This window comes from Ruegeria sp. YKSD163, from assembly GCF_059612905.1.
On sequence record NZ_JBXWRM010000007.1, the window covers coordinates 1 to 112274 of the forward strand.

The following is a 112274-nucleotide window of genomic DNA, read 5'->3' on the forward strand; positions in this document are numbered from 1 at the left end:
TCCGACCCGTCCGCAGCACCTCAGCGCCGCCGGTGAAGGGGGTTCTAGGCCCAACCAAAAAGAGTCGCAAGCACAAAAATACAAAAATCACAAAAAATCTCAACACAAGGGGAAATGCCAATATATTCAAAATCTTAATATAGCCGAGCTTGCAAGATGAAGCCAAACCCGCCCCTGCCCCCCGGTCGAACGACCGTCAAACAACCGCTATCAGCACTGGGAGCGGGGCATTCGTGCCGGAACCGATACCCAGGCTTCGGTCATCCCCAGAACCGCGACCAGGTTCTGGGTTTCAATGCGCGATTCTGCGGCGTGTCAACGGCAGGCGCGCCGCCAGCAGGACAAGGACCAAACCCAGATAGATCAGCGGTTCGATCTGGAACCCCTTGGTCAGCATCAGGAAATGTATAGCTCCGAGCAGGACCGCCGGATAAACCAGCCGGTGCAGTCGGCGCCATCCCCGTCCGAAACGGCGCACCGACCAATTGTTCGAGGTCAGCGCCAGAGGTAACAACAGTGCAAAACCCGCCATGCCAATGGTGACGAAGGGACGTTTGACGATATCGGCCCAGATCTGGGCCGGAATCTGGACGTCGAGCACCAACCAGACCAGCAGGTGGCAACTGACATAGTAGAATGACAGTACCCCTATGGCGCGGCGGAACCTCATCAGGTTCAGGCCGACTATCCGCCGCAACGGCGTTACGGCCAACCCCAGGATCAGCGCCTGTAACGCCAGCTCTCCAAGCCGGTGCTCGATGACCTTCGCGGGATCGACGCCCAGCTGCCCCGTCGCGCCCAACCAGAGCCACACGGGCGCCGGCAACACCCCGATCAGATAGACCAGCCAGATCGGAATCCGGCGCAGCGACGCGTTCACCCGCTCCATGGGTCAGAAGTATTTCGCAAGATCCATGCCTTGGTAAAGGCCCGAGACCTCTTTTTCATAGCCGTTGAACATCAGCGTCGGCTGGCGTTTGGCGAACAGACCGCCCCCGATGCGCCGCTCGCTGGCCTGGCTCCAGCGCGGGTGATTCACCTCGGGGTTCACATTGCTATAGAAACCGTATTCGTTCGGGATCGCCATGTTCCAGCTTGTCGGAGGCTCCTTGTCCGTTAGGGTGATCCGCACGATCGACTTGATTGACTTGAAGCCGTATTTCCATGGCACCACCAGCCGAAGCGGTGCGCCGTTCTGATTGGGCAGCGGTTTGCCATAAAGACCGGTGGCCATCAGTGTCAGCGGGTGCATCGCTTCGTCCAGTCGCAACCCCTCGCGATAGGGCCATTCCAGTACCGGATAGCGGGTGCCGGGCATTTCCTCGGGCCGGTAGAGCGTTTCGAAGGCAACATATTTCGCGCGCTCCTGAACGCCTGCCATGGCCAGCAGATCGGACAGTTCGAACCCGTTCCAGGGGATCACCATCGACCAGGCTTCGACACAACGGAACCGATAGATCCGCTCTTCGATTGTCATCTCGGACAGAATGTCCTGAAAATCATAGTCGCCGGGCCGGTCGACCATCCCATCGATCTTGACCGACCACGGCTCGGTCTTGAGCAGATGGGCATAGGCGACCGGATCATCCTTGCCGGTGCCGAATTCGTAGAAGTTGTTATAGCTGGTAATCTCTTCCCAGGTGTTGGGCTCTAGTGTCTCGGCAAGCGCCCTGCCAGCAAACGCCACCAGCCCCGCGCCACCCATGCCTGCCATCAGCTGCCTGCGATTCATCCAAGCCCCGCGCGGGGTCACGTCAGCGGGGGTCAAGTCGTTACTCCAGCGATGGGCCATCGGGATCTCCGTCTTTGCCATTTCCCAGAAATGTATCCCGTCGCAGCGCACCGTCCAACGCAACTCGCATCACAGCTGCGTTGCCGGGTTGAAACAATCGTCTCTGTCAGACCACGCCCAGACGCCGCAAGCCGTCTTCGAACTGCCGGTTGCCTCGAGCGCGTTCCAGCCCCTCGGCATCGGATTTGACCGAAGGATAAAGGTCGTCCATCTGAACCGAAGTGCCGTCGTCGCAGACAATCCGCACATGACGCCGCCGCATCAGTCGCGGCTCGGGGACACCAACCGAATGCGCGATGGTCTCCACCTCCTTGATGACAGAACGCGCATAGGCGGCAACGCGCTTTTCCTTTTCATGCACCACCAACCCCTTTTGCAGCGAGGGGATGTGGGTGGTGATGCCGGTGGGACAGGTGTTCTTGTTGCATTTCAGCGCCTGGATGCAGCCCAGCGAGAACATGAAGCCGCGCGCAGAGGTGATGAAATCGGCACCCAGGCAGATTGCCCAAGCCACATCGCCGGGCGCCACCAGCTTGCCACTCGCCACGATCCGGATCCGGTCGTGCAGCCCGGACAGATCGCGCAGATCGACCATCCGGATCAGCGCCTCGCGCAGCGGCAGGCCGACGAGATCAATGAGAGGCATCGGCGCGGCCCCGGTGCCGCCCTCGCCGCCATCGACGGTGATGAAATCGGGCGCGCTGTCGGTGCCGCGATCGCGGATCTTGCGAAAGAAATCGAACCACGGGTCGGCCGAGCCCATGCAGGTCTTGATTCCGACCGGCTTGCCGGTGACGTCGCGCACATGGGCGATGAGATCCAGCAGCCCGTCGAAATCGTCGACCTCGCGGTGACGGTTGGGCGAGATCGCGTCCATCCCCATCGGTACACCGCGGATCTGCGAGATTTCGGCGTCGATCTTGGCCGCGGGCAGGATGCCCCCCTTGCCCGGCTTGGCGCCTTGGCTCAGCTTGATCTCGAACATCTTAACCTGTGGATGCGCCGCCACCTCGCGCAGCTTGTCGTCGCTCAGGTTACCCTCGGCATCGCGCACCCCGAACTTTGCGGTGCCGATCTGGAAAACGATGTCGGCGCCCCCCTCCAGATGATAGGGCGACAGTCCGCCTTCGCCCGTGTTCATCCAGACGCCCGCCGCCTTGGCCCCCTTGGACAGCGCCAGAACCGCCGGTTTCGAAATCGCGCCATAAGACATGCCCGAAATGTTGAAGATCGACGGCGCCGAATAGGGTTGGCGACAGGTCGGGCCGATCACCAGCGGCTCGGTGGCGCCGAACTGGTTGTCCAGCGGCGGAAACGGCGCATTCATGAAAATCGGCGTGCCGGGAATGTTCAGGTTGCGGGTCGACCCAAAGGCTACCGTGTTCCCCTTATTCTCGCTGGCATTATAGACCCAGTTGCGCTGTGCCCGGTTGAACGGCATCTCCTCGCGGTCCATGGCAAAGAAATACTGCCGAAAGAACTCTCCCAACTCGGTAAAGATATTCCGGAACCGCCCGATGACAGGATAGTTCCGCCGGATCGCATCGCCGGTCTGAAACCGGTCGACAAAGAACAGGACAACAGCCGTCAGCATCATCAGGCCGATGACGCTGACAAAGACAAAGGCCATCACCTCGATTGCGTTATAGGCGAAACCCATGCGAAAACTCCTATATCTTGATGTGACGCAAAGCCGCGGAACTCTTTCCGATTTAGATTGGAGACGAACCGTTCACGGTGCAACCCACACGGACACAATGGGAGAGAGCAATGAAACAGATGTTACTGGGCGCGGTGATCGCGCTGACCGCAGGGGCGGCATCCGCACAGGATGCGGTGACCTATACCACCACCGACAATTTCGAGGACGTTACCTTTGGCTTGGAAAGCGCGATTGTCGGGCGCGGACTGGTGATCGACAGCGTCAGCCATGTGGGTGACATGCTGGAACGCACCCGCGCCGATGTCGGCTCGGACGTGGTTCTGTTCGACGATGCCAAGGTGTTCTCGTTCTGCTCGGCCGCGCTGTCGCGCAAGGTGATGGAGGCCGATCCGATGAACATCGTGTTCTGCCCCTATGGCATCTTCGTCGCCAAGCAGCCAGGCTCGGACGAGGTCACCATCGGATTCCGACAGTTCCCAGAGGGACCGATGCAGGAGGTTCAGACCCTTCTGGACGAGATCGCGCGCGAGGCGATCGGAGAGTAGACCTCTGCCGGGTTCACCGTCGCCCTCTAAAACAAGCGACCGTTTTTGACACCGACATCAAGCAGGAGCACACCCTAAGGTTGCGCCTCGGCGTATGCCATGTAGTCTCTTTGAGATTTTTGAATCTGCGTGTACTTTGGCAGGCATGAGTGGCGATCCACAAACTCGAATGGCATTCTTGCGAGAGTATCTTGCTGGAGTGCAATCTATGGACCCGGAGCGTGCAATGCGCGCGGCCGCCCCAGGTTACCTCTGGTACGACGGAATGGCTGCCGAACCCATCACGAAGGAAGAGTTTTCTGTCTACCTTCTGGGCTGGGAAGACAGAATGAAGGCGATTGGCGGCACGGGTCGCTATGAGGTTTCTGACGAGTTGTCGGCAGACAAAGACGGGCATATTCTTCGCTGGGCCTGGTGGCGGTTCGTCGGCACAGATGTCGCGGGGTCTGCCTTGCTCAAAGTTGGCAACGAGGGCGTCATCTACGAGAAGATTGCATATTTCAAGCCGACGTAGGCAACGATCCCATGCTTGTTCTGCGCTGCCGACCTTTGCTGGTCAGCTCTCTTGCCTCACTAGCTCGGGGCCTTGCTCGCGTCTCAATTGAGCAGGCATTTGCGGTCACAAACGACGGTTTCTGATCCAGTCCGGGCGTTCGTCCGTATTCTTGTCATCAGACAGGAGTTCGCCATGACCAAACGCCCGGCCTGTATTGTTGCAACGCTCCTCGCCACTGTGACCGGAGCGGCTGCGGTGGCAGGAAACGAATCCCGTTCGGTCGCCTATCCGCTGCCCGACGGCTTGATCGAGATCGTCGCCGATTTCTCGGAGAATTCGATTTATTGGTGCGGGGCCGGGGATCATGCGCTGAACCAGATGAGAAAGCCCGGCAATCAACGGCTCTATGTCTGGAAAGGCCCGTCTCCAAGCACCGCCCAACCCGGCGCGCAGGCCGTCACATTCGGCTTCACCCCGCCGCCACAGGGCGCCGCCCCCTCCCTGACCAATGACGTCGGAATCATCGGCAACACATTGTCCGTCAGTCAGGCCAAGAAAACCTGCGACGAACGCACCTCCAGCGGCTGAGCCTCAGGACAGGTTGCGCCTTGACGGGTCGACCAGCGCGCCCTCGCGACCGATTGCGGTCACCATATAGACGATGTATCCCGAGATGATCGCCGCAAGGAAACACCAGATCGAGGTAAAGGCATAGGCAGCGAAGACAAAGCCCACCACGACCGATGCCAGGATCAGCCCCCCAAAGATGCGTATTTGAGGATGGGATGAGCCCACCAGCGGCAGGCAGATGACCACCGCATAGACCAGCCGCGCCACGATCTTGGCAGTCTCGCCCGGAAACATGCTCGGGTTCTCGTACTGGATCGAGTGCTTCACGAGATAGATTTCGAGCGTTTCAGGCCGGACCAGCACCGGCAGGAAAAGCGTCGCGCCCAGACTGAAGCCAAAGGCGGCCAGTCCCCAAAAGATCCCCCTCCGAAAAGAGGAAGGCTCGACCAAGGCCGAGGACAGCGGCACCCAGAATGGCCAGAACCAGTAGGCAAAAAACAGAAAAACCAACGCTGCGGCACCCGGTGCGACCGGGCCAGGGCCATCGAGTGTCAGCCAAAGCAGACCTTCGGACAATTGCTGCACGCCGAAGAACAAGGGAAAGACCGCGAAACCCAGAAACCGCGGCCCGAGATCCGCTGACTTGCGAATCGCGACCGCGCCACCCGCGATCAGGGCGGCACCGGCGACAAAACTGGCTGTAGCCGAGAAGCACATGGGTGACCTCCTTGACGTTGGGTCCGCGCTTGTGATGCAAGCTTAGGAAAGAACCGCGCGCCGGGCAAATGAGGGTTGTCTCAAACAGGAAAAGGCCCGCCATTTCTGGCGGGCCTCTGGTTCAGTTCGCGCGGCGGCTCAATGTACGACAGCATCATCCGGGCGGGGCCGGTTCGAACTGACCACGCGGTCGCCGATGATCAGCCCTTCCTCGCCAGCAGTGATGGGGATGGTCTCGCCATCCTTGACCTCACCGGCCAGCAGCTTTTCGGCCAGCGGGTTCTGCAGGTCGCGCTGGATCACCCGTTTCAGCGGGCGGGCGCCGTAAACCGGGTCATACCCCGCATCGGCCAGCCACTTGCGCGCCGCGTCGTCCAACTCCAGCACGATCTTGCGCTGCGCAAGGCGCCTGGCCAGGCGACCCATCTGGATCGAAACGATCCCGTCCATGTCGGCGCGCTTGAGCCGGTCAAAGATGATCGTTTCGTCCAGCCGGTTCAGGAACTCGGGCCGGAAATGCGCCCGCACCGCATCCATCACGTCACGCCGTGCCTGCGCGCTGTCGGCGCCTTCGGGCAGCTGGCTGAGTGCCTGGCTCCCGAGGTTCGAGGTCAACACGATCAGCGTCTGCTTGAAGTCGACGGTGCGACCCTGACCATCGGTCAGCACACCATCATCCAGTACCTGCAAGAGCACGTTGAACACATCCGGGTGTGCCTTTTCGACCTCGTCAAACAAGACCACCTGATAGGGCCGGCGGCGGACCGCCTCGGTCAGCACCCCGCCCTCGTCATAGCCGACATAGCCCGGAGGCGCGCCGATCAGACGGGCGACCGAGTGTTTCTCCATGAACTCGGACATGTCGATGCGCACCATCGCATTGTCGTCGTCAAACAGATACTCGGCCACAGCCTTGGTCAGCTCGGTCTTGCCCACACCGGTGGGCCCGAGGAACAGGAACGAGCCCAGCGGGCGGTTCTCGTCGTTCAATCCCGCACGCGCCCGGCGCACGGCATTGGCCACCGCCTTGACCGCGGTATCCTGGCCGATGACACGCCGATGCAGCTCGTCTTCCATCCGCAGCAGCTTCTCGCGTTCGCCTTCGAGCATCTTCGAGGTCGGAATGCCGGTCCAGCGTTCGACCACCGCCGCGATCTGTTCGGGGCGCACGGTTTCCTCGGCCATCAGGTCCGATCCTTCGCGGTTCTCGGACTCGGCCAGCTGCTTCTCCAGAGCTGGAATGATGCCATAGCTAAGCTCACCGGCACGGGCCAGGTTTCCTTCGCGCTTGGCGATCTCCAGTTCGGCACGGGCACGGTCGAGCTGTTCCTTGACGGATTGCGCCGCGTTCATCTTGTCCCGAGATGCCTGCCACTGCGCTGTCATCTCGGCGGATTTCTCCTGCAAATCGGCAAGGTCCTTTTGCAACGTCGCAAGCCGATCCTGCGAGGCGTCGTCCTTCTCTTTCTTCAGCGCCTCTTCCTCGATCTGCAATTGCAGGATCTGACGGTCGAGCTGGTCCAGCGCCTCGGGCTTGCTGTCGACCTCCATCCGCAGGCGGCTGGCTGCCTCGTCCATCAGGTCGATCGCCTTGTCGGGCAGGAACCGGTCGGTGATGTAGCGATGGCTGAGCGTCGCCGCCGAGACCAGCGCCGAGTCCGAGATACTCACACCGTGGTGCAGCTCGTATTTCTCCTTGATGCCGCGCAGGATGCTGATCGTGTCCTCGACGGTCGGTTCTTCGACCATCACCGGCTGGAACCGGCGGGCCAGAGCCGCGTCCTTTTCCACATATTTACGGTATTCATCCAGCGTGGTGGCGCCGATGCAGTGCAATTCGCCGCGCGCCAGCGCCGGTTTGATCAGGTTGGCCGCATCCATGGCACCATCGGATTTACCGGCGCCGACCAGCGTGTGCATCTCGTCGATGAACAGGATGATTTCACCCGCGGCCTCGGTGACCTCGGTCAGAACCGCCTTCAGCCGTTCCTCGAACTCGCCACGGTATTTCGCGCCTGCGATCAGCGCGCCCATGTCGAGCGCCAAGAGCTTCTTGTCGCGCAGCGATTCCGGCACATCGCCGTTGATGATACGCAGCGCCAGGCCCTCGGCGATGGCGGTCTTGCCAACGCCCGGCTCGCCGATCAGGACGGGATTATTCTTGGTCCGGCGGCTGAGCACCTGCATCGAGCGGCGGATTTCCTCGTCGCGCCCGATGATCGGGTCGATCTTGCCCTCGGCTGCGGCCTCGGTCAGGTCGCGCGCATATTTCTTGAGCGCGTCATAGCCCTCTTCGGCGCTGGCCGTGTCGGCAGTACGCCCCTTACGGATATCGTTGATCGCCTCGTTAAGCTTCTGCGCGGTCACTTCGCCGGCATCCAACGCCTCCTTGGCCTTGGATTTGACCATGCAAAGCGCCATCAGCACCCGCTCAACCGGCACAAAACTGTCGCCCGCCTTCTTGGCGATCTTCTCGGCCTCGTCCAGCACCTTGGCGGTCTGGCCGTCCAGATAAACCTGGGCCGCATCGCCGCTGACCTTGGGGATCTTGGACAGCGCCACATCCAGCGCCTCGACCACGCGGGACGGCGTACCACCGGCGCGTTTGATCAGGTTGCTCGCCAGCCCCTGATCGTCATCCATCAATGCCTTGAGAAGGTGTTCGGGCGCCAAACGCTGGTGCCCTTCGCGCAGGGCAATCGTCTGCGCCGCCTGCACGAATCCACGTGCCCGCTCGGTGAACTTCGACAAGTCCATCTTTCTCTCCTTTTTCAAGCGCCCAATGGTGTCTGCGCCCGCTAGGCGGCGCGCATCGGTTTGGGCCTCGCATTCAATCTGGGGAATGCCACGACATCTTCAAGGGGGTCGCAAAGGGTTTACCGAAATTGATCCAATTGGCCACAATTTCCCCTGTTTCCGCCCTGATTTGGTAATATTTCTGAGGTCTCCTGACAGGGAGCTACGGAGGCCCCAATGCAGATTACCAATGTCGAAATCTCTCAGTATCGTGTTTGCCCCGACACTGCGCGCCATTCGGCCAGCGTCTGCATGACGCTCGCGGATCGGGTCGTGACCTTGTTCTGCTCGCTTGAGTTGCCCGAGGGGATAAGCCCTCTTGCCCGCGCGCAGGCCTTTGTCGGTGATGCGATGCGCCAACTGCGCCGGATGCCCGAGTTCCGGTCGGGCAAGCAGCAGCTGCACCTGCAGGACCACGCCCTGCCCGCGGTGGCCTGAGCCGCCAGGCATCGGCACAATCAGGGTTACGCGGCACGCCTATGCGGGCCTCGCCTCTGCGGGCAGGCGCGGGCACCTCACCCCGCTTGCCTCGACGGGATCGTCCCATTATGAACGGGCAACCCGAGCCGGAGGACCCCCACATGACAGACAAGATGCTTGCCGACGATCGCCTGATCGTCGCCCTTGACGTGCCCAACGCCGTGGCTGGATTGGCCCTGGCCGAGCGGTTGGGCGACGCCGTTTCCTTCTACAAGATCGGGCTGGGGATGCTCACCGGCGGCGGTTTGGCACTCGCCAACGAGCTGAAGCAGGAACAAGGCAAGCGCATCTTTCTGGATATGAAACTGTTCGATATCGGCAACACGGTCGAGGCGGCGGTGCGGGGACTCGCACAGTTCGACCTGGATTTCCTGACCGTGCATGGCGACCCGCATGTGGTGCGCGCCGCCAAGGAAGGCGCCGCGGGAAAGGATCTCAAGATCCTGGCGGTTACGGTGCTCACTTCCTTGAACCGCGACGATCTGGATGCGGCGCTGATCAAACCCGGCGATGTACAGGATCTGGTTCTGGAACGGGCCTCCCGCGCTTTCGAGGCCGGGGCCGACGGCGTCATCGCCAGCCCGCACGAGGCCACCGCGCTGCGCGCGTTGCCCGAGGCCACGGGCCGGCTGATCGTCACGCCAGGCGTCCGTCCGACCGGGGCCGCACTGGGCGATCAGAAACGCGTGGCGACCCCCGCCGACGCGCTTGCTCAGGGGGCCGATCATATCGTCGTCGGGCGCCCTGTGGTGCAAGCGGCGGACCCGCGTGCAAGCGCTCTGTCCATTCTCGACAGCATAAAAAATTTGTCACACGCATGATCGTTGCGGCAATGATGTTGACCTAAGGTCAGCCACACCCTTCGTAACGACCTGAAAACAGGCGCGTTATGCCCGAAACGCGCCATTTTGCCGCTGTGCCGGAAAAAACACATCGAAAAGGCGAGTTTCCGGGGTCTGGATATCCAGCCTACCCCCGAGGGTTTTTTTGAGCGATTCTAAATCTGAGACACTCCCCAACGAACCATCTCTTCCTGAGGTTCGTTACCTCCCCCCGCCATTGGCGCGGGGGGTCTTTCTTCTTAGGTCGACTCATTCCCCCGGCTTTGTAAGGACGCATCGAGGCCAAAGCGTCGACAACTCGAACTGTCGAGATAATGCGCGATCCGCTCGGCAAAATGCGGAATCGCTCGGGGATGCCCGATATAGTCGGCCGGAGCCATCAATCGCCACCCCTGCCCCTCGTCGCCAAATTGAATCCTGTCTACATACCCCTCAGCCAGATGGGCTGTGAAAAACCACATACGGCCTGTCGGGCGCAAATAGCTTACACCCCAACCAACCCGTTCGACCGGCACAACAAGCCCAACCTCTTCGCGGGTTTCACGCAAGGCACAGTCGAGCGGAGATTCCTCTCCTTCACGTCCTCCTCCTGGCAGGTCCCAATGGTCGGGAAAGGGGATGTCGGGGCGGTCGTCGCGACGGATCACCAAAAGCTGTGGTCCCAGAAACAGGGCCAGTTTTGCGCCGGCAAACCGTGTCGTTGCATCTGTCACCTTTTCACTCCGCGTCGAGTCGGGCTAAATACGATCAGCCACGTGCCTGACTTGCAACCGGATACACCCGATGAACACCGCATCCGGTCTTTGCCGCGATTGCCTGACCCGCACCGGAACGGCTCGGCGCTGCCCGGCCTGTAGAAGCCCGCGCGTGCTGCGCCATCCGGAACTGGACAGCCTGACCATCGCCCATATGGATTGCGACGCCTTCTATGCCAGCGTCGAGAAACGGGACAATCCGGATCTGGCCGACAAGCCGGTGATCATCGGGGGCGGAAAGCGCGGCGTGGTTTCGACCGCCTGCTACGTCGCCCGCATTCGCGGTGTCCGCTCGGCGATGCCCATGTTTCAGGCGCTTAAGCTGTGCCCAGACGCCGTGGTGATCAAACCGCGCATGTCGGTCTATGCCGAGGTCTCGAAACAGATCCGCGCCCTGATGGACGAGCTGACACCGGTGGTCGAACCGCTCTCATTGGACGAGGCCTTCATGGATCTGACCGGCACCCAGCGTCTGCATGGGCATCCTCCGGCGGTGATGCTGGCGCAGCTCGTCAAGCGGATGAAGGATGAGTTGGGCGTGACCGGCTCGATTGGACTGAGCCATAACAAGTTTCTGGCCAAGGTGGCCTCGGATCTTGAAAAGCCGAGGGGATTCTCGGTGATCGGACGTGCCGAGACGGCGGATTTCCTGCGTGACAAGCCGGTGCGCCTGATATGGGGGATCGGCCCGGCGGCGCAGGAGCAGCTGGAACGTGCCGGGATCCGCACCTTCACCGACCTGCTTCGATGGGAGCAGGAAGCGCTGATCGCCCGCTTCGGCTCCATGGGACAGCGGTTGTGGCATCTGGCACGCGGCGAGGATCGCCGTCGTGTGTCTGCACATGACCCGATCAAGTCGATCAGCAACGAGACCACGTTTTTCGAGGACACCGCCGATCTGGACGTGCTGGACGGCCATATCTGGCGGATGGCCGAGAAGGTAGCCGACCGGGCCAAGGCCCGCGGGCTGGCCGGCCGCGTGGTGACATTGAAGCTGAAGCGTGCCAATCATCGGATCCTGTCAAGGCAGCACTCGCTGCGCGACCCGACCCAGATAGCCGACCGGATCTATCGCACCGCACGCGCGCTGTTCGACCAGTTGGGCGATCAAGGCCCTTACCGGCTCCTTGGCTGCGGGTTGTCGCACCTGTGCCCCGAAGCCGAGGCGGATGTCTCGGGCGACCTGCTCGACCCGCAGGCGGCACAGCGCGCCCGCGCCGAACGCGCGACCGACGCCATTCGCAAACGCTTTGGCTCGGATGCGATCATCAAAGGGCGCGGGATGCGCTGAGCGTGCCCTATCCCGGCACCCGCCCCCAACAGAAACATCAGAGCGAGAGAGATGATTACATCCGATTTCTGCCGAGTCATGGCCAGCTACAAAAGCTGGCAGAATCGGTCACTGATCATTGCCGCCAACGATCTGTCGCATGCCGCGCGCTGGTTGGATTGGGGCGCATTTTTCGGGTCGATCGCCGCAACGTTCAATCACCTTTATTGGGCGGACGCACTGATCCTTGCCCGCCTCAATGGCACCGAACGCCCACAAGACAGGATTCGGCATTCACTGACCGATCCCTCTGACCGGTCTGACTACAAAGCACGGCGCAAGGCGCGCGACCGAAGATCGAGATTTGGGCCGAAACGCTGACCGATGCCGATCTTACCGGCACCGTCGCCTGGTATCAGGCGGATGGAACAACCCGCATCGTTATGTCCAAACCCCTCTGCGCCGCGCAGCTGTTCAATCACCAGACCCATCATCGCGGGCAGGTCCATGCCATGTTGACAGCAGCCGAGGCCACACCTGAAGCGACGGATCTGACTGCGCTGGTCCAGACCTGTCGCTACTCCGCCGCCAGCGGCAGGCGCTGTTGCCCGATAGACGCGATCTCGGACACCACTTTACGCATCAGAGCCCGCATCGCATCGAAGTTCGCATTGGGGCGAATTGTTGCTTCGTGCATGTAGAGCCCGCGGTCGATCTCGATCTGGATCGCATGCTGGCGGCGCGACGGGCGGCCATAGGCCTGGGTCACATAGGCACCCGCAAATGGCGTATTGCGCACCACATGCAGCCCGGCCCTGGCAAAGGCGGCCTCGACCCTCTCCACGATCTCTGGCGCGGCGGAGGCTCCGAACCGGTCGCCCAGAACCACATCAGGCCTACGCGCGGCGGCACGCGCGCTGCTTTCCACCGCCTCGCGCGGCATCGAGTGGCAATCGATCAGAATCGCCTGACCGAAAGCGGCATACGCCTCGTTCAAGAGATGCTGAAGCCGCGTGTGGTAGGGATGCCAGACCGCGTCCAGGCGATGGTCCGCCTCGGCCCGGCTGAGCTTGCCCCGATAGATGGCCCGCCCACCCGCCACCACGCGGGGAATCACCCCCAGCCCCGAGGCGACGCGCGGATTGTGCCCGACCTTGCGCACCCCTTCGATCAGGGCCGGGTCCAGCTCGTCCGCACTGCGGTTGAGGTCGAGATAGGCGCGCGGCGCCGCGGCACACAGAAGCGGCGCACCGAAACCCGGGGCGCAATCGAACAACAGATCGACAAAGGCATCCTCGGAGGATCGAATCGCATGGTCATCCAGAACCGTCTGCGCCAGAAATCGCGCATCGTAGTGCGCACCGCTATGAGGCGAGGCAAAAACCACGCTTGATGTACGTGCGGCAGGCAGGGTCAGATGATAAGCGGTATTGGTCATGCGGCCTCCGGGATCAACAAAATCATAGACCGGAAAATAGTTCGATCAAAAGCCCTTGATCCCCCCGCCGACTCCTTTTATAGACCCCGCTTACCGGCGCGGGCTACCGCGCCCCATTACGTTCTGGGGCAGGCGCGCGACGGCAATCATGGGCGGTTAGCTCAGTGGTAGAGCACTACGTTGACATCGTAGGGGTCACAAGTTCGAACCTTGTACCGCCCACCATGATTTCATGCCTCTGTTCGCACAGGGGACCCGCGTAACCCAGGCGCTGGCCCGCGCCGCAGGAATTGGAGACGACCATGAAGGTCAGGAACTCGCTCCGCTCGCTCAAGTCCCGCCACCGGGACTGCCGCGTCGTGCGTCGCAAAGGCCGCGTCTATGTGATCAACAAGACGCAGCGCAAGTTCAAAGCCCGCCAGGGCTGAACTGTCGCAAGACATTCGAGCTTCAATCAAAACCGCGCCTTTGGGCGCGGTTTTGTTGTTCCGGAGTGGCGTTTTCTCGGTTCCCGCAACGGCCCTGGGCGCGTTAGGCTTCTCTTACGCAGGGAGAGGCCGCCATGTCCGACAAGCCCAACATCATTCTCATTCTCGCCGACGACCTGGGGTTTGCCGATCTGGGTTGTACCGGGTCCGAGATCCGCACGCCCAATATCGACGGGCTGGCGCGCGGCGGGGCGCTGCTGACGGCGATGTACAATTGCGCACGCTGCTGCCCGACGCGGGCCTCGCTGTTGACCGGGCTTTACCCGCATAATGCCGGGATCGGCCATATGGGGGCCGATCTTGGCACACCCGCTTATCGCGGCTTCCTGCGCAACGACTGCGCCACCATTGCCGAGCATCTGCGGGCGGCGGGCTACCGCACCTGCATGTCGGGCAAGTGGCATGTGGGCGGGGATTTCATGGCGCGCGAGGTAGACAGCTGGCGGGTGGGTGACATTGACCACCCCACCCCGCGCCAGCGCGGGTTCGACCGGTTCTATGGCATCGTCGACGGTGTCACGCATTTCTTCTCGCCGCATTACATGCTGGAGGACGATACCCGCGTCGAAACCTTTCCGGACGACTTCTATTTCACCGATGCGATCACCGACAAGGCCATCGGCATGGTCGAGGAGGCGGTGGAGATGGAGCAGCCCTTCTTCCTCTACCTCGCCCATACCGCGCCGCATTGGCCCCTGCATGCGCATCCCGAGGATATCGCGCGCTATGACGGGGTCTATGGGCGCGGCTGGGACGCGCTGCGCGGCAGCCGCCACGAGACGATGAACGCGATGGACCTGTTTCAGACCAACTGGCAGATCAGCCCCCGTGATGCGGATGTCTGCCCCTGGGAGGTCGCGCCGCACAAGGATTGGGAGGCGCGCAAGATGGCCACCTATGCCGCCATGGTGGACCGGATGGACCAGTCCATCGGCACGCTGCTGGCGGCGCTGAAGCGGCTGGGACAGTTCGAAAATACGCTGATCCTGTTTCTCAGCGACAACGGCGGCTGCGCCGAGTTCATGGCCGAGGACGGCTGGGCCAAGTTCTTTCCCGATACCACCCATGACGGGCGGCATATCGAGATGGGCAACCGGCCCGAGATCATGCCCGGCAGCGCGCTGACCTATCAGAGCTATGACAAGCCCTGGGCCAATGTGTCGAACGCGCCCTTCCGCAAGTTCAAGCATTACGTGCACGAGGGCGGCATCTCGACCCCGCTGATCGCCCATTGGCCCGGCAGGATCGCGACACCTGTGCCGCTGCACGCCGCCTGTCATGTGGTTGATATCCTGCCGACGATCCTGGAGGTCGCGGGCGCGCAGCCTATTGCGGAGCTGGGCGGGCATGTAATGCAGCCCCTGCAAGGCGAGAGCCTGCTGGGCCTGCTGCGCGGCAAGGACTGGGAACGCGAACAACCGATCTTTTTCGAGCACGAGGGCAACAGTGCCATCCGTCTGGGCCAGTTCAAGCTGGTGCGGCTGCACGGGCAGGACTGGGAGCTGTACGATATGGAAGCGGACCGGACCGAGCTGCACGACCTGATCCGGGGCGAGCCCGGCCGGGCAAAGGCGCTGGTGGCCCAGTATCAGGACTGGGCCGACAAGACCGGCGTGCTGGACTGGGCCATCGCCCTGCCTCGGCTGCTGGTGGCCTGGCAGATGGACAATGCCGAAGGGTGACTGCGACGGAATTACCCGACTGAAATAATCAGTTTTACTTGCACCTGATCCGAAATCGGGTAATTGACTATTTCAGTCAGATTAACTGAATCGCGAGAGACCCCCATGCTCAAGACCACCACCGCCATCGCGCTTGCCTTGATCGCCACCTCGGCCGTTGCCGAGGGCGAACTGAACCTCTATTCGTCGCGCCACTATGACACCGACGAGCGGCTCTACTCCGATTTCGAAGACGCCACCGGAATCCGCATCAACCGGATCGAGGGCAAGGCGGACGAGCTGATCGCCCGCATGCAGGCGGAGGGCGCCAATTCGCCCGCCGATATTCTGCTGACCGTCGACACCTCACGTCTCGCCCGCGCCAAGGAGGCCGGTCTGCTGCAAGCCATCGACAGCGCGGTGCTCGAAGACCGCATTCCCGCAAACCTGCAGGACAACGACAACCAGTGGTTCGGTTTCTCGCAGCGCGCGCGGCTCTATTTTTACGACAAGGCCAGCGTGAGCACCCCGCCCGCCACCTATCTCGATCTGGCCGATCCCGCATACAAGGGGCAGGTCTGCATCCGCTCTTCCACCAACACCTATAACCAGACCCTACTGGCCTCGATCATCACCCATCACGGCGAAGATGTCGCGCGCGACTGGGCCGAGGGTGTGGTCGCCAACATGGCGCGCGAACCGCAGGGCGGCGATACCGACCAGCTGCGTGGCATTGTATCGGGCGAATGCGGGATCGCGGTGTCCAACTCCTATTACTTCGCCCGCGCCCTGCGCAGCGACGTCAAGGGGCTGAGCGCCGAGATCGACAAGATCGGCATCGCCTTCCCTTCGCAGGACGCCGAAGGCGCGCATATGAACCTGTCCGGCGGCGGCGTGGCCGCCCACGCACCCAACCGCGACAACGCGGTCAAGTTCCTGGAATATCTGGCCAGCGATCAGGCACAGGTCTATTTCTCGAACGGCAACGATGAATACCCCGCCGTCGCCGGAGTGGATCTGGCCGAGAACGTGGCCGCGCTGGGAGAGTTCAAGGCCGACGCGGTGAACCTGTCCGAGGTGGCCGCCAACATTCCGATGGCGCAGAAGATCTTCAACGAGGTTGGCTGGAAGTAAGCCAGCACACCCATAAGACAAAGGCGCGGGGCCCTCGCCCGCGCCTTTTTTCATGTCTGTGGGTCAGTACCGCTTACTTGCCCCGCCCGACCTGACGGCAGATCAGGATCACCGGCAACAACCCCATCGCCAGGATCACCAGCGACGGCACCGCCGCCCCCTCCAGCCGTTCGTCGCTGGCCAGGCGATAGGCCTGCACCGCCAGCGTGTCAAAATTGAAGGGGCGCATGATAAGCGTCGCGGGCAGCTCCTTCATCACATCGACAAAGACGATCAGCAGCGCCGTCAGCAAAGAGGGCGTCAGTATCGGCAGATGTATGCGCCTGAGCGTGCCCAGCGGCCCCTGCCCCAGAGACCGCGCGGCGGCATCCATATTCGCATGCACCATGCTCTGCCCGCCCTCATAGGCGCCAAGCGCCGCTGCCAGAAAGCGCACCATATAGGCCGCGATCAAGAGCCAGATAGAGCCGGTGATCAACAACCCCGTGGACAGGCCGAACTGGGCTCGCATCCATGCATCCAGCGCGTTGTCAAAGGCGGCAAAAGGCACGATCAGCCCGACCGCGATCACCCCGCCCGGCACCGCATATCCCAACCGCGCCAAATAGGCGGCACCGTCCGAGCGCCGACCCGGCCTGAGTCGCTGGAAGAAGCCGACGCAGATCGCTGCTGTCACCGTCACCACAGCCGCCGTACCCGCCAACGTCAGTGAGTTGCGAATAAACCCGACATAGCGACGCGACAGCAGGTTCTGCTCCGATTCCAGCCCCATTTGCACCAGGATCACCACCGGCAGGAGAAAGCCCAGAACCACCGGCACCGCGCATAGGCTAAAGGCGGCAAATGCGCGCCACCCCGTCAGGTCGCCCGCCGGCAGCGCCGCATGCCGGCGCCCGGACTGGTAGTAGCGCGCCTTGCCGCGCTGGGTACGCTCGGTCACAGCCAGCAGCAGTGCAAAGCCCAGCAGACACAGCGCCAGCTGCGCCGCCGCCGCCCGGTCAGCCATCGAGAACCAGCTTGTATAGATGCCAGTGGCAAAGGTCTGCACACCAAAATAGGCCACCGTGCCGAAATCGGCGATGGTCTCCATCACTGCCAGCAGAACCCCGCCCGCGATCGCGGGCCGCGCCATCGGCAGCGACACCCGCCAGAAGGCCGCCCATGGCCCGGTCCCCAGCGCCCGCGCCGCCAGAAAGGCACTTGCGCTTTGTTGCAGGAAGGCCGCCCGCGCCAGCAGGTAGACATAAGGGTAAAGCACCAGGATCAGCATCACCGCCGCGCCTTCGGTCGAACGGATCTCGGGGAACCAGTAGTCGCGCGGCCCCCAGCCCGTCACCTGACGCAGGGTCGTCTGCACCACGCCCGGATGATCCAGCACGAAGGTATACGCATAGGCCAGCACATAGGCGGGAAAGGCCAGCGGCAGCACCAGCGCGATTTCCAGCAAACGGACGCCGGGAAAGCGAGTCATCGTCACCAGCCAGGCCGCGCCGACCCCCACGGCAAAGGTCCCGGCGGCCACCAGAGCGACCAGCAGCAAGGTTGTCGCCGCATAACCCGGCAACACGGTCTCGAGCAGATGGCTCAGCGTTTCGGTGCCGCCGGTCAACGCCGCCAGCGCCACCGCCACCATGGGCAACAGGCAAGCCGTGGCAATGGCATAGGCCAGTCCGCCCAGCAGGCGGGTGCCCGAAGACAGACGGCGGCGGGAGCCATGGGCGGCATATCGGGTTTCGGCCATCGCGGGTCCTGGCGGGTATTGCGGTTCTACCGCTCCTTAATCGACCAGTTTAGTCGGAAATACCAGTGCCAGACGGGATATTCCCTGTCCCCACACTCCTGCAAACAGGGTGCGAAACGACGCGGCCCCGCGCGGATCGCTCAGCGCGGGGCCAATGGTCTCTGTCAGGCGGCATCAGTCGTAGCGGCGCTGATCCTCGATCACCAGACCGTCCTTGGGCAGGCTGCCCGGAGCCACGACCTCGATCGCACCCTTGAGCTTGAGCACTTCGGCGACCGAGCGGGCATAGGCCGCATCATCGCCCCCGCTGCTTTCGATCTGCACCGTCATCGCATCCATCTCGCCCACGCGGGTGGCGATCACCCGCGCCTTGACGATCTCGGCGTGTTTGTCGACCAGGGCCGCCACCTGTTCAGGACGCACGAACATGCCCTTGATCTTGGTAGTCTGGTCGGCACGTCCCATCCAGCCCTTGATCCGCATATTGGTGCGGCCGCAGGGCGAATGACCCGGCAGGACGGCGGACATGTCACCGGTGGCAAAGCGGATGAGCGGGTAATCGGGGTTGAGGGAGGTCACCACCACCTCGCCCACCTCGCCCGGCGCCACCGGCGTGCCAGTGCCAGGGGTGACGATTTCGACGATCACATGCTCGTCGACGATCATCCCCTCCATCGCCGCGCTTTCATAGGCGATATTACCCAGGTCGGCGGTGGCATAACATTGCAGGCACGAGATGCCACGATCAGCATATTCCTTGCGCAGCGAAGGGAACAGCGCCCCGCCCCCTACTGCCGCCCTGGTAAAGCTGAGCGTAACACCCATCTCCTCGGCCTTGTCGAGAATGACCTTGAGGTAATCGGGCGTACCGGCATAGGCTGTGCAGCCGATATCGCGCGCGGCGGTCACCTGCAATTCGGTCTGGCCTGTACCGGCGGGAAGCACGGCCGCACCGACCGCCCGAGCGCCGTTTTCAAAGATCATGCCAGCGGGTGTCAGGTGATAGCCAAAGCAGTTCTGCACGATATCGCCCTGCCCGATACCGGCGGCATGCAGGAAACGCCCCATGCGCCACCAGTCGTGATCGGTGCCGCCCGGCTCGTAAATCGGGCCGGGAGACTGGAACACATGGGCAAATCCGTGCGCCGGCTTGACGGTGAAACCGCCAAATGGGGGGTGCTCGCTCTGCGCCCGGCTCAACTCCGACTTGCGCAGCACCGGCAACGCCGCCAGAGCCTGCAAATCCGTGATCGCGGCCGGGTCGACATCGGCCAGCAGCTGCGCAAATCCATGAGCGGATTTGGCGCGTGCGATCTGCTCGGGCAGGTCGCGCGCCAGATCAGCGGTGCGTTGGTCGTCCGAGCGTGTTTCAAGCGTGTCAAAATGGGTCATGGCATGATCCTTCATCAGCTCAGCCACCGCTTGCGACGACGGTACGAGCGCACGTCGCGGAAGCTCTTGCGGCCCTCATCGGACATGCCGAGATAGAATTCCTTGACGTCCGGATTCTCGCGCAGATCCTTGGCAGGGCCATCCATCACCACACGGCCCGATTCCAGGATATAGCCGTAATGGGCATAGCGCAGCGCCACGTTGGTGTTCTGTTCGGCCAACAGGAAAGACACGCCTTCCTTTTCGTTCAGGTCGCGCACGATCTCGAAGATCTCCTCGACCAGCTGCGGCGCCAGACCCATCGAGGGTTCGTCCAGCAGAATGGTCTCGGGCCGCGACATCAGCGCCCGCCCCATCGCCACCATCTGCTGCTCACCGCCCGAGGTATAGCCTGCCTGACTGCGGCGGCGCTCCTTGAGGCGGGGGAAATAGTTGTAGACCAGTTCGAGATCACGCTGAATGTTGGCGCCGCCATCCTTGCGGGTATAGGCGCCGGTCAGCAGGTTTTCCTCGACGGTCAGGTGTTCGAAACAATGACGGCCTTCCATCACCTGGATCACGCCCTTGGTCACCAGGGCGGCCGGGTCCTGTTCGTGAATGGTCTCGCCGCGGTACTTGATCGACCCTTTGGTCACCTCACCGCGTTCGGAATGCAGCAGGTTCGACACTGCCTTGAGCGTTGTCGTCTTGCCGGCGCCGTTACCACCCAGCAGCGCGGTTATCCCGCCCTTGGGCACGGTGAGGCTGACACCCTTGAGCACGAGGATCACGTGATTGTAGATCACCTCGATATTGTTGACCTCCAGCAGGGTTTCCACCTGCGTATCCGTGGTTGTTGCCGCATCCAGCATCCGCGCTTGTCCTCATTGGCCCCAGTTCGCCGGGGATGATCGGGGTGGGACGGCGGCTGACCGCCGTCCCGGGTTCGATGCGAGCCCGATTGTCGGGCCCGGTCACGCGCTTAGTTGCAGCGCGGCGAGATGTTGTTCTCGCTGGCGTAGGCGCTCGAGTCTTCCTCGATCAGTGCGCCGATGACGTCACCGTCGGTCGGTTTGAAGTCCGAGATCAGCGACCAGGTCTTGGAGGCCGCATCCCACTGGGTCACACCCACCAGGGCGTCGCCGCCGTGGTTGCTGCACGACACCGAGAAGGCAGGACCAAAGTTCGGCAGGCCCAGTTCGGCCATCTTCGCTTCGGTCATTTCCAGTGCTTCCATACCGTCGCGCATATCGGCGGCGGTGATATCGGCCTTGCCCGAAATCTCTTGTGCCTTCTTGGCAGCTTCAGCAGCCAACATGGCGGCATAGAGACCGCGGTTGTAGAGAACGGTACCAACCTGGTCACCGGCACCGGCGGCCTTGCCCGCGTCGATGACGTGCGTCTTCAGGTCGTCGAACAGCGGAAAGTCGGTTCCGACGTTGTGGAAGGTCAGCGCCTTGTAGCCGTTTGCCGCATCACCTGCGGGCAGCACGTCGTTCTCGGAGCCCGACCACCAGATGCCGATGAAGTTCTCCATCGGGAAGCGGATGTTGGCAGCTTCCTGCACCGCGACCTGGTTCATCACGCCCCAGCCCCACATCAGCACAAAGTCAGGCTTGTCGCGACGGATTTGCAGCCACTGCGATTTCTGCTCCTGACCCGGATGGTCGACCGGCAGGGTGCTCAGCTCGAAACCGTGCTTCTTGCTCAGCTCTTCCAGGGTGCGGATCGGTTCCTTGCCATAGGCAGAGTTGTGATAGACCAGGGCGATCTTCTTGCCCTTGATGTCGCCACCGTTGCTCTCCAGCAGATAGTTCACCGCACCCGAGGCACCATCCCAGTAGTTGGCGGGATAGTTGAAGACATGGCTGAACACGTTGCCGTTCTTGGCCGAGGTACGGCCATAACCCATCGAGTGGATCGCGATGCCGTCAGCGGTGGCTTTGGGGATCAGCTGATAGGTAATGCCGGTCGACAGCGGCTGATACACCAGGGCGCCCTGGCCCTTGGTGGATTCATAGCATTCGACACCCTTTTCGGTATTATAGCCGGTTTCGCATTCCAGCACGTTGGCCTTGACGCCGCCGATGCCGCCATCACGCTCGTTGAGCAGGGTGAAATAGTCGGCATAGCCGTCGGCAAACGGGATACCGCCCGCGGCATAGGGGCCAGTGCGATAGCTGAGCGACGGGAAAGTCAGGTCAGCCAGAGCCGGACCTGCGGCCATCAAGGCGCCCAGCGCCACGGTTGCCAGTTTCATTTTCATCGGGTTTTTCCTCCCTTGGTTTTGACCGATGGTGGTGTACGGGGCGATCCTACCGCCCCGTATCGGGATGCGCCTGCCCGCCTCAGTGCGGGAAGGGCCAGAGCCGCAGTTTCTCCTTGGCGACGCGCCACAGCTGCGCGAGGCCATGCGGCTCCATGATCAGGAATGCGACGATCAGCGCGCCGACGATCACCAGCTGAAGATGCGCCACGATATCGGTGGGCCAGCCCAGCATGTCTGCGCCGACAACCTTCAGGACCACCGGCAGCAGCACCAGAAAGGCCGCACCCGCGAATGAGCCGAAGATAGAACCAAGGCCGCCGATGATCACCATGAACAGTACCAGGAACGACTTCTGGATGCCAAAGGCCTCGCCTACCTCGACCGCGCCCAAGTAGAGCGCAAAGAAAAGCGCGCCCGAGATGCCGATGAAGAAGGAACTGACGGCAAAGGCGGTCATCTTGGCCTTGAGCGGGTTCACCCCGATGATCTCGGCAGCGATATCCATGTCGCGGATCGCCATCCAGGTCCGGCCCATGGTGCCACGGGTCAGGTTGCGGGCGATCAGGGCGCAGGCGGTCAGGAAGACCAGGCAGAACAGGTAGGTGGCCCAAGCCGGCGCATTGGGGCCGGTGATGATGATGCCGAACGTATCCCGCTCGGGCGCGTTAATCTGACCCGAGGCCGAGTAGTTGTAGAACCACGGCACGCGGTTGAACAGCCAGACCAGAAAGAACTGCGCCGCCAGCGTGGCCACCGCCAGATAGAACCCCTTGATCCGCAGACTGGGCAGGCCGAACAGCACCCCTACCGCCGCGGTGATGCCGCCGGCCAGGATCACATGAACGAACATGCTTACCTCGGGAAAGGCGGTCATCAGCTTGTAGCAGGCATAGGCGCCCACGGCCATGAACCCGCCGGTCCCCAGGCTGACCTGGCCGCAATAGCCCACCAGGATATTCAACCCGATTGCGGCGATCGCATAGATCAGAAAGGGAATCAGCAGCGCGTTTGCCCAGTAGTCGTTGATCACGAACGGGATGATCCCGAAGGCGATCGCCAGCACGACATAATACCGATAGCGGTCGAACTTGATCGGAAAGGTCTGGCTGTCGGCCTGGTAGGAGGTTTTGAAATCTCCGGCTTCACGGTAGAACATCGCTTACATGCCCCCTTCGGACTGCGCGCGGTTGCGGGCCGCGGCATCGAGTTGATTTGTCTTTTTTGCATAACCGCTCGCTTCGGCGGCCCGGACCAGCCGCAGATACGCGACGATCCCCATGATGAACCCGGCAAAGGCCAGGAGGCTGGCGATGATCAGCTGGCGATCGCTCAGGTCCTGCGCGGTCAGGGCGATATAGCCAAAGGCCCAGAAGCCCGACCAGGCGACGACATTTACGATGGCGATCAGCTTGTTCATCTTTCCTCCCCTTTGCGAAGGTTCCGGGCGGGCGGGTCTCGTTGCGCGGTACGCGCAACGGGGTCGCCCACCGGAAGCCTCAGACCCTTTCGATGATCTTCTCTCCGAACAGGCCCTGCGGCCGGAACACGAGGAAGATCAGCGCCAGAACATAGGCGAACCAGTTCTCGGTGGCGCCGCCCACCAGCGGGCCGATCGCGAACTCGAACAGTTTTTCACCCACACCGATGATCAGCCCGCCGACGATGGCGCCGGGGATCGAGGTGAAGCCGCCCAGCATCAGCACCGGCAGCGCCTTGAGCGCAATGAGCGACAGCGAGAACTGCACGCCCGACTTGGTGCCCCACATGATGCCCGCGACCAGCGCCACGAAGCCGGCAACCGACCAGACCAGAACCCAGATGAAGTTCAGCGAGATGCCGACGCTCAGCGCCGCCTGGTGGTCGTCGGCCACCGCGCGCATTGCCCGACCCTGCTTGGTATACTGGCTGAAGGCCACCAGCGCCGCCACCAGAAGCGCCGCGATAACGGTCGCCACGATATCCAGATTGTCGATGAAGAAGCCGTAGCCGAAGATGCCATAGGTGGTGTCATCGATCCACACGTTCAGGCCCTGCGGCAGACCCACATCCAGCGTCTTGATCTCCGAGCCCCACATCAGGTCGGCTACGCCTTCGAGGAAATAGGCAAGCCCGATGGTGGCCATGAACAGGATGATCGGCTCTTGCCCGACCAGGTGGCGCATCACGAACTGCTGCACCGCCCAGGCCAGCAGGACCATCACGCCCATCGTCAGGATGATCGCCAGGAAGCCGGGCACGTTCCAACCGAAATGGGTGATATGCCCGCCAAAGATGGCGTTGATCAGATGCGAGAATGGCACCTGTCCGTTCATGATGCCCACCAAGGTCATGGCCGCGAACAGCGCCATCACGCCCTGAGCATAATTGAAGATGCCCGAGGCCTTGTAGATCAGAACGAAACCCAGCGCGACCAGCGCATAGAGCACGCCCGCCATCAGGCCGTTCAGAATCACCTCGATCGCGAAAATCAGTTGGTCAGACATGTCCCGTGCCCCCGGTTTCCATCGTGTCGTTCAAGCGAAGATCAGTCATGGGCCACCCCCAGATAGGCGTCGATGACCTCCTGGTTGTTGCGCACCTCTTCAGGCGTGCCGTCACCGATCTTCTTGCCGTAATCCATCACCACCACCCGGTCGCTCAGGTCCATGACCACGCCCATGTCGTGTTCGATCAGGGCGATGGTGGTGCCGAACTCGTCATTCACGTCGAGGATGAAGCGGCTCATATCCTCTTTCTCTTCGACGTTCATGCCGGCCATCGGCTCGTCCAGCAGCAGCAGCTTCGGCTCGGCCGCCAGCGCGCGGGCCAATTCGACCCGCTTTTTCAGACCATAGGGCAGGCGCGAGACCGGGGTCTTGCGGATATGCTGGATTTCGAGGAAGTCGATGATTTTTTCCACCGCCTCGCGGTTCTGGGTTTCCTCGCGCTCGGCCTTGCCGCGCCAGAGCGCCTGGCTCAGCAGACCCGCTTTCATATAGTTCAGCCGCCCGGTCATGACGTTATCCAGAACGCTCATGCCCTCGAAGAGCGCAATGTTCTGAAAGGTGCGCGCGATGCCCTGGCGGGCGACCTCATAGGGGCGCATCGCCGGACGGCGCGATCCGTGAAACCAGACCTCGCCCTCCTGCGGCACATAAAAGCCCGAGATCACGTTCAGCATCGAGGACTTTCCGGCGCCGTTCGGGCCGATGATCGCGCGGATCTCGCCCTCGCGAATGTCGAAGCTGATATCCTTGATGGCCACCACACCGCCGAACCGCAGGGTGATGTTCTTCATCTCCATCACCACGCCGCCAATCTTGCGGCCGTCCGCGGTGGTGTATCCTTCGGATGCGTCAAGCATCGGTGTCTCCCTTGTCTTTCAGCAGTGCCCCGGCTGACGGGACGGTGGGCGGGGCGATGCGCCCAAAGGGCGCGAGCGACGTCCCGCCGGACCTCATTCCGCCGCCACCTGCTGCGGGGCGGTCGGCATGACCTTGGCGTCGCAGATCGTCAGCGTCGCCTTGATCGCGCCCTTGCGCCCGTCCTCATAGGTCACCTCGGTCACGGTCGAGACCTTTTCGGACCCGTCATAGAGCGCCGCGATGATATCGGCGAACTTCTCCTCGACGATACGGCGGCGCACCTTGCGGGTGCGGGTCATCTCGCCGTCATCGGCATCCAGTTCCTTGTGCAGCACGACAAAGCGATGCACCTGGCAACCCGACAGCATCGGGTCCTCGGCCACCGAAGCGTTCACCGTCTCCACATGCGAGCGGATTGTTTCCAGCACCTTGGGATGACCCGCCAGTTCTTGATAGCTGGCATAGGCGATGTTGTTGCGTTCGGCCCAGTTACCCACCGCCGTCAGGTCGATGTTGATGAAGGCGACGCAGCGGTCCTTGCCATTGCCGAACAGCACAGCCTCCAGAATGTCGGGATAGAACTTCAGTTTGTTCTCGACATATTTGGGGGCGAACATGCTGCCATCGGCCATCTTGCCCACGTCCTTGGCGCGATCGATGATGCGCAGGTGGCCCGAGCCTTCCTCGAAGAACCCGGCATCTCCGGTGGCGACCCAGCCCTCGGCATCCTTGGTCGAGGCCGTGCTTTCGGGGTTCTTGTAATACTCCACAAAAGTGCCCGGCGAGCGATAGAAGATCTCGCCATTCTCGGCGATCTTGATCTCCACATCGGGGGCCGGAACGCCAACGGTGTCGGCGCGCACCTGGCCATCGGGCTGCACGGTTATGAACACGGTGGCCTCGGTCTGGCCGTAGAGCTGTTTCAGGTTGATGCCCAGCGAGCGGTAGAAATCGAAGATCTCGGGGCCGATCGCCTCACCCGCAGTGTATCCCACACGTACTTTGCCCAGGCCCAGCGTATCCTTGAGCGGACCGTAAACCAGCGCATTGCCGATCGCGTATTTCAGACGGTCACCGGCGCTGACCGGTTCACCATCCAGGATCTTGCCGCCCACCTTCTTGGCATGCGCCATGTAGCGGTGGAACATGTTCCGCTTGAGCGGGCTTGCATCCTCCATCCGGATCATCACGTTGGTCAACTGTGTCTCGAACACGCGCGGCGGGGCAAAGAAATAGGTCGGCCCGATCTCGCGCAGGTCGGTCATCATCGTATCCGCGCTTTCGGGGCAGTTCACGCAGAAGCCGCACCAATAGGCCTGGCCGATCGAAAAGATGAAATCGCCCACCCAGGCCATCGGCAGATAGGAGAGGATGTTCTCGTCCTTGGTCAGATTGTCGAACTTGGCCGAGTTCTTGGCGCTTTCGATCACGTTGCGGTTCGACAGCACCACGCCCTTGGGCTTGCCCGTCGTGCCCGAGGTATAGAGCATCACGCAGGTATCGTCATAGGTGATCTCGGCAATCCGCCGGTCAAGCTCGGCATCGAACCGGTAGTGCCCGGCACGCCCCTCGGCCATCAGGTCTTCGAGCGCGTTCATCTGGCTGTGGTCGTATTTCCGCATGCCGCGCTTGTCGGTGTAAAGGATGTGCTGGACCTGGTGCACGGTCTCCTGGATTTCGATGACCTTGTCGACCTGCTCCTGATCGCCACAGACAACGAACTTGGCGCCGCAATGCTCCATCACATAGGCCATCTCTTCGGCCACCGCGTCCTGATAGAGCGGCACCGGCACGGCGCCCACCATCTGGGCGGCCACCATCGACCAGTAATGCGCGGGACGGTTGCGACCAATCACGGCGACATGATCGCCCTTTGCCACACCCAGCTCCAGAAATCCCAGCGCCAGTGCGCGGATCTCAGCGGCGGTTTCGGCCCAGGTCCAGCACTGCCAGATGCCGAATTCCTTTTCCCGATAGGCGGGCCGGTCCCCGTATTGGGTTGCGTTGCGGTTAAGCAGCGCCGGAAGGGACTGAAGCCCCTCTGCGCCAGACTGCGTCTGAGCCAATCTCTTTCTCCCTCCCGTTGCCGGCCCGCTCCTTCGGGCCGGACATCATCGCCTGCGGATACCGACCAGACGATTCTGCCCCATCAGGGACAGGCGTATTGATCGGGGCCAATATTTTCGTGATGTTTTCGCAATTCTTACGAATTGTAACAGGTCTCTCCCTGCGTCATTTCACCCGACCCCGCGCAGGCACGAAACCCTCACCCCTCTTGCGCCGGAACGTCAGGCTGGCGTTTTGCCGCTGCCACGAGACGGACAAGAACCTTTTCCCCCTGTCACGCCGGTGCTAGCCATGGCGCCAAGGGGGATATCAGCCATGGACAGGAACGATCAGTGGATCAAGGCCATGACCAGTGCCGGTCTGAACCTGATCGCTCAGGGCCTGTCGATCTATGACAACAACCTGCGCCTCGCCGTCAGCAATCGGCGCTTTCAGGAAATGTTTCACCTGCCCGACCGGCTGATCCGACCCGGCGCCAGGTTCGACGACACCATCCGCTATATCGCCGAGCGGGGCGATTACGGTCCGGTCGACGATATCGATGCACTGGTCCGCAGCCGGGTCGAACAGGCGCTGGCCTTTGTCCCGCACTATTTTGAACGGGTCCGTGCGAATGGTCAGGTCATCTCGATCGAGGGGGCACCGCTGCCGCAGGGGGGATGGGTCACCGTCTATACCGACATCACCCGTACCAAGCGGATCGAGGAATTGCTGCGCGCCCGCTCCGAGGAACTCTCGGGCCAGCTGCTGGCCCATGCCGAGGAGCTGGGCGCCACCAACCGCAAGCTGGCCGCGACCATCAGCGCGCTGGAAGAGGCGCAGCGCCAGCTGACCGAGATCGAGGCGCGCACCCGCCTGACCACCGAGATGATGCCGGCCCATATCGCCCATGTGGATCGCGATGGCCATTATACCTATTCGAACCGACGGTTGAGCGCGGTGATGCCGGGGCGTCCCTCGGACATTCTGGGCCTGCATATCTCCGACGCTCTGGGTCCGGATGCCTTTGCCAAGATCGACCCGCACCTACAGGCGGCATATGCCGGTGAAAGCCCGGTCTTCGAGTTCAACGAAGCCCATGATTCCCGCCGTATCCGAGTTGCCTTTACCCCCGACGGGGCGGGCGGCGTCTATATCCTGTCGATGGATGTGACCTCGGAAACCCAGGCGCGCGTCGCCCTGCAACAGTCACGCCGGCGCGCGATGGCGGCGCAGATGACCAGCGGGCTGGCGCATGATTTCTCGAACCTTCTGACCATCATTCTTGGCATGATGTCGAAGATGGAAAAGATGGACCTGCCCGAAGAGGCGGTCGAACTGGTCTCGGCCACACAGGCCACCGCCCAGCGAGGTGGACGCCTGCTGAACCGGATCGCCGACATGACCGGCAACCGCACCCTGCGCCCGCGCGCCACCGACATGCACGGGCTGCTTGAGGATCTCAAGCTGCTGGCCACCCCCAGCCTGCCGCGCGGCATCGGGTTGAGCGTGCTGGACCACACGCCCGACGAGGCGCTGATGCTCGATGCCGGCATGTTGCAGGATGCGCTGCTGAACCTTGTGCTTAACGCGCGCGATGCCTGTGGTGCCAATGGCCAGATCACCATCAGCGCCCATGCCATTTCGCGCATCTGGATCGAGATCGCGGTGACCGATACCGGGCCGGGCTTCTCGAAAGAGGCGCTGGAAAAAGCCCTGAACCCGTTCTTTACCACCAAGGGCAGCGAGGGGTCGGGTCTGGGCCTGCCCATGGTCTATGACATGGTCAAGCTGGCGGGAGGCGACATGCGCATCGCCAACACCCCTACCGGCGCCGCCATAACCCTGCGCCTGCCCTATCGTGCGGCACCACAGGTACAGGGCGGTCTGGCGCTGCTGGTCGAGGATAACGAAGACCTGCGCGCCACCTTTCGCGACATGCTGGTCGAACTGGGGTACTCGGTGATCGAGGCCACCTCGGCCGACGAGGCCAGTGCGCTGGCCGCCGATATTGAGGATATCGCGCTGGTGCTGTCGGACATCAAGCTGGAAGGGGACGCAACCGGCATCGACCTGCTGAAACGATTGCCCAAATCGCTGCCCTGTATCCTGATGACCTCGCTGCCGCTGTCCGATCCGCTGCACCGCGAGGCATTGACGCGCGGCCCGGTGCTGCGCAAGCCCTTTACCCGCGCGCAACTGGCCGCGCTGCTGCGACCCGAGGAGGGATCATGACCGCCCCGCTCGTCACCATTCTGGACGATGAACCCGAGATCCGCCTGATCCTGACCGAGGCGCTGGCCGAGGCCGGGTTCCGCACCCAGAGCTTTTCGCGCGCCCGCGAGTTCGAGGCCTCGCTGAAGCGCGTGACGCCGGATGTCTGCCTGGTGGACCTGTCGCTGCCCGATACCGACGGGCTGGCCCTGGTGCACCGGCTGGCGCTGGAACAGGGGGCGGCGGTGATCATCATCTCGGGCCGGGCACAGGTGCAGGACCGGGTTACCGGGCTGGAGTTGGGCGCCGACGACTATATCACCAAACCCTTTGACCCCGCCGAGGTGGTGGCCCGTATCCGCGCCCGCCTGCGCGACGGCCAACGCGGGCCGGTTTCGGGGGGTGGTGACACCGCCGAGTTCAACGGCTGGACCGCACATTTCGACCGCTACGCGCTGGAAGACGACACCGGCGCTGAAACTCCCTTTTCCCATGCCGAAGGCGAGGTTCTGAGGCTGTTCCTGGAAAGCCCAAAGCGTCTGATCAGCCGGGCCCAGATGCAAGAGGCATTGGGCGGTGGTGCCGGCGACAGCTTTGACCGGGCCATGGATGTACGCATCTCGCGCCTGCGTACAAAGCTGCGCGAAGACCCCAAGAACCCGCGCCTGATCAAGACGATCTATGGGGCAGGTTACATTTTTCTGGGCGATGTCAGCTGGCGCTAGGCTAGAGGCCCCGGATCACAGAGTTGACCTATACGGCCCGCCAGCGATAGACTCCTTAACGGATGCGCGGACTCATAGAGCGGCGGCAGCATTGACCGTCGTAGACTTGGCGCAACGGGGGGCTGATATGCATTCCTATCTCGAAATCCGCAAGCGCATGCTGTTCAAGGCAGTACGCCGCTATACCCTTGCCGACATGGCCTGGCGGCAGAGCCTGGAACAGGCCGCGACCCTGGTGCCAGGCGCCATGGGGCGGAGCCATTTGATGATCGGAAATCCGGGCTCTCGCGTGCGGCGTCTTTTTGACGAACGGGACCGGGCGATACAGCGCCTGGCAGCGGCGCAGGCCAAGCTGCACGAGGCACGCGCCCGTATCGGCGGTCAGCAAGCCGAAGCGCATATCCTGTTGATCGCCCGCCACTGAAGTCGCCGCGCGGCTCCGGAGCGGCGACATCATCGGGTGCTGCCCCTGTCAGGCCACGAAAATAGGCCTTTTCGCCTTGAACCAGGGTACCAATAGCTCGCGAAAGGCCCGTGGTTTGGCCGCCCGCCAGACGTCGCGATGCGCCACCACCCAGATATCGGCGTAGGGCTGCGGCGGCAGCAGCGGCACCTGCACCAATCCCGGCGTGGCCCGGCCCAGAAACATCGGCATCCGCACCGCGCCCAGCCCCGCCTGCGCGGCGCCAACCATGGCCGCCATATCGTCGAAAACCAGACGCAGCCGGGTGTTCGGAAAGTGCTCCAGCACCACCTGCGGCACGCGCGGATTCTGCTCGTAGGCGATCCAGTCCACCATCGTTGCCGGATCCGCGGCCAGCCGTTCGGCAAGCTCTGGCGCAGCGAAACTTGCCGCGTGCTGTGAACAGAGCCTGAGACCGGTCAGCGTATCGCCCGGACTGCGGCTGATACGGATGGCCAGATCGGCCTCGCGCCGGGTCAGGTCAAGCAGGTCGTTGGTGGCCCTGAGCCGGATCTGGACCTGCGGATGCGTTTTGGCGAAGCGCGCCATGACCGGTGCGACATGCGGCCCGACCAGAAGTTGCGGCGCGGTGATCACCAATTCTCCGCTCAGGCTCTGGTCGCGGCCTTGCAGGCGGCGCAGAAGATCGTCCTGACGCGCCTCCATACCGGCGGCGTGTTCAGCGACCAGCCGACCGGCATCGGTGGCGCGGTACCCGTCGGCCAAACGCTCGAACAAGACCTCGCCCAGCGCCGCCTCGGCCCGCAGAATCCGCCGCGACACGGTGGTATAGTTGAGGTCGAGTTCCGCCGCCGCGGCAGCAAGTGTGCCACCGCGCACCACAGCCAGTACCGTTTTCAGATCGTCCCAGTCGATTTGCATGACGTGCATTTATGCATGTTACCGATGCATTACCACGCGTTTTTGCCACGCATCCGCGTGATTACGCTCTTTCCATCGCAACCGAGAAGGAGACCCAGATGATATACGCTGTTTTCAAGGCCACCATAACCAACCCCGACGCCCTGGCCACTTATCGCGCGCAGGCCGGTGCCGCCCTGGCCCGTCATGGTGGCAAGGTTGAGACCGCAACACCCGCCGCAACTGCGCTGGACGGAGCGCCCGACATCCCCGACGTAGTCGCACTTCTCAGCTTCCCGGACGCCGCAGCCGCGCGCGCCTGGATCGACGACCCGGACTTGGCCGAGCTGCACGGCCTGCGCCGCAGCGCAGGCCACAGCGAAATCCTGCTCTTGGGTTAGGGCCGCGCGTTCAGCTGACGGATCGCCGAGGCCAGCCGCTCTGCCACCTTGCGGCTGGTCTTGCGCGACGGGTGGATCAGGTCGGGTGCGAAATAGGTCAACCCGCCCGGCGGCACGATATCCTGCATCGAAATGTAGAACACGCCCTCGTCGGTTTCGGCAAAACGGGCGATCCGCGCTTCCAGCTCGTCACCGTCGTTCTTGCAATGTTCAATCGGGGTCAGCAGATTGGGGCTGCGCAGATAGCCCGGATAGATCACCCGCGCCCCTTCGGCCCTTATGTGACGGATCAGGTCGGGGATCTGGCCGCTCTCGCCATCTTCCGAGATCAGCCGGTTCATCACCGTGCCGCACCGGCCACATCCGCAGCCGAACAACAGATCGTTGCCGCCGCCATTGACCACCACCCAGTCCCAGTTTCCAGGCTCGTATTGATAGGGCACGTTCAGCCCGCGCCCCTCGTCGCCCTCGTCACGGGTGAGCATCCAGGCACCGCTGAAGGACCGGTCCACTACCGGCTGCCCCAGTTCTTTTGCCATCACATCCGGGATCGAGCTGCCCAATGCCGAGTTCCACGACAACAGCGAATCGCCGATCGCCAGGATGCGCGCATCCTGATTGCGGCTCACCGAGTCCTGGCAGGCCGCCAGAACCCCGGCAAAAGTGACAAGGAACAAAAGCGTGCGTAACATCCCGTCTCAACCCTCAGAACAATTCGAGTCAAATTTTCCCTCCGTAAAGTGACGGAAGAACCGGGCAGAAACATGGCACGAGGTGGATTTTCTGATGTGTTAACCCAGCGCGCGCACCGCGTGGTCCAGAACCCGCAATCCGGCAACCAGGTCCCGCTCGTCGGTATCTTCGGCAAAGTCATGGCTGATCCCGCCAATAGACGGCACGAACAGCATCGCCACCGGCATCAGGCGCGACACGTTGGTGGCATCGTGCAGCGCGCCAGAGGGCATGCGCCGCCAACGGCCAGGTGCCACCGCGTCGGCACCCTGTTCCAGCGCGGCCCGCAAGGCCGGATCCATCGCCACCGGCTCCAGCCCCAGCAGCGGACCAAAGCTCAGCGCCATGCCACGCGCCTCCGCCACCTCCTGCGCCGTGGCGCGAATGATCTCCTCCATCCTCGCCAGCCGGTCCGTGTCGCCATCGCGCCACTGCATCGAAAACCGCGCCCGCCCCGGCACGATGGACGAGGCATTGGGATGCAGGCTGACATGACCGATGGTCCAGACAGTGCGCGGGGTGACTACGTTGCGGAACCGATCATTTAGGCGAGCATTGAACTCACCCAGCGCCTGGAACGCATCGCGGCGCAGATGCATCGGCGTGGTTCCAGCATGGTTCTGCTGGCCCTCGAATGTCATCTTCATATCACGGATACCGACGATGTCGCAGACAACCCCGATCTGTTCCCCTTCGGTATCCAGGGTCGGCCCCTGTTCGATATGCAGCTCGACAAAACCCGTAAACCGCGCCGGGTCGACAAAATCACCCACCAGATCCGCCATTGCCGCCCGCGCGTTGGCAAAAGACTCGCCTGCGTGATCGCTCAGCCCATCCGCCTCGGCCAGAGGCAGATGCCCCGACCAGATGGCCGAGCCGGTGGTGACCCCGAATCGCCCTTCCTCGTCCTGGAAACTGACCACGGAAACCGGGCGGTCGCTGCTGCGCGCGATCTCCAGCGCCGCGATCACCCCCAGCGCACCGTCCAGCCAGCCGCCCTCGGGCTGGCTGTCGGAGTGTGACCCCATCAGCAGCGACGGCCCCGCTGCCAGGCCAAAGAGATTGCCGACCGGGTCAAAGCGCACCTGCAACCCCGCCTCTTCCATCCGGCCCGCCAGCCAGCGGCGCGCCTTGATATCCGCCTCGGAATAGGCCGGCCGCACCACGCCCTTGCCCACGCCCGCCGCGCCAAAACTGCGCAGCGTGTGCAAATCCTCCAGAAACCGCTCCGCGTTCACCGTCATCGCATATCCTCCCGCCCCTTCATTTCGCTGAAAATACTCCCGCCGGAGGCATCCGCAACCAGCCACACGCGCCGACGCCCGGTAAATTCGCGCAGTCGGCACCAAACCCCTCTGGCCCCCGGCCCGATCCTTGCCTAAGAGTCTGCCCGAAGTGGAGGATGACATGTCTCACATCACCCTGATCCGTCACGGCCAGGCCAATACCCATGCCCGTGACGAGGCGAGCTATGATCGGTTGAGCGATCTGGGCCACCAGCAGGCACGCTGGCTGGGCTCGCATCTGGCCGACACCCGCGCCCATCATCCGCGCGTCTATTGCGGCACCCTGACCCGCCACCTGGAAACCGCAGCCAGCATGGGGCTCGCCGATGTGGTACAGGACCCGCGCCTGAACGAGATTGAGTATTTCACCCTCGCCGAGCTGTTTGAGGCGCAGCACGGGGTCGTCGTTCCCGAAGACCGCGAGGGGTTTGTCGAGCATCTGCCGATGACCTTCACCGCCTGGGCCGAGGGACGCATCCAGGACGCGCCCGAAAGCTTCGAACAGTTCGAAACCCGCGTTCAGACCGCGCTGGCCGAAATCGCCCAAGGGTCGGGCCCGGCCATCGTGGTCACCTCGGGCGGGCTGATCTCCATGGTGATGCGTCAGGCGATGGGACTGGACATACCGGCGATGGCGCGGGTGGCCCTTGCCATCATGAACACGTCGATGCATCGTCTCTACCCGATCGGCACGCATCTCAGCCCGGTGCTGTTCAATGCCGTCCCGCATCTGGAGGCCCCAGAGCGGCAGTTTGCCCAGACACATCTCTAGGGGGATCCGATGCAGCTTTATTGTGCGCCCGGCACCATTTCCGTGGCCGTCGCCATCGCGCTTCACGAGGCGGGGATCGAGCATGAGAAGGTACGGCTCGACTTTCGCGCAGCCGAACAGACCAAACCCGCCTACCACCAGATCAACCCCAAGGGCCGGGTGCCGGCGCTGGCTGTGCCGGGCGGCATCCTGACCGAGACCGGGGCGCTGCTAGAATTCATCGCCGACAGCGCGCCCGACAAGGGGCTGGTCCCCGCCGATCCGCTGCTGCGTGCCCGCATGCGCGAGGTGATGTATTACCTTGCCTCCACCATGCATGTGAACCACGCCCACAAGATGCGCGGTGCCCGCTGGGCCGATCAGGAGAGCAGTTGGGCCGACATGCGCGCCAAGGTGCCCCAGACGATGACCGCCTCGGCCGCCTATGTCGAGGCGAACGGCCTGCGCGGCCCCTTCGTGCTGGGCGAGGCGCTCAGCATCGCTGATTGTTATCTCTACGTGGTAACCAGCTGGCTCGAGGGCGACGGTGTCGATCTGGAGCCGTTCCCGAAAATCCGCGCCTTCCGCGCCGCGATGGAGGCGCGCGCCTCGGTCCAGGCCGTCAAGGCCGCCGGTCTGCTTTGAACAAAGGACAAGACATGACGCATCTCTGGGTCCGGGCCGAACAGCGCCCCAACGAGGAACGGGTCGGCCTGACCCCCGAAGGCGCCGCCACCCTGATCGCCGCCGGTATCCGGGTCACGGTCGAGGAAAGCTCGGTTCGCGCCATTGGTCTGAATGGGTACCACGAGGCTGGATGTGAGATCGCGCTCGAGAACAGCTGGCCGGAGGCCCCGCGCGACGCCATCATCTTTGGGCTCAAGGAGTTGCCCGAGGACGGCACGCCCCTGCCGCACCGCCACATCATGTTCGGCCATGCCTTCAAGGGGCAGCATTCGGGCCGCCGGTTGCTTGAGCGGTTCAAGGCCGGGGGTGGCACGCTATACGATCTGGAATACCTGGTGGACGAGACGGGTCGCCGGGTAGCGGCATTTGGCTATTGGGCCGGCTATGCGGGCGCGGCGGTCACGCTCAAGGCCTGGGCCGCGCAGCAGCAAGACGGCATTTGCGGCCCTGTCGGCGTCTATCCCAGCAAGGATGCGCTGAACGCGGCGCTCGCCGCTGAACTCGACGCCACCGGCGCGCCGCACCCCCGTGCCATCGTGATCGGCGCGCTTGGCCGGGTCGGCGCGGGTGCGGCCGATCTCTGCACCGCGATGGGGGTCGATGTCACCAAATGGGACATGGCCGAAACCGCCAGCGGAGGACCGTTCCCCGAGATTCTCGCCCATGACATATTCCTCAACTGCATCTTCGCCCGCCCCGGCACGCCGGTCTTTGTGCCGCGCTCGGCGCTGAGCGCACCCCGCGCCCTGACCGCCATCGGCGACGTGGCCTGCGACCCCGATAGCGACTACAACCCGGTCCCGGTCTATGATCGCGCCACCAGCTGGGACGCTCCGGTGCTGCGGGTAGCAGACAACCCAGTGCTTGACGTGATGGCGATCGACAACCTGCCCTCGATGCTGCCGGTCGAAAGCAGCGAGGACTATGCCGAGCAACTCCTGCCCTCGCTGCTGACGCTGACTGACCTGGAAACAGGGGTCTGGGGACGGGCACGGGCCACCTTCCTTGACCATCTGGAGGGATGATGGAAATCTATCTCGGATTTCTGGCCGGTACGTTGGGCACCATCTGCTGGATCCCGCAGGCCTGGAAAGCCTGGTCCAGCCGCAACACCGCCGGTCTGTCGCTGCCTTCGAACCTGCTGTTTCTGATGACAGTGTCGCTTTGGTTGCTCTATGGGCTGATGGTCGGTGACTTGCCGTTGATCGTCGCCAATGCCTGCGCCGCGGTGATCGTTCTGTCGATCATCACCGCCAAGTTGAAATTCGGATAAGGGAGAAACCCTCATGACCATCCATTGGTGTGGCACCGGCCTGTCGGCCATTCCCGGCCTGCGCCGCCTGATCGAGGCGGGCCATCCCGTCACCGTCTGGAATCGAACAGTCGAAAAGGCCCGAGCCGAGCTGGGCGACCTGACCAACGACATTCGCGCCTTTGACATCGACGCGCTTGGCGCGGTGCTGGCAAAGGGCGACGTGGTGGTCTCGATGCTACCGGGCGACTGGCACGTGCCACTGGCCGAACTTGCGATCACCAAGGGTGCGCATTTCGTTTCGTCCTCCTACATCTCGCCCGAGATGCGCGCGCTGGACGACCGCGCCCGCGCCGCCGGTGTGAGCCTGGTGAACGAGATCGGCCTTGATCCCGGCATCGACCACCTGATGGCGCATGAGCTGGTGGCCGATTACCGCGCCTCTGACGCGTTCGACGCCCAGAATCATCTGAGCTTCATCTCCTATTGTGGCGGTATCCCGAAACATCCCAACCCCTTCCGCTATAAGTTCAGCTGGTCACCGCTAGGCGTGTTGAAGGCTCTGCGCTCGCCCTCGCGCTCTATCCGCGACTATGCCCCGCTGGATGTGGCGCGGCCTTGGGATGCGATCAGTAGCTATACCGCGCCACTGCCCACGCCTGAAAGCTTCGAGGTCTATCCCAACCGCGACTCGCTGCCCTTCATGGGCCAGTACCACTTCGAGGAGCATTGGCCGGTCAAGGAATTCGTGCGCGGCACCCTGCGGCTGAATGGTTGGGCCGACGCCTGGGGCGATGTGTTCCGTGAAATCGAGACGCTGAAAGGCCCCGAGGGCGACGCTCGACTCAAGGAGATGTCCGACCAGTTCTGGACCGAGAACGCCTATGACGAAGGCGAACCCGACCGGGTCGTTCTCTGCGTCGGCCTGAAGGCAGAGAAGGACGGGCGCGAAGTCTGGCACAAATCCTATGTGATGGATGCCTGGGGCGACGCGCGCGGCACTGCCATGGCGCGGCTGGTCTCGATCCCGGTCTCGCTTGCGGTCGAGGCGGTTCTAAACCGCGAGATCACGGCAGGCGTTCATGCTGCCTCAAGCGACCCGAAGCTGACCCAACGCTGGATGGGAGAAGTAGGCAAGCTGGCGCAGCACCTGCAAATCGTCGATCACACCGCCTGAGCGGGGCGCTGCGTCCTCCCCTTCATTTCGCGCAAAAATACTCCGGGGGAGCCTACAAAATTCGACGAATTTTGTAGGCTGGGGGCAGAGCCCCCGCCCCCTCAGCCAACTCTTACATCAGATCGTTTTCCACATCCTCTGCCGAGATGCCCAGTGCATCCAGCCCGTTTTCCAGATGATCCGACAGATGCGGCGAACCCAGCAGATAGTCGGCGCAGGGGGTGGTTGCCTCGGCCTTGGCGGTCTCGATCGCCTCCCCCAGTTCCTCGGCCTCGAAACTGCCGCGTCCGATCCACATGATCGCGACCAACTCTGCTTGTTCGTCCTCGCTCATCCGGTCGATAAAGGCGCGCAGCTCTCCCTCAGCCCGGCTCAGCTCTCGCGCCATCATCGCCACCTGCGCCACCTTGCGTGCGGAAATCTCCAACATTCTGCCAACTCCTGTTCGCGTGTCCTGTTTCCATCAAACAGGCAACGGCCATCGCGTCTTTGATCTTACGCAAACTTGGCCGCACGCCAGAGGGCGCGAGAGAATTGTAATAGGCGCCCGATTTCCGGCGACCCCGACGCAGCTCTTGCGTTAGGTTCGGAACATGACCGATCTGCTGCTGCCCGACGACGACACACTGTATAGCGCACTCATGGCGCGCGATCCCGCCTGGGACGGTCGCGCCTATGTGGGCGTCACCTCGACCGGTATCTTCTGCCGGCTGACCTGCCCGGCGCGCAAACCAAAGCGTGAGAATTGTCGCTTCCTGCCCACGGTGGCGGCCTGTCTCGCCGCCGGATACCGCCCTTGCCTGCGATGCCGGCCGCTGCGGCCCGAGGGTGCGGGCGACCCTTTGGTAGCCCGCCTGCTCACCGCGCTCGAGACCGACCCGGCGCGACGCTGGACCGAGGGGGATCTGACCGAGATGGGCCTCGACCCCTCGACCGTGCGGCGCAGTTTCAAGCGGCAGTTCGGCCAGACTTTCCTCGATATGGCGCGGCAAGCACGCTTGCAGGCGGGGTTGACCACGCTGGCGCAGGGTGGTCGCGTGATCGATGCACAGCTTGAGGCCGGATACGACTCGCCCGCCGCTTTTCGCGCGGCGTTTGCACGGCATCTTGGCCTGCCACCGGGCAGCTTTCGCGCCAATGCAATGCTCCAGGCCGACTGGTTCGACACCCCCCTGGGCCCGATGATCGCGGTCAGCGACCGCACCCACCTGCATCTGCTGGAATTCGCCGATCGCAAGGCCCTGCCAACCGAGCTGAAGCGCCTGCACGCCAGTTGCAAGGGCGATCTGGGCTTTGGTCGATTGCCACCCATCGACCTGGCCCAGGCACAACTGACCGAGTTCCTGGCAGGGCAACGCTCCCGGTTCACCCTTGACCTGGCCTTGCACGGCACACTCTTTACCCGCCGGGTCTGGCAGGCTTTGCAGTCGCTGCCCGCCGGCAGCACGATCTCCTATTCCGATCTGGCCCGCCGATTGGGCCGACCCGAGGCGGTCCGGGCAGTCGCGCGCGCCAACGGCGCCAATCAGATCGCGATCGTGATCCCCTGTCACCGCGTTCTGGGCGCAGACGGGGCGCTCACCGGATATGGTGGCGGCCTATGGCGCAAACAGCGCCTGATCGAACTTGAACGGACCTATGCCCAGACCGAAAGGACATGCGCATGAACCAGATCGCCCTTGCCCAATCCTTTGCCGCGATGCACCGGCCCGGGCAACCGCTGATCCTCTACAACGCCTGGGATGCAGGCAGCGCGCAGGCGATCGCCAAGGCGGGCGCACGTGCGATCGCCACCGGTAGCTGGTCGCTGGCAGCCGCGCAGGGTTATGCCGACGGGCAGCAAATGCCGCTGGAATTCGCGCTGCAAATCCTGTCCCGCATTGCAAGTCGGGTCGAGTTGCCGGTGAGCTTCGATTTCGAGGCAGGTTTTGCCAACCGCCACGGCGACCTCGCCACCAATACGGAACGCGTTATCGCCACCGGCGCGATCGGAGTGAATTTCGAGGATCGCATCATCGGGGATCGGGGTTTGCTACCCGTATCCGAGCAGGCCGCACGCCTGACCGCACTGCGTCGCGCGGCAGAGGCGACGGGTGTTCCGCTGTTCATCAATGCCCGCTCGGACGTGTTCTTTCAGGGCAACGCACCCGAGGATCATCCCGATCTGATGGATGAGGCGCTGACTCGTGCCCGCGCCTATGCCGAGGCCGGCGCGAACGGGCTGTTCCTGCCCGGGCTGGGCACTCCGGACCTGATCGGAGAAATCTGTGCCGCAGTCTCGCTGCCGGTGAACATCATGCAAACCGGCAAGACCCCCGACTACGCGCAACTGGCAGCACTGGGTGTCGCTCGAATTAGCCACGGTCCTGCCCCATGGGTCATGACGATGGCCGAACTGACCCGCGCGGCGGAGGTCGCCCTTCGGTTCTGATATCGCTGCCTGCACCCTAAGGGGGATCAGCCCGGCACCGGCGCCGTTGTAGGGACCTCGCGTGGATAGTGATGCATGTTCAGAAAGGCCGCGCCCGCAGGTCCGGCCCGATAACCATGCGGCAGGTCGGCGGCAAAGCGCAGCCCCTGCCCCGCCGCCAGCGGCACCCAGTCGCCCTCGCGCAGAACCTCAAGCGCGCCCTGCAATACGAACACCTCTTCGGTGACACCGGCGGCATGAGCGGCGCTTTGGTGGCATTGATCGGGCCTCAGGGCGACGTGAAAGGTCTCGGCCCCCAACAGCGGGTCAAAGGGAAACACGATCTTGACCTCGATACTGCCGGGAAAGGTCACGGTGCGGAACAGCCGAGCATCATGCGGATCGCGCAGCGCGGCAGGGCCGAGCAGCGCGCTCAGCGGCATCTGGAAGCCTTTGGCGATCTTCCACAGCGTGGCGATGGTGGGGCTTGATTCGCCACGCTCGATCTGGCCCAGCATCGCCTTGCTGACTCCGGTCAGCTCGGCCACCTTGGCCAGGCTCAGGCCCGCCGCCGCCCGCACCTCGCGCAGTTTCAGGGTTGTTTCGTCCGGCTGCATGCCTCGTGCCCCGCAAATACTCTTGTGCGTTATAACGCCCATGCTGTAGCGTACGCTATAACGTCCGCCCCGGTCAGACAAGGGTCAGGCAGGGGCGGGCAAGGCAAAATCAACCGGCGCGACCCAAGCGCGCCGACCCAGATCAACCGCCCGCTGCGGGCAAAAGGGAAACAGCAAGATGCCAATGTACCGATCCAGAACCTCGACCCATGGACGCAACATGGCTGGCGCGCGCGGGCTCTGGCGCGCGACCGGCATGACCGACAGCGATTTCGGCAAGCCGATCATCGCCATCGTCAATTCCTTCACCCAGTTCGTGCCGGGGCACGTGCACCTGAAGGACCTGGGCCAGATGGTCGCCCGCGAGGTCGAGGCCGCCGGCGGCGTCGCCAAGGAATTCAACACCATCGCGGTGGATGATGGCATCGCCATGGGCCATGACGGCATGCTTTATTCGCTGCCCTCGCGCGAGGTGATCGCCGACAGTGTCGAATACATGGTCAACGCCCATTGCGCGGACGCGATGGTCTGTATCTCGAATTGCGACAAGATCACGCCGGGCATGCTGATGGCGGCGATGCGGCTCAACATTCCCTGCATCTTTGTCTCGGGCGGACCGATGGAGGCGGGCAAGATCGACATCGCCGATCTGGAAATGACCAAGATCGACCTGGTCGACGCCATGGTCGCCGCCGCCAATGACAAGTTCACCGACGAACAGGTGCAGCATATCGAGGAAAACGCCTGCCCCACCTGCGGATCCTGTTCGGGCATGTTCACCGCCAACTCGATGAACTGCCTGGCCGAGGCGCTGGGGCTGGCGCTGCCGGGCAATGGCTCAACGCTCGCCACCCATTCGGACCGCAAGGCGCTGTTCCTCGAGGCAGGTCGTCGCATCGTGGAGATCACCAAACGTCATTACGAGGGCGAGGAGAAGGGCTTGCTGCCGCGCGAAATCGCGACGTTCGAGGCGTTTGAAAACGCGATGAGCCTGGATATCGCAATGGGCGGCTCGACCAATACCGTGCTGCACCTGCTCGCCATCGCCCATGAGGGCGAGGTGGATTTCACCATGTCCGACATGGACCGCCTCAGCCGCAAGGTGCCCTGCCTGTGCAAGGTCGCGCCCAATACCGCAAACGTCCATATGGAGGATGTGCACCGCGCGGGCGGCATCTTTTCGATCCTGGGAGAGCTGAGCCGCGCCGGGCTGCTGCATGACGATTGCGGCACGGTGCATTCGGCCTCGATGGGCGAGGCGATTGCGAAATGGGATATCAAGGTCGCCAACAACCCCGAGGCCGAGAGCTTGTTCAAGGCCGCGCCCGGCGGCGTACGCACCACCCAGGCCTTTAGCCAGTCGAACCGTTACAAGGAGCTGGATACCGATCGCGAAGGCGGCGTGATCCGCTCGAAGGAGCACGCCTTCAGCCAGGATGGCGGGCTTGCGGTCCTGTTCGGCAATATCGCCGAGGATGGCTGTATCGTGAAAACCGCCGGCGTGGACGCCTCGATCCTGCAATTCACCGGCACCGCCCATGTCTGCGAGAGCCAGGACGACGCGGTCAACAACATCCTGACCGGCAAGGTCAAGGAAGGCGACGTTGTGGTGATCCGCTATGAGGGGCCGCGCGGCGGGCCGGGCATGCAGGAGATGCTTTACCCGACCTCCTATCTGAAGTCGAAAGGGCTCGGCAAAGCGTGCGCGCTGCTGACCGACGGACGCTTCTCGGGCGGCACCTCGGGGCTGTCCATCGGTCACGTCTCGCCAGAGGCGGCCGAGGGCGGCACCATCGGTCTGGTCGAGGACGGCGACCGGATCGAGATCGACATTCCCAACCGCCGCATTCATCTGGCAGTGTCCGACGAGGTGCTGGCCGCGCGCCGCACCGCGCAAGAGGCCAAGGGGTGGCACCCGGCCAAACCGCGCAAGCGCAAGGTGTCGACCGCGCTCAAGGCCTATGCCAAGCTGACCACCAGCGCCGCCAAGGGCGCGGTGCGTCAAGTCTGACCTCTCTCAAGGGGCGGCTCGGTCCGCCCTGGCGGGCGTCCTCGCCTGCAATCTGGCGATGCGGGCGCCGCGCCATTGGCGCGGCGCCCGGCCCAACGGGAGGAGGTATTTCGCCAGATATATCGACGACGGGCGGAAGGGGCCCGTTTTCAGCTTTCGTCCTCAGCCCTGTCCGCCGAGATCCCCAAGGCCTCTGCACCCTGCCGCAAGGCGCCTGCGATCAGGTCGGTGCCCGCCATTTCCTCGCCACCACCCAGTTGCAACAGCGCAATATCCCGGCTTGCCTGCGCCGCCACCAGGGGACGCAGCACCGTTTCATGCCCGGCCTCGCCCTGCCGGCGCACATAGACCTCGGGCAGGATCGCCACTCCCGCGCCCGACGCCGCCATCAGCCGGATTCCATCCAGACTGGTGCCCTCGTATTCCTCGGACACCACGCCGCCGCATTCCGAGGCCAGCGCATAGACGATGCGCGACAGGCGGTGACCCCGATCAAGCGTCAGGAACATCCGCCCGCGCAGATCACCCGCGCGCACAGGGCCCGAGCCTTGCGCCAGCGCATCATCGCGCGCCACCGCGATCCAGAGCCGCTCGGAAAACAGCCGTGTCTGCACCGTGCCGGGATGATCCTCGGGCGTCGAGATGATCAGATCGAACCGCCCCGCCTTCAGCCCCTGTTCCAGCCACTGCGTGCTTTCCTCGCGCACCAGGATCCGCAGTTCAGGGTGGTTGCGATGCAGGGCGCTGACCACGCCGGGTAACAGATAAGGGCCGATCGACGGCAGCACGCCCAGACGCAACCGCCCTCCAAAGGGAACCCCACCCGACGCAGCGGCGCGCAGGTCCTCCATCTCGCGCAGGATACGTCGGGCGCGGCGGATCAGCTCGGCCCCCTGCGCCGTCGCAACCACGCCTGTACGGCTGCGATGGAACAGCCGCAGGCCAAGCTCGGCCTCGACCTCGGCGATCTGAGCCGAAAGGCTCGGCTGGCTGACGTTGAGCGCCGAGGCGGCAAGGCCGAACCGGCCAAGCCGGTCAACGGCGACGATGTATTCGAGCTGACGCAGAGAGGGGCGCATGACAGATAGCCTGAAACTATGAATATCACTGGCATCATGTATTAGCCTTATCCGTGAAGGCAAGCGATGAGACGCGAACGCACGAAACCAAGGACCTCTCATGCCCCTCATCCTCGACAGCCTGACCGTCAATCTGATGACCCCCACCATCCTGTTTTTCGCCCTTGGCCTGATCGCCGCCTTCGCCCGAAGCGACCTGTCGATCCCCGAAGGCGCGGCCAAGCTGATGTCGATCTATCTGCTGATGGCCATCGGCTTCAAAGGCGGCGCCAGCCTGGCGGAGCATGGCATTCACGCCGACCTCTTCGCGGCCATCGGTGCCGGTGTCGCATTGTCCTTTGCGCTGCCCTTTGCCGCCTATCTGCTGTTGCGGGCGATGACCCGGCTCGACCCGATGAACGCCGCCGCCGTGGCGGGGCATTACGGGTCGATCTCGATCGTCACCTTTGTCACCGCCACCAGCCTGCTGGAGCTGGGCGGCTACAGCTACGAGGGCTACATGATCGCGGTGGCCGCCGCGATGGAGGTGCCCGCGATCCTGTCGGCGCTGTGGCTGGCGCATCGGGGCGGCGCCCGGACCGAAGGCACCGATCACCTGTGGCGCGACCTGCTGGCCAATGGCTCGATCGTGCTTCTGCTAGGCGCATTTGTCATCGGCGCGACCACCGGCGGCGACGGGATGGATACCATCGCCCCCTTCATCGTCACCCCGTTCACCGGTGTGCTGTGCCTTTTCCTGCTGGATATGGGCCTGTCCGCCGGGCGCAGCCTGCTGCGCAACCGGGCGCTGCTGACGCCCGGCCTGTTTGCCTTCGGTCTGCTGATGCCGGTCCTGTCCAGCCTGCTGGCGCTTGGTCTGGGTCAGCTGATCCCGCTGTCGCCGGGCGGCCTGTTCCTGCTGATGGTGCTGGCGGCCTCGGCCTCGTATATCGCGGTGCCTGCCGCGATGCGGATCGCTCTGCCCCGCGCCGAAAGCGGTGTCTATCTGACCCTGTCTCTGGGGGTGACCTTTCCCTTCAACGTCACGCTGGGCCTGCCGCTTTATTTGTGGCTGGCCGGCGTCAACTGACCCATATCGGGCGCTGCTGTTCCGACTTTGGCTGAACAGCAGCGCCCGCCCCGTCAAAGCGGTCGCGACCCGCTCGCTGTTCGCACTGACTATCTCGCAGGCCGCATCGTCGAGGCCATTGTCACAGGACAGCAGACCGCGAACGCAATAGATCGCGCGCCAGCAACCTGCACCGCGGATAGAACCCTGCGGAACTGGGCGGGGTCGTGGTCGACGCCCTATTCGCCCAGCTTGGCGTGCACCTCGTCCAGGTCGATCTCGTCGATTGGCATCTTGTTGGCCGGGTTCTCGAAATCGTATTTGAACAGGTCGAAATCACGCTTGTAGATTTCGTAGACCAGGTGTTTCGACAGATCGTCGAAGTAATCCTCGACCGGATGAAGCCGTTTTGGTCCGTGCCCCTCGCTCTCGTTGAAGCGGGGGATCTTGTCGAGCCTGACCTTGTGCGGCGTCTCGATATTGTCGAGCACCTCCTGCATGCCGTCATTGAACGCCTCGGTCCAGAAGATCTTGTCGTAGCGACCGCCATTGCAGATGAAGGTCGAGATATGGCCCGACATGGCTGACCAGTGAATGTCCGGGTCCATCGGCCGCCGCCAGCGGATGGTGTCGCGCGCGAACAGCAGGAACCGGCGGAAACTGGCGATCTGGTCAAACTCCTGTTTGCCGTCTTCGCCACCGACCTCGACACCGTACTTATAGACCAGCATCGGCACCAGATTGCCGCGATAGCGCTTGCCGTTGCGCTGGATGCCGCAGATCTTGTCGAAGAACGAACTGAGGATACGGGTATAGGGATTGCGCACGCAGGTGAACGAATAGGACCTGTGCGCCTTTACATTACGGGTGATCGGCCCCTGGCTGGCCTCGAGCGCCCACTTGTGCAACCCGGCCTGCGCATCGTGGATGTCGCCATCGAAGAACGCGCCATGATCCGAGTAGTACATGATCTGTCCGATGGTCGAGCAGGCGCATTTCGGCACCACCCGATAGACCACGCTTTCACTTTCCGTCATCCAAGTGCCGGGAAAACCCATCTGCCTTGCCTCCTTTGCCTGTTCCGCCATAGTCTGGCTTCAGGCGTCTTTGCGCACCAAAAAAACAAATAAACTCTGTTTATTCAATCGGCCTTCACCTTTATCAGGGTAGACAAAGAGCAGAAACAGGGACCGATCGTTTCCGATATGGCAAAAATCGCCTATATTCTCCTGTGCCACAAGGATCCGGATGCGATCATCATGCAGGCAGAGCGGCTGACCGCCGCAGGCGACTACATGTCGATCCATTTCGACGCCAGCGCGCGCAAGGCAGACTATGCCCGTATCCGTAGCGCGCTGTCCGACAACCCGAACGTCACCTTTGCCCGGCGCCGCATCAAATGCGGCTGGGGGGAATGGTCGCTGGTGCAGGCCACGCTCAACGCCATCGAGGCCGCTGTCGAGGAGTTTCCCCGAGCCACCCATTTCTACATGCTGTCGGGCGACTGCATGGCGATCAAGACCGCCGAATACGCCCACAGCTTTCTGGACGCTGAGGACAAGGACTATATCGAAAGTTTCGATTATTTCGAAAGCGACTGGATCAAGACCGGCTGGAAGGAAGAGCGACTGATCTATCGCCACTGGTTCAACGAGCGCACCCAGAAACGCTTGTTCTACACCATGTTTGAGGCACAGAAACGGTTCGGACTGACGCGCAAAATTCCAGGCGACATCCAAGTGATGATCGGCAGTCAATGGTGGTGCCTGCGCCGCCGGACGATCGAATGGATCCTCGAGTTCACCCGCAAGCGCCGCGACGTGATGCGATTTTTTGCCACCACTTGGATCCCGGACGAGACCTTTTTCCAGACTCTGGTCCGGCACCTGATCCCCGAACACGAGATCGACCCGCGCACGCTGACCTTTCTGATGTTCTCGGATTACGGCATGCCGGTCAGTTTCTACAACGACCATTACGACCTGCTGCTTAGCCAGGATTTTCTGTTCGCCCGCAAGATCAGCCCCGAGGCGAAGGAGCTGAAGGCGCGTTTGGGCCGGCTCTATGCCGCGCATGGGGTGCAGTTCCAGATCTCGAACGAGGGGCGCAACCTCTACAAGTTCCTGACCGGACGCGGCCGGATCGGGCGCCGCTTCGCCATGCGGTTCTGGGAGACCGAAAGCACGCTGGGGCGCGAACGCGAACTGATGATCGTGGTGTGCAAGAAATGGCACGTGGCCAAGCGGTTGCTGGAACAGATCCGGCAAGTTACCAACGTGCCCACCATCGAATACCTGTTCAACGAGGAAAGCACACCGCTACCTGACCTGGGCGGCATTCAGGCAACTCTGGAGAAACGGACCCGGCACCGCCGCGCCCTGATGCGAATGCTGTTCGAGTATTTCGAGACCGATCGACTGGTGATCTGCCTAGATCCCTCAAACCTCGATCTTATGCACGATTTCTTTTCCGACCGCTCGGTGACCCGGATGCTCGAAGTCGAATGCCAGTTCACCGACGACTACCTGATCGGCCATTCCTATCGGGTGGGGCTCGCCGGCGAGCGCACGCCCAAGGCGACGCTTGAACGATTGCTGCCCACCATTCGCAACGAAATGACCTATGAGGCGGACCGCATCCGCGATGCCGGCTTTGCCCGATATGGCCGGGTTCACCAGACCTCTACCCCGGAAGAGAACGCCGACAAGGTGGCCGAGTTCCTGTCGATCCCCTGGGATCAGGCGTTGCGGATCACCCAGACCGACCATCTTTTTGCCGATTGAACCATCTCAGCGGATGCCATTCGCAACCTGAAGCTCGCGAACATAGCTGATGATCATTGCAACATCGGCCCGGCTAAGGCCCTGAACCGGGGGCATATCCCCAAACCGCCAGTGATGCGCGCGCACACCTTGAGAAACCGCACGCTGAAACGCCTCATCTCCATGATGCGACGGCTCGTAGATCTTGTGCACCAAGGGCGGTGCGACCCCATCCTGCCCCTCTGCGTTGGGACCGTGGCAGACAAGACATTTTGCCTCGTACACCCGGGCACCGATCCGCGCATTCTCTGACAGGCTCTGCGGCAAGGCCACAGACACCAAGGCCACCCCTGTATTCGAGGCGACCGGTTCGACCGCCTTTGATCGCGGATACAAGACATATGCCGCCACGGCGACGGCCACGGCCAGAATGATGATGACAGCGCGATTCACTTCATGCTCCCCAGGATGCGTGACCCGCTTCGGAAGGTTCCAGCCAGTGAAAGGTCAAGCGTGAAGTTCTATTTCGATTTCCAGCTGTCCAGCCAGCGCCGGAACCGCCCCCGACGCTCTTCGATCGCCTCGCCGGCAGCATAGAGGCTGTCTTCGACATCCTCTATCACCGGATCGATGCGCCGCTGCCGGAACCGGCGCCAGCGAACCCAGATCGCCCAGACCAGCGCCGCCAGCAGGATCAGGATGATGATGTTCAGCCAGGGGATCAGGCGGACATCCGGCCCCGCGACCGGCTTGATTGCGACCGCGTTGGGAAAGATCGACAGGAATTCATTTCGCCAGCCGTAATGGGTGACCGCTACCCATTCAGGTTTGTCCTTTGACGAAATCGCGTCATTCGCCTCGGTATAGAGATTTGCGGTGTCGAACTTGAAATAGGGCGGCCAGCTCCAGCTGGTATCCTCGTTGCGATAGACACGCGGTCGGCCTTCGGGTGTCACCCCCTGGATGAACTGGACATCGCGGTTGATGATCGCCACCGACTGGTCGTCGGGCCGCGACCAGAAGATGCGGGTCCAGTCGTTCAGCTCCTGCCGTTCCTCATAGGTGTTGACGATGCGCACGATATCGCGCTGCGGCAACGTATAGTGCAAGAAGGCGGCGACGCTGAGCCAGAACAGCCCGATGATCACCCATTTGACATAGCGCATGGCCAGGTCCTCACTTGAAATTCACGATATAGATCAGCACTGCGATCAGCACCCAGGGCACGAAGTAGACCCCCAGGATCAGCTTGCGCCGAAACGATTTGTCATAAGCCCTGAGGCCGCGCGAAACAAAGGCCTCCTTGTCGCCGGTCTTGCCCTTTTCCTCCCACCAGCGCTTCAGCTTGCCGCGCCGCACCGCCCGGGAATAGAACGACAGGCCGATATAAGCCACGGTCTGCACCACAAGCAGGACAACGACAAGTCTGAGAAGTCCGAACACCCTATCTCCTCCGTATCGCGCCCCAGGGGCCGACCCGCGCGATCATCCGCTCGTCCAGTCCGGGCGGGCTGTCTGCGCTCTCCATGTCCGGCTCATGCCCGAACAGCGCCGCACGGGCGCCTGCCTTGTCCACCTGATACTCGCGCGCGAGGAAATCGGCAACGAAGCTCTTCTTGGCCTCGCTCCAGGTGGCATAGAGACGATAGAACAGCTCCTTGTGGCAGATGAAGAGCTGGCGGGCATCCAGCGGCGCCAGTTCCGCCAGCAGCATGTTGACCAGATCGCGGTCGGGCGTATCCGCCGCGCGCAGACCATAGAAATAGGCCGGATGATCGGCCGAGATGCGCGGCCAGTCGCCACCGTTCTCGGCCCAGCGCGCCAGTTCGGCCAGCCCGTGATACTCATCGGGCAGCCTGTCGGCATGCATCCGCGCCAACCGCCGCATATCGCCCCGGTCCAGCCCCGCCGGGTTCAGCCCAGCGCCTGCGGCGGTGTCGATGACGATGAAATCCATCTTTTGCCGCAGCACCGCCGCCGCATCCATCCCCCGCGCCCGCACGATCGGTTCGGCCAGCTTGTTGTAATCGAGGAACTTGGCAATCCGGTTGCGCTCGCTCAGGTCGAACACGTATTTCACCGGCATCTCGTCATGCGGCTTTTCCCCCGCGCAGATCATCGCCGGATGCTGCACATCGGGGAACAGGTAGAGCCCGCCGAAATGCGCCGTCCAGAAATTGCGCTGCTCATGCGCCTTGTGGCTCAGATGCACGGGGTTGCGGCTGATATCGCCGGTCTGTTTCGAAATGCCGATCATCTCGGCGATCAGCACATCGTCGAACCAGGCATCGTTTTCGGTCTTGAACCTCTCGATCATCGCCGCCAGCTTGTCGGCGTTCTTCAGCGTGCCGCCGACGGTGTCGGCCTCGATCTCGATCTTGCGCAGGGTGAAAAGGTCGACGGGCGAGCGCAGCCGGAAGACCGAGTTCACCAGCTCTCCCGCCACCGCATCGGTGGCGGTCAGCGCAAAGATCTGCGCCTCGTTCGCCTCGATGAACTCGCGCAGGATGGGGCGCGAGGTCGAGAATTTGACGTTCAAGAGCGGCGCGCGCTTCTGCTCGGGCGTCAACAGGATGAACTGCCGGTTGACCCCGTTGGGGTTGAGGTAGAGCGAATCGCCCAACTCGTCCCCGATCTCGGGCGAATAGCCCGAGATGTCGATATGGAAATCGGTAAGCGCGGTGGTCTTGCCCGCCAGATGCTGGAGCGCGCGATTATACCGCTCCACCAGCGCGGGGCTGGAGATATGGACGAGATTGCCAAACATCAGGCCGGATTGGATGAGGCGGATCATGTTGCCCTATCCTTTTGCATGTCCCCCCATACGGGAAGCTTCATCAGGGCTTCCAATTGCGCATGCATCCCATAGATACCAATCTTACCTAGGCGCTCCTTTTGATCAGGAGATACTTCTTCCGCAAGCATCAGAACTTGCTGCAGTAACCCCAGAAGACGCAAGGATTTGTCAGCAGACGGACATTTGTCCTGCAAAAGCTTATGGAGATTCAATTGGAGGTAATTAGTCGCATGATCCATATACAACCATTGCTTCCAGAAAAACTCGTCTATCGGCAAGGCAACCAAGCCTTTGTCAGTCGAAAAAAGGGTTTCAGGTGACCATTGCGAAATAGACAGATCTCCCTCTGGCTTGTACCACCAACCAAGATCCTTGCATTGATCGGAGATGACATTTCGCAGCAGACCCAAGCGCTGGTTTAAAAGGCGCTGTGCCCGCTCTTCCTCTCGCTCCTTCTGTTCTTTTTCGAAGATTTGTCCCTGTATCCTGATTAACTCGACTTGCTTGCTTTGCGCAGCGGCCATGTCTTGAGTTGCTTTCCTCTGCTCTTCCATTTCCGCTTTCTGCAACGCTAGGACTTTTCGCTGTTCTCTGAGTTCGACTGATTGAAGCAAGACGGTTGCTATCAGCCAAATGAACGCGAGAACCCCAGCCAAACCTGCCAATGCGTCGCCAACTTCATTTGGTGGAGCAATGTAAAGGTGATGCCACTTTGGGGGACAATCACCTTTTGGGAAAAGTTCTTCATTACAAGTCGGAGCGAAGGCAAACCACCAAATCATGACAACGAAGCCGAAGGTAGCCAGACAAGCCCACATGATTGGGTTGTTTAGGCGAAAGAAACCAGTTCGCTCCGTCTCAACCATCCTTCCCCTCCAGATACCGCTTCTTCGCCACTTCCATCCGCCCCATCTCGCGCACCATGCCGTCGATGGCCACCTCGTCGGACTTGTCGGCATAACGGAACTCCGAATCCGCATAGCGGTTGATCTCCTGCACCACCATGTCCACCGTGATGGGCTGGCGCAGCTCCTCGATCATCGCCAGCTTTGCATCATAGTCGCGGAACAGGAACAGGTCGGGGTTCTCCATCCATTCATCGGGCAGTTCGAAATCCATCGCCCGCACCTTGACCGCGTCGGTGATGTTCTTGATCGCACGGCCGGTAAAACGCTCGTCGGCCTCCTGTATCCCTTTCAGGTACGTCCCCAGCTTGGCGATGGTGTCGAGCGGACCGACCTGCGCCCCCACCCGCTCCCACACCTGTGCCAGCCCGGCCTCTTGCGGGCGGCCATGGGCGGCGAAACTGGCGGCCACCGCGCGCTTGATCTCTTGCGCGGCATAGAGGTCATGCGCGCCCAGCGGGATGTCGTGGCGCTTGCCCAAGAGCAGGGCCAGGATGTCGATGTAATCCTCGCGCGTCTGCGGCCCGTCGACCAGAAACCGCGCGCCCGCCCGCTGGCGCAGGGCGTCGTCGACATTCTCGGGATAGTTCGAGAACATGCCGAAGGTGCAATTGCCCCGCACCACGGTATTGGCACCGGCAAAGGCCTCCATGAACACCGCCGTCACCTCCTGCTGGCCCGCGCTCGACTGGCGGTCGCCGCGCTTGCCCGCGATCTGGTCGATATCGTCGATGGTGCCGAACCCGATCACGCCGGGATCGAGCACGTTCTGGACAAAGGCCTTGGCGTTCTGGCCCGACTTGCCCTGATAGCTGTCGATATTGTCGATGCCAAAGTTCTGATAGCGGAACGGATAGCCCGCGTTGCGGCAATACTCGTCAATCAGCCCCGCCATCATCTGGATCAGCGTCGTCTTGCCGGTGCCCGGTTTGCCATCGCCCATGAAGGTGAAGATAAAGCCGCCCAGTTCCGCAAACGGGTTCAGGCGGCGCTCGAAATCATAGGCCATCAGCATCTTGGCCAGCTTCATGGCCTGGTATTTGGCGATATGGTTGCCCACCACCTCGTTCGGTTTCTTGAACGTCATGGTCAGCTTGGTCGAGCGCGCCTTGGCCGAGGGGGTAAAGCCCCGCAGGGTCAGATCGTCGGCCTCGACATGCCAGGCGGCCCCGGTGAAGGGGGCCAGATGCCCGGCGCCTTGTGCGCGCGCGGCGGCCTTGGCCATCAGCTGTTCGGCAAAACCGGCGGTGGTGGCGATCAGTTGCGCGTCGTCACCCGCGAACTGCTCCAGCTTCTGGTCCAGATCCCACAGCGCCCCGTGCAGCGCCACTTGCGCATTGTCGTTCAGGAACTCCTCGACCTCGCCAACCTCGACCGAGGTGGCACCCAGATGCGGCGACACCAGATAGGCCAGGGCATTGCCGAACACATGGGTCACGACCAGCGCTTCGGCGGTCAGCAATTCGGTGAACTCGCCCTTGCGCGCCACTGGCAGGTCGCCCGACAGATTGGCGCGTTTCAGATCGCCCAGCGGCGTCCGTTCGCCATAACCCTCGCCCATGGCCAACGCGATGGCCAGCGCCCGGCGGATCGCCTGCGCAACGGTGGCCTGTAGCGGCGAGACCAGCGTATCGCCGTCATCCGCCGCCTCGATCCGCTCGCGCAGATGTACCCCGTCGGGCCGGGCGGTGCGCCGCGTCACCAGACCGGGCGTAGTCGAGCGGAACCGCCGCGCCGTGGGGATGCCCGGCGAGCGCTCCTCCGCCCTGACGGGCGTCCTCGCCTGCGCCACGCGCGGCGCATGGTCGAACCCATCCAGCAGCGCGGTCGCAGCCGGGTAATGTGCGCGGATCGCCTCTTCGCGCAGTTCCATCTGGTCCGATGTCAGGCTCATGTCACAACGCCCCTGTCTTCACTTTGCTCAAAATACTCCCGCCGGAGGCTTGGCCCGGCAGGGCCAATCAATATCGCAGGACCTGCCCGCCCTCGCTCACCACGAATTTGCGCACATCGGCAAAACCCGGTGGATTGCGTTCAGCCAGCACCTGGAACGGGCGCTGCGGCAGGATGATCGACCGGCTGGTACGGGTTGCCCCGGTCTCGGCCCCCTGCCCGCCAAACGGGTCAAGCGCAAAGACCTCGCGCTCGACGGTACCGAACCAACCCGCGCGCTCCTCGCGCACCTCCTCGCTTTCCAGCTCCTCGCTGGTCCAGGCCAGCGCCCAGTCCTGCCCGGCGGGCGCCTGCGCATCCTCAAGCACCGCGCGCAGCGGGCCGGTTTGTTCGGTATAGGCAGAGGAATACATTGGCCCCACGTGGATGCGGCGCAGGTGCTTGGGGTGCAGGTCGTCGAAATCCTCGTCAAACCCCTTGGCGATGGTCAACAACTTCAGCCCGGCCAGCGACTGCGCCATCAGATGCGCCTGTACTTCGGGCCAGCGGCGGCTGTCCTTGGGCAGCGCCTGTTTGCCGGTATCCTCCAGCCGCATCAGATAGATCACCGGCAGGTTGATCTGGCTGTCATAGACCGCCCAATGCAGCAGGAACCGGCGCCGCTCGCCCTCGGTAGAAATCCAGTGGCATTCGGGGTCATTGCGCACCCAGAACAACTGCCCCTTGACCAGTTCCTCGTAGTAGAGCCGCTGCGACAGGGCGAATTGCAGCTTGGTCGGGATCTCTCGATTGCCCAGGATGGTCTGGACCATCTCGTCCTTGAGCGCCGCCTCGGACGGCATGTTGGCCAGATGGCTGGCCGCCTGCTGGGCGTCGTTGGCCATGGTCATCAACTCGGCCGCCACCGGAAAGCCGCTGTCGCGCTTGTCCATGTTGAGCGAGCCGAAGAACCGCCCCGTATCGCGCCCGACCAGCAGATACTTCATGCTGAGCGCACGAAAGCTGAAGAGCAGCCCGGAGATATAGCGCGAGACAATCCGCACCTCATCGCGGCTAATCGCGCCCTCGGCCTCCATGTTGGCGGCCACCCGCAGCAGATGGGTGGTAATTGTCTCGAACTTGCGGAAATACCGGCGCGAGGCGAATGTGTCGGTCAGGCCGACGTGATCGTGGGCGGGGTCGGCCAAGATCAGCCCCCATACAGGTTCTTGTCGTGCTTCTCGACGATCGCGGCGAACCGGCGGGCAAAGCGCTCATCGGCCTTGGCCTTCTTCTCCAGCACGTCGCGGGCAAAGACCATGTGATCCTCATGCGCCTCGAGCATGTCGGCCATTTTCTGGTTGGTCGCGGTGCCGATGGCGGCCATGGCAGTCTGCGCCTCCTGGTCGGTCTGCACGCCGATCTCGTTGATGCGGTGGGCCACGTCCTGCTGCTGCGCGGTTTTCAACGATTTGGTCAGCGCATCATACAGCACAACCCGCTGTTGCGTGTCCGTTTGCAGTTTGTTGATCAGCACCATCTGGGTCGCAGCCTGGTTTTGCAGGCTGTCGACCCAAGACTTGCCCTTTTCGATGTAGCGTTCCAGCGTCTGGCTTTTCGCCAGCTTCACCTGCTCGTCGCGTACCTTGGCGTTATAGGCCTTGTTCAGCTCGGCCAGTTCGGTTTCCAGCTTGGTGCGCGCGGCGGCATCCTGTTCGACGCTGATCTTGTTTTCCAGCGCGATGATCTGCGGATCCATGGCGAGGATTTCCGCTCGCACGACCTCCAACGCGCCAACGGTCGCCTCGCGATCATCCAGCGTGCCGGACAGATTGGTTTCAACTTTTGTGCGTTGCTCTTCGAGCACCGCCAACTGCCCTTCGAGCAGCTTGACGATCACATCCGACTTGGCGATCAGATCCTGCAACTTGTCGTCGATATTGGCGGTGCGCATCCGCTCCTGCCGCATCGATTCCGATTTGCCGCTGGAAAAGATGCCGACAAAGCTCTCCCACCCGGTTTTCGAGCGCATCTCGTCGAAATCCTTGGAAAAGGCCGATGTCACATCATCGAGCCCCATGATCAGCTCGGCTATATTTGCATTCATCACTTCGGTATGGGCATGCACATCCTCAAGGGTGGCGTTCTCGATGTCGATATCAGCCTCGGCGGTGCCGATCTTGGCACGGGCCGCCTCGATCCGGCTGGTGACACCTTCAATCTGGGCCTGACTTTCGCGCACCTTGCGCTGGGTCTCCAGGATCATTGCCTCGAATGCGGTATCGGACATGGCTTTATCCTTTTGGGTCAAATACATCTGAAAGATAGGGTATGTAACAAGGATTTACATCCCCCAGGGCGCCGGGATTGGAAAAACTGTGGCAAACTCGGACGCAAAAGGAAAGCCGGTTGAATCTGCCTTGTCGACTGCCACACCTCAGGCGATGCTCCGCTGCGAACCATTCAGAGGAAGGCAGGCAATGAGCAGCTATTACCAACCGGTGACCCCCGAAGGGACAGGCGAGGCAGAGCGCCCCGCACCCGAAAAGGTGCTGTCGGGCGATCCGGTCTTTACCACCTGGAACCTCGAAGAAAGTGACGGGCTTTATTGCGGCATCTGGCGCTCGACCCCGGGCAAGTGGCGCATCTCTTACGATGAATGGGAGTATTGCCGCATCCTGTCAGGCCATTCGATACTGACCGATGCCGAGGGCACCGAGATCACGTTGCGCGCCGGGGACAGTTTCATCCTGCGCCCCGGGTTTTCCGGCACGTGGGAGGTGATCGAGACCACCACAAAGGATTACGTGGTCCGGTTGTGATGCGCGATGCTCCGCCCCCGTCAGGGGGCGAAGATTTTTCGGCGAAAAATCTCGCCTGCCTCAACCGACGATGTTGAATTCCGGCCCGTAGGGATAGCCGGTGATGTTCTCGTTGCCGTCCTCGGTGATCACGAGGATATCGTGTTCACGATATCCGCCAGCGCCGGGCTGGTCATTGGCGATGGTCAGCATCGGTTCCATCGAGATCACCATGCCCGGTTCAAGCACGGTGTCGATATCCTCGCGCAGTTCCAGACCTGCCTCGCGACCATAGTAATGGCTGAGCACACCAAAGCTGTGACCATAGCCAAAGGTGCGGTATTGCAGCAGGTCACGCTCGGCAAAGAAATCGTTGATCTTGTGGGTTACCTCGGCACAGCTCGCCCCCGGTTTCAGCAGCGACATGCCGTATTCATGCGCCGCGACGTTGGCCTCCCAGATCTTCAGGCTGGCGGCGTCTACCTCCTGCACGAACATGGTGCGTTCCAGCGCCGTGTAGTAACCCGAGATCATTGGAAAGGTGTTGAGCGACAGGATATCGCCGCGTTCCAGTACGCGGCCCGTCACCGGGTTATGCGCGCCATCGGTGTTCAGCCCCGACTGGAACCAGACCCATGTGTCGCGGTATTCGGCATCGGGGAACCGCTTGGCAATCTCCAGCTCCATCGCGTCGCGCCCGGCCATGGCCACGTCGATCTCGCGCACACCGGCCTTGACCGCCTCGCGGATGGCATAGCCGCCCACATCGGCCACCTGCGCGCCTTGCCGGATCAATGCGATCTCGGCGGGTGACTTCATCATCCGCTGACGCATGGTGGTGTCGAACAGGTCGACGGTTTTCGACGGCGCCAGGAAGCCGTCGAGCTTGCCCTTCTGCAACAGGCTGAGATGATCGCTTTCATAGCCGATCACCCGCCCCTCGCCAGTGACCGAACGGATCGCGCGCCAGTAGTTGTCGCGCTGCCAGTCGGTATAGGTGATGTTGTCGCCATGGCAGCGGCGCCAGGGCTGGCCCGCGTCGATACCTGCACTGATCGTCACGCTTTCGGTCGGTGTGACGACCAGCGCATAGGGCCGACCGAAGGCGCAATAGAGAAAGCCCGAGTAATAAGCGATGTTATGCATCGAGGTGAACACGGCAGCCTCGGCGCCCAGCGCCTCCATCCGGGCGCGCAACCCGGCAAGACGTGCTTCGTATTCCGCGGCCTCGAAAGGCAGCCTGGCTTCGGTTCCGTTGTGATAGCGATAGAATTCCGGACGCGACAAATCAGCGGTCATGGTTGACCCTCCTTTGCAGAAAGGTCCCGGCGTTCAGGACGGGGAGTGGGCGCATGCCGCGCGGCATGAGGCGACGCCATCGCCAGAGCCCGCACGGACATTGGCGCAAGCCCCCGAGTCGATCAAGTGGGAGTTTTCCTAAGGCCCGACCGATAATTTGATCAAATCTGGATTGATTCCGCCCCACGAGTGGACATAGACAAGAGGCGACACACCTGATTGGGTGCACCCGAGACATTCTAGGCGGAGACTCAGCCATGCTGGACGCAATGACCGATCTGAAATCGCTCCTGAAGAACCCGAAGCTGCTGGCGACCAAGGCCTATATCGGCGGCCAATGGGTTGACGGCGACAACGGCACCTTTGCCGTGACCAACCCCGCGCGGGGTGACGTGATCGCCGAGGTCGCGGACCTGAGCCGCGCCCAGGTGGCGGGCGCCATCGCCCAGGCCGAGGCGGCACAAAAGGAATGGGCCAAATACACGGGCAAGGAACGCGCCGCGATCCTGCGCCGCTGGTACGACCTGATGATGGCCAACGCCGAGGATCTGGGCCGCATCCTGACCGCCGAACAGGGCAAGCCCCTGACCGAAGCGGTGGGTGAGATCGCCTATGGTGCATCCTTCATCGAGTTCTTTGCCGAAGAGGCCAAGCGCATCTATGGCGAAACCATTCCCGGCCACCAGCGCGACAAGCGGATCACCGTGCTGAAACAGCCGATCGGGGTGGCCGCGTCGATCACGCCGTGGAACTTCCCCAACGCGATGATCACCCGCAAAGCCGGCCCGGCACTGGCGGCCGGCTGCGCCTTTGTTGCGCGGCCTGCAGCGGAAACCCCGCTGTCGGCGCTGGTTCTGGCGGTGCTGGCCGAACAGGCGGGCATCCCGGCAGGCGTGTTCAACGTGGTCCCCTCGTCGCGCGCCAGCGAGATCGGCAAGGAGTTCTGCGAGAACCCTGGCGTGCGCAAGCTGACCTTTACCGGCTCGACCGAGGTGGGCCGCATCCTGCTGAAACAGGCCGCCGACCAGGTGATGAAATGCTCGATGGAGCTGGGTGGCAACGCGCCCTTCATCGTGTTCGACGATGCCGACCTGGATGCCGCTGTCGAAGGGGCGATGCTGTGCAAGTTCCGCAACAACGGCCAGACCTGCGTCTGCGCCAACCGGATCTATGTGCAGGCAGGCGTCTATGATGCCTTTGCCGAGAAACTCGCTGCCGCCGTGGCCAAGCTGAATGTCGGCGACGGGTTGAACGAAGGGGTAACCACCGGCCCGCTGATCAATGCCGAGGCGGTTGAAAAGGTGCTGGAACATCTGGGCGATGTCACCGCCAAGGGTGGTGCGGTCCTGACCGGCGGCAAACCGCATGCGTTGGGTGGCACCTTCTTTGAACCGACCGTGGTGACCGGCGTCACGCAAGACATGAAGGTTGCCAAGGAAGAAACCTTTGGCCCGCTGGCACCGCTGTTCAAGTTCGATGACGTGGACGAGGTGATCCATATGGCGAATGACACCATCTTTGGCCTTGCCGCCTATTTCTATGCCAAGGATCTGAGCCGGGTCTACAAGGTGGCCGAGGCGCTGGAATATGGCATCGTCGGCGTCAACACCGGCATAATCTCGACCGAGGTCGCGCCCTTTGGCGGCATCAAGCAATCGGGCCTGGGCCGCGAAGGCAGCCATCACGGGATCGAGGACTATCTGGAGATGAAATACATCTGCATGTCGGTCTGACCGGGGTCAGGCGGGCGCGGCCAGCATCTCCATCAGCTGCGCCACCGCCTCGTTCCAGGCGGCTGTTTCCTCGGGCGACAACGCGCCACCCATCACATCGGACAAGGCGGTCTGCAAAGCGCGGGCCGCCTTTTTCAGGTCGTCACGGTTCAGATTGAACCGCGCATGTGACCGGGCCAGACCGCGCCCCAGAAGCTGGAAACTCTTTGCGTCGCTCATACCGCGGACGGTGGCGGCCAGCATCGAGGCGAACATTTCCTTTTGCGCCGGAAAATCGCCTTTGAACAGCCGCCGGGATTCGGGCAGTTCCTGAAAGAGGTGGAGATAAAACCGCTCGGTCAGATCCGCCTTGCGCGCGAACACACGGGCGAAACTGGACTGCACCAGCCGAATCTGATCGTCGGTCATGCCACCTCGCTCAACTGCAACCACCCCGGACGTCCCGGGTCATGGGCGAGTATGGGGACGACCGGTTAACGGCAGGTTTCCGCAGTGCAGAATACCAGCGGGCGACCAGCCCTGATCAGCTTTGATCTCACCGCCGTTTGCGCGCCAGCTTGCGGTTCAGCTTGTCCGCCTTGTGCTTGGCCTTGGCCGCCTTGCGACGCACCACGCGCTTCCCCTTGGACGGGGCGCCGCCGCGCGGCATCTCGCTGTCTTCCAGGCTCAGCATCTCGAACTCGAGCCCGCCGGTCACCGGCGAGGCCTGCGCCAGCCGCACCGTTACGCGCTGCCCGATCGAGATGAGCAGCCCGGTTTCCGAGCCCATCAGCGTCCCCGCCTCGCGGTCGAAATGGAAAAACTCGCGCCCCAGCGAACGCACCGGCACCAGCCCGTCGGCGCCGGTCTCGTCCAGCTTCACAAAGGCGCCGAACCGCGCGATGCCGCTGATCCGACCGGTGAACTCATTGCCCACCCGTTCCGACAGATAGGCCGCCAGATAGCGGTCGGTTGTGTCGCGCTCGGCCATCATCGAACGGCGCTCGGTGTCCGAGATATGGGTGGCGATCCGGTCCAACTGCTCGATCTCGTCCGACGTCAAACCGTCATCACCCCAACCATGCGCCTTGATCAGACCGCGATGCACGATCAGGTCGGAATAGCGCCGGATGGGCGAGGTGAAATGCGCGTAATTCCTGAGCGCCAGACCGAAATGCCCGAAATTCTCGGGGTTGTAATAGGCCTGCGCCATCGACCGCAGGGTCGACATGTTGATCAGCTCTGCCTCGTCGGTGCCCGCCGCCTGGTGCAGCAGCGCGTTCAAGTGACGGGTTTGCAGCACCTGCCCCTTGGCCAGCGTCAACCCGGATGCCTGCGCCGTCTCGCGCAGCGCCTCCAGCTTTTCGGGTGCGGGTTCCTCGTGCACCCGGAACAACAGCGGCACGCGCTTGGCGATCAGCGTCTCGGCGGCGGCCACATTGGCGAGAATCATGAACTCTTCGATCAGCTTGTGCGCATCCAACCGGTCACGGAAAGCCACGCTGTCCACATGGCCCTTGTCGTTCAGCACGATCTTGCGTTCCGGCAGATCAAGGTCGAGAGGCTGGCGCCGGTTGCGTTCCGCGTCGAGTGCTTTGTAAGCGGCATAAAGCGGCTTCAGCACCTCATCCAGCAGCGGCCCGGTCTTGTCGTTGGGGCTGCCATCGATGGCGTCCTGCACCTCCTGATAGTTCAGCGAGGCGACTGACCGCATCATCGCGCGCACAAACCGGTGCCCGATCTTGTTGCCTTGCGCGTCGATCTGCATCCGCACCGCGATACAGGCGCGCGGCACGCCTTCGTGCAGCGAGCACAGATCGCCCGACAGCCGGTCGGGCAGCATCGGCACCACCCGGTCGGGGAAATAGGTCGAGTTGCCACGCTTGCGCGCCTCGCGGTCCAGTGCGTTGCCCGCGCGGACATAGGCCGCCACATCGGCAATTGCGACCCAGATCACATGGCCGCCGGGGTTCTTGGGATCATCATCGGCATGGGCGAAGCAGGCATCGTCATGGTCGCGCGCATCCGAAGGGTCGATAGTGATCAGCGGCATATCGCGCAGATCCTTCCGCCCCGACAGGCCCAAAGGTTTTGTCCGGTCCGCCTCTTCGATCACCTTGTCGGGGAAATCGTCGGGGATGCCGTGCTGATGAATGGCGATGAGCGAGACCGCTTTGGGCGCGCTCGGATCGCCCAGCCGCTCGATGATGCGGGCGCGCGGCAGGCCCATGCGGCCCTTGGGCCCGGCCTGTTCAGCCTCGACCAGCTCGCCGTCCTTGGCGCCATGCACCGCGCCTTCGGCCACCAGCCATTCGTTCTGGCCCGCCTTGTCGATGGGCACGATACGCCCGCCCTCGGCCCCCTTGCGGAAGATGCCAAGGATCTTGTGCGGGTTGGTGCCGATCCGGCGGATCAGCCGCGCCTCGTAATTGTGATCCTCTTCATGCACCACGGTCAGGCGGGCAAGGATACGATCCCCCGCCCCCAGCGCCGGGTCGCTGGCGCGCGGCAGCACCAACACGATGGGTTCCACCCCTTCGCCATGCCATTCCAACGGACGCGCGAAGAGATCGCCGTTCTCGTCGGGTTCCTTGACCTGCAACACGCTGACCGGCGGCAGCCGATCCGGGTCGGCATAGCTGCGCTTGCGCTTCTCCAGATGGCCCTCGGCCTCCAGCTCCTTGAGGACGCGTTTCAGGTCGATCCGGTCCGAGCCCTTGATGCCAAAGGCCTTGGCGATATCGCGTTTCGAGGTGAGCGTGGGATGCGCGGAAATCCAGTCGAGGATTTCCTGCTTGGTAGGGATGCGAGTCATACCCCCGCCGTAGCACGCGGCGCGGTTGGCGTCACCGCAAAAGCGACGGCATAGGGGCATCGCCCAGATCGGCGGCGGTATCGACATCTTGAAGCATGTCGACCAAGGCAACCCGATGCCCGCGCAACCCGGTAAGCGTATCGTCCAGCGTGTGCTCACTGGACCAGCGCACATGGCCGAACAGGTTTGGCGGTAACGCGCACCGCCGCGAAGCCCCCACCAGCCAGTAACCGCCATCGGGTGCCGGACCAAACACGTAATCGGCCCGACCCAGCGCCGCAAAGGCGCGGGCAACATGTGCGCGGGTGACGCCGGGAATATCCGCGCCAATCAGACAGACCGGCCCCTTGGGCGCATGCCGCAACTGCCGCGCCATGCGCTGGCCAAGATCGCCGCGCCCCTGCGGGCGGCGCGCCAGATCGGTGGGCCAGGCCCGGCTGGCCAGACCTTCGGCATCGGGCGACACCGCCAACACGATGCGCCAGCGCGGATCACGCAACCGCCGGAGCAGTGTCCGGGTCTGATGGCGAAACCACCAGGCCGCGCCCACCATGCCGATATCGCGCCCCAGCCGGGTTTTCACCCGGCCCGGGCACGGTTCCTTGACCATGATGACCAGTGTGCGCTGCATCGCTTCGGCTCAGGCGAAATAGTCCCTCAGGATCCGTCCATAGATCGCCTTGAGCTGATGGATCTGGGCAATCTCGACCCGCTCATCCACCTGATGCATGGTGCGGCCCACCAGCCCGAACTCGACCACCGGACAATGATCCTTGACGAACCGCGCATCCGAAGTCCCGCCCGAGGTCGACAGCACCGGCACCACGCCGGTTTCCACCTCGACCGCGGCCGCCACCAGATCGGACAGCGCACCGGGCGGGGTGAGGAAGCTTTCGCCCGAAATCTTCACCTTCATCTCGACCGTGACGCCGAATTCCTCGGCCACCCGGTCCGCCTCGCCCTGCATCCACTCGGTCAGGCTGGCACCCGAATGCAGGTCGTTGAACCGGATGTTGACCGCCGCGCGGCATTGCGCCGGGATCACGTTGGTCGCGGTATTGCCGGTGTCGATGGTCACAACTGCGAGCGTAGACGCGTCAAAATGGTCAGTCCCCTGATCCAGTTCGTGGCTTGCCAACCGGTCCATCAGCCGTGCAATCGCCGGCAACGGATTCCTGGCCCGGTGCGGATAGGCCGAATGCCCCTGCACGCCCGTCACCGTGAACCACGCGGTCATCGACCCGCGCCGCCCGATCTTCATCATCTCGCCCATGCGGTCGGGGCAGGTCGGCTCTCCCACCAGGCAGACCGACATCCGCTCGCCCGAAGCAGCCATGTAGTCGAGGAGCGCGGTGGTACCGTCCAGCGCGTCGCCCTCCTCATCCCCGGTGATGGTGATGATCACCGCGCCCTCGGGCGGGGTGCTGGTGACCAGGTCCACCGCTGCCGCGACAAAGGCGGCAACGCCCGATTTCATGTCGGTGGCGCCGCGCCCGTAGAGAAAGCCATCCTTTTCCTCGGCCCCGAATGGCGCCATGGTCCAGGCCGCCGCGTCGCCCACCGGCACCACATCCGTATGGCCGTTGAACCCAAAGCTGCGTGCGTGTCCCTTGTCACCCCAGCGAGCAAACAGGTTGCAGATACCGCCCCGGTCAACCCGGGAACAGGTAAATCCCGCCTGTGAAAGCACCCGCTCAAGCACGTCAAGCGCGCCGTCATCGGCGGGCGTGACCGAGGCGCAGCGGATCAGGTCGGCGGTCAGGCGCGCGGCGTCGAGTGTCATTCAGGTCTCCTTGGCGGTTTGGGCATCGTCCGGAACGGGAAATGTGACGAAAACGTCGCGTTGCCACCTCTGAATTGCCCGTTTTCACTTAACAGCGACAGAACTCCCATGCTAGCCTATAGGTAGAAAACAAAAGACCCGAGGCAGGGTTACGAGCAGCAAGGCCGCAAAGCGAGCAGTAACAATCGCAAAGACGGCTGAACCAAACCGGCAACCGCACGACAGATGCGATCGGTTTCGCGTGGTGCGTGGCGAATGCCCGCTCCGTCCTCCCTGCCCAGGATCGTGAGACCGTGGGGCAGGAGATGGCAACAGGCGCCGAGCTGAACTATAATCAGGGTGCCTCTGCAATGCAGATGGCGCAGACAATCTTTGGCGACGGGGTCACCGTTGTCGGCGCTTCCTATTCCGGTTGGAGCCAGTCTTCGGCGATCTATTCCAACGGTGACGCGCTGGCGCCGGGGGCCACCCCGGGTGATACCGGTGTGATCCTGTCCACCGGGCGAGCCAGCCATTTCACTCGCAACGGCAGCGACCCGAACCGGTCCACCAACACCTCGACCAATACCTCGGGCGAAAACAACAACCCCGATTTCAACGCCGCAGCCGGCACCAATACCTATGACGCCTCGTATCTGGATGTCAGCTTCATCCCGGAACACGGCGTCATGACGATGCAATTCGTGTTCTCGTCCGAGGAGTATCCCGAGTTCCAGAACTCGGTCTATCAGGATTTCGTCGGCGTCTGGGTCAACGGGCAACAGGCCCAACTGGAGGTCGGCAACGGCGATTCCGATCCCGGCAACATCAACTCGGTCAACAACCAGAACCTGTTCCTGGACAACACGGGCGACGCGTTCAATACCGAGATGGATGGGCTGACCGTCACCATGACCCTGACGATGAACGTGATCCCCGGACAGGTGAACACGATCCGTATCGGGGTCGCCGACGTGTCCGACAGCAACTACGATTCTAACCTGCTGATCGCCGCCAACAGCGTGCAAACCCGGCTGGTCGCGGTCGCCGATCACAGCACGATCTATCCCGGCGGCAGTGTCACGATGGATATCCTGGACAACGATATCAACCACTCGGGCGCCACCCTGACCATCACCCACCTGAACGGCATTCCCGTCACCGCGGGCAGCACGATCACGCTGGCCACCGGGCAGACCGTAATGCTCAACGCCGATGGCACCATCACCGTGACAGGCGATGGCGATGTCGAGCATTTCAATTTCACCTACACGGTGACCAACGGCACACAGACCGACACCGGCATCGTCAACGTCAACGCGATCCCCTGTTTCGTGGCAGGGACGCTGATCGACACCCCCTATGGCGAGCGCCTGGTCGAGCGACTGACGCCGGGCGACCAGGTGCTCACCCGCGACAATGGCCCGCAAGAAGTGCGTTGGGTCGGCGAGCGTACAGTTGACGCCGAGGGCGATTTCGCCCCCATCCTGATCCGCGCCGGAACCTATGGCGCCCAACGTGACCTCCTGGTCTCGCCACAGCACCGCATCCTCATCAGCGACAGCCTGAGCGAGCTGCTGTTCGGCGAACGCGAGGTTCTGGTCGCCGCCAAGGATCTGGTAGATGGGCGCCGGATCCGTTTCATGCCCGGCGGGCGCGTCACCTATGTCCACGTGATGTTCGACAATCACGAGGTGATTTACTCCAAGGGACTGGCGAGCGAAAGCTTCCTACCCGGCCCGCAAACCACGCATCTGTTCGAGCCCGAGACCTTGACCGAGATCCGAACGCTTTTCCCCGAACTCGACACGGCCACCGGCCAGGGTTACGGCCCAGCCGCCCGTCGGATCCTGCGCAAATACGAAACCGAGCTTCTGCTCACATCGGCAAAGGTGGCCTGACATGGGATGGATCGCCGTTTCCGCCCCCGAGAACGAACATTTCCGCCCTGAGGGGCTTGGCGCCTCGGCAAATGCGCCTTGCTTGGTCGGCACCCATGAAGACGACCTCATGGTTCGCGGCACCCTTGTGTTTGAAACCCGGCTTCCAAACGCCCAGCGTCCGCGAATCCTGTTGCAGTTCGACCGCGGCGGCGCCTGGCCATTTCACCTGTCATTGCAGGCGATCCCGGGTGGCGGGCTGATACTGATCGTCAATCAGGGCGGCTCGGTCCTGCATCAGGTTCTGAACGTGGCCGATACCGGGCGCATCGACACCTTGCGGCTCAGCTATGCCTGGGATGCACCGGCCCGTGCCGGATGGCTGGCCCTGGAACATGACGAACGCGAATATGCGCATCTGATCGAGGTCGAGGCCCCCAGCCCGCTGCGCGTCGGTGATCTGCGGATGCTGTTTCGGGACGGCCCGCACCGTTTCACTGCCCCCGAACTGGTCTATTTCGCGTTGTCGAGCGAAATCGAACCCGTGGGCCCGATGCCTTCGCTGCACCCGGAAACGCCGATCGCAACACCAGAAGGATACCGGCCCCTGTCGCGGATCCGGCGCGGCGACACGGTGATCGTCGCCAGCGGCGAGGCGGTTCCGGTCCTGCACCGGGTCAGCCGCACGATGCCCGCCTTCGGCAGCACCCGGCCCCTGACGATCCGCCGGCCCTATTTCGGTCTGAGACAGGACATCCAGGCCGCGCCCGCACAGCGACTTTTGCTCTCGGGAACCGAGGTGGAATACCTGTTTGGCCGAGAATCGGTGCTGGTGCCCGCCCGCCATCTGACCGGCGGGCATTCTGTCCTGCCCGCGCGCGCTGGCCTGACCGCTACCTATGCGCAATTGCTGCTGCCCACCAACGAAGCAATGGTCACCGCCGGGGCGCTGGCCGAAAGCCTGTTCATCGGTCGTCTGCACCGCAAGCCGCTTCATCTGGCCGCCAGCGTGCTTGCCGGGATCGAGCGCAGCCGCCTGCCCGATCATGGCCGCCCGAGCCATCATGTTCTGCGCGCGTTTGACGCCCGCATCCTGGCCGAGGCACGCGTCGCCTGATCCGAACCGGATGATGCTCAAGGTTCGGCCCTTGCGCATGACGGGCGCGGGCGGACTCGACAGTTAGCACGCCCGACGGGAAGCAAGCCCGGCTTTTCCCCTTGCCATGACCGAAGCTGACCACGGGGTCACCTTGTTTGAAGGACCCGGCTGGGGTATGGGGCAAAAAACCGGAAAACACCAAACCCATGCGCAAGCTCCTCATCTCTGTCTGCCTGGCCCTGGGATTGTGGCCGCAAGTGCTGTTGGCGCAGTCGCTGAACGTCGCCACGGTCACGCGTCCTCCCTTCTCTTTTGTCGAGGATGGGACAGAGACCGGTTTTTCGATCGATCTGCTCTCGGCGTTGGCCAACAAGCTTGGCTGGACCTACACGCTGGACCGCAAGGACAAGTTCCCGGACATGCTGACCGCCGTTATCGACGGAGAGGCGGATATGGCAATCGCCAATATCTCAATCACCGCCGCGCGCGAGACCGAGATGGATTTCAGCCAACCGATCTTTGAATCCGGGCTCCAGATTCTGGTGCCGTCCGAGACCAATGCCGGTTCATCGCTCCTGAGGGCGCTGTTGTCCCGCGACCTGTTCATGGCCATCGGCGCAGCCTTCTTCATCCTGCTGACCGGCGGTATGTTGATGTGGTATTTCGAGCGGCGCGCGCAGCCCTATTTCGATCGCAAGCTGCACGAAGCCTGGTTTCCCTCTTTCTGGTGGGCGCTGAACCTCGTCGTCAATGGCGGGTTCGAGGAACGCGTGCCGCGCACCGCCTTTGGCCGGCTGTTCGGCGTTGTGCTGGTGATCTCCTCGCTTTTCGTGGTTTCGGTCTTCACCGCGCGCATCACCTCGGTCATGACCGTCGAGGCGATCAGCGGCTCGGTGAACTCGGTCAACGATCTCTACGGGCAAGAGGTCGGCACCATCGAAGGCTCCACCGCCGCCGGCTTCCTCAATCGTCGTGACATCGGATTTGCCGCTTTCTCGAACCTTGACGAGATGCTCACCGCCTTTGAACAAGGCGCGCTCGACGCATTGGTGTTCGACGCGCCGATCCTGTCATACTATGCTTCGCATCAGGGCAAGGGCAAGGCCGTCACTACCGGGTCGGTGTTTCTGCGCGAGAACTACGGGATCGCATTTCCAACCGGATCAAGCCGGGTTGAAGACGTCAATCAGGCGCTGCTCGCCCTGCGCGAGGATGGCACTTATGACCAACTTTACCGCAAGTGGTTCGGGCGCCGGAACTGATCCGCCTCAGCCCGCCGCCTCGTCGTCGTCGAAAAACGGTGTCATCTGGGCCACGATGACGGCATTTTCGTCCAGCGCCCGCTGCATCAGCGCACGCTCTTCCGTATCGATCTCGTGACCCTGCGCCTCGCGCTCTTCGAGCGTGCCGTATCCGGTGACATCCAGCGGCGCGGTGTCGGCCTGTTTCAGAATCGCCACCGTTTCGCGTACCGCTTCGGCCTCGTCCACGCCGCTGGCATAACACATCAACGCCGCGCCGGTTGCCCCGTCAGGCAGGCCGTCACCGGACTTGCGCCCGATCTGGACGACAAGGGTATAGACTTGCTGGCGGGATTGTTTGGCGGGCTTTTCCATGCTGCCGCCTTAGCCTGCGCCAATCGGCAGGTCAACGCCCGACAGATGCGGACATTTTTCCAAGAATACCAGACATCGCACCAGCCGTTGGTAAGAGCACGGAAAGGGTCAACGGGATAGGCCGGGGAGACGACAATCAGCAAGGCCCGCCCAACATGCCTACAGCCAGTGAACTTCCCATCGATACTTCAGCATCTGCCACGGACATGGCGGATGCCATGTTTGGCTCGGGGATAGAGGTGGTAACAGCCAGCTATACGGGGGCCACGTCAGCCTCAGGCATTTATTCGAACGGAGATATCGTCGCGCCCGACATCACACCGTCCGACAGCGGGGTGATCCTGTCCACCGGCAACGCCACCTCGATCACCAACAGTTCGGGCGACGCGAACGTGTCGGCGGGCACCAGTACCAATCACGGCCTTGCAGGTGACGCGCAATTGTCCGAGATGGCGGGCGCGCAGACCTATGACGCGTCTGTGTTCGAGGCCAGCTTCATCCCCGAAGGATCGACCCTGACCATGCAGGTGGTGTTCTCGTCTGAGGAATATCTGGAATATGTGGGGTCCGGTTTCAACGATGCGGTCGGTATCTGGGTGAACGGCGTGAAGGCCGAACTGACGGTCGGTGACGGCGACATCACGATCGACAGTATCAACGATCAGTCGAACTCAAATCTCTATGTCGACAATCCGGCCTCGGGCGAGATCGCCAATACCGAGATGGACGGGTTCACCGTGACCCTGACGCTCAAGGCGCCGGTCAATCCCGGCGAGGTCAACACGATCAAGATCGCGATCGCGGACAGTGGCGACGGTGCCTATGATTCGAACCTGCTGATTGCCGGCGACTCGATCCAGACCGCCCTGATCGCCGAGGATGACAGTGTCGAAATCACTGGTGGCAATGCGGAAACCGTTGACGTTCTGGCCAACGACAGCTCTTCCGTGGGCGGCACGCTGACCATTACCAAGATCAACGGGCAGCCGGTATCGGCGGGGGATACTGTGACCCTGCCGACGGGAGAGACGATCCTGCTGAACCCCGACGGGACATTCACCATCGTTTCCGATGGGTCCGAGGAAAGCAGCAATTCCTTTTCTTACGAGGTGACCGATTCAGCCGGCAACACTGATACCGGTTTCGTCACGGTCAAGACTACACCCTGTTTCGTCGCGGGCACCCCTATCCGGGTCCTCAATGGCCGTGTTCCGGTCGAGAAGCTTGAGGTCGGAGATCTCGTGATGACCCGCGACAACGGCCCCCAGCCATTGCGCTGGATCGGTCGCACGACCCGCCTGTCCAAGGGGATCGACGCGCCGGTTCTGATCCAGCGCAACGCGCTGGGGCGGCATGGCCCGGTCGCGGTCTCACCCAACCACCGCGTGATGCTGGAGATGTCGCGCTCCGAGCTGCTGTTCGGGTCTCGCGAGGTTCTGGTCAAGGCCAAGGACCTTGTGAACGGACGAGATATCAAACGGTGCTCGGACGGGCTGCCGGTGACCTATGTGCATCTTCTGTTCGACCGGCACGAAGTGATCTGGGCCAACGGGCTGGAAAGCGAAAGCTATCATCCCGGCGACATGTCCATCGGGGCCTTCGATACCGCCACGCGCAGCGAAATCCTGCGACTGATGCCCGATTTGTCAGCGCCAGATTACGGCTACGGTCCCGCCGCGCGCCCGGCATTACGCAGCTATGAAGTTCGCGCGCTCATGCGGGCCTGATGGAAAACAAAAAGGCCGCGGCACCTTTGCGCCACGGCCGAACCTGATGCGACTTGTCGGCAGGTCAATCCCGCAGCAACTCGTTGATGCCGGTTTTCGACCGGGTCCGCTCATCCACCCGCTTGACGATCACCGCGCAATAGAGGCTGACACCGCCAGTCGACGGCATCGAACCCGAGACCACCACCGAATATGGCGGCACCTCGCCATACATGACCTCGCCAGTCTCGCGGTCGACGATCTTGGTGGACTGGCCGATATAGACGCCCATGCCCAGCACAGAGCCTTCGCGGATGATGCAGCCTTCGACCACTTCGGAACGCGCCCCGATGAAGCAATTGTCCTCGATGATGGTGGGCCCAGCCTGCATCGGCTCCAGCACGCCACCGATACCGACACCGCCCGACAGGTGCACGTTCTTGCCGATCTGGGCACAGCTGCCCACCGTGGCCCAGGTATCGACCATGGTGCCGCTGTCCACATAGGCCCCTAGGTTGACGAAGGACGGCATCAGCACCACGCCCGGTGCGATATAGGCCGACTTGCGCACCACGCAGTTGGGCACGGCACGGAACCCGGCGGCCTTCCACTGGTTCTCGCCCCAGCCTGCAAACTTGCTGTCGACCTTGTCCCACCAGCCGCCGCCCTGCGGGCCGCCCGACTGGATTTCCATATCCTTGATGCGAAAGCCCAGCAGCACCGCCTTCTTGGCCCATTGGTTCACGTGCCAGCTGCCATCGGCCTGTTTCTCGGCCACCCGCAGCGCGCCGCTGTCCAGCGCGGCCAGCGTGTCCTCGATCGCCTCGCGAGTGGCGCCTGTGGTGGCGGGTGTGATGCTGTCGCGCGCGTCCCACGCGGCCTCGATGGCGGCTTCCAGCTCTTGGTTGGACATGAGGTCTTGCTCCCTGATGAATGCGTCACGTTGGTTTCGCCTATACGCAAGCGCGGACCAAGGCGCAATGCGACGCGCCCGGGCCCGATTGCGGCCTTGTGCGTCTTCCAGCGCCCCCAGCGCGGCGAACATCTCGGGATCGGCGCCGGTCCCGGCATTGGGCGCGGTCAGCAACACGTCGCTATAGAACACCGAATTGGCCCCCGCCAGAAAGCACAGTGCCGGCTCGGCTGCGCTGAAATCCGAACGCCCGCCAACCGTTGTGCCAGCCGCATGCCTTTGATCGGGAGCAACGCATTGATCGGAACGCTTTCGGGATGGGGAGCGAGATTCGCCAGAACCAGCAACATCGGCCACAAAGGGTGCCATGCCATAGGTGAGCAGCATGTCGGACGGTACGAATTGCGCCAGCCCAGGCCCCTCGAGCCTCAGCAGCCCCTCGCGCGCCGGCACATGACTGGCATCAAAGGCACGCGCGATATGGTCCTGACGCAGCTTCTCGTCCGCTGGCAGGGCGCCGGTCATAATCCGCTGGCTGAGCCGCGCTTAGAACGTGTCGGCGATGGTTGCCGTCAGGAATTTTAATAAAGATCCCGGGTACAACCAGCGCAAGCCGCAATCATCACCCGGCAAAGGGATCCGGGGCGATATTGCCACCGCAAACCAGGACGGCCACACGTTCACCCGGTTCGGGCCGATAGGCGCCACACATCAGCGCCGCAAGCGCAGTTGCGCCCGCTGGCTCGACCAGAACCCGCCGCTCGGACCAGAGCGCGCGCTGGGCCGTCGCGATGGCCGCATCCGGAACCAGGACCGACTGGGCGCCCCCCTGCGCGAGACCGAAACAGATTTCGCCGATCCGCCGCGCGCCCAACGCATTGGCGGCGATACCCGAAACCTCGACATCGACCGGCAGGCCGGCGGCCAGCGCGGCATTCAAGGCGCAGGAGGTTTCGGGCTCGACCGCGACCACCTTGCGTGCGCCCTGCCACCAGGCCAGCGCACCAGCTACGAGCCCACCCCCACCAACCGCGATCACAACGGTATCGGCCTCTAGCCCCTGCGCGTCCCATTCGGCGAAACAGGTACCCTGCCCCGCCACGGTCGCGGGCGCGTCATAGGCATGGATCTGCATCGCACCAGTCGCAGCTTCATGCGCCTGTGCAAGGGCCAACGCATTGGCATATTCGCCCGGCACCACCGCAAGATCGGCGCCGGCATCCCGGATCAGGGCGATCTTGGCGGGGCCTGCCATCTCGGGCACGAAGATCTTGGCCTGATGGCCAAGCGCGCGGGCGGCGAAGGCCACCGCCGCACCGTGATTGCCACCCGAGGCAGCCACCACCCCGGCCGCGGGCACGTCGCTGGACAGCAGGGTATTGAAGGCCCCGCGCGCCTTGAAACTGCCGGTATGCTGCATCTGTTCCAGCTTCAGGCTGAGCGGATATGACAGGCCAAATCCGCGCGTCTCCATCACCGGGGTCACTTGCACATGCCCGTCAATTCGTGCCGCCGCCGCTGTGATCTCTGCTTTCCAATCCATTCTCATACCCTCTTCACCACCCGCCTCTGGCGCTTGCCCCGCGAACCCTATAGCTGTGGGGCAAAGACGCAAGCAGGGAAGCCCGCAGATGAGAGACGATCGTCAGAGCCCGTTTCGTGACGCCCATACCGACCGCTCGACGGCCAGCCATGTGCCCGATACGCCGCAGACGCGCTCGCCCGCCTATAAACTGGCCTTTGCCGACGAGGATTTCCTGTGCCGGGACGAACTGCGCCCGGTGCGGTTGCAACTGGAATTGCTCAAGCCCGAGATGATGATGGCCGAGCGCGGCATAACCTCGACCGTGGTGATGTTCGGCGGGGCACGGATCCCGGAACCGGCGAAAAAGCACACCGCGCGCACCCAGACCCTGGCGGAGCTGTCGGAATACTATGACGAGGCGCGCGAGTTTGCCCGGCTGATCACCGAGAAGTCGAAGGAGTCAGGCTGCAAGGAACTGGTGATTGTAACCGGCGGCGGCCCCGGCGTGATGGAGGCCGGCAATCGGGGCGCCAAGGACGCGGGCGGCTGCTCGATCGGGCTGAATATCGTGTTGCCGCATGAACAGGCGCCAAACCTGTTCGTGACGCCCGAGCTCAGCTTCAACTTTCACTACTTTGCCGTCCGCAAAATGCATTTCCTGATGCGCGCGCGGGCGATCACCATCTTCCCGGGCGGCTTCGGCACGCTGGACGAGCTGTTTGAATCGCTGACCCTGATCCAGACCGGGCGCATGGAGCGGGTGCCGTTCCTGCTGTTCGGGCGCGATTTCTGGGAACGGGTGATCAACTGGCGGGCGCTGGCGGATGCCGGCACCATCTCGGCCGAGGATCTGGACCTGTTCCGCTTTGTCGACACCGCTCAGGAGGCGGTCGAAATTATCGACAACTGGGAGCCCGCGCCGCCCCGCGATGCGATCCCGGGGCGATAGGGCGGTCTGGTCGGATCAGGCGAATTCTGCGGGCAGCACGCCCAGCTCGACGCCCTGCGGCAACCGGGTGACCACCTGCGCGCCCTGCACGTCCTTGATGGCATAGCCATAACCCATCAGCCGGAATCTCCATTCGCGCGCGCTGAGCGCCTTGGCGCGTTCGCGGTGCAGCAGGTCCAGAACCCCCGCCTCGATCATTGCGCCACCGATATCTGCCTGTGCCATTTTCTGTCCTCCATGGCTTTGTTGCTGATTTCGAAACTGACTGTTGATCGGGGCGGAAATTCATCGTGAATGAGGAAAATTCGAGGCAAACCCTTTGCTGGCAAGCGGGGGGGGGGGGCGCTGCCCCCGTCACCTGCGGTGACTCCCCCGGAGTATTTCCGGCGAAATGAAGGTGTGGTCATCTCTTTGCTTTGCCGGTGCGCGCAGCGGTGCTAGATCGCGGATTGACTGGCACGCGGGAGGGCGACAATGGAACATGGCGATCACGGGACACCTCGGATGGGTGCCTTTCTGCATTTGCGCGGCAACGGGATCGACAAGGGCGATCCGGTGGCGCTGCCGCTGGTGCAAAGCTCGATGTATCACCTGCCGGGCGCGCCCGATGGCAGCAACAGCTACGGCCGTGCGGACAATCCCACCTGGGTAGCGCTGGAACATGCGCTCGAGCATCTTGAAGGGGCGCCCTGCCGGGTGTTTCCCTCGGGCATGGGCGCGATTTCGGCCGCGCTGTTTGCCACGATCAAGGCCGGACAGCGCCTTTTGATCCCAGCGGATGGCTATTATGTCACCCGGTTGCTGGCCGACGGTTACCTGCGGCCTTTGGGGGTGATTGTCGAGGAACGGCCCACCGCCAGCTTTGCCGAGGGCGGATTTGGTGGCTTCGACGTGGTGTTTCTGGAAACGCCGTCCAATCCGGGGCTGGACCTGATCGACCTTGCCGCCGTCGCCGGTGCGGTGCGGGCAGCCGGTGGCATCACCATCTGCGACAACACCACGATGACACCTCTGGGCCAGCGGCCGCTGGATCTGGGCATCGACATCGTAGTCGCATCGGATACCAAGGCGATGGGCGGCCATTCCGACCTGCTGCTGGGGCATGTGACCAGCCGCGATGCCGGGCTGATGCAGGCGGTAGAGGACTGGCGCCGCATCTCGGGCGCGATCCCGGGTCCGCACGAGGCCTGGCTGCTGCATCGCGGGCTGGAGACGCTGGAGGTGAGATTCGACCGTATGTGCCGAAACGCCGAAGCCTTGGCGCCGCGATTGGCTGAACACCGGGCGGTGAGCGCCCTTCGCTATCCCGGTCTGCCGGGTGATCCGGCGCAAAACCTGGCGCAGGCCCAAATGCGGCGGTTCGGCTTTCTTCTTTCGCTGGATCTGGGCAGCGAGGAGAAGGCGGAGCGCTTCATCAATGGCTGCCCGCTTTTGCGTCCGGCGACCTCGTTTGGCGGCGTGCACAGTTCGGCCGAGCGGCGCGCGCGCTGGGGCGACGCGGTGGCGCCGGGATTCGTGCGCCTGTCAGTCGGCTGCGAGCCGGTCGAGGAACTGTGGCAGTCCCTGCGCGATGCGCTCGATACGCTCTGAGATCAGGCCTTCGGCTCTCGCAGGCTCTTGAACACATAGATCGGCAGCAGGATGCCTGCGGCCAGCGCGCCGAGCCACACGAGCAGGGTCGCGGCCAGCAGGTTCGAGATACCGCCCACCACCAGGCCCGAGGTCACCAGTTCGGTGACCAGAAGGCCTACGAAGATGACCACCAACGAGATACCGCCCTGAAGTGCGGGCAGGTTGCGCGCGCTCAGGCGGCGGATCAGCGGCTCGGCCAGGGCCTGGATCAGACTGAAGACGATGACCACGACAACCAGCGACAGCGGCGCGATGGAGAAGCCATCGAGCAGCAGCGCGGCAAGCAGCAGTCCAATGGCATTGCCGGCCAGAAGCGCGGCGATCGAAAGCAGGCGACGGGACATGGCGAAACCTCTTGAAGCTATTCACCCGAGCCTAGCCTATCACCAACCCGAAATCACCACGGGAATCAAAGGCCGGTCTCGGCCTCGATCTGCTTCTTCGACTTGCGCGCCCGTTCGGTAGCCGATTTGAGCTGCCCACAGGCAGCCATGATATCGTCACCGCGCGTCTTGCGGATCGGCGCGGCATAGCCCGCCTGATAGATGATGTTGGCAAATGCCCGAATGCGGTTGTTTGACGAACGCTTGTAAGGTGCGCCGGGCCATTCGTTGAACGGGATCAGGTTGATCTTGGCCGGGATCTTGTGCCGCCGGATATGGTCGAGCAGACGATGGGCATCCGCGTCGCTGTCATTCACCCCGTCCAGCATCACGTATTCGAACGTGATCCGCTCGGAGTTCGAGGCATTCGGATATGCGGCCAGCGCAGAGAGCAGCTTCTCTATGTTCCAACGCTTGTTGATCGGCACCAGCACATCGCGGGTCTCGTCCGTGGTGGCATGGAACGAGATCGCCAGCAGACAGCCGATTTCCTCGGCCGTGCGCGCGATTTCTGGCACCACGCCGCTGGTCGACAGCGTGATGCGGCGGCGCGACAGCTGGATACCTTCGGGGTCCATCGCAATCTTCATCGCATCGCGCACGTTGTCGAAATTATAGAGCGGCTCGCCCATGCCCATCAGAACGATGTTGGACAGCAGGCGAGTTTCGTCCTTGGGCGCGCCGGGAACGGGCCATTCGCCCAGATCGTCGCGCGCCATCATCACCTGGCCCACGATCTCGGCGGCGGTCAGGTTGCGCACCAGTTTCTGGGTGCCGGTATGGCAGAACGAGCAGGTCAGCGTGCAACCCACCTGCGACGAGATGCATAGCGTGCCGCGATCCTCTTCGGGGATATAGACCACCTCGACCTCATGCCCGCCTGCAATGCGGACCAGGTATTTGCGGGTGCCGTCCTCGGACACCAGACGGGTGATCACCTCGGGGATTTCGATGGTGAAATGCTCGGCCAGTTGCGCGCGATAGGCCTTGGCAAGGTTGGTCATCGCATCGAAATCGCGCACACCCCATTGATATATCCACTGCCAGATCTGGCCCACCCGCATCTTGGCCTGTTTCTCGGGCGTGCCGTGTTCGATCAACACCTCGCGCATCCGGTCACGGGTCAGCCCGACCAGGTTGATCCGGCCTTCGGGCAGCTTGCGGGGGATGGTGACGACATCCTGGGTGATCGGTGCTTTGACGGACATGGGTGCACTCGGCGGCTGATGGGGTCTGAGGCGATGGATGCGCCTCTATATAGGAAAGCGCGCGAAGATCAAAAGATTTCGCGCCCTCTTTGCCGCTGGTCGTTTGGGATAATGCGGCAAGGGGCGCTGCCCCCATCGCGGCAGAGCCGCTCCCCCCGGAGTATTTTTGGCGAAATGAAGAGTTGAGTTACCGCGCCATCGCCATCAGGTCGCGGGTCCGGGCGCGGCCCAGTTCGATCTGGCAGGAAGTGATCGCGATGCCGGTGCCCGAGCCGCCGCCAAAGCTGGCACCAACTGCATCGCAATGCGCGTCGCGATAGGTGACCCAGGCCAATTGCGCAGTTTCAAGCGCGGGAAGTGCGACCTTGCGCCCGGTGACTTCATCAAGTTCACCCGCCGAACCGCGGGCAATGTCGAGCGCGACGGCCAGCGCACCCTCGACACGATCTCTCATTTCGGAAACGCAGGCGCCAATCTCGACCTGGCTGCCTGCATCGCTGCATTCGAGCGTAGGATCGGCGGCGGCCGCCAGCGGTGCCAGCGCAAGCACAAACGCGAATTGAACCCGTCGCATATCACATCCTCATACACGGACCGACGGCGGGCCACTTACCCTCCGCAGCGTTTCTCGGCATCTTCGACAGCTGCCGTAAAGCCCAGCAGCGAGAAGGTATCCTTGGTCTGGGTGCCGCGCGCCGAACGGGCAGTCAGCACCGCGTCGGTGCCGCGCTTCATTACCGCCACGATCTTGGCATCGTCGGCGGCGGTTGCCGGCCAGGCCCATTCGCCCTCGGTGATCAGTTCGAACTCGGTGCCGCCCACGTTGAGATTGACCGTCGATCCGGGCGCGAAAGGATAGCCGCCGGTAAAGGTGACCTGCCCCTTGACCCCGGCCTTGGGCCGAAAGAACACCATCAACAGGATGTCGCTGCGGCGCACCGAAACGACGCTGCCCCCGCGGGTGTTCACGGTTTCCTTCGGCGCCGACACGCTCCAGCATTCGGTCGGATTGTCCTCGACGAAGACGCTCCAATCGGTCTTGGACGCGACCCGGTTGGTGCTTTCGCTCTGCTGCGCGGATACGCTGGTGGTGGCGGCCGTTCCGGCCAGACACAGGCCCGCAATCGCGCGGACAAGTTTCGATCCCATCTGTTCAGCCCTCCAGCTGACCTTTACCTCAATTCCATCACAGGATGCATTTGCGGAGTTTTGCCGATCCGTCTGGCTTGCGCATCCTGTCGATTGCCGACATAGACACAATAGCGCAGGTTTCGCCACGGACGAAAGGGCGATTGGCGAGAATTCGCGCAGATTTCTAATGGGGGGCAGGATGACGCGACCGATACCGATGGCCGAGGTCTGGCGCGGTGCGCTGTTGGAAAGCGTACATCTGGGGCATGCGGTGATCTGCGACGGCAGCGGCCAGGTGGTGCGCAGCTGGGGTGATCCGGGGCTGGTGATGTATCCACGCTCGTCCTCGAAGATGATCCAGGCGCTGCCGCTATTGTCTTCGGGTGCGTCGGCCAAGTATGGGCTGAATTCGGAACAGATGGCGCTGGCCTGCGCCTCGCATAACGGTGCTGCGATCCATACCCATAGGGTGAATGATTGGCTTGGGCAGCTGGGGCTGGGCGAAGACGACCTGCGCTGCGGGCCGCAGGATCCCGATGACCGGCCCGAACATGAGCGGCTGATCCGCGCCTATGAGACCCCCTGCCAACTGCATAACAATTGCTCCGGCAAGCATGCGGGCTTTCTGACGCTGGGGCGTCATCTGGAGGCCGGACCCGAGTACCACGAGATCGATCACCCGGTGCAGCAGGCCGCCTTGGCCGCTTTTGAAGAGGTCACGGGCGAATCCAGCCCGGGCTACGGGATCGACGGCTGTTCCGCCCCCAACTTTGCCACCAGCCTGACGGGACTGGCGCGTGCGATGGCTTGGTTCGCCTCGGCCCGCGACCGCTCTGACCGGCAAAGCCAGGCGGCCGCGCAGCTGACCGAAGCCATGATGAAACATCCCGAACTGGTCGCGGGCGAAGGCCGCGCCTGCACCGAGTTGATGCGCGCCATGGGTGGGCGCGCCGCGATCAAGACCGGGGCCGAGGCGGTGTTCGTCGCCATCCTGCCCGAGCAACGTCTGGGCGTGGCGCTCAAGATCGTCGATGGTGCCACCCGGGCCAGCGAATGCGCGATTGCGGCAATTCTGGTCGGTCTCGGCGTGCTGGACCCGGCACATCCGGCCACCCTCAAGCGGCTGGATGCACCCATCCTGAACCGGCGCGGCATCGACTGCGGCAGCATCCGCGCCACGGCCGAGCTGCGGTTCTGACGCCGATCACATCTCGATGATCTCGGCCACCTCGACGGTGCCGTTGCCCGACACAACCATCGGACAACCCTTGGCCATGTCGGTGGCGGCACCGATATCGGCGGCGCGTACCACGGTATAGCCCGAGAGCGGATTGGCGCCACCATCGTCGGCCACGCCTGCGGCGCTGACCGTCTTGGACAGGCCAACCGGGTTGCCGGGGATCACGACCGCATCACCCATGCTACCGAACCAGGCCTGCCATGCGGCCATGACCTCGGCGCCTTCCTCGGGCGTTTCGGGCGTCTTGCCGCCATGATAGGCAAAGATGAAATCAGGCATGTCGCTTTCCTTTCCTTTGGTCGCGAAACAGATGGTCAGGCGAGTTCCGCCTCGAGCTTGCGCAACGACGAGGTCCAGCCCGCCTCGTGACGCAGGCTCATCTCGTCATCGCCCAGTTCGCGGTGGTCCAGGATCAATCGCGCACCCTTGGCGCAGGGTTCGACGATAAACATTACATGGCTTTCCGCCCCGCGCCGGTCGTCATCGTCATGCCAGCCCCAGGTAAAGCCCACCGAATGGGGCGGTTTCACATGGGTAACATACCCCGAGACCTTGTATCGGTCGCCTGCGCCATTCACCATGACCGAGAACCACGGCCCCAGCCGAGTGAAATCGAGGTCATGCTGATCTGCAGGCACATGCAGCCCCTCGGGCCCCCACCATTGCAACAGTTTCGCGCCATCGCTGACCCAGGCGAACAGGGCCTCGGGCGTGACGGCGAATTCGCGTTCCAGTCTCAGGTCGGCCATGTCTTGTCGCTTTCGATTGCGGCGGCCAGACGGTCCAGGCTGCCCTCCCAAAAGGTGCGATTCGAGATCGTCCAGTCGGCAATCGCGCGAAGCCCTTCGGGAGCCACGGAATAAAGCCGCTGGGTGCCATTGATGCGCTGGCGGACCAACCCGGCCTGGCGCAACAGCTTCAGATGGCGTGACACGGCGGCGCCCGACATGCCCTTGCCCTCGACCAGATCACCCGCGGGCAATTCGCCCTCGGCCATCAGTTGCTCGACGATGGCGAAGCGGGTCGGGTCGGACAAAGCCGAGAATGCGGCCAGAAGTTGGGTCATGACCGCATTGTTTAACATTTACGTTAATAATGCAAGCGGCAGATCAAGCCGCGACGAAATCCGCCTTTGCATAGCCCTGAACAAACAGCAGCGCGGTCAGGTCGCCGTGGTTGATGCGTACCTCGCATTTGGCCGCGACCGAAGGTTTGGCGTGCAGGGCAACGCCGGTTCCGGCGCGGCCCAGCATGCCCAGATCGTTGGCGCCGTCGCCCACCGCGATCACATCCTGTTCGGACAGGCCCAAACGTGCCGTGATCTGCTCCAGCGCATCGACCTTGGCCTGACGGCCCAGGATCGGGCGCCCCACATCGCCGGTCAGCTTGCCACCAGCGGCCAACAGCGTATTGGCGCGATTCTCGTCAAAGCCCAGTTGCGCGGCCACTTGGGCGGTAAAGGCGGTGAACCCGCCCGAGACCAGCGCCGCATAGCCGCCATTGGCGCGCATGGTCGCCACCAGCGCGCGCCCACCCGGCATCAGGGTGATGCGAGTATCGAGCACATGGCCGATCACCGCCTCGTCCAGCCCGCGCAACAGGTCCACACGCTCCAGCAGCGCGCCCTCGAAATCCAGTTCGCCGTTCATCGCGCGGGCGGTGATCTCCTTGACCCGCTCGCCGACCCCGGCCTCGTCGGCCAGTTCGTCAATGCACTCCTGCTGGATCATGGTGCTGTCCATATCCGCCAGCAGCATCCGCTTTTTGCGACCTTCTGCGGGTTGCACCACCAGATCGACACCCAACGCCTGAAGATCGTCCCAGACCTGCCAGCGATTGTCGGGAAGGGCTGAAAGCATGAATTCCGCCGCTTCATCGGGGCTCAGCCAGACCGCATCGCCGCCGCCCCAGGCATTGCGCAGCGCATCGACCAGCGCCGGGTCTAGACGGGCATTGGAAGGGTTGGTCAACAGCGTGGCGACATACATGGGGTATCTCCTTTGGCTCGGAACCGCCATAGCGCAGGCATGAAATCTCTGCCAGCCCCACCCGAGTTAACGCCGCGCGCCACAGCCCGGCCCTTATCCGGCGCGCGTCCATCCATTAACCCACTGTAAAAACTTGAACATCTCACCCCGCCCTGAATGTCGCATCCAGACGCCCTGCCCTAGCCCGCGATTTCCTTAAGACGAAACGCAAGTTTCCGATCGTAGTCACAAAGGTCGCAATCAAATATCAAAGCGGCGATTTTCGACATCTATTTCGCTTGCGCGCCGCAATGCGGCGGACTAGCTGTTGCGGCGGGACACCCCTCCCCAACGAGGGGCGTATATCTGTAAGGGTAACACCAATGACTATCGACCAACCGGCAACGCGGCCGGTCAATCCGCGGTTTTCCTCTGGCCCCTGTGCCAAACCCCCCGTCTTCGATGTCTCCAAGCTTGCCGGTGCCGCGCTGGGCCGCTCGCATCGTGCCGCCATCGGCAAGGACAAGCTGAAGGCCGCCATCGAAGGCACGCGCGAGATTCTGGGGATCCCCGCTGACTATCGCATCGGCATCGTTCCCGCCTCGGATACCGGCGCCGTTGAGATGGCGCTGTGGTCGCTCTTGGGTGCCCGCAAGGTCGAGATGCTGGCCTGGGAAAGCTTTGGCGCCGGCTGGGTCACTGATGTGGTGAAACAGCTGAAACTGGATGCCGAGGTCAAGACCGCCGACTATGGCCAGATCGTCGATCTCGCCTCGGTGGATTTCGACAATGATGTCGTGTTCACCTGGAACGGCACCACCTCGGGCGTGCGTGTCCCGAATGGCGACTGGATCGCCGCCGACCGTCAGGGCCTGACCATCTGCGACGCTACCAGCGCCGCCTTTGCCATGGACCTGCCCTGGGACAAGCTGGATGTGACCACTTTCTCCTGGCAGAAAGTTCTGGGCGGCGAGGCTGCGCATGGCATGATCGTGCTGAGCCCGCGCGCGGTGGAGCGGCTGGAAAGCTACACCCCCGCATGGCCGCTGCCCAAGATCTTCCGCATGACCAAGGGCGGCAAGCTGATCGAAGGCATCTTCAAGGGCGAAACGATCAACACCCCCTCGATGCTGGCGGTCGAGGATTATCTGCTGGCGCTCGACTGGGCACGCTCGGTCGGTGGCCTGAAAGGTCTGATCGCGCGGGCCGATGCCAATGCGCAGGCAATCTTCGATTTCTGCGAGGCACATGACTGGATCGCCAACCTGGCCGAGGATGCAGCCACGCGATCCAATACCAGCGTCTGCCTGAAATTCACCGATGCCCGCATTCAGGATGGCGCAGCGTTTGCCAAGGCGGTTGCCAAGCGGCTGGAGGCCGAAGGTGTTGCGCTGGATATCGGCGCCTATCGCGACGCGCCCGCAGGCTTACGCATATGGTGCGGCGGCACGGTAGAAACCTCGGATGTGGCCGCGCTGCTGCCTTGGCTCGCCTGGGCCTATCAAGCCGAGATCGACGCACAATCCCAAGCCGCATAACGCTCTTCCGCCCTTGCGGGCCTCCTCGCGAAGAGGGCCCGCAAGGGACCGATAAGCGCCCCATTCCCCTGCAAAGGACCAGCAGACATGGCCCCCAAAGTACTCATCTCCGACAAACTCTCCGACGCTGCCGTCCAGATCTTCCGCGATCGCGGGATTGACGTCGATTTCCAACCCGACCTTGGCAAGGACAAGGACAAGCTGGCCGAGGTCATCGGCCAGTATGACGGCCTTGCCATCCGCTCGGCCACCAAAGTGACCGAGAAGATCCTGGAGAACGCGACCAGCCTCAAGGTTATCGGCCGCGCCGGTATCGGCACCGACAACGTGGACAAGGACGCCGCCTCGAAAAAGGGGGTGATCGTCATGAACACGCCCTTTGGCAACATGATCACCACCGCCGAACACGCCATCGCCATGATGTTCGCCGTGGCCCGCCAGATCCCCGAGGCCAGCGCCTCGACCCATGCGGGCAAGTGGGAAAAGTCCAAGTTCATGGGTGTCGAACTCACGAACAAGACCCTGGGCGTGATCGGCGCGGGCAATATCGGCGGTATCGTCTGCGACCGTGCCCGTGGCCTCAAGATGAAGGTCATCGCCTATGATCCCTTCCTGGGCGAGGAAAAGGCCAACAAGATGGGCGTTGAAAAGGTCGAGCTGGACGAGCTGCTGAAACGCGCCGATTTCATCACCCTGCATGTGCCGCTGACCGATCAGACCCGCGACATCCTGGGCCGCGAGAACCTGGCCAAGACCAAGAAAGGCGTCCGTATCATCAACTGCGCTCGCGGTGGTCTGGTCGACGAGGAAGCACTGGCCGAGATGCTGCAATCGGGCCACGTGGCGGGCGCCGCCTTTGACGTGTTCAGCGTCGAACCGGCCAAGGAAAACCCGCTGTTCGGCCTGCCCAACGTGGTCTGCACCCCGCATCTGGGAGCCGCCACCACCGAGGCACAGGAAAACGTCGCCCTGCAGGTGGCCGAGCAGATGTCGAACTATCTGCTGACCGGCGCGGTGGAAAACGCGCTCAACATGCCGTCGGTCACCGCCGAAGAGGCCAAGGTGATGGGCCCCTGGATCAAGCTGGCCGGCCATTTGGGCAGCTTTGTCGGCCAGATGACCGACGAGCCGATCAAGGCCATCAACATCCTCTATGACGGGACTGCATCGACCATGAATCTGGCGGCGCTGAATTGCGCCACAGTGGCCGGTATCATGAAAAAGTCGAACCCCGAGGTGAACATGGTCTCGGCCCCTGTTGTCGCCAAAGAGCGCGGCATCCAGATCTCGACTACCAATCAGGACAAATCGGGCGCTTTTGACGGGTATATCAAGGTGACCGTAGTGACGGCCAAGCGTGAACGCTCAGTCGCGGGTACCGTGTTCAGCGATGGCAAGCCGCGTTTCATCCAGATCAAGGGCATCAATGTCGATGCCGAAATCGGCGCGCATATGCTCTATACCACCAACGAGGACGTACCGGGTATCATCGGTACGCTGGGCCAGACCATGGGTGAGAATGGCGTCAACATCGCCAACTTCACGCTTGGCCGGGCTGCCGCCGGCGGTGAGGCAATCGCGCTTCTGTATGTGGATGAGCCTGTACCGGCCGAGGCTCGCGCGAAACTGGCTGAAACGGGCCTCTTCAATCAGATCAAACCGCTGGAATTCGACGTCGCCTGACCAGCGCCCTATCGGATGGAAACGCCGCCCCGCGAGGGCGGCGTTTTTCGTTTCAGGCTGTCGCGGCGACCCGTGCCGGGGCTTTCAGGACGATCCAACCGAACAACAGCATTGACCCCAGCATGATGACCGAGCCCAGCTTGGCCAACAGCTCTGTCTTGCCCTGGATCGCCAGCGCCACGCCAGGCGCCAGCATGACTACCGCCACCACGACCAGACCGAAATGCAGCCGGGCCAGCGGGTTCGCCGCGGCGCTCGGAACCAGATGATAATAGAAGGCAAAGATCGAGCAGCTGACCCACCCCAGCAGGTTCAGATGCCCATGTGCCGGAGACAGGGTGTGATCCTGACTTGCTGACATCTGGATACCCCAGACCATGCCACACAGCCCTGCCAGAATCGCGACCAGAAAAAACGCGCGCGCCACTCCATTCATATCTCTTTCCTCTCCCTGTTCGTGGCCGTACCGCCACCTGGGTCGAGTGTGAGGACATCATCAAAATATGTGAAATCAATAGATATTATGATATCTATCAATCCCATGAATTTCAAAACCTTCGATCTGAACCTGTTGCGTGTTCTCGATGCGCTGCTTGCCACCCGCTCCACTACGCTGGCAGGACAGAGGCTCGCCCTGTCACAGCCGGCGGTCTCGGCCGCGCTTGCCCGTTTACGGCATGCACTGGGTGATCCGCTCTTCATCCGTCAGGGACGGCAGTTGGTTCCCAGCGATTACGCCACGAGCCTGCAAGCGCCCCTGCGCGCCCTGTTGGAGCAGACCGAAACCCTGCTGGCAGGGCAGCCCGATTTCGACCCCGGCGCCTCAACGGCCTGCCTGACCCTTTCGGGCAGCGATTTCTACGCCGAACTTCTGATGCCTCGACTGGCCCACCACCTGTCCCGCGAGGCCCCGGGCATGCGCGTGCAACTGGTCGATCTGGTCCCGGACAATTACGTGCAATCTGTCGGCGAGTCAGGGGTCGACATGGCCATCCTGCCTGCGACCGACACGCCCGACTGGGTCGAACGGCGACATTTGCACGGTTCTCATTTCCTTGCCGTCGCACGCGCCGACCATCCCGAGATCGCCAAGGCGGGCCATACCCCGGGCGAGGTCCTGCCGCTCGATCTCTTCTGCGGTCTCCAGCACGCGCTGTTCTCGCCCGAGGGCAAACTGCACGGGCTGGGCGATGCCGCCCTCGCCCGCATCGGCCGCGCGCGGCAGGTCACCATGACACTGCCGGTGTTTTCCGGTGTGCTGAACGCGGTCTCGCAAAGTGACCTGATCGCCCTCATCCCGCATCAGCTGGCCGAAAGCGTCGCGCCACGCCTTGGCCTGTCGCTCTATCATCCGCCCATCGCGGTCGGTCCGGTCGAGATCGAACTGGTCTGGCACAAACGCGCCAGCAGCGCGCCGGCCCATCGCTGGTTGCGTGACCAGATTGCCATGCTGATGGCCGAGCTCGACACGATCCCTTCCATCGGATGCGGTGCTGCGGCAGAACCGGGCCAGCAAACAGTGGAGCAGGCGTCATGAGCACCCCTATCTACGCGGTCGGCGATATTCACGGCCAAGCCGAACAACTCGAAACGGCGCTGGCTCGGATCGAGGCCGATGGCGGTCCTGATGCCCGCATTGTCTTTCTGGGCGATTATGCCGACCGAGGGCCGGACAGTCGCGCGGTGCTGGACCGGTTGGTCGCGGGACAGGCGCAGGGGCGCGACTGGATCACGCTCAAGGGCAATCACGACCGCATGTTCGAAATGTTCCTGCGCGACCATCCCGCCCAGGATGACCGGCTGCTGATCGGGTATCACTGGCTGCACGATCGCATCGGCGGCGTCGAAACCCTCGCTTCGTACGGTGTCCCGGTGCCCGAAGGCGTTCGCACCTATCAGGTTCATGCCCAGGCGCGCGCGGCAGTGCCCACCGAACACCGGAACTTTCTTGTCGGTTTACCCAACTACCATCAGGAGGGTGCGCTGCTCTTCGTACACGCCGGTATCCGTCCCGGCCTGCCGCTTGAACGTCAGGTGGAAAATGATCTGATCTGGATCCGCCAAGAATTCCTGGATGATCCGCGCCCGCATCCCTGGCTGGTGGTACATGGCCACACCCCCGGCAAACGGGCCGAGCATCACGGCAATCGCGTCAATCTCGACGCTGGCGCCGGTTATGGCCGTCCGCTCGCCGCCGCGGTGTTCGAAAACAACCAATGCTGGCTGCTAACCGAAACCGGCCGCCAGCTGCTCGCCCCTCGGGCCTGACCCCCCACCTTCTTCTGTTCCAAAATACCTCGGGGGAGTCGGCCGCAGGGCAACGGGGGCAGCGCCCCCATTCCTCAGGTCCAGTCCAGCACCACCTTGCCGCTGAGGCCCGATTTCATCGCCGCAAAGCCCTCGCGGAAGTCATCGACGCCAAAGCGGTGGGTGATCACCCGGCTGACGTCCAACCCGTTCTGCAACATGGCAATCATCTTGTACCAGGTCTCGAACATCTCGCGGCCATAGACGCCCTTGATGGTGATCGCCTTGAACACGATACGCGACCAGTCCACCGGCGACTTGCCCGGCGGAATACCCAACAGCGCGATCTTGCCGCCCATCACCAGCGCCTCGACCATCTGGTCGAGCGCTGCTTGCGACCCCGACATCTCCAGCCCCACGTCAAACCCCTGTTTCAGGCCCAACTCATGCTTCACATCAGCCAGCTCTTCGCGCGTGACATCCACGGTCCGCGCCCTGGGTACCACATGCTGCGCCAGTTTCAGCCGGTCGGCGTTGATATCGGTGATCACCACATGGCGGGCGCCCGCATGTTTGGCCACCGCCGCCGCCATGATGCCGATCGGCCCCGCGCCGGTGATCAGCACATCCTCACCCAACAGGTCGAAACTCAGCGCCGTGTGCACCGCGTTGCCCAGCGGGTCGAGGATGGCGCCGATCTCGTCGGGAATATCGTCAGGCAACGGCACTACGTTGAAGGCGGGCAGGCGCAGATACTGCGCGAAGGCCCCCTGAACGTTGACGCCAATCCCGCGCGTACCTGGATCCAGGTGGAACTTGCCCGCCCGGCTCTGGCGGCTGTCGGTGCCGATCAGATGCCCCTCGCCCGAGACCCGCTGACCGATGCTGAGGCCGGTCACATCACGGCCCAGTTCGACGATCTCGCCCGCGAATTCGTGACCGGTGATCATCGGCACCGGCACCGTGTGCGCGGCCCATTCGTCCCAGTTCCAGATATGGATATCGGTGCCGCAGATGCCGGTCTTGTTGATCTTGATCAGCACATCGTCGGGGCCGATCTCGGGCACCGGTGCCTGCACCATCCACAGCCCTTCCTCGGGCTTGGACTTCTCCAGCGCTTTCATCGTGTTGGGTCGCATCAAATCACTCCCAATGCCTTGCCTGCGGTGGCAAATGCGGCCAGCGCGCGGTCCAGTTCGTCGCGCGTCAGGGCGGCGTTCATCTGGGTGCGGATGCGCGCCTGCCCACGCGGCACCACCGGAAAGAAGAAGCCCGAGACATAGACGCCCTCGTCAAACAGACGCGCCGCCATGTCCTGCGCCAGCTTGGCCTCGCCCAGCATCACCGGGATGATCGGATGCTCGCCAGGCAAGAGGTCAAAGCCCAGGTCAGTAAGCCCTGCCCGCCAATAACGGGCGTTTTCGAACAGGCGCGCGCGCAGGTCGACGCCCTCCTCGATCAGCCGGATTGCCTCGATCCCGGCGGCCACGATGGCGGGCGGCAGCGAGTTCGAGAACAGATAGGGCCGCGCCCGCTGGCGGAGCAGGTCGATGACCGGCTGCGGTCCGGCGATATAGCCGCCGATGGCCCCGCCCAGCGCCTTGCCCAGCGTGCCGGTCAGGATGTCCACGTCCAGCCCGAAATGGTCGGGCGTGCCGGCGCCATGCGGCCCCATGAATCCGGTGGCGTGACAGTCATCGACCATCACCACTGCGTCATGTTGCTGGGCCAGCCGGGTGATTTCGGGCAGGTTGGCCAGATAACCGTCCATCGAGAACACACCATCCGTCGCGATCATCACGTGCCGCGCGCCATCGGCACGGGCCTGTTTCAGCTGCGCCTCCAGATCACCCATGTCGCTATTGGCATAGCGATAGCGTTTCGCCTTGCAGAGCCGGATGCCGTCGATGATCGAGGCATGGTTGAGTGCATCCGAGACGATCGCGTCCTCAGACCCCAGAAGCGGTTCAAACAGCCCGCCATTGGCGTCGAAACAGGCGGCGAACAGGATCGCGTCATCCTTGTTGAGAAACCGTGCCAGCCGCTGCTCCAATTCGCGGTGAATGTCCTGCGTGCCGCAGATAAAGCGGACCGAGGCCATGCCGAACCCCTTGGGCTCCAGCGCGTCGCGCGCGGCGGCGATCAGCGCCGGGTGATCGGCTAGGCCCAGATAGTTGTTGGCGCACAGGTTGATCACCTGCCGGTCGCCAACGGTGATTTCACCCCCTTGGGGCGAGGTGATCAACCGCTCGCGCTTATAGAGGCCCTCGGCCTCGATCTGGGACAATGTGTCGGTGAGATGGGACAGAAAGGATTGGGACATTGCGACCTCCGATTTGGCGCAATGTCTATCATAACGGATACGATTCCGAAATAGGGGAATTCACTATGTTGGACAAAAATCCGTGAAACTGGACATTAGCGCTCCTGCTTGCCCAAGGGTACCACATTGGGCACCGGATCGGGGGCCAGTTCTTCGAAATCGAAATTGTCCAGCCGTTGCGCCCGCCGCCCGGCCTTGTCGGCGCTGATCTTGATCTCCGAGATATCCTTGGCCGCTTGCCCGAAATGGCGGTCCAGGTTCTCGACCCGGTCGCCCAGCCGTTCCACATCCTTATGCAGCAGGCTCAACTCCTTGCGGATGGCGCCGGCCTGTTCGCGCATCCGCGCGTCCTTGAGGATGGCGCGCATGGTGTTGAGCGTGGCCATGCAGGTGGTGGGCGACACGATCCAGACCCGCGCCGCGAACCCCTCGCGCACGATATCGGCGAAATTGGCGTGTAACTCGGCATAGACCGCCTCGGACGGCAGGAACAGCAGGGCGCCATCGGCGGTTTCGCCCTCGATGATGTATTTCTCGGAGATCGCTTTGATATGGGCGCGCACGGCGGTTTTCATCTGGCGCGCGGCCTCGGCCAGTTGCGGCGGCGTCTCGGCCCGGCGCAGCGCCTCATAGGCCTCCAGCGGGAACTTGCTGTCGATCACGATCGGGCCGGGCGGGTTGGGCAGGTGGATCAGGCAGTCGGCCCGCCGCCCGTTCGACAGCGTATGTTGCAGGGAATAGCTGTCACTGGGCAGCGCCTTGGACACGATATCGTTAAGCTGGATTTCGCCAAACGCGCCGCGCGTCTGCTTGTTGGACAGGATGTCCTGAAGCGACAGAACATCGCCTGACAGCTTGGTGATATTGTCCTGCGCCTTGTCGATGGCAGCCAGCCGCTCCTGCAATTGCGTCAGCGAGGTCGCGGTCTGTTTCGAGCTGCCATGCAGGGTAGTGCTCATCTTTTCCTGCATCTCGGTCAGCGCCCGCTGCGCGCGCATGGCGTTATCGGCCAGCCGGTCGTTCATATGCTGCTGCACGGCGGACAACCGCGCCTCGACCGTTTGGATCATCTGCACCTGCGCGTTGGCCTGCGTGTCCGAGACATGCGCCAGCCCGCCCCGCAACTGTTCCTGCCCCATGCTCAGCTGTTGCACGTTCTGGCCCAGAAAGGCCAGTTGCTGCGCCATGGGTTCGGTCGTCCGGACCGAGCGGTTGGCGGCACGAAGGGATAGAAACAGCATCAGCAGGATCAGCAACAAGACAGCGCCGCCGCCCAGAACCGCCATCACGATGGGGTCCTGCAAGGAATAGCTCTGATCGCCGATCTGAATCATGGTCTGCTCGCCTGTTCTTGTTTTGTTTTCAACTCCTATCCGGGATCGCAACCCGGATCAACTGCGTCCGAACAGCCGCTCGATATCGCTAAGTTTCAGTTCCACATAGGTGGGGCGCCCATGGTTGCACTGGCCGGAATGGGGCGTCGCCTCCATCTCGCGCAAGAGCGCATTCATCTCTTCGCCCCGCATGCGGCGGCCCGACCGAATCGAGCCGTGACAGGCGACCCGGCTCAGGATCGCCTCGATCCGGGCCTGGAGCGTGGCGCTTTCGCCCTGATCGGCCAGTTCGTCAAGAATGTCGCGGAGCATCGCGCCCGCATCCACCGGACCCAGGATTGCCGGAGTCTCGCGCACCGCGACGGCACCGCCGCCAAAGGGTTCGATCGTAAGGCCAAGGCGTGCCAGATCATTGGAGAGGTCGAGCAGTCGCGCGCAATCGGCGTTGGAGAGTTCGACGATCTCGGGGATCAGCAGCGCCTGCGCCGCGACGCCATGTTCGGCCATCTGGCGTTTGAGTTTCTCATAGACCAGCCGCTCGTGCGCCGCGTGCTGGTCGACGATGACCATGCCATCGGCGGTCTGGGCGATGATGTAATTTTCATGCACCTGCCCGCGCGCCGCACCCAGGGGCAGGGATTCGGGCGAGGTTTCGGCGGGCGGCTCCTCCGCCCTGCGGGCGTCCTCGCCGGGGGCGGCCTCGACCATGCGGCCGCTATAGCTGCCGGAGAGTTCGGCAAAGCCGGGCGCCTGCGCCTGATAGGAAGCCACGCGCGCGGCGGGTGAGGGCCGGTCCATCTGGTAGATGTGCTCCCCGGTCTGTTCGGGCCGCATAGCCCCCAGCGTCGCCCCGGCCACGGTGGTCGAGGCGCGGTGCCCCGCCTCGGCCAGCGCATGCCGCAAGGCCGAGACGATCAGACCCCGCGCCACGCCGGGATCACGAAACCGCACCTCGGATTTTGCCGGATGCACGTTCACGTCGACCAGCGTCGGATCGCAGTCGATGAACAGCGCTGCCGCCGGGTGACGGTCGCGGCTGAGAAAATCGAAATAGGCCGCCCTCAACGCCCCGGTCAGCATCTTGTCCCGCACCGGGCGCCCGTTGACGAAAAGATACTGTGCCACCGCCGCACCGCGCGAATAGGTTGGCAGCGCCGCATAACCATAGAGCCGCAACCCCTCGCGCATCGTGTCGATGCGCAGGGCATTGTCGGTGAACTCACGCCCCATGACCCGGCCCAGCCGGTCGCGCAGCGCGTCAAAGAGGTCGCCGGTTTCCGCATCGGCGCGGAACACCAGCCGCCCCTCACCGCCTTCGGACACGTCGCGCAGGGTGAAAGAGACTGAGGGTTCGGCCATGGCCAGCCGCTTGACCGTATCGGTCACCGCCTGCGCCTCTGCCCGGTCGGTACGCATGAATTTGAGCCGCGCTGGCGTGGCAAAAAAGAGATCGCGCAACTCCACCACGGTGCCCGCGCGCAGGGCGGCGGGCTTCACCGGATCGACCCGGCCACCGGAAACGCGGATACTGGCCGCCTCGGCGCCCCGGGCTCGGCTGGTGATGGTCAGCCGCCCGACCGAACCCAGCGAAGGCAGCGCCTCACCCCGGAACCCGAAGGTGTGAATGTTGAGAAGGTCCGACCCGTCAATCTTGGAGGTTGCATGCCGCGCCAATGCCAATGGCAATTGATCGGGCGTCATGCCGCAGCCGTCATCGGTGACCCGGATCAGCGTCTTGCCGCCATCTGCGAGGTCGATGGCGATGCGCGTAGCCCCGGCATCAATCGCGTTCTCGACCAGTTCCTTGACCGCTGAAGCCGGGCGTTCGACCACTTCGCCTGCCGCAATCTGGTTGATCGCGGTCTCGTCCAACTGGCGAATTTCCGGCTGCGTGGGGATGATGTTGGGGTCTGTCGATGCCATACCGCTAGACCTAGCATGAGGCCCGGCGATTCTGCCACCGGTTTGATGGTCGGCACCGCCCGGTCTCCCTTCCCTGTGCACCAAGGCGGCGCGGGTAGGTCTGCCGCGAAAACCGGGCGGCGGGTGAGTGGTGGTCAGTACCGGTTTCTGTCCGGTTCGTCATCTCAACACTGCCAGCCGGCGCTGCACAAGTTGGCGGTTTGCAAGACAGGGAAATGGGCACAGACAAGCCATCAGCGCCGCCCGGTCCCGGCGATTCCTCGCCCAATCAAGCCTGAACAGGCGCCCCGGTGCGGCTGCGGCAGGGACCGAATAGGGCGGCGAGCGCCAGGATGACGCCCGAGACGGTGGCGATCATGCCCGCTGCGCTGACCGCATCACGCGCACCCAGCCACAGGGGCCCATAGCCCGCCAGCACATAGCCCAGCACCGCCGAAAGGATCGCAAAAACGACGCTCCAGCCAACCTGTCCTTCAAGCGTGTTGGTCATCATCCGCGCGGCGGCGGGTGGGCAGATGAACATGGCGATGACGATGATCGAGCCGACCGCGTCAAAAGCCGCAACCGCCGCAACCGCTGCGACGATGACCAGCGCAAGGCCCAAATGGCCGGTGCGAATACCAAGAGTGCGGGCAAACCCCTCATCAAATGTCGACAGCTTCAAGGGCCGCCAGAACAACCAGATGAACCCGGACACCCCGGCCAGCGTGACCAGGATACGCGGCAGCTCCACCGGCAGTCCGGCCAAGGCCACCGGGTCCAGCAGCGAGGCCCAACCGGTGGCATCAAGCCAGATCAGGCTTTCCAGATTGCCATAAAGCGCGTGTTCCACATCCAGATGCACGGTCGAGGTGTCGGTCTGCTCCAAGAGCAGCACGCCGGCAGCAAACATGGTGGTAAAGACGACACCCATCGCCGCCCCCGGTTCGATCCGGCCCAGACGACGAATGGCCTCGATCAGAACCACCGCGACCACGGCAGCCCCGGCCGCGCCCAGCATCATCGGCCATGCGGCGATGACGCCGGTCAGGAGGAACGCAACCACGATCCCCGGCAACACTACATGGCTGATGGCATCGCCGATCAGCGCCTGCCGCCGCAGCACCAGGAAGTTGCCGGGCAGCGCACAGGCCACGGCGGAAAGGATGCCGATCAAGAGCGGCGTCAGCGACAGGGGGACAAATTCGGAACCGCTCATGCCGGGACCTCCTGGGGGCTAGCGATGCGACTGTCGATCTCGGCAATCTGATCGCGGGTGAGCACAGTTTCGATATCACGCAACCCGTCATAGAGAGCGGCGGCGGCTTCTTGTGTCTGATCGGCGCGCACGATTTCCCATCGCTTCTCGTCCCGCAGCGCCTTGGCGGCGCGTGCCCGGCCACTGTCGGTTGCGACCCCGTCCGCCCGCACCAGTTCTGCCTGACGCAAAAGCCGCAAGGTCAGTGGCTCGTAAATCCGTTGCCCTTGTGCCAGCGCCAGCAGTCCTTGCCTCAGATGCACCCGGCGCTGGAATTGCGTATGGCGCAGGAACGCCGCCAGCACGCCGCGCCCCGGCGCCACCAGCAGCGACAAGGCGAAAAAGGCAAAGGACACCAGCACGATGATCGGCCCGGTGGGCAGGTTGGGGGCCGAGGCCGAGATCGCCGCGCCAAGATACCCCGCGAGCCCCCCGGTCAAGCCACTCAGCAGCACCACGCGATCCGACCGCTCGGTCCAGAACCGGGCGGTGACCGGCGGGATGATCAGCAGAGCGACGATCAGGATCAGGCCAACGATCTTCAGCCCGACCACGGTAACCGCCATCACCAGCCCCATCATGGCCAAGTCGATCCGATGTACGGGCACCCCGCGCGCGGCGGCATATTCCGGATCGAAGGCCACCAGCGTCATCGGGCGGCGGATCAGCAGGATCAGCGCCAGGGCCCCCGCCCCGCCCAGCGCGATAACCAGCGCATCGTTCCACAGCATCCCGGCGGTCGACCCCAGCAGGAACCCCTCCAGCCCCGCCTGGCGCCCGGCGCCCAACGTCTGGATCACGGTGAGCAGCACGATGCCGAAGCCGAAAAATACCGATAGAACCGCGCCGATCGCCGCGTCCTCGGCCAGCCTTGTGTTACGTGTCAACCAGTTGAGGCACAAAAGCCCCACCCAGGCCGAAAGTGCAGACCCAGCCAAGAGGCCGGGCAGGCTGCGCCCGTCGCCGCCCAGCGCCACCATCAGCAGAAAGGCCAGGCAGATGCCGGGCAGCGTCGCATGGCTGATTGCGTCGCTGACCAGCGCCCGCTTGCGCAGGAAAAGGAACGTGCCGGTCACCCCGGCAGAGATACCCAACAAGGTCGCACCAACCACGACCAGCGTGGCGTTATACCCGAGTTGCAGCAAAAGCGCGTCGCGCAGCATCGGATCAGCCCAGCACGCGCGCCAGCTGATCGACCTGCGCGGTTGCCAGCCGTCCGCCATAGGCGGTCTGCAAATTGTCGGCGGTAAAGGCCTCGGCCACCGGTCCTTCGGCCACGCGGCGGGTGTTGATCAGGAAGACATGGTCGAAATAATCGGTCACCGTGGCCAGATCGTGATGCACCACCACCACGGTGCGCCCGGCCTGTTTCAGCGATTTCAAAACCGAGATGATCGCCTTTTCCGTCGCCGCATCGACCCCGGCAAAGGGTTCGTCCAGCAGATAGAGATCGGCGTCTTGCGCCAGGGCGCGGGCCAGGAAAACCCGCTGCTGCTGCCCCCCCGACAATTGGCCGATCTGGCGGTCGGCGAAATCGCGCATGCCCACACGGGCCAGACAATCGAGCGCCTGCGCCTTGTGCCGCGCGCGCAAGCGGCCCAGCAGGCCAAGCTCGCGATAAAGCCCCATCAGAACAACGTCGATCACCCGGGTCGGGAAATCCCAGTCGACACTGGCGCGCTGCGGCACATAGGCGATGCGGGCGCGCTGCTCCTCGAGCGGGCGGCCAAACACGGTGACCTGCCCCGACAGCGGTTTGACGATGCCCAGCGCCGCCTTGAGCAGGGTCGACTTCCCCGCCCCGTTCGGCCCGATGATCGCCGTCATCGCGCCCGGCTGCACTGTCATGTCCACAGAAAACACGGCCGGCTTCTGCCCGTAGGACACGGTCAGCCCGCGCACCGCCAGCGGGCTGGAGGCGATGGTGTCATCCGACAGACGGATACCCTTATCTGCCGCCAGTTCGATCATCGCTCAGAGCCCTGCCGACAATTTGCCATCCATGCCACGGGGCGGCACCTGTCCGCCCAGCGCGGCGGCGATTGTGGTGATGTTGTGATCGAGCATACCCAGATAGGTCCCCTCGTAAGAGCCGTCAGGCCCCATCGCATCAGAGAAAAGCTCGCCCCCCACCTGTACCTGATGCCCCTGCGCCGCGGCGCCTTCGATCAGCGCCCGGACCGAGCGATCCGAGACCGAGCTTTCGACGAAGACCGCCGTGATCTTGCTCGAAACCAGCGTGTCGACCAGTTCCGCGATGCGGTTCAGCCCCGCCTCGGACTGGGTCGAGATGCCCTGAACGCCCAGAACCTCGAACCCGTAGGCCTGCCCGAAATAGCCAAACGCGTCATGCGCCGTGACCAGCACCCGCTTGCTTTCGGGCACCGTGGCCAGAACGGTTTCGGCATAACCCGACAACCGGTCCAGATCGGCGATATGGCGGGCGGCATTGGCGGCAAATGTCTCGGCGGCCTCGGGGCGGGTCTCGGTCAGGGCACGCGCGACCTCGGCCACCACCTCGCGCCACAGATCCGGGGTCATCCAGACATGCGGGTCGAACTTGTCGGCATAATCGTCATGGGCGCGCAGGCGCGAGGGGTCGATCCCCTCGGCCACCGCAACCACCTGACGCTTGCGCCCAAGATCCTGGAAAAAGCTTTCCATTTGCGCTTCGAGGTAGAGCCCGTGCCATAGCACCAGATCAGCGCGGGTCATGGCCACAATATCGCTGCGGGTCTGCCGATAGGCATGCGGGTCGACCCCCGGCCCCATCAGGCCGGTCACCTCGACCAGATCGCCGCCGACCTGGCGGGCGGCATCGGCAATCATGCCGGTGGTCGCCACCACACGCAGCGGCGCCTCGGCCCAAACGGCCAGAGGCAAGCTGCATGTCAGGGCAAGTACAGCAAGGAACCCACGGCGAATCATCGCATACCTCGAAATCCAACTCTCATACGGATGAATATGAGAACCATTCGCAACTAAGTCAACGCAATTGAGAATTATTCGCAAGAAAGGATAAATTTGTCCGAAAGGTAAAATCTTGACGTCGCGACCCACCTGCCTCCGCTTGCCAATCTGTCGCAGGTCATGCGACCTTGGCCACAAACCTCCCAAAGGAAGTGACGATGGAAACGCAGAGCCTTGAGCGCACCGCGCATCTGCCGCAAGTGACCGAACCGCGAAACCCCGGCATGGAGCTGGACCTCGACTGGGTCCGAGCGGTGCAGGCCAATACCTCGGCGATCGAACGGCGGGCGGCGACGCTGCCCGGACGGCGCTCGGTGAAAAAGGACTATCAGGCCGCCTGGCTGTTGAAGGCGATCACGATGATCGACCTGACCACTCTGGCCGGCGACGACACGGCGGGCCGGGTGCGACGCCTCTGCGCCAAGGCGCGGCAACCGGTGGCACCCGCGCTGCTGGAGGCGCTCGGCATGGGGCCGATCACCACCGGCGCGGTCTGCGTCTATCACGACATGATCGAGACCGCGGTCGATGCGCTCAAGGGCACCGGCATTCCGGTGGCCGCCGTCAGCACCGGGTTCCCGGCGGGCCTGTCGCCCTTTCACCTGCGGGTGGCCGAGATCGGCGAAAGCGTGGCAGCAGGCGCCGAAGAGATCGACATCGTGATCTCGCGGCGGCATGTGCTGACCGGCGACTGGCAGGCGCTCTATGACGAGATGAAGGCGTTCCGCGCGGCCTGCGGCCATGCCCATGTCAAGGCGATCCTGGCGACCGGAGAGCTGGGGTCGTTGCGCAACGTAGCGCGCGCCTCCCTGGTTTGCATGATGGCGGGGGCGGATTTCATCAAGACCTCGACCGGCAAGGAAAGCGTCAACGCCACCCTGCCCGTCTCGCTGGTGATGATCCGCGCCATCCGCGACTATTACGACCGCACCGGATACCGGGTCGGATACAAACCGGCCGGTGGCATCTCCAAGGCCAAGGACGCGCTGGTTTATCTGGCGCTGATCAAGGACGAGCTGGGCGACCGCTGGCTGCAACCGGACCTGTTCCGCTTTGGCGCCTCGTCGCTGCTGGGCGATATCGAGCGGCAGCTGGAACATCACGTGACCGGCGCCTATTCGGCGGGCTACCGCCATGCCATGGGCTGACCGGCGCGACAGGCGCCGGAATTTTGAAAAAATTCCGGCCCGTTTTCCGTGACGGAAAACGGCCCCCGGATACCGAGGACACCGCTATGAGCATCAAGGAACTCTTCGACACCATGGAATACGGTCCTGCCCCCGAAAGCGCCGCCGAGGCGCTGGCCTGGCTGGTTGATCAGGGTGACCGGTTCGGCCATTTCATCGACGGAGCCTTTACCACGCCGGGCAACGGGTTCGACAGCCGCAACCCCGCCACCGGCGAGGTATTGGCCACGCTGACCCAGGCGACCCAAACCGATGTGGATGCCGCCGTTACCGCCGCCCGCAAGGCGCAACCCAAGTGGGCCGCATTGGGTGGCGCTGGCCGGGCGCGATACCTCTATGCCATCGCTCGGCTGATGCAGAAACACAGCCGTCTGTTCGCGGTGCTGGAAACGCTCGACAATGGCAAGCCGATCCGCGAAAGCCGCGACATCGACATCCCTCTGGCGCAGCGGCATTTCTATTATCATGCGGGTATGGCCCAGTTGATGGAGAGCGAGCTGCCCGATGCCGAACCATTGGGCGTCTGCGGTCAGATCATCCCCTGGAACTTCCCGCTGTTGATGTTGGCGTGGAAGGTCGCGCCGGCGCTCGCCATGGGCAACACCGTGGTACTGAAACCCGCTGAATATACCTCGCTCACCGCGCTCTTGTTTGCCGATATCTGCCAGCAGGCCGGTCTGCCCAAGGGCGTGGTCAATATCGTCACCGGTGACGGCGCCGTGGGCGAGATGATCGTGGCGGCGGATGTGGACAAGGTCGCCTTTACCGGCTCCACCGCCGTGGGTCGCCGCATCCGCGAAGCCACCGCCGGGCGGGGGCTGGAACTGACGCTCGAACTGGGGGGCAAGTCCGCCTATATCGTGTTTGACGATGCCGATATCGACAGCGCCATCGAAGGGCTGGTCGATGCGATCTGGTTCAATCAGGGCCAGGTCTGCTGCGCCGGGTCGCGCCTGTTGGTGCAAGAGGGGATCGCCGACCGCTTCCACACCAAGCTACGCGGCCGGATGGACGGGCTGCGGCTGGGCAATCCGCTCGACAAGTGTATCGACGTGGGCGCGGTGGTGGATCCGGTGCAGTTGCAGACCATAGAGCGAATGGTCGCCAGCAACACGGCTGGCACGGTGCACCATGCCGCTTGCACCCTGCCCGAAAACGGCTGCTATTACCCACCGACCCTGATCACCGGGCTTTCGACCAGCGACCCGCTGATGCAGGAAGAGATCTTTGGCCCCGTCCTCGTCTCGACCACCTTCCGCACCCCGGCCGAGGCGGTGGAACTGGCCAACAACACCCGCTATGGGCTGGCCGCCACCGTCTGGACCGAGAATGTAAACCTGGCGCTCGACATCGCACCGAAGCTGGTGGCGGGAGTGGTCTGGGTGAATGCCACCAACCTGTTTGACGCCGCCGCCGGATTTGGCGGTGTCCGCGAAAGCGGCTTTGGCCGTGAAGGCGGGTGGGAGGGGCTGACCGCCTATACCCGGCCCAAGGGCAAGCGCAAGGCGCTGGCCAGGATCGAGCCCGTCACCGGCCACGGCGCCCCGGTTGACCCGATCGACCGGACAGCGAAGCTTTATGTCGGGGGCAAGCAGGCGCGTCCCGATGGCGGCTATTCCCGACCAGTCTGGGGTAAATCCGGCCTGTTGGGTCATGTCGGGCTGGCCAACCGCAAGGACGTGCGCAACGCGGTCGAGGCGGCCGCCGGCGCCTCGGGTTGGGCAAAGACCACCGGGCATCTGCGCGCGCAGATCCTCTATTACGTCGGCGAAAACCTTTCGGTCCGCGCCGCCGAATTCGCCCACCACATCGACGCGATGACCGGCAAGCGCGGTGGCGCAAAAGAAGTTGAAGCCAGCATCCAGCGCCTCTTCACCGCAGCCGCCTGGGCCGACAAGTATGACGGGCAGGTGCATGGCGTGCCGATCCGGGGCGTGGCGCTGGCGATGAAGGAACCGGTGGGCGTGATCGGCGCGCTTTGCGCGGACGAGGCGCCGCTGTTGGGTCTTGTCTCGGTCATGGCGCCCGCGATTGCGATGGGCAACCGCGTTGTGCTGGCGGCAAGCGAGCCCTATCCGCTGGCGGCCACCGATTTCTACCAGATCCTCGACACCTCGGACGTGCCGGCAGGCGTGGTCAACATCCTGACCGGCAGCCATGCGGAGCTGGCCAAACCGCTGGCGTCGCACCTGAACGTGGATGCGGTCTGGTCCTTCTCGTCGACCGACCTGTCGGCCGAGATCGAAAAGGCGGCGGCAGGGAACCTGAAACGGACCTGGATCAATAACGCAACGTCCCTTGACTGGGGCGTGGACCACAGCAAGCGGTTCCTTCAGGCTGCGACCGAGATCAAGAACATCTGGGTGCCCTACGGAGAATAGGGCATCCCTGCACAAGGGAGGCTCTACATGGATTTCACCGGCAAGACCGTCGTGGTGATCGGCGGCACCAGCGGCATCAACCGCGGCATCGCGCTGGCCTTTGCTCAGGCCGGTGCACGGCTGGCGGTTGCCAGCCGCAGCCAGGACAAGGTGGACGACACCGTGACCGAACTGCGCGCCGCAGGGGCGCAGGAGGCAATAGGTGCATCCTTCGATGTGCGCGATGCCGAGGCGGTGGCCAAGGGTCTGCAAGGGTTCCGCGATCAACTGGGTGAATTCGATGTGCTGGTTTCTGGCGCGGCGGGCAACTTTCCTGCGCTGACGGCGGACATGTCGATCAACGCCTTCAAGACAGTGATCGACATCGACCTGATGGGCACCGTGCATGTGATGAAAGGCGCCTATCCGCATCTCAAGCGCCCCGGCGCCAGCATCATCAACATCTCGGCTCCGCAATCCTGGCTGCCCTACGAGGGGCAGGCGCATGTCTGCGCCGCGAAGGCAGGTGTCGACCAGATCACCCGCACACTGAGCCTGGAATGGGGACCCGAGGGGATCCGGGTGAACTCGGTCGTGCCCGGCTTCATCGAAGGCACCGAAGGCGCCAAGCGATTGGCCCCCAGCCCCGAAGCAGAGAAGACCTTCAAGGCGGATGTGCCGCTGGGCCGCTGGGGAGAGCCGCGAGATGTGGCGAATGCCTGCCTGTTCCTGAGTTCGGACATGGCCGCCTATATCAGCGGGACGGTTCTGTCGGTCGACGGTGCACTCTATCAGCGTGGCTCAGGCCGGGCGGGTCAGATGATCGGCCAGATGCTGCGCGCGATGCCCAAGCGCGGTTGAACCGGCGCGTCTCCCGCAGGGCGGGCGCCGGAAAACATATGTTTTCCGGCCCGTTTTCCGAACCGGAAAACGGCCCCGCCGCGCCCGCTGCGCCAGAAGTCAGTTGGTTCCTTCCAGCCCCACGGGTTTGCCCACCACGGTAAAGCTCAATCCATCTGGGTCGAGGAAATCGGCGGCAAATGCGTTGATCTCTTCCAACGTCACCGCATTCACCTGGTCGTTGCGGGTGGCGATATAGTCAATCGGCAGACCCTGTATCTGCATCCCGGCCAGGATATTGGCGATCCGTCCATTGCCGTCAAAACGCAGCGGATAAGCACCTGTCAGATAAGTCTTGGCATCCTCCAGTTCCTTGGCCGTCACACCATTAACCGCCACATCCCGCCAGACATCGCGTATGACGGACACCGCCTCGGCGATCCGGTCATTGGCCGAGGCCACCGATCCCATGTAAATCGAAGCCAGATCCTTGGGCAGCAGATAGGAATAGACCCCGTAGGTCAGTCCCCGCTTCTCGCGCACCTCTTGCATCAGCCGGCTCTCGAACCCGCCGCCGCCGATGATGTGGTTGAGAATATAGGCGGCAAAGAAATCAGGATCATCGCGGTCGATCCCCGGCTGCATGAACAGCGCCACCGACTGCGGTGTGTCGAAATCGACCACCCGTACCGGGCCGGGAACGCTGACCTGCGCCCGGTCAGGGATCGGCGCGCCAGTTTCCGGCAGGCCGGAGAGAAGCGTATCGAGCAGCGCGCCCAGTTCCTCGGCGGTGATATCACCCACCGCGCCGACATAGACCCGGTCACGTGCCAAGGCCCCCTTGAAGGCCGCCAATATATCGTCGCGCGTCAACGCCGCGACGCTGTCCACCGTGCCCTTGCCCTCGGTCGCGTAGGGATGTTCTCCATAGACGGCCTCGGAGAGCGCGGCGCCAGCGATGCTGTGCGGGTCGGTCTCGTCCGAGCGCAGTCCCGACAGGACCTGCGCGCGCACCCGCTCGATGGCCTCGGGGTCAAATCGCGGCGCGTGCAGGGTTGTGCGCAATAGGTCGATCACCTCGTCGCGGTTCTCGGTCAGGAATCGGGCCGAGACCGACAGCGTGTCGTCGGTCACGTCATATTCAAAGCTCGCGGCCAATTCTTCCAGCCTGCGGGCATAGGCACGCGCATCCAGCTCTCCTGCCCCTTCCTCGATCAGGCCGGTCATAAGATAGGTCGCGCCCCGCTTGCCCGGTGCATCGAGCGAGGTACCGCCACGGAACCAGATTTCCAAAGCGGTAAAGGGGATCGCGTGATCCTCGACCAGCCAGGCATTGTAGCCTTGGGGGGAGGTGACCTCCTGGATCTTGACTTCGGCCCAGGCCGGCAACGCCAGCATCAGGGCAGTCAATGCAGCAAAGATCGCCTTCATTGGGTCACCTCCTCGACATTGGTCAGCCAGCCTGTCACCGAAACCTCGGGCCGCAGTACCGACCTTGCGGCAGCGATGATCTCGTCGCCCGTCACCGCCTGCAAAACCTCGGGCCAGGCCTGCACATCACCGATGGTCAGACCGCTGGCCAGTGCGGCACCATAGCGGTTGCCAATCCCATCCACATTGTCGCGCTCGTAGATCAGCGCCGCGCGCAGTTTCATCTTGATCCGGTCGAGATCGGCTGCATCCACCCCTTCGGCAATAAAATCCGCCAAAACCTTGTCCATCGCCGCTTCGGCCTCGGACAGGGAAACGCCCTGTGCCGGCACCACGATCATGTCAAAGGTGGTGTCGTCCAGCGAAAGCCCGCTGTAGAATGCGCCGGTATAGATCGCGGTCTGGCTGTCGAATTGCAGCTTTTCGTTCATGTAGGACGTGGTGCCACCGCCCAGCAGTTCGGCCAACAGATAAAGCGCGGCCGCGGTTTCCTGGGCGCCAGCATCACGCTCGGGTGCCAGATAAGAGCGGTGAACATAGGGTTGAGCCACCCGCGCATCCTTGAAGGTCAGGCGCCGCGCAGCGGTTTGCGGCGGCTCCTGGCTGCGGAAGCGTTCGGGCAGGTCGGGGTTTGCCGGGATCACGCCATAATAGGTCTCGGCCAACGCGCGCACTTCATCGGGCTCGACATCGCCGGTCACGATCAGGATGGCGTTGTTGGGCGCGTAATAGGTCTGGTAGAAGGACAGCGCATCCTGCATGTCCAACGTTTCCATCTCGTGTTTCCAGCCGATCACCGGGACGCCGTAGCGGTGGTTGAGGAACTGGGCCGCATCCATTTGCTCACCAAACAACGCGCGCGGGTTGTTCTCGGTGCGCTGGTTGCGTTCCTCCAGGATCACGTCGCGCTCTGTCTCGATATCGCGTTCGGTCAGGCGGATGTTACGCATACGATCCGACTCCATCCGCATCATCAGTTCCAGTCGATCGGACGCGACCCGCTGGAAATAGGCGGTATAGTCATACGAGGTAAAGGCGTTGTCGGCACCGCCATTGGCCGCCACGGTGGCCGAGAGTTCACCGGCCTTCATCGTGTCGGTCGCCTTGAACAGCAGGTGTTCCAGGAAATGAGCCACCCCCGAGGCGCCCACCGGCTCGTCCGCCGATCCGGCCCGGTACCAGACCATCTGCTGTACCACGGGGGCGCGGTGATCTTCGATCACGACAACATCCATACCGTTTTGCAGGGTAAAGGTGGTGACCGCCTCTCGCCCCTCGGGCGCCGCCCAGAGCGGCGCAGCCGAGACAATAGCGGCAACAAGAGCAAAAGCCCGGACCATGCGCATCCTCCGTATCGCTAGCCGACAACCTACGGCAGGCCCGGCAAGGTTCAAGACGCGCTGACGTAAAATTAAGGATTATTCACTTTCCGGTGGCGCCGAGGGCGTCGCGGCCCCGGCCCGGCGGAAGCGCTCGTTCTGGTTGAACGGGTTGATCGCTTCCTTGCGATAGGCCTGCTCATAGCGATCGACCGGGAACAACCGGATACGGGTCCAGCGGCCCTGACGCTTGCGGAATTCGGCGTCTTCGGTGGCCAGCGCGGTGCGCGTATTGGCGGGGACGCCATAGCGGCTGGAGGCACTGACCAGCGCCTGATCCGAGGCAGGAATGCCGCCACCCGGTTGCAGCGCGGTTTCCTTGCCGCCCAGCGCCACCACCGCATCGGCGGCGGGCGTCGGATCGGTCAGGTTGGCGCCACCCGGCGTCGGCGCGGGCAACACGTTGAAATCCTTGGGCTGGGTCAAGGGCTTCACCGGCATGATGGCGAACTCGTCGGGTCCGGTCCCCTGCGAACGGATATCGCGCAGCCCCTTGCTGGAGCAGCCCGATACCGCCAGGGCGGTCGCGATCACGATCAAAGCCAGCGGCGCGCGCATGGTCATCTCCTGCCTGTTTCGTCGGGTTTTATCGCATATCCACGCCCCCGTCACGAGGGCTTTTTGCCATCCATCAGGATCAGCGCCGCCGCACCGGCAAAGATAAAGATATCGGCCACGTTGAACACATATGGGTTGTCGATGCCACAGCAGGACATATTGAGGAAGTCCAGCACATAGCCATAGATCAGCCGGTCGATCACGTTTCCGAGCGCACCGCCAATCAGCAGCCCGCCTCCGATCAGCATCCACCGCGACGGGCGTCCCCGCGACAACCAGACCAAAACGACCGCGCAGATCGCCAGCGACAAGCCAATCAGGATCCAGCGCGCGGCATCGCCCTCACCTTGGAAAAGGCCAAAGTTGATGCCACGATTCTCGCCATAGCGAAATGTCAGGAACGGCGGCAGCACCTCGATGCTGCCGCGATGCGCCACGTCCATCACGTGCACGACCAGATATTTGCTGATCTGGTCGATCAGAAAGGCCCAGAAGGCGGACCAGAAGAGGAGCCGGGCGCGCATCAGTGCCGGAAATGGCGCATGCCGGTAAAGACCATGGCCAGACCCGCCTCGTCCGCGGCCTTGATCACCTCGTCGTCGCGCATCGAGCCGCCGGGCTGGATCACACAGGCGCCGCCTGCCGCGGCCGCCTCAAGCAAACCGTCGGGGAACGGGAAAAACGCGTCCGAAGCCACGGCGCAGCCCTTGGCCGGGCTTTCGGGCAGGCTCAGTTCGGTCGCCATGCGCTGCGCCTTGGCGGCGGCCACATTGGCACTGTCCAGCCGGCTCATCTGACCCGCGCCGACACCCACGGTGGCGCCGTCCTTGACATAGACGATCGCGTTAGACTTGACGTGTTTGCCGACCTTCCAGGCAAACAGCAGATCGGCCATCTGAGCGTCAGACGGGGCCTTCTTGGTCACCACCTTGAGGTCGGCCAGATCGACATGGCCCACATCCTTGTCCTGCACCAGCATGCCGCCGGCCACCTGTTTCATCGCCACGATGGGCTGGCGCGGATCGGGCAGGCCGTCGGTCAGCAACAGGCGCAGGTTCTTCTTGCCGGCAAAGATCGCGATGGCCTCTTCCGATGCACCTGGGGCGATCACCACCTCGGTAAAGATCTCGACGATCTTGCCAGCGGTCTCGGCGTCCAGCGGTTGGTTCAGCGCCACTATCCCGCCAAAGGCGCTGGTGCGGTCGCAGTCGAACGCTTTCTGATAGGCCTCGGACAGGGTGGCCCCCAGCGCCACACCGCAGGGGTTGGCATGCTTGATGATGGCGCAGGCCGGGCCGTTTTTGGGCGCGAATTCGGCCACCAGCTCGAACGCGGCATCGGTATCGTTGATGTTGTTATAGCTCAGCTCCTTGCCCTGAAGCTGCCGCGCGGTGGCCACGCCCGGACGGTTCGAACCATCGGTATAGAACGCCGCCTGCTGGTGGCTGTTCTCGCCATAGCGCAGGGTCTGTTTCAGCTCGCCGGCAAAGGCGCGGCGGCGCGGCGCCTCCAGCGCCAGTTGAGCCGCCATCCAGTTGCTGACCGCGGCGTCATAAGCGGCGGTGCGGGCATAGGCGGTCTGCGCCAGCCGCTGGCGGAAGGCATAAGAGGTCTGGCCGTCATTGGCCGCCATTTCGGCCAGCAGAGCGTCATAATCCGCGACATCCACCACCACGTTGACAAAGGCGTGGTTCTTGGACGCTGCACGGATCATCGCCGGGCCGCCGATGTCGATATTCTCGATACAATCATCATACTCGGCGCCCTTGGCCACGGTCGCCTCGAACGGGTAGAGGTTCACCACCAGCAGGTCGATGCCCGAGATGCCGTGCTGCTCCATCGCCGCCACATGCTCGGCATTGTCGCGAAGCGCCAGCAGGCCGCCATGCACCATCGGGTGCAGCGTCTTGACCCGGCCATCCATCATCTCGGGGAAACCGGTCACCTCGGCCACATCGCGCACCGTCAGGCCCGCGTCGCGCAGCGCCTTGGCGGTACCGCCCGTCGACAACAGCTCGACCCCGCTCGCGGCGAGGGCCTGGCCCAGCTCGATCAGTCCGGTCTTGTCGGAAACGGAAAGAAGCGCGCGGCGCACGGGGGAAAGGTCGGTCATTTGCTCGGGGTCCTTATGCGGATCAGTCGAATTCGGGTTCGTCCCGGTTCAGGTCGCGAATGGCAATCGCGGTGTCCTGCGCCTTGCTCAGCGTCCACCGGATGCGGGTCGCATACTCCATTGCGCGCCCGGATAGAACGATCTGTTTTGTCGCGCGCGGCTTCAGGCGGGTCTTTTCAAGATAAACGCTTGGCTCCAATGACAATTTATATTTGCCATCATGGCGGAAAACCCAGATCTCGCCGCTTTTGAGGGCCATCGACACCGCCGCGCCCCCCAGATCGACCGCCGCGTCCACCTCAGGGTGCAGATGCAGGCGCAGGTCGAATCCGACCCCTGCCAGCACCGAAGCGTCCATCGCCTTGTCAAACCGGCGCTTGGCGCCATCGTCCATCGCCAGCAGCATGTCCTCGCCCACCAGACCGCGCCCGTCATGACTCAACTCCAGCGTGCGGGCATGAGTCAGGCCGAAAACCTTGGCATAGCCATCATGACCGCCCTGAAAGCGGATACCGTCGGTCACTTCCGAAATCTCGACCGGCACTTGTGTCGGGCCTTCGATAAGTGCCTCCAGCCCGGTGCCGCGCTCGGGGTCGGCCAGGCGTGCGCTCGAGAACCCGTCGAGGCAAAGGGTGGAATGAGACGGCGTGGCGCGCCCGGCCCGGCGCCATTCCACCCCGAAACTGATGCCCGAGCCGCAATTGACGATCAGCGGACGGCGGCCCGAAGTCAGCTCGAACGCCAGGGTCGAGGCATGCGCGTTATAGGAGGCGGCACCGCGTGGCGGCACACTGGCATCGACGATGACACTGGTACGCCCACCCGACAGGCGGGCATAGCCCATCGACAGCCCCTCGGCATGGACCGGCTTCACACCGCTGGCCGCCAGTGCGTGATCCAACCGCCCTTCAAGCCCGCGCCCACCGCCGTGAAAACGACCCAGTTGCCCATCCGCATGGCGCAAGGCGCGCAGGGTCGGTGCGATCCGCTCGATTGCCTCGGTCTGCGCATGCGGCGCGCCGCGCCCTGCCTCGTGCAGCGCTGCGGTGGCCCAGTTGAGCAGGGTAAACACCTCAAGCAGTTCCTCGGGATTGCGGGTGGGCAGACCACCCTCCTTGTCGATTTGGCTGTTGCAATCGCGCGCCAGCGCCCGCACCGCCGGGTCGGCCAGTTCCTCCAACCCCTCCAGCGCAAGCCCGGCATAGATGACCCCTGTCAACGCTTCGAACCGGCCCAGACCCGGCTTGGCGCCGGGCCAGCGTTTTGACAGGAACCAGGTCTGCTGTCCCAGCGAGCGAAAGAACGCATGACTTTGCTCCGGCTCGACGCCGCGAAGCAGGAACGGGGCGTGGTTGATCCAGCGGATGACGCGCCGCCCGGTCAGCTCGGGTGTCCAGCCGGGACCGCGCCCGCGCCCATGCGCCTCGATCCAGCCCAACAGCCAGCGCTGCGCCTTTTCACGCGCACGCACGTCGCCCACGGCGGCCAGATCGTCGAGCCAGGCAAAGCCCTGACGCTCGTCGTCAAAGGCCCCGTTAGGCGCCTCGACCTCCCACAGGCCGCTGCTTTGGGATTCGACCAGATAGCCGGCAAACAGCAGATTGCCCGCCACCAGCTGCCGCCCCCGGGCATATGAACCGATGGTGCGCGGTTCGGGTTGCGAGACAAAGGCGCGGACCGATTTGTGACGCTGGCTGAGACGCGCATAAAGACGGTTCTGGAACCGTGCCCATCTGCTGGCCATGTTGTACGAACCGGACATGCGCTCTGCCTCTCACGCTCTTTGGCGTTTGTGGCGGAGGATAGCGGCACCCGCGCCGCAAGTCACCGTTTATTCCGGACCGTCGGCTGCCTTGCGCAGAACAGCCATGTAGAAGCCGTCCATACCGTCCCTTTCGGGCCAGTAATCGGGGCGCAGGCGCAGACCGCCCTCTTCGGTGATCCAGGCCGGGTCGATGCCGGGCAGGTCCAGCGCAGCGCGGTCAACAGCCATATCGGGATAGAGCGTCAGCGCCTCTTCGACCTGCACCTCGCCCTCGTCCGGCAACAGCGAACAGGTGCAGAACACCATGCGCCCGCCGGGTTTGACCAGCGTCCATGCATGGGCGATCATCTGTGCCTGCAACTCGATCAGCGCGCCGAATTCGGACCCGTCCTTGGCCAGCGGCAGATCGGGGTGACGGCGGATGGTGCCGGTGGCCGAACAGGGCGCATCCAGCAGCACCGCATCATATTGACCGCCCTGCTCCAGCGCATCGCCCACCACCGTTTCGGCGCTCAGCCCTGTGCGGGCGAGGTTCTCGCGCACGCGGGCCATCCGCCCTTCGGAGATATCGAGCGCGGTGACCCGCGCCCCTGCTGCGGCCAGTTGCATGGTCTTGCCCCCCGGAGCGGCGCACAGGTCCAGCACGGTCTCGCCCGGTTGCGGATCGAGGAGCTGTACCGGCAGCGCGGCGGCGGCATCCTGCACCCACCAGTCACCGGTGGCAAAGCCCGGCAGGGCCGAGACCTGCCCCGCATCATGCAGGCGCACCGAACCGGTCGGCAGCACCTCTCCGCCCGGCGCGGACGCCCCGGGTTTCAACGTCAGGTCAAGTGGAGCGCCCGCGAAATGCGCGACCTCCATCGCCGCGACGGCAGGTGCACCCCAGGCCTGAACCAGCGGATCGCGCAGCCAGCGCGGCAGGCGCGGGACCCGTAGCCGCGCCCAGTTAGCTGGCGCATCAGCGGCCACCTTGCGCAGTACCGCGTTGACCAGCCCCTTGAGCCGCCCGTGCCGGCGCGAGCGGCCGACAATCTCGACCATGGAATGCACCACGCCATGAGCGGCCTCGCCATGGGCCAGTTCAACTGTCCCCAACCGCAGCGCATTGCGCACGCTCAGCGGCGGCGCCTTTTGCAGGTGCGGTTTCAGCAGCCGGTCGGCACGTTCCAGCCCGCGCAGGGTGTCAAGCGTCAGCCGCTGGGCGCGCGCGCGTTCCTCGGGCGGCAACCGGTCCAGTGCACCGGCGCCGAGGCATTCGGACAACAGCCGCCCCTCGCCCAAAATCTGGTCGAGCAGATAGATCGCGCTCTGCCGCGCCTGGGTCGCGCTGTCCGCCATGGGGTGCCTCGTCCGGTTGTGACCATCCGCCCGCATTGCCAAGGGCGGACGCGGGCGTGTATCAGGATACCAGACCGAAAGGAACAGCAAAGCCATGAGCGAGCCGCGCACAGACCTGCCCCCCGCCGCCCAACGCGCCCTCGCCGAGGCCGAGGAACGCCGCCGCAAGGCCGAGGCCGAGGCCAAGCCGCTGCCCAAGGAGCTGGGAGGGCGCGACGGACCCGACCCGGCCCGTTACGGCGACTGGGAGAAAAAGGGCATCGCCATCGACTTCTGACCAGCGCGTTCCGGGTTGCAACCCGGCGACCCAGACCGCACTCTCTGCCGCAAGGCAAGATTGGCCCAAAGGGCGACAGAGAGTTTCCATGACCTCCAGACCTCCGATGCAAACCGTCTCGACCGGCCTCGTCGTGGCTATCGTCGGTTTTTTCAGTTCGTTTCCGATCGTCTTGCAGGGTCTGGCAGGGGTTGGCGCGGATACTGCGCAAGCAGCCTCAGGTCTGATGTTCGCGGCGCTCTCGATGGGCCTCACCGGGATAGTGCTGAGCCTCTGGACGAAGACGCCCGTCTCTGTCGCGTGGTCCACGCCGGGCGCCGCGTTGCTGGCGGTGTCGTCGATACCCGAGGATGGGTTCGGCGGAGCTGTGGCCGGGTTCATATTGGCGGGTGCAATGACCGTGATCGCGGCCTGGTGGCGTCCGCTCAGCCGGTTGACCGCCGCAATCCCCGGACCGATCGCCCAGGCAATGCTGGCGGGGGTGCTGTTCTCGCTTTGCCTGCGCCCGTTTCAGGCGCTGGCAGAGATACCTTTTCTCGCCCTGCCGATCCTCCTGACCTGGTTCATCGTCAGCCAGGTCAGCCGCCCCTTTGCAGTACCCGCCGCTGTGGTCGCCGGGGCGCTGGTCGTCACCGTCAATGCGGGCTTTGACATTCCGGCGCCCGAAACACTGATTGCCGCGCCGGTCTGGGTCACCCCGGTCTTTTCGCTGGAGGCGCTGACCAATATCGCGCTGCCGCTTTTCATCGTCACCATGGCGACCCAGAACGTGCCCGGTCTGGCGGTGCTGCGTGCCTATGGCTATCAGCCGCGCCCGGCTCCGCTGGTGAGCGGGGTCGGTCTCGCCAGCGTACTATCCGCACCCTTCGGGTCTCCGGCCACCTGTCTGGCAGCAATCACCGCCGCCATGTGCGCCAACGAAGAGAGCCACCCGGACAGCGCACAACGTTATTGGTCGGCTGTCATGGGCGGGCTGTTCTATTGCGTACTGGGCCTCTTTGCCGGGGTCATCGCCGGATTTGCGGCACTGGCCCCCGCGCTGGTTCTGGGAACCGTTGCGGGCGTGGCGCTGCTGGGTGTCTTTGCCGGCTCGACGCTGGCGGCACTGGAAGAGCCCGATTATCGCCAAGCCGCCGCCGCCACCTTTCTGATCACCGCGTCGGGCATCACCATCCTTGGGCTCAACGCCGCCGTCTGGGGCTTGGTGATCGGTGGCTTGATGCAGGCGATATCGGACCGGTTGCGGCGCATGCGTGGCTAGGCGCCCTCTCCGGTCAGAACAGCAAGAAGCCCCTCGATGAGGGCGCGCTGACGCCGCGCAGTCAGACGATCGCTGGGCCAGGTCAGCCAATACCCGTCCCGCGTCGGCATCCGAGGCGCTTTCAACTGGCAGAGCCGACCCGCGTCCAGCGCCGCGCGCGCCAGCGGCAGCGAGCCCAAAGCCACCCCGATCCCTTGTTCGGCGGCCGCCAGCGCGTGGCCCATCGAATCGACACTCAGCCAGACCGGGCCTCGGGGCATCGCGCCTGTCAGCCGCGCCCAGTCGCTCCAGCCGGGCCGCTCTCCGCGCAGATCGATGATACCCGCATCCCACCCCTGCCCCGGCGCCGCCATCGGCGCCAGTATCTCGGGCGCGATCAGCAGCGCCTCGCGCCCGGGCCAGACACCACGCCCGAACCGGATTTGCAGCCAGGTCCGTTCTGCGTCCAGCCCGATGCGGCGGGCGGCGGAGTCGGTCATCAATCGCACCCCAGGATGAGCTTCCAGAAAGGCCGCCGCGCGCGGCACCACCAACGCCTCGACATGCGAGGCAAGGCCCGCCACCCGTAACTCGGTCGGAACGGTGCCAAATAGGTCCTCGGTGCTGCGTGCCAGTGCCGACAAGCTTTCCTGCACCAGCGGCAGATAACTCTCTCCCTCGACCGTCAGAGTCACCCCGCGCGGTCCACGCACGAACAGCGCCCTTCCCAGCCACGCCTCGAGATTGCCGATCCGCTGGCTGACCGCCGCCTGGGTCAACCCGAATTCCCGCGCCGCGGCCGAGAATCCGCCCAGCCTGCCAGCAGCTTCGAATACCCGCAGCCAATCAAGTGGCGGCAAGCCGATTGGTGTTTTTCCCATAGATTTTTCTAACCCTAAGCCAAAAGAAGGGATAGCTGTCTTGATGCCATTTGGCACGCTATCTCTCAAGCCAGCAAATACGCGACAAAGGAGAGACCTCATGCTGCGCCAGGTCACCCATTCTGACCAGATCGTCACCCTTGAACTTGCCGATAGCACCATCACCCGGTTTCACGCGATCTGGCTGCGCGACAATGCGCTGGACCCGGAGACCCGCGCGCCCGGCAATGGCCAGCGCCTGATCACCATCGGCGACATTCCCGCCAATCTGAGTATTCGCGCGGCCTCGTTGGCTGATGGAGCGCTTTCGGTGACCTTTCAACCTGAGAACAAGACCGTCGTCTATCCCGCCGACTGGCTGGTCGCGCATGCCTATGACCGGAATCAGGTTCATCCGATCGGATGGACCGCCCCCGGCATCACCACATGGGAAGGCGGCATCGCCGCGCCCGGCGCCGACTGGACCGCCGTGCACGCCAATCCGGCGGTCAAGCGCGACTGGCTGGCGGCAGTGGCCGAATTCGGCTTTGCCCGACTGACAGGC

Annotated in this window: 107 protein-coding genes, 1 tRNA gene and 3 pseudogenes (1 of these 111 running past the window's edge); 44 read left to right on the forward strand and 67 right to left on the reverse strand. The window is 63.3% G+C overall.

Annotated elements, in window-relative coordinates:
• Positions 1-292: 292 nt before the first annotated feature.
• The 3 genes from msrQ to AC2FNA_RS10815 all read right to left on the reverse strand — a co-directional run bounded on the left by msrQ (position 293) and on the right by AC2FNA_RS10815 (position 3452).
• Complete coding sequence (gene msrQ, locus AC2FNA_RS10805) at positions 293-889, reverse strand: protein-methionine-sulfoxide reductase heme-binding subunit MsrQ (protein ID WP_496826390.1); 597 nt, start codon at positions 887-889, stop codon at positions 293-295.
• Between the two features lie 3 nt (positions 890-892).
• Positions 893-1792 (reverse strand): protein-methionine-sulfoxide reductase catalytic subunit MsrP, encoded by a 900-nt coding sequence (gene msrP / locus AC2FNA_RS10810; RefSeq protein ID WP_496826768.1) that lies wholly within the window; start codon positions 1790-1792, stop codon positions 893-895.
• 106 nt (positions 1793-1898) lie between these two features.
• Complete coding sequence (locus AC2FNA_RS10815; RefSeq protein WP_496826392.1) at positions 1899-3452, reverse strand: FMN-binding glutamate synthase family protein; 1554 nt, start codon at positions 3450-3452, stop codon at positions 1899-1901.
• Between the two features lie 110 nt (positions 3453-3562).
• On the opposite strand from AC2FNA_RS10815, the gene AC2FNA_RS10820 reads away from it, so the two are divergent.
• From AC2FNA_RS10820 to AC2FNA_RS10830, 3 genes are all read left to right on the forward strand, one after another.
• Positions 3563-4000, forward strand: a complete 438-nt coding sequence (locus AC2FNA_RS10820; protein WP_496826394.1) for a DUF302 domain-containing protein — start codon at positions 3563-3565, stop codon at positions 3998-4000.
• Positions 4001-4226: 226 nt separating this feature from the next.
• The gene (locus AC2FNA_RS10825) at positions 4227-4514 is read left to right on the forward strand and encodes a hypothetical protein (RefSeq protein ID WP_496826396.1); all 288 of its coding nucleotides are present in this window, start codon (positions 4227-4229) and stop codon (positions 4512-4514) included.
• Between the two features lie 174 nt (positions 4515-4688).
• On the forward strand, positions 4689-5084 hold the full coding sequence (locus tag AC2FNA_RS10830) for a hypothetical protein (RefSeq protein WP_496826398.1): 396 nt from the start codon (positions 4689-4691) through the stop codon (positions 5082-5084).
• A 3-nt stretch (positions 5085-5087) separates the two neighbouring features.
• Here the strand turns inward: AC2FNA_RS10830 and AC2FNA_RS10835 are convergent, their stop codons facing one another.
• Both AC2FNA_RS10835 and clpB read right to left on the reverse strand, forming a co-directional pair.
• Complete coding sequence (locus tag AC2FNA_RS10835; RefSeq protein WP_496826400.1) at positions 5088-5783, reverse strand: DUF6629 family protein; 696 nt, start codon at positions 5781-5783, stop codon at positions 5088-5090.
• A gap of 138 nt (positions 5784-5921) precedes the next feature.
• Positions 5922-8540, reverse strand: coding sequence for an ATP-dependent chaperone ClpB (gene clpB, locus AC2FNA_RS10840; RefSeq protein WP_496826402.1), 2619 nt, complete (start codon positions 8538-8540; stop codon positions 5922-5924).
• 216 nt (positions 8541-8756) lie between these two features.
• Between clpB and AC2FNA_RS10845 the strand changes: the two genes are divergently transcribed.
• A complete protein-coding gene (locus AC2FNA_RS10845; protein ID WP_496826404.1) occupies positions 8757-9017 on the forward strand; it encodes a hypothetical protein in 261 nt (86 codons plus the stop codon).
• Positions 9018-9160: 143 nt separating this feature from the next.
• The gene (pyrF, locus tag AC2FNA_RS10850) at positions 9161-9880 is read left to right on the forward strand and encodes an orotidine-5'-phosphate decarboxylase (RefSeq protein WP_496826406.1); all 720 of its coding nucleotides are present in this window, start codon (positions 9161-9163) and stop codon (positions 9878-9880) included.
• A 260-nt stretch (positions 9881-10140) separates the two neighbouring features.
• On the opposite strand, the gene AC2FNA_RS10855 is transcribed toward pyrF, so the two are convergent.
• Positions 10141-10614: an NUDIX hydrolase gene (locus tag AC2FNA_RS10855; RefSeq protein WP_496826408.1), complete on the reverse strand. Its 474-nt coding sequence runs from the start codon at positions 10612-10614 to the stop codon at positions 10141-10143.
• 70 nt (positions 10615-10684) lie between these two features.
• Between AC2FNA_RS10855 and AC2FNA_RS10860 the strand changes: the two genes are divergently transcribed.
• On the forward strand, positions 10685-11947 hold the full coding sequence (locus tag AC2FNA_RS10860; RefSeq protein WP_496826410.1) for a DNA polymerase IV: 1263 nt from the start codon (positions 10685-10687) through the stop codon (positions 11945-11947).
• 356 nt (positions 11948-12303) lie between these two features.
• A pseudogene (locus AC2FNA_RS10865) lies at positions 12304-12426 on the forward strand (DinB family protein); the annotation flags it as partial.
• A gap of 77 nt (positions 12427-12503) precedes the next feature.
• On the opposite strand, the gene AC2FNA_RS10870 reads toward AC2FNA_RS10865, so the two are convergent.
• Positions 12504-13364: an N-formylglutamate amidohydrolase gene (locus AC2FNA_RS10870; protein WP_496826412.1), complete on the reverse strand. Its 861-nt coding sequence runs from the start codon at positions 13362-13364 to the stop codon at positions 12504-12506.
• 150 nt (positions 13365-13514) lie between these two features.
• On the opposite strand from AC2FNA_RS10870, the gene AC2FNA_RS10875 reads away from it, so the two are divergent.
• From AC2FNA_RS10875 to AC2FNA_RS10890, 4 genes are all read left to right on the forward strand, one after another.
• Positions 13515-13589, forward strand: a tRNA-Val gene (locus tag AC2FNA_RS10875).
• 77 nt (positions 13590-13666) lie between these two features.
• Entirely contained in the window at positions 13667-13792 is a 126-nt protein-coding gene (ykgO, locus tag AC2FNA_RS10880; protein WP_011048967.1) for a type B 50S ribosomal protein L36, read from the forward strand.
• Positions 13793-13926: 134 nt separating this feature from the next.
• Entirely contained in the window at positions 13927-15534 is a 1608-nt protein-coding gene (locus AC2FNA_RS10885) for an arylsulfatase (RefSeq protein WP_496826414.1), read from the forward strand.
• 105 nt (positions 15535-15639) lie between these two features.
• Positions 15640-16647, forward strand: a complete 1008-nt coding sequence (locus AC2FNA_RS10890) for a Fe(3+) ABC transporter substrate-binding protein (RefSeq protein WP_496826416.1) — start codon at positions 15640-15642, stop codon at positions 16645-16647.
• A gap of 73 nt (positions 16648-16720) precedes the next feature.
• On the opposite strand, the gene AC2FNA_RS10895 is transcribed toward AC2FNA_RS10890, so the two are convergent.
• The 9 genes from AC2FNA_RS10895 to AC2FNA_RS10935 all read right to left on the reverse strand — a co-directional run bounded on the left by AC2FNA_RS10895 (position 16721) and on the right by AC2FNA_RS10935 (position 27438).
• Complete coding sequence (locus AC2FNA_RS10895; protein WP_496826418.1) at positions 16721-18388, reverse strand: ABC transporter permease; 1668 nt, start codon at positions 18386-18388, stop codon at positions 16721-16723.
• 174 nt (positions 18389-18562) lie between these two features.
• Positions 18563-19780, reverse strand: coding sequence for a phenylacetate--CoA ligase family protein (locus AC2FNA_RS10900; protein WP_496826420.1), 1218 nt, complete (start codon positions 19778-19780; stop codon positions 18563-18565).
• Positions 19781-19794: 14 nt separating this feature from the next.
• On the reverse strand, positions 19795-20631 hold the full coding sequence (locus AC2FNA_RS10905; protein ID WP_234138717.1) for an ABC transporter ATP-binding protein: 837 nt from the start codon (positions 20629-20631) through the stop codon (positions 19795-19797).
• Positions 20632-20741: 110 nt separating this feature from the next.
• Complete coding sequence (locus AC2FNA_RS10910) at positions 20742-22025, reverse strand: ABC transporter substrate-binding protein (protein WP_496826422.1); 1284 nt, start codon at positions 22023-22025, stop codon at positions 20742-20744.
• Positions 22026-22107: 82 nt separating this feature from the next.
• Entirely contained in the window at positions 22108-23184 is a 1077-nt protein-coding gene (locus AC2FNA_RS10915) for a branched-chain amino acid ABC transporter permease (RefSeq protein ID WP_496826424.1), read from the reverse strand.
• A gap of 3 nt (positions 23185-23187) precedes the next feature.
• On the reverse strand, positions 23188-23445 hold the full coding sequence (locus AC2FNA_RS10920; RefSeq protein WP_496826426.1) for a hypothetical protein: 258 nt from the start codon (positions 23443-23445) through the stop codon (positions 23188-23190).
• Positions 23446-23524: 79 nt separating this feature from the next.
• Positions 23525-24511: a branched-chain amino acid ABC transporter permease gene (locus AC2FNA_RS10925; protein ID WP_496826428.1), complete on the reverse strand. Its 987-nt coding sequence runs from the start codon at positions 24509-24511 to the stop codon at positions 23525-23527.
• A 41-nt stretch (positions 24512-24552) separates the two neighbouring features.
• Complete coding sequence (locus AC2FNA_RS10930; RefSeq protein WP_496826430.1) at positions 24553-25371, reverse strand: ABC transporter ATP-binding protein; 819 nt, start codon at positions 25369-25371, stop codon at positions 24553-24555.
• Between the two features lie 93 nt (positions 25372-25464).
• Positions 25465-27438 carry an AMP-binding protein gene (locus AC2FNA_RS10935; RefSeq protein ID WP_496826432.1) on the reverse strand — a complete coding sequence of 658 codons (1974 nt, stop codon included), beginning with the start codon at positions 27436-27438 and terminating at the stop codon, positions 25465-25467.
• Between the two features lie 316 nt (positions 27439-27754).
• Between AC2FNA_RS10935 and AC2FNA_RS10940 the strand changes: the two genes are divergently transcribed.
• The 3 genes from AC2FNA_RS10940 to AC2FNA_RS10950 all read left to right on the forward strand — a co-directional run bounded on the left by AC2FNA_RS10940 (position 27755) and on the right by AC2FNA_RS10950 (position 30781).
• On the forward strand, positions 27755-29653 hold the full coding sequence (locus AC2FNA_RS10940) for a hybrid sensor histidine kinase/response regulator (protein WP_496826434.1): 1899 nt from the start codon (positions 27755-27757) through the stop codon (positions 29651-29653).
• A complete protein-coding gene (locus tag AC2FNA_RS10945; RefSeq protein ID WP_234216345.1) occupies positions 29650-30357 on the forward strand; it encodes a response regulator transcription factor in 708 nt (235 codons plus the stop codon). The genes AC2FNA_RS10940 and AC2FNA_RS10945 overlap by 4 nt, the downstream gene beginning before the upstream one ends.
• Positions 30358-30484: 127 nt before the next feature.
• Positions 30485-30781 carry a hypothetical protein gene (locus tag AC2FNA_RS10950; RefSeq protein WP_496826437.1) on the forward strand — a complete coding sequence of 99 codons (297 nt, stop codon included), beginning with the start codon at positions 30485-30487 and terminating at the stop codon, positions 30779-30781.
• A gap of 48 nt (positions 30782-30829) precedes the next feature.
• On the opposite strand, the gene AC2FNA_RS10955 is transcribed toward AC2FNA_RS10950, so the two are convergent.
• The gene (locus tag AC2FNA_RS10955; RefSeq protein WP_496826439.1) at positions 30830-31702 is read right to left on the reverse strand and encodes a LysR family transcriptional regulator; all 873 of its coding nucleotides are present in this window, start codon (positions 31700-31702) and stop codon (positions 30830-30832) included.
• A gap of 98 nt (positions 31703-31800) precedes the next feature.
• Here AC2FNA_RS10955 and AC2FNA_RS10960 point away from each other — a divergent pair, with 98 nt between their 5' ends.
• Complete coding sequence (locus AC2FNA_RS10960; RefSeq protein ID WP_496826441.1) at positions 31801-32082, forward strand: DUF1330 domain-containing protein; 282 nt, start codon at positions 31801-31803, stop codon at positions 32080-32082.
• Here the strand turns inward: AC2FNA_RS10960 and AC2FNA_RS10965 are convergent.
• Both AC2FNA_RS10965 and AC2FNA_RS10970 read right to left on the reverse strand, forming a co-directional pair.
• Entirely contained in the window at positions 32079-32774 is a 696-nt protein-coding gene (locus tag AC2FNA_RS10965) for an SGNH/GDSL hydrolase family protein (protein ID WP_496826443.1), read from the reverse strand. The genes AC2FNA_RS10960 and AC2FNA_RS10965 overlap by 4 nt on opposite strands.
• A 99-nt stretch (positions 32775-32873) precedes the next feature.
• Positions 32874-34058, reverse strand: coding sequence for a Zn-dependent hydrolase (locus tag AC2FNA_RS10970; protein ID WP_496826445.1), 1185 nt, complete (start codon positions 34056-34058; stop codon positions 32874-32876).
• Between the two features lie 163 nt (positions 34059-34221).
• On the opposite strand from AC2FNA_RS10970, the gene AC2FNA_RS10975 reads away from it, so the two are divergent.
• From AC2FNA_RS10975 to AC2FNA_RS10995, 5 genes are read left to right on the forward strand one after another with little or no spacing between them, the layout of a single operon-like run.
• Entirely contained in the window at positions 34222-34872 is a 651-nt protein-coding gene (locus tag AC2FNA_RS10975; RefSeq protein WP_496826447.1) for a histidine phosphatase family protein, read from the forward strand.
• A 9-nt stretch (positions 34873-34881) separates the two neighbouring features.
• The gene (locus AC2FNA_RS10980; RefSeq protein ID WP_496826449.1) at positions 34882-35496 is read left to right on the forward strand and encodes a glutathione S-transferase family protein; all 615 of its coding nucleotides are present in this window, start codon (positions 34882-34884) and stop codon (positions 35494-35496) included.
• 14 nt (positions 35497-35510) lie between these two features.
• On the forward strand, positions 35511-36563 hold the full coding sequence (locus tag AC2FNA_RS10985) for a saccharopine dehydrogenase (RefSeq protein ID WP_496826451.1): 1053 nt from the start codon (positions 35511-35513) through the stop codon (positions 36561-36563).
• Positions 36563-36811: a SemiSWEET family sugar transporter gene (locus tag AC2FNA_RS10990; RefSeq protein WP_234144326.1), complete on the forward strand. Its 249-nt coding sequence runs from the start codon at positions 36563-36565 to the stop codon at positions 36809-36811. The genes AC2FNA_RS10985 and AC2FNA_RS10990 overlap by 1 nt, the downstream gene beginning before the upstream one ends.
• A gap of 13 nt (positions 36812-36824) precedes the next feature.
• Positions 36825-37967: a saccharopine dehydrogenase family protein gene (locus AC2FNA_RS10995; protein WP_496826453.1), complete on the forward strand. Its 1143-nt coding sequence runs from the start codon at positions 36825-36827 to the stop codon at positions 37965-37967.
• Positions 37968-38079: 112 nt separating this feature from the next.
• Here the strand turns inward: AC2FNA_RS10995 and AC2FNA_RS11000 are convergent, their stop codons facing one another.
• On the reverse strand, positions 38080-38397 hold the full coding sequence (locus AC2FNA_RS11000; RefSeq protein WP_496826455.1) for a DUF3775 domain-containing protein: 318 nt from the start codon (positions 38395-38397) through the stop codon (positions 38080-38082).
• 163 nt (positions 38398-38560) lie between these two features.
• Here AC2FNA_RS11000 and AC2FNA_RS11005 point away from each other — a divergent pair, with 163 nt between their 5' ends.
• On the forward strand, positions 38561-39634 hold the full coding sequence (locus AC2FNA_RS11005) for a bifunctional transcriptional activator/DNA repair enzyme AdaA (protein ID WP_496826457.1): 1074 nt from the start codon (positions 38561-38563) through the stop codon (positions 39632-39634).
• Positions 39631-40398 (forward strand): isocitrate lyase/PEP mutase family protein, encoded by a 768-nt coding sequence (locus AC2FNA_RS11010; protein WP_496826459.1) that lies wholly within the window; start codon positions 39631-39633, stop codon positions 40396-40398. Before AC2FNA_RS11005 ends, AC2FNA_RS11010 begins: the two co-directional genes overlap by 4 nt.
• A gap of 26 nt (positions 40399-40424) precedes the next feature.
• Here AC2FNA_RS11010 and AC2FNA_RS11015 read toward each other — a convergent pair whose 3' ends face one another.
• Positions 40425-40994 (reverse strand): helix-turn-helix domain-containing protein, encoded by a 570-nt coding sequence (locus tag AC2FNA_RS11015; RefSeq protein WP_496826461.1) that lies wholly within the window; start codon positions 40992-40994, stop codon positions 40425-40427.
• A 178-nt stretch (positions 40995-41172) separates the two neighbouring features.
• On the opposite strand from AC2FNA_RS11015, the gene ilvD reads away from it, so the two are divergent.
• On the forward strand, positions 41173-43005 hold the full coding sequence (gene ilvD / locus AC2FNA_RS11020) for a dihydroxy-acid dehydratase (RefSeq protein WP_496826463.1): 1833 nt from the start codon (positions 41173-41175) through the stop codon (positions 43003-43005).
• Between the two features lie 149 nt (positions 43006-43154).
• Here ilvD and AC2FNA_RS11025 read toward each other — a convergent pair whose 3' ends face one another.
• On the reverse strand, positions 43155-44084 hold the full coding sequence (locus tag AC2FNA_RS11025; protein ID WP_496826465.1) for a hydrogen peroxide-inducible genes activator: 930 nt from the start codon (positions 44082-44084) through the stop codon (positions 43155-43157).
• Between the two features lie 100 nt (positions 44085-44184).
• On the opposite strand from AC2FNA_RS11025, the gene AC2FNA_RS11030 reads away from it, so the two are divergent.
• Positions 44185-45153, forward strand: a complete 969-nt coding sequence (locus tag AC2FNA_RS11030; protein WP_496826467.1) for a sodium-dependent bicarbonate transport family permease — start codon at positions 44185-44187, stop codon at positions 45151-45153.
• 218 nt (positions 45154-45371) lie between these two features.
• Here the strand turns inward: AC2FNA_RS11030 and AC2FNA_RS11035 are convergent, their stop codons facing one another.
• Positions 45372-46190, reverse strand: coding sequence for a sulfotransferase family protein (locus AC2FNA_RS11035; protein WP_496826469.1), 819 nt, complete (start codon positions 46188-46190; stop codon positions 45372-45374).
• Positions 46191-46337: 147 nt separating this feature from the next.
• On the opposite strand from AC2FNA_RS11035, the gene AC2FNA_RS11040 reads away from it, so the two are divergent.
• On the forward strand, positions 46338-47915 hold the full coding sequence (locus AC2FNA_RS11040; protein ID WP_496826471.1) for a DUF5928 domain-containing protein: 1578 nt from the start codon (positions 46338-46340) through the stop codon (positions 47913-47915).
• A 6-nt stretch (positions 47916-47921) separates the two neighbouring features.
• Here the strand turns inward: AC2FNA_RS11040 and AC2FNA_RS11045 are convergent, their stop codons facing one another.
• The 8 genes from AC2FNA_RS11045 to AC2FNA_RS11080 all read right to left on the reverse strand — a co-directional run bounded on the left by AC2FNA_RS11045 (position 47922) and on the right by AC2FNA_RS11080 (position 55758).
• On the reverse strand, positions 47922-48347 hold the full coding sequence (locus AC2FNA_RS11045; RefSeq protein ID WP_496826473.1) for a c-type cytochrome: 426 nt from the start codon (positions 48345-48347) through the stop codon (positions 47922-47924).
• Between the two features lie 68 nt (positions 48348-48415).
• Positions 48416-49060: a DUF1523 family protein gene (locus AC2FNA_RS11050; protein WP_234138671.1), complete on the reverse strand. Its 645-nt coding sequence runs from the start codon at positions 49058-49060 to the stop codon at positions 48416-48418.
• 10 nt (positions 49061-49070) lie between these two features.
• Positions 49071-49337: a hypothetical protein gene (locus AC2FNA_RS11055; RefSeq protein WP_496826475.1), complete on the reverse strand. Its 267-nt coding sequence runs from the start codon at positions 49335-49337 to the stop codon at positions 49071-49073.
• 1 nt (position 49338) lies between these two features.
• Entirely contained in the window at positions 49339-50688 is a 1350-nt protein-coding gene (locus AC2FNA_RS11060; protein ID WP_496826477.1) for a DUF6638 family protein, read from the reverse strand.
• On the reverse strand, positions 50685-51557 hold the full coding sequence (locus tag AC2FNA_RS11065; protein WP_496826479.1) for a hypothetical protein: 873 nt from the start codon (positions 51555-51557) through the stop codon (positions 50685-50687). The genes AC2FNA_RS11060 and AC2FNA_RS11065 overlap by 4 nt, the downstream gene beginning before the upstream one ends.
• Positions 51550-53490, reverse strand: coding sequence for an AAA family ATPase (locus tag AC2FNA_RS11070; protein WP_496826481.1), 1941 nt, complete (start codon positions 53488-53490; stop codon positions 51550-51552). The genes AC2FNA_RS11065 and AC2FNA_RS11070 overlap by 8 nt, the downstream gene beginning before the upstream one ends.
• A 67-nt stretch (positions 53491-53557) precedes the next feature.
• Complete coding sequence (locus AC2FNA_RS11075; RefSeq protein WP_496826483.1) at positions 53558-54676, reverse strand: hypothetical protein; 1119 nt, start codon at positions 54674-54676, stop codon at positions 53558-53560.
• Between the two features lie 2 nt (positions 54677-54678).
• Positions 54679-55758 (reverse strand): hypothetical protein, encoded by a 1080-nt coding sequence (locus tag AC2FNA_RS11080; RefSeq protein WP_496826485.1) that lies wholly within the window; start codon positions 55756-55758, stop codon positions 54679-54681.
• 190 nt (positions 55759-55948) lie between these two features.
• Here AC2FNA_RS11080 and AC2FNA_RS11085 point away from each other — a divergent pair, with 190 nt between their 5' ends.
• Entirely contained in the window at positions 55949-56290 is a 342-nt protein-coding gene (locus AC2FNA_RS11085) for a cupin domain-containing protein (protein WP_496826486.1), read from the forward strand.
• Between the two features lie 60 nt (positions 56291-56350).
• Here the strand turns inward: AC2FNA_RS11085 and AC2FNA_RS11090 are convergent, their stop codons facing one another.
• Entirely contained in the window at positions 56351-57568 is a 1218-nt protein-coding gene (locus AC2FNA_RS11090) for an aminopeptidase P family protein (protein WP_496826488.1), read from the reverse strand.
• A 257-nt stretch (positions 57569-57825) separates the two neighbouring features.
• On the opposite strand from AC2FNA_RS11090, the gene AC2FNA_RS11095 reads away from it, so the two are divergent.
• Positions 57826-59301: an NAD-dependent succinate-semialdehyde dehydrogenase gene (locus AC2FNA_RS11095; protein ID WP_496826490.1), complete on the forward strand. Its 1476-nt coding sequence runs from the start codon at positions 57826-57828 to the stop codon at positions 59299-59301.
• Positions 59302-59307: 6 nt separating this feature from the next.
• Here the strand turns inward: AC2FNA_RS11095 and AC2FNA_RS11100 are convergent, their stop codons facing one another.
• From AC2FNA_RS11100 to dapE, 4 genes are all read right to left on the reverse strand, one after another.
• Complete coding sequence (locus AC2FNA_RS11100) at positions 59308-59709, reverse strand: globin domain-containing protein (RefSeq protein ID WP_496826492.1); 402 nt, start codon at positions 59707-59709, stop codon at positions 59308-59310.
• Between the two features lie 127 nt (positions 59710-59836).
• Complete coding sequence (gene rnr, locus AC2FNA_RS11105) at positions 59837-62095, reverse strand: ribonuclease R (RefSeq protein WP_496826494.1); 2259 nt, start codon at positions 62093-62095, stop codon at positions 59837-59839.
• 31 nt (positions 62096-62126) lie between these two features.
• Positions 62127-62726 carry a TIGR04282 family arsenosugar biosynthesis glycosyltransferase gene (locus tag AC2FNA_RS11110; protein ID WP_496826496.1) on the reverse strand — a complete coding sequence of 200 codons (600 nt, stop codon included), beginning with the start codon at positions 62724-62726 and terminating at the stop codon, positions 62127-62129.
• A gap of 9 nt (positions 62727-62735) precedes the next feature.
• Entirely contained in the window at positions 62736-63878 is a 1143-nt protein-coding gene (gene dapE / locus AC2FNA_RS11115; RefSeq protein WP_496826498.1) for a succinyl-diaminopimelate desuccinylase, read from the reverse strand.
• Between the two features lie 305 nt (positions 63879-64183).
• Between dapE and AC2FNA_RS11120 the strand changes: the two genes are divergently transcribed.
• The 3 genes from AC2FNA_RS11120 (at position 64184) to AC2FNA_RS11130 (ending at position 68098) form a co-directional block, all read left to right on the forward strand.
• Positions 64184-65758, forward strand: a complete 1575-nt coding sequence (locus tag AC2FNA_RS11120) for a Hint domain-containing protein (RefSeq protein ID WP_496826500.1) — start codon at positions 64184-64186, stop codon at positions 65756-65758.
• 1 nt (position 65759) lies between these two features.
• On the forward strand, positions 65760-66854 hold the full coding sequence (locus tag AC2FNA_RS11125) for a Hint domain-containing protein (RefSeq protein WP_496826502.1): 1095 nt from the start codon (positions 65760-65762) through the stop codon (positions 66852-66854).
• A gap of 188 nt (positions 66855-67042) precedes the next feature.
• Positions 67043-68098 carry a transporter substrate-binding domain-containing protein gene (locus tag AC2FNA_RS11130; protein ID WP_496826504.1) on the forward strand — a complete coding sequence of 352 codons (1056 nt, stop codon included), beginning with the start codon at positions 67043-67045 and terminating at the stop codon, positions 68096-68098.
• A gap of 6 nt (positions 68099-68104) precedes the next feature.
• Here AC2FNA_RS11130 and AC2FNA_RS11135 read toward each other — a convergent pair whose 3' ends face one another.
• On the reverse strand, positions 68105-68452 hold the full coding sequence (locus AC2FNA_RS11135) for a DUF8846 family protein (RefSeq protein ID WP_234138622.1): 348 nt from the start codon (positions 68450-68452) through the stop codon (positions 68105-68107).
• 155 nt (positions 68453-68607) lie between these two features.
• Between AC2FNA_RS11135 and AC2FNA_RS11140 the strand changes: the two genes are divergently transcribed.
• A complete protein-coding gene (locus tag AC2FNA_RS11140; protein ID WP_496826506.1) occupies positions 68608-70179 on the forward strand; it encodes a choice-of-anchor L domain-containing protein in 1572 nt (523 codons plus the stop codon).
• Positions 70180-70243: 64 nt separating this feature from the next.
• On the opposite strand, the gene dapD is transcribed toward AC2FNA_RS11140, so the two are convergent.
• The 4 genes and pseudogenes from dapD to AC2FNA_RS11160 form a co-directional block, all read right to left on the reverse strand.
• Positions 70244-71071: a 2,3,4,5-tetrahydropyridine-2,6-dicarboxylate N-succinyltransferase gene (dapD, locus tag AC2FNA_RS11145; protein ID WP_496826770.1), complete on the reverse strand. Its 828-nt coding sequence runs from the start codon at positions 71069-71071 to the stop codon at positions 70244-70246.
• 174 nt (positions 71072-71245) lie between these two features.
• Positions 71246-71458, reverse strand: a pseudogene (locus AC2FNA_RS11150) (hypothetical protein); the annotation flags it as partial.
• Between the two features lie 6 nt (positions 71459-71464).
• A pseudogene (locus AC2FNA_RS11155) lies at positions 71465-71596 on the reverse strand (GntR family transcriptional regulator); the annotation flags it as partial.
• 97 nt (positions 71597-71693) lie between these two features.
• Positions 71694-72614, reverse strand: coding sequence for a threonine/serine dehydratase (locus tag AC2FNA_RS11160; RefSeq protein WP_496826508.1), 921 nt, complete (start codon positions 72612-72614; stop codon positions 71694-71696).
• An 88-nt stretch (positions 72615-72702) separates the two neighbouring features.
• Here AC2FNA_RS11160 and AC2FNA_RS11165 point away from each other — a divergent pair, with 88 nt between their 5' ends.
• Positions 72703-73545, forward strand: coding sequence for an LOG family protein (locus AC2FNA_RS11165; RefSeq protein WP_234138607.1), 843 nt, complete (start codon positions 72703-72705; stop codon positions 73543-73545).
• Between the two features lie 15 nt (positions 73546-73560).
• On the opposite strand, the gene AC2FNA_RS11170 is transcribed toward AC2FNA_RS11165, so the two are convergent.
• Positions 73561-73770, reverse strand: a complete 210-nt coding sequence (locus tag AC2FNA_RS11170) for a hypothetical protein (protein WP_496826510.1) — start codon at positions 73768-73770, stop codon at positions 73561-73563.
• Between the two features lie 249 nt (positions 73771-74019).
• Between AC2FNA_RS11170 and AC2FNA_RS11175 the strand changes: the two genes are divergently transcribed.
• Positions 74020-75135, forward strand: a complete 1116-nt coding sequence (locus tag AC2FNA_RS11175) for a cystathionine gamma-lyase (RefSeq protein ID WP_496826512.1) — start codon at positions 74020-74022, stop codon at positions 75133-75135.
• A 2-nt stretch (positions 75136-75137) separates the two neighbouring features.
• Here AC2FNA_RS11175 and AC2FNA_RS11180 read toward each other — a convergent pair whose 3' ends face one another.
• The 4 genes from AC2FNA_RS11180 to AC2FNA_RS11195 all read right to left on the reverse strand — a co-directional run bounded on the left by AC2FNA_RS11180 (position 75138) and on the right by AC2FNA_RS11195 (position 77917).
• A complete protein-coding gene (locus AC2FNA_RS11180) occupies positions 75138-75521 on the reverse strand; it encodes a hypothetical protein (protein WP_496826514.1) in 384 nt (127 codons plus the stop codon).
• A 65-nt stretch (positions 75522-75586) separates the two neighbouring features.
• On the reverse strand, positions 75587-76768 hold the full coding sequence (gene rlmN, locus AC2FNA_RS11185) for a dual-specificity RNA methyltransferase RlmN (RefSeq protein ID WP_496826516.1): 1182 nt from the start codon (positions 76766-76768) through the stop codon (positions 75587-75589).
• A 187-nt stretch (positions 76769-76955) separates the two neighbouring features.
• Positions 76956-77342, reverse strand: a complete 387-nt coding sequence (locus tag AC2FNA_RS11190) for a lysozyme inhibitor LprI family protein (RefSeq protein ID WP_496826517.1) — start codon at positions 77340-77342, stop codon at positions 76956-76958.
• A 35-nt stretch (positions 77343-77377) separates the two neighbouring features.
• Positions 77378-77917: an invasion associated locus B family protein gene (locus AC2FNA_RS11195; protein WP_234144352.1), complete on the reverse strand. Its 540-nt coding sequence runs from the start codon at positions 77915-77917 to the stop codon at positions 77378-77380.
• Between the two features lie 181 nt (positions 77918-78098).
• Between AC2FNA_RS11195 and AC2FNA_RS11200 the strand changes: the two genes are divergently transcribed.
• On the forward strand, positions 78099-79097 hold the full coding sequence (locus tag AC2FNA_RS11200) for an asparaginase (protein ID WP_496826518.1): 999 nt from the start codon (positions 78099-78101) through the stop codon (positions 79095-79097).
• 6 nt (positions 79098-79103) lie between these two features.
• Here AC2FNA_RS11200 and AC2FNA_RS11205 read toward each other — a convergent pair whose 3' ends face one another.
• The 4 genes from AC2FNA_RS11205 to serB are packed head-to-tail and all read right to left on the reverse strand — an operon-like array spanning position 79104 to position 81127.
• Positions 79104-79418 (reverse strand): YciI family protein, encoded by a 315-nt coding sequence (locus tag AC2FNA_RS11205; protein ID WP_496826519.1) that lies wholly within the window; start codon positions 79416-79418, stop codon positions 79104-79106.
• Between the two features lie 35 nt (positions 79419-79453).
• Positions 79454-79888, reverse strand: a complete 435-nt coding sequence (locus AC2FNA_RS11210; protein WP_496826520.1) for an SRPBCC family protein — start codon at positions 79886-79888, stop codon at positions 79454-79456.
• On the reverse strand, positions 79876-80205 hold the full coding sequence (locus AC2FNA_RS11215; protein ID WP_496826521.1) for an ArsR/SmtB family transcription factor: 330 nt from the start codon (positions 80203-80205) through the stop codon (positions 79876-79878). The genes AC2FNA_RS11210 and AC2FNA_RS11215 overlap by 13 nt, the downstream gene beginning before the upstream one ends.
• Positions 80206-80248: 43 nt before the next feature.
• A complete protein-coding gene (serB, locus tag AC2FNA_RS11220; protein WP_496826522.1) occupies positions 80249-81127 on the reverse strand; it encodes a phosphoserine phosphatase SerB in 879 nt (292 codons plus the stop codon).
• Between the two features lie 362 nt (positions 81128-81489).
• Here serB and AC2FNA_RS11225 point away from each other — a divergent pair, with 362 nt between their 5' ends.
• On the forward strand, positions 81490-82644 hold the full coding sequence (locus tag AC2FNA_RS11225; protein ID WP_496826523.1) for a phosphoserine transaminase: 1155 nt from the start codon (positions 81490-81492) through the stop codon (positions 82642-82644).
• A gap of 87 nt (positions 82645-82731) precedes the next feature.
• On the forward strand, positions 82732-84327 hold the full coding sequence (serA, locus tag AC2FNA_RS11230) for a phosphoglycerate dehydrogenase (protein WP_496826525.1): 1596 nt from the start codon (positions 82732-82734) through the stop codon (positions 84325-84327).
• Between the two features lie 52 nt (positions 84328-84379).
• On the opposite strand, the gene AC2FNA_RS11235 is transcribed toward serA, so the two are convergent.
• Positions 84380-84763: a hypothetical protein gene (locus AC2FNA_RS11235; protein WP_496826526.1), complete on the reverse strand. Its 384-nt coding sequence runs from the start codon at positions 84761-84763 to the stop codon at positions 84380-84382.
• Positions 84764-84868: 105 nt separating this feature from the next.
• Between AC2FNA_RS11235 and AC2FNA_RS11240 the strand changes: the two genes are divergently transcribed.
• Complete coding sequence (locus AC2FNA_RS11240; protein ID WP_496826528.1) at positions 84869-85864, forward strand: LysR family transcriptional regulator; 996 nt, start codon at positions 84869-84871, stop codon at positions 85862-85864.
• Positions 85861-86595, forward strand: a complete 735-nt coding sequence (locus AC2FNA_RS11245) for a metallophosphoesterase family protein (protein WP_496826530.1) — start codon at positions 85861-85863, stop codon at positions 86593-86595. The genes AC2FNA_RS11240 and AC2FNA_RS11245 overlap by 4 nt, the downstream gene beginning before the upstream one ends.
• Before the next feature lie 74 nt (positions 86596-86669).
• Here the strand turns inward: AC2FNA_RS11245 and tdh are convergent, their stop codons facing one another.
• The 8 genes from tdh to AC2FNA_RS11285 all read right to left on the reverse strand — a co-directional run bounded on the left by tdh (position 86670) and on the right by AC2FNA_RS11285 (position 96319).
• The gene (tdh, locus tag AC2FNA_RS11250) at positions 86670-87698 is read right to left on the reverse strand and encodes an L-threonine 3-dehydrogenase (protein WP_496826772.1); all 1029 of its coding nucleotides are present in this window, start codon (positions 87696-87698) and stop codon (positions 86670-86672) included.
• Positions 87699-87712: 14 nt separating this feature from the next.
• Positions 87713-88897 carry a glycine C-acetyltransferase gene (locus AC2FNA_RS11255; RefSeq protein WP_496826532.1) on the reverse strand — a complete coding sequence of 395 codons (1185 nt, stop codon included), beginning with the start codon at positions 88895-88897 and terminating at the stop codon, positions 87713-87715.
• Positions 88898-88992: 95 nt separating this feature from the next.
• The gene (locus tag AC2FNA_RS11260) at positions 88993-90231 is read right to left on the reverse strand and encodes a DNA recombination protein RmuC (protein WP_496826534.1); all 1239 of its coding nucleotides are present in this window, start codon (positions 90229-90231) and stop codon (positions 88993-88995) included.
• A gap of 57 nt (positions 90232-90288) precedes the next feature.
• Positions 90289-92154, reverse strand: coding sequence for a DNA mismatch repair endonuclease MutL (gene mutL / locus AC2FNA_RS11265; protein WP_496826536.1), 1866 nt, complete (start codon positions 92152-92154; stop codon positions 90289-90291).
• A gap of 268 nt (positions 92155-92422) precedes the next feature.
• Positions 92423-93352, reverse strand: a complete 930-nt coding sequence (locus tag AC2FNA_RS11270) for a metal ABC transporter permease (protein WP_496826537.1) — start codon at positions 93350-93352, stop codon at positions 92423-92425.
• A complete protein-coding gene (locus AC2FNA_RS11275; RefSeq protein ID WP_496826774.1) occupies positions 93349-94554 on the reverse strand; it encodes a metal ABC transporter permease in 1206 nt (401 codons plus the stop codon). The genes AC2FNA_RS11270 and AC2FNA_RS11275 overlap by 4 nt, the downstream gene beginning before the upstream one ends.
• A 4-nt stretch (positions 94555-94558) precedes the next feature.
• The gene (locus tag AC2FNA_RS11280; protein WP_496826539.1) at positions 94559-95362 is read right to left on the reverse strand and encodes a metal ABC transporter ATP-binding protein; all 804 of its coding nucleotides are present in this window, start codon (positions 95360-95362) and stop codon (positions 94559-94561) included.
• Between the two features lie 3 nt (positions 95363-95365).
• Positions 95366-96319, reverse strand: coding sequence for a metal ABC transporter solute-binding protein, Zn/Mn family (locus AC2FNA_RS11285; protein ID WP_496826541.1), 954 nt, complete (start codon positions 96317-96319; stop codon positions 95366-95368).
• A 200-nt stretch (positions 96320-96519) separates the two neighbouring features.
• Between AC2FNA_RS11285 and deoC the strand changes: the two genes are divergently transcribed.
• The 3 genes from deoC to AC2FNA_RS11300 all read left to right on the forward strand — a co-directional run bounded on the left by deoC (position 96520) and on the right by AC2FNA_RS11300 (position 100769).
• Positions 96520-97509 carry a deoxyribose-phosphate aldolase gene (deoC, locus tag AC2FNA_RS11290; protein ID WP_496826543.1) on the forward strand — a complete coding sequence of 330 codons (990 nt, stop codon included), beginning with the start codon at positions 96520-96522 and terminating at the stop codon, positions 97507-97509.
• Between the two features lie 86 nt (positions 97510-97595).
• Positions 97596-99929 (forward strand): aldehyde dehydrogenase family protein, encoded by a 2334-nt coding sequence (locus AC2FNA_RS11295; RefSeq protein WP_496826545.1) that lies wholly within the window; start codon positions 97596-97598, stop codon positions 99927-99929.
• Between the two features lie 27 nt (positions 99930-99956).
• A complete protein-coding gene (locus AC2FNA_RS11300; RefSeq protein ID WP_496826546.1) occupies positions 99957-100769 on the forward strand; it encodes an SDR family oxidoreductase in 813 nt (270 codons plus the stop codon).
• A 99-nt stretch (positions 100770-100868) separates the two neighbouring features.
• On the opposite strand, the gene AC2FNA_RS11305 is transcribed toward AC2FNA_RS11300, so the two are convergent.
• From AC2FNA_RS11305 to AC2FNA_RS11335, 7 genes are all read right to left on the reverse strand, one after another.
• A complete protein-coding gene (locus AC2FNA_RS11305) occupies positions 100869-102179 on the reverse strand; it encodes a M16 family metallopeptidase (protein ID WP_496826548.1) in 1311 nt (436 codons plus the stop codon).
• Positions 102176-103519 (reverse strand): M16 family metallopeptidase, encoded by a 1344-nt coding sequence (locus AC2FNA_RS11310; protein ID WP_496826550.1) that lies wholly within the window; start codon positions 103517-103519, stop codon positions 102176-102178. The genes AC2FNA_RS11305 and AC2FNA_RS11310 overlap by 4 nt, the downstream gene beginning before the upstream one ends.
• Before the next feature lie 78 nt (positions 103520-103597).
• Entirely contained in the window at positions 103598-104116 is a 519-nt protein-coding gene (locus tag AC2FNA_RS11315) for a DUF3035 domain-containing protein (RefSeq protein WP_234144373.1), read from the reverse strand.
• A gap of 50 nt (positions 104117-104166) precedes the next feature.
• Entirely contained in the window at positions 104167-104640 is a 474-nt protein-coding gene (gene lspA, locus AC2FNA_RS11320) for a signal peptidase II (protein ID WP_234144374.1), read from the reverse strand.
• Positions 104640-106229 (reverse strand): bifunctional phosphoribosylaminoimidazolecarboxamide formyltransferase/IMP cyclohydrolase, encoded by a 1590-nt coding sequence (gene purH, locus AC2FNA_RS11325; RefSeq protein WP_496826553.1) that lies wholly within the window; start codon positions 106227-106229, stop codon positions 104640-104642. The genes lspA and purH overlap by 1 nt, the downstream gene beginning before the upstream one ends.
• A 22-nt stretch (positions 106230-106251) precedes the next feature.
• Positions 106252-107991 (reverse strand): heparinase II/III family protein, encoded by a 1740-nt coding sequence (locus tag AC2FNA_RS11330; RefSeq protein WP_496826554.1) that lies wholly within the window; start codon positions 107989-107991, stop codon positions 106252-106254.
• A 69-nt stretch (positions 107992-108060) separates the two neighbouring features.
• The gene (locus AC2FNA_RS11335; protein WP_496826556.1) at positions 108061-109332 is read right to left on the reverse strand and encodes an RsmB/NOP family class I SAM-dependent RNA methyltransferase; all 1272 of its coding nucleotides are present in this window, start codon (positions 109330-109332) and stop codon (positions 108061-108063) included.
• Between the two features lie 94 nt (positions 109333-109426).
• Here AC2FNA_RS11335 and AC2FNA_RS11340 point away from each other — a divergent pair, with 94 nt between their 5' ends.
• Complete coding sequence (locus AC2FNA_RS11340) at positions 109427-109609, forward strand: DUF1674 domain-containing protein (protein WP_234144378.1); 183 nt, start codon at positions 109427-109429, stop codon at positions 109607-109609.
• Positions 109610-109697: 88 nt separating this feature from the next.
• On the forward strand, positions 109698-110870 hold the full coding sequence (locus tag AC2FNA_RS11345) for a benzoate/H(+) symporter BenE family transporter (protein WP_496826558.1): 1173 nt from the start codon (positions 109698-109700) through the stop codon (positions 110868-110870).
• Here the strand turns inward: AC2FNA_RS11345 and AC2FNA_RS11350 are convergent.
• Entirely contained in the window at positions 110867-111730 is an 864-nt protein-coding gene (locus AC2FNA_RS11350; RefSeq protein ID WP_496826560.1) for a LysR family transcriptional regulator, read from the reverse strand. The two genes, AC2FNA_RS11345 and AC2FNA_RS11350, sit on opposite strands and share 4 nt — an antisense overlap.
• A 100-nt stretch (positions 111731-111830) precedes the next feature.
• Between AC2FNA_RS11350 and tmpA the strand changes: the two genes are divergently transcribed.
• Positions 111831-112274, forward strand: the start of a protein-coding gene (gene tmpA / locus AC2FNA_RS11355; RefSeq protein ID WP_496826562.1) for a 2-trimethylaminoethylphosphonate dioxygenase. Its footprint extends 693 nt past the window's final position; 444 of the gene's 1137 nt are visible here — the first part of the coding sequence; it begins with the start codon at positions 111831-111833; the stop codon falls past the right edge of the window.

Bases quoted from the DNA above. Each gene is read 5' to 3' on its own strand.
- msrP (WP_496826768.1), bottom strand. From the start codon at position 1,792: ATGGCCCATCGCTGGAGTAACGACTTGACCCCCGCTGACGTGACCCCG.
- AC2FNA_RS11260 (WP_496826534.1), bottom strand. From the start codon at position 90,231: ATGATTCAGATCGGCGATCAGAGCTATTCCTTGCAGGACCCCATCGTG.
- purH (WP_496826553.1), bottom strand. From the start codon at position 106,229: ATGACCGACCTTTCCCCCGTGCGCCGCGCGCTTCTTTCCGTTTCCGAC.
- AC2FNA_RS11005 (WP_496826457.1), top strand. From the start codon at position 38,561: ATGACCGATCTGCTGCTGCCCGACGACGACACACTGTATAGCGCACTC.
- deoC (WP_496826543.1), top strand. From the start codon at position 96,520: ATGGAAACGCAGAGCCTTGAGCGCACCGCGCATCTGCCGCAAGTGACC.
- ilvD (WP_496826463.1), top strand. From the start codon at position 41,173: ATGCCAATGTACCGATCCAGAACCTCGACCCATGGACGCAACATGGCT.
- AC2FNA_RS11110 (WP_496826496.1), bottom strand. From the start codon at position 62,726: ATGCAGCGCACACTGGTCATCATGGTCAAGGAACCGTGCCCGGGCCGG.
- AC2FNA_RS11210 (WP_496826520.1), bottom strand. From the start codon at position 79,888: ATGGCCGACCTGAGACTGGAACGCGAATTCGCCGTCACGCCCGAGGCC.
- AC2FNA_RS11280 (WP_496826539.1), bottom strand. From the start codon at position 95,362: ATGATCGAACTGGCGGCAGATAAGGGTATCCGTCTGTCGGATGACACC.
- AC2FNA_RS10820 (WP_496826394.1), top strand. From the start codon at position 3,563: ATGAAACAGATGTTACTGGGCGCGGTGATCGCGCTGACCGCAGGGGCG.
- AC2FNA_RS11030 (WP_496826467.1), top strand. From the start codon at position 44,185: ATGCCCCTCATCCTCGACAGCCTGACCGTCAATCTGATGACCCCCACC.
- AC2FNA_RS11120 (WP_496826500.1), top strand. From the start codon at position 64,184: ATGGCAACAGGCGCCGAGCTGAACTATAATCAGGGTGCCTCTGCAATG.
- tdh (WP_496826772.1), bottom strand. From the start codon at position 87,698: ATGAAAGCGCTGGAGAAGTCCAAGCCCGAGGAAGGGCTGTGGATGGTG.
- AC2FNA_RS11225 (WP_496826523.1), top strand. From the start codon at position 81,490: ATGACTATCGACCAACCGGCAACGCGGCCGGTCAATCCGCGGTTTTCC.
- msrQ (WP_496826390.1), bottom strand. From the start codon at position 889: ATGGAGCGGGTGAACGCGTCGCTGCGCCGGATTCCGATCTGGCTGGTC.
- AC2FNA_RS10860 (WP_496826410.1), top strand. From the start codon at position 10,685: ATGAACACCGCATCCGGTCTTTGCCGCGATTGCCTGACCCGCACCGGA.
- AC2FNA_RS10845 (WP_496826404.1), top strand. From the start codon at position 8,757: ATGCAGATTACCAATGTCGAAATCTCTCAGTATCGTGTTTGCCCCGAC.
- AC2FNA_RS11335 (WP_496826556.1), bottom strand. From the start codon at position 109,332: ATGGCGGACAGCGCGACCCAGGCGCGGCAGAGCGCGATCTATCTGCTC.
- AC2FNA_RS11125 (WP_496826502.1), top strand. From the start codon at position 65,760: ATGGGATGGATCGCCGTTTCCGCCCCCGAGAACGAACATTTCCGCCCT.
- AC2FNA_RS10995 (WP_496826453.1), top strand. From the start codon at position 36,825: ATGACCATCCATTGGTGTGGCACCGGCCTGTCGGCCATTCCCGGCCTG.
- AC2FNA_RS11180 (WP_496826514.1), bottom strand. From the start codon at position 75,521: ATGTCCCGTCGCCTGCTTTCGATCGCCGCGCTTCTGGCCGGCAATGCC.
- AC2FNA_RS11040 (WP_496826471.1), top strand. From the start codon at position 46,338: ATGGCAAAAATCGCCTATATTCTCCTGTGCCACAAGGATCCGGATGCG.
- AC2FNA_RS11310 (WP_496826550.1), bottom strand. From the start codon at position 103,519: ATGGTCCGGGCTTTTGCTCTTGTTGCCGCTATTGTCTCGGCTGCGCCG.
- AC2FNA_RS11025 (WP_496826465.1), bottom strand. From the start codon at position 44,084: ATGCGCCCCTCTCTGCGTCAGCTCGAATACATCGTCGCCGTTGACCGG.
- AC2FNA_RS10910 (WP_496826422.1), bottom strand. From the start codon at position 22,025: ATGAAAATGAAACTGGCAACCGTGGCGCTGGGCGCCTTGATGGCCGCA.
- AC2FNA_RS10900 (WP_496826420.1), bottom strand. From the start codon at position 19,780: ATGACCCATTTTGACACGCTTGAAACACGCTCGGACGACCAACGCACC.
- pyrF (WP_496826406.1), top strand. From the start codon at position 9,161: ATGACAGACAAGATGCTTGCCGACGATCGCCTGATCGTCGCCCTTGAC.
- AC2FNA_RS10815 (WP_496826392.1), bottom strand. From the start codon at position 3,452: ATGGGTTTCGCCTATAACGCAATCGAGGTGATGGCCTTTGTCTTTGTC.
- AC2FNA_RS10960 (WP_496826441.1), top strand. From the start codon at position 31,801: ATGATATACGCTGTTTTCAAGGCCACCATAACCAACCCCGACGCCCTG.
- AC2FNA_RS10950 (WP_496826437.1), top strand. From the start codon at position 30,485: ATGCATTCCTATCTCGAAATCCGCAAGCGCATGCTGTTCAAGGCAGTA.
- AC2FNA_RS10990 (WP_234144326.1), top strand. From the start codon at position 36,563: ATGGAAATCTATCTCGGATTTCTGGCCGGTACGTTGGGCACCATCTGC.
- AC2FNA_RS11100 (WP_496826492.1), bottom strand. From the start codon at position 59,709: ATGACCGACGATCAGATTCGGCTGGTGCAGTCCAGTTTCGCCCGTGTG.
- AC2FNA_RS11175 (WP_496826512.1), top strand. From the start codon at position 74,020: ATGGAACATGGCGATCACGGGACACCTCGGATGGGTGCCTTTCTGCAT.
- AC2FNA_RS10835 (WP_496826400.1), bottom strand. From the start codon at position 5,783: ATGTGCTTCTCGGCTACAGCCAGTTTTGTCGCCGGTGCCGCCCTGATC.
- AC2FNA_RS10970 (WP_496826445.1), bottom strand. From the start codon at position 34,058: ATGACGGTGAACGCGGAGCGGTTTCTGGAGGATTTGCACACGCTGCGC.
- AC2FNA_RS11195 (WP_234144352.1), bottom strand. From the start codon at position 77,917: ATGGGATCGAAACTTGTCCGCGCGATTGCGGGCCTGTGTCTGGCCGGA.
- AC2FNA_RS11235 (WP_496826526.1), bottom strand. From the start codon at position 84,763: ATGAATGGAGTGGCGCGCGCGTTTTTTCTGGTCGCGATTCTGGCAGGG.
- AC2FNA_RS11070 (WP_496826481.1), bottom strand. From the start codon at position 53,490: ATGAGCCTGACATCGGACCAGATGGAACTGCGCGAAGAGGCGATCCGC.
- AC2FNA_RS11350 (WP_496826560.1), bottom strand. From the start codon at position 111,730: ATGGGAAAAACACCAATCGGCTTGCCGCCACTTGATTGGCTGCGGGTA.
- AC2FNA_RS10825 (WP_496826396.1), top strand. From the start codon at position 4,227: ATGCGCGCGGCCGCCCCAGGTTACCTCTGGTACGACGGAATGGCTGCC.
- AC2FNA_RS11010 (WP_496826459.1), top strand. From the start codon at position 39,631: ATGAACCAGATCGCCCTTGCCCAATCCTTTGCCGCGATGCACCGGCCC.
- AC2FNA_RS11165 (WP_234138607.1), top strand. From the start codon at position 72,703: ATGAGAGACGATCGTCAGAGCCCGTTTCGTGACGCCCATACCGACCGC.
- dapE (WP_496826498.1), bottom strand. From the start codon at position 63,878: ATGACACTCGACGCCGCGCGCCTGACCGCCGACCTGATCCGCTGCGCC.
- AC2FNA_RS11050 (WP_234138671.1), bottom strand. From the start codon at position 49,060: ATGCGCTATGTCAAATGGGTGATCATCGGGCTGTTCTGGCTCAGCGTC.
- AC2FNA_RS11285 (WP_496826541.1), bottom strand. From the start codon at position 96,319: ATGATTCGCCGTGGGTTCCTTGCTGTACTTGCCCTGACATGCAGCTTG.
- AC2FNA_RS10905 (WP_234138717.1), bottom strand. From the start codon at position 20,631: ATGCTGGATGCGGCAACAACCACGGATACGCAGGTGGAAACCCTGCTG.
- AC2FNA_RS10830 (WP_496826398.1), top strand. From the start codon at position 4,689: ATGACCAAACGCCCGGCCTGTATTGTTGCAACGCTCCTCGCCACTGTG.
- serB (WP_496826522.1), bottom strand. From the start codon at position 81,127: ATGTATGTCGCCACGCTGTTGACCAACCCTTCCAATGCCCGTCTAGAC.
- rnr (WP_496826494.1), bottom strand. From the start codon at position 62,095: ATGACTCGCATCCCTACCAAGCAGGAAATCCTCGACTGGATTTCCGCG.
- AC2FNA_RS11130 (WP_496826504.1), top strand. From the start codon at position 67,043: ATGCGCAAGCTCCTCATCTCTGTCTGCCTGGCCCTGGGATTGTGGCCG.
- AC2FNA_RS11300 (WP_496826546.1), top strand. From the start codon at position 99,957: ATGGATTTCACCGGCAAGACCGTCGTGGTGATCGGCGGCACCAGCGGC.
- AC2FNA_RS11315 (WP_234144373.1), bottom strand. From the start codon at position 104,116: ATGCGCGCGCCGCTGGCTTTGATCGTGATCGCGACCGCCCTGGCGGTA.
- AC2FNA_RS11245 (WP_496826530.1), top strand. From the start codon at position 85,861: ATGAGCACCCCTATCTACGCGGTCGGCGATATTCACGGCCAAGCCGAA.
- AC2FNA_RS10975 (WP_496826447.1), top strand. From the start codon at position 34,222: ATGTCTCACATCACCCTGATCCGTCACGGCCAGGCCAATACCCATGCC.
- AC2FNA_RS10895 (WP_496826418.1), bottom strand. From the start codon at position 18,388: ATGGCCGAAACCCGATATGCCGCCCATGGCTCCCGCCGCCGTCTGTCT.
- AC2FNA_RS11255 (WP_496826532.1), bottom strand. From the start codon at position 88,897: ATGTCCCAATCCTTTCTGTCCCATCTCACCGACACATTGTCCCAGATC.
- AC2FNA_RS11000 (WP_496826455.1), bottom strand. From the start codon at position 38,397: ATGTTGGAGATTTCCGCACGCAAGGTGGCGCAGGTGGCGATGATGGCG.
- AC2FNA_RS11200 (WP_496826518.1), top strand. From the start codon at position 78,099: ATGACGCGACCGATACCGATGGCCGAGGTCTGGCGCGGTGCGCTGTTG.
- serA (WP_496826525.1), top strand. From the start codon at position 82,732: ATGGCCCCCAAAGTACTCATCTCCGACAAACTCTCCGACGCTGCCGTC.
- AC2FNA_RS11275 (WP_496826774.1), bottom strand. From the start codon at position 94,554: ATGCTGCGCGACGCGCTTTTGCTGCAACTCGGGTATAACGCCACGCTG.
- AC2FNA_RS11190 (WP_496826517.1), bottom strand. From the start codon at position 77,342: ATGCGACGGGTTCAATTCGCGTTTGTGCTTGCGCTGGCACCGCTGGCG.
- AC2FNA_RS11035 (WP_496826469.1), bottom strand. From the start codon at position 46,190: ATGGGTTTTCCCGGCACTTGGATGACGGAAAGTGAAAGCGTGGTCTAT.
- AC2FNA_RS10885 (WP_496826414.1), top strand. From the start codon at position 13,927: ATGTCCGACAAGCCCAACATCATTCTCATTCTCGCCGACGACCTGGGG.
- AC2FNA_RS10915 (WP_496826424.1), bottom strand. From the start codon at position 23,184: ATGTTCTACCGTGAAGCCGGAGATTTCAAAACCTCCTACCAGGCCGAC.
- AC2FNA_RS10925 (WP_496826428.1), bottom strand. From the start codon at position 24,511: ATGTCTGACCAACTGATTTTCGCGATCGAGGTGATTCTGAACGGCCTG.
- AC2FNA_RS10965 (WP_496826443.1), bottom strand. From the start codon at position 32,774: ATGTTACGCACGCTTTTGTTCCTTGTCACTTTTGCCGGGGTTCTGGCG.
- AC2FNA_RS11085 (WP_496826486.1), top strand. From the start codon at position 55,949: ATGAGCAGCTATTACCAACCGGTGACCCCCGAAGGGACAGGCGAGGCA.
- AC2FNA_RS10870 (WP_496826412.1), bottom strand. From the start codon at position 13,364: ATGACCAATACCGCTTATCATCTGACCCTGCCTGCCGCACGTACATCA.
- dapD (WP_496826770.1), bottom strand. From the start codon at position 71,071: ATGTCCAACCAAGAGCTGGAAGCCGCCATCGAGGCCGCGTGGGACGCG.
- AC2FNA_RS11135 (WP_234138622.1), bottom strand. From the start codon at position 68,452: ATGGAAAAGCCCGCCAAACAATCCCGCCAGCAAGTCTATACCCTTGTC.
- AC2FNA_RS11270 (WP_496826537.1), bottom strand. From the start codon at position 93,352: ATGAGCGGTTCCGAATTTGTCCCCCTGTCGCTGACGCCGCTCTTGATC.
- AC2FNA_RS11340 (WP_234144378.1), top strand. From the start codon at position 109,427: ATGAGCGAGCCGCGCACAGACCTGCCCCCCGCCGCCCAACGCGCCCTC.
- ykgO (WP_011048967.1), top strand. From the start codon at position 13,667: ATGAAGGTCAGGAACTCGCTCCGCTCGCTCAAGTCCCGCCACCGGGAC.
- AC2FNA_RS11090 (WP_496826488.1), bottom strand. From the start codon at position 57,568: ATGACCGCTGATTTGTCGCGTCCGGAATTCTATCGCTATCACAACGGA.
- AC2FNA_RS10955 (WP_496826439.1), bottom strand. From the start codon at position 31,702: ATGCAAATCGACTGGGACGATCTGAAAACGGTACTGGCTGTGGTGCGC.
- AC2FNA_RS10985 (WP_496826451.1), top strand. From the start codon at position 35,511: ATGACGCATCTCTGGGTCCGGGCCGAACAGCGCCCCAACGAGGAACGG.
- AC2FNA_RS11330 (WP_496826554.1), bottom strand. From the start codon at position 107,991: ATGTCCGGTTCGTACAACATGGCCAGCAGATGGGCACGGTTCCAGAAC.
- AC2FNA_RS11080 (WP_496826485.1), bottom strand. From the start codon at position 55,758: ATGTCCGATACCGCATTCGAGGCAATGATCCTGGAGACCCAGCGCAAG.
- AC2FNA_RS10940 (WP_496826434.1), top strand. From the start codon at position 27,755: ATGGACAGGAACGATCAGTGGATCAAGGCCATGACCAGTGCCGGTCTG.
- AC2FNA_RS11240 (WP_496826528.1), top strand. From the start codon at position 84,869: ATGAATTTCAAAACCTTCGATCTGAACCTGTTGCGTGTTCTCGATGCG.
- AC2FNA_RS11215 (WP_496826521.1), bottom strand. From the start codon at position 80,205: ATGACCCAACTTCTGGCCGCATTCTCGGCTTTGTCCGACCCGACCCGC.
- AC2FNA_RS11060 (WP_496826477.1), bottom strand. From the start codon at position 50,688: ATGATCCGCCTCATCCAATCCGGCCTGATGTTTGGCAATCTCGTCCAT.
- lspA (WP_234144374.1), bottom strand. From the start codon at position 104,640: ATGCGCGCCCGGCTCCTCTTCTGGTCCGCCTTCTGGGCCTTTCTGATC.
- AC2FNA_RS11015 (WP_496826461.1), bottom strand. From the start codon at position 40,994: ATGCAGCCGGACGAAACAACCCTGAAACTGCGCGAGGTGCGGGCGGCG.
- AC2FNA_RS10945 (WP_234216345.1), top strand. From the start codon at position 29,650: ATGACCGCCCCGCTCGTCACCATTCTGGACGATGAACCCGAGATCCGC.
- AC2FNA_RS10890 (WP_496826416.1), top strand. From the start codon at position 15,640: ATGCTCAAGACCACCACCGCCATCGCGCTTGCCTTGATCGCCACCTCG.
- mutL (WP_496826536.1), bottom strand. From the start codon at position 92,154: ATGGCATCGACAGACCCCAACATCATCCCCACGCAGCCGGAAATTCGC.
- AC2FNA_RS11065 (WP_496826479.1), bottom strand. From the start codon at position 51,557: ATGGTTGAGACGGAGCGAACTGGTTTCTTTCGCCTAAACAACCCAATC.
- AC2FNA_RS11295 (WP_496826545.1), top strand. From the start codon at position 97,596: ATGAGCATCAAGGAACTCTTCGACACCATGGAATACGGTCCTGCCCCC.
- AC2FNA_RS10930 (WP_496826430.1), bottom strand. From the start codon at position 25,371: ATGCTTGACGCATCCGAAGGATACACCACCGCGGACGGCCGCAAGATT.
- AC2FNA_RS11170 (WP_496826510.1), bottom strand. From the start codon at position 73,770: ATGGCACAGGCAGATATCGGTGGCGCAATGATCGAGGCGGGGGTTCTG.
- AC2FNA_RS11160 (WP_496826508.1), bottom strand. From the start codon at position 72,614: ATGGATTGGAAAGCAGAGATCACAGCGGCGGCGGCACGAATTGACGGG.
- AC2FNA_RS11305 (WP_496826548.1), bottom strand. From the start codon at position 102,179: ATGAAGGCGATCTTTGCTGCATTGACTGCCCTGATGCTGGCGTTGCCG.
- clpB (WP_496826402.1), bottom strand. From the start codon at position 8,540: ATGGACTTGTCGAAGTTCACCGAGCGGGCACGTGGATTCGTGCAGGCG.
- AC2FNA_RS11140 (WP_496826506.1), top strand. From the start codon at position 68,608: ATGCCTACAGCCAGTGAACTTCCCATCGATACTTCAGCATCTGCCACG.
- rlmN (WP_496826516.1), bottom strand. From the start codon at position 76,768: ATGTCCGTCAAAGCACCGATCACCCAGGATGTCGTCACCATCCCCCGC.
- AC2FNA_RS10920 (WP_496826426.1), bottom strand. From the start codon at position 23,445: ATGAACAAGCTGATCGCCATCGTAAATGTCGTCGCCTGGTCGGGCTTC.
- AC2FNA_RS11205 (WP_496826519.1), bottom strand. From the start codon at position 79,418: ATGCCTGATTTCATCTTTGCCTATCATGGCGGCAAGACGCCCGAAACG.
- AC2FNA_RS11345 (WP_496826558.1), top strand. From the start codon at position 109,698: ATGACCTCCAGACCTCCGATGCAAACCGTCTCGACCGGCCTCGTCGTG.
- AC2FNA_RS10980 (WP_496826449.1), top strand. From the start codon at position 34,882: ATGCAGCTTTATTGTGCGCCCGGCACCATTTCCGTGGCCGTCGCCATC.
- AC2FNA_RS11095 (WP_496826490.1), top strand. From the start codon at position 57,826: ATGCTGGACGCAATGACCGATCTGAAATCGCTCCTGAAGAACCCGAAG.